The 115,343-nt window shown below is 72.9% G+C and carries 85 protein-coding genes, 3 CRISPR repeat arrays and 2 riboswitches (2 of these 90 cut by a window edge); of the genes, 43 read left to right on the forward strand and 42 right to left on the reverse strand.

Features of this window, described 5'->3' with window-relative positions; translation table 11 throughout:
• Nucleotides 1-190, forward strand: partial view of a TetR/AcrR family transcriptional regulator gene (locus B7R87_RS31925; RefSeq protein WP_130585139.1) — the end only. 422 nt of this gene lie to the left of the window's left edge; 190 of the gene's 612 nt are visible here — the last part of the coding sequence; its start codon lies beyond the left edge, outside the window; its stop codon occupies nucleotides 188-190.
• A gap of 110 nt (nucleotides 191-300) precedes the next feature.
• On the opposite strand, the gene B7R87_RS31930 is transcribed toward B7R87_RS31925, so the two are convergent.
• Nucleotides 301-1,188 (reverse strand): hypothetical protein, encoded by an 888-nt coding sequence (locus tag B7R87_RS31930; protein ID WP_006344837.1) that lies wholly within the window; start codon nucleotides 1,186-1,188, stop codon nucleotides 301-303.
• Between the two features lie 171 nt (nucleotides 1,189-1,359).
• The gene (locus tag B7R87_RS31935; RefSeq protein WP_006344836.1) at nucleotides 1,360-2,580 is read right to left on the reverse strand and encodes a phenylacetate--CoA ligase family protein; all 1,221 of its coding nucleotides are present in this window, start codon (nucleotides 2,578-2,580) and stop codon (nucleotides 1,360-1,362) included.
• Between the two features lie 471 nt (nucleotides 2,581-3,051).
• Here B7R87_RS31935 and B7R87_RS31940 point away from each other — a divergent pair, with 471 nt between their 5' ends.
• The 4 genes from B7R87_RS31940 to B7R87_RS31955 all read left to right on the forward strand — a co-directional run bounded on the left by B7R87_RS31940 (nucleotide 3,052) and on the right by B7R87_RS31955 (nucleotide 8,463).
• Nucleotides 3,052-3,825, forward strand: coding sequence for a DeoR/GlpR family DNA-binding transcription regulator (locus tag B7R87_RS31940; protein WP_040912831.1), 774 nt, complete (start codon nucleotides 3,052-3,054; stop codon nucleotides 3,823-3,825).
• 300 nt (nucleotides 3,826-4,125) lie between these two features.
• The gene (locus B7R87_RS31945) at nucleotides 4,126-5,559 is read left to right on the forward strand and encodes an FGGY family carbohydrate kinase (protein WP_006344834.1); all 1,434 of its coding nucleotides are present in this window, start codon (nucleotides 4,126-4,128) and stop codon (nucleotides 5,557-5,559) included.
• Nucleotides 5,556-7,073: an NAD(P)/FAD-dependent oxidoreductase gene (locus B7R87_RS31950; RefSeq protein ID WP_040912830.1), complete on the forward strand. Its 1,518-nt coding sequence runs from the start codon at nucleotides 5,556-5,558 to the stop codon at nucleotides 7,071-7,073. Before B7R87_RS31945 ends, B7R87_RS31950 begins: the two co-directional genes overlap by 4 nt.
• A gap of 10 nt (nucleotides 7,074-7,083) precedes the next feature.
• Entirely contained in the window at nucleotides 7,084-8,463 is a 1,380-nt protein-coding gene (locus B7R87_RS31955; protein WP_130585138.1) for an NAD(P)/FAD-dependent oxidoreductase, read from the forward strand.
• Nucleotides 8,464-8,473: 10 nt separating this feature from the next.
• Here the strand turns inward: B7R87_RS31955 and B7R87_RS31960 are convergent, their stop codons facing one another.
• On the reverse strand, nucleotides 8,474-9,142 hold the full coding sequence (locus tag B7R87_RS31960; RefSeq protein ID WP_006344830.1) for a pentapeptide repeat-containing protein: 669 nt from the start codon (nucleotides 9,140-9,142) through the stop codon (nucleotides 8,474-8,476).
• A 476-nt stretch (nucleotides 9,143-9,618) separates the two neighbouring features.
• On the opposite strand from B7R87_RS31960, the gene B7R87_RS31965 reads away from it, so the two are divergent.
• Both B7R87_RS31965 and B7R87_RS31970 read left to right on the forward strand, forming a co-directional pair.
• On the forward strand, nucleotides 9,619-10,524 hold the full coding sequence (locus B7R87_RS31965) for a universal stress protein (protein WP_233168982.1): 906 nt from the start codon (nucleotides 9,619-9,621) through the stop codon (nucleotides 10,522-10,524).
• Nucleotides 10,525-10,821: 297 nt separating this feature from the next.
• A complete protein-coding gene (locus tag B7R87_RS31970; protein ID WP_130585136.1) occupies nucleotides 10,822-11,466 on the forward strand; it encodes a class E sortase in 645 nt (214 codons plus the stop codon).
• An 84-nt stretch (nucleotides 11,467-11,550) separates the two neighbouring features.
• Here the strand turns inward: B7R87_RS31970 and B7R87_RS31975 are convergent, their stop codons facing one another.
• The 3 genes from B7R87_RS31975 to B7R87_RS31985 all read right to left on the reverse strand — a co-directional run bounded on the left by B7R87_RS31975 (nucleotide 11,551) and on the right by B7R87_RS31985 (nucleotide 13,661).
• On the reverse strand, nucleotides 11,551-11,982 hold the full coding sequence (locus B7R87_RS31975) for an SHOCT-like domain-containing protein (RefSeq protein WP_006344828.1): 432 nt from the start codon (nucleotides 11,980-11,982) through the stop codon (nucleotides 11,551-11,553).
• A 70-nt stretch (nucleotides 11,983-12,052) separates the two neighbouring features.
• Nucleotides 12,053-12,415: a DUF2089 domain-containing protein gene (locus tag B7R87_RS31980; RefSeq protein WP_006344827.1), complete on the reverse strand. Its 363-nt coding sequence runs from the start codon at nucleotides 12,413-12,415 to the stop codon at nucleotides 12,053-12,055.
• 199 nt (nucleotides 12,416-12,614) lie between these two features.
• Entirely contained in the window at nucleotides 12,615-13,661 is a 1,047-nt protein-coding gene (locus tag B7R87_RS31985; protein WP_006344826.1) for a PHP domain-containing protein, read from the reverse strand.
• Between the two features lie 306 nt (nucleotides 13,662-13,967).
• Between B7R87_RS31985 and B7R87_RS31990 the strand changes: the two genes are divergently transcribed.
• Complete coding sequence (locus B7R87_RS31990; protein ID WP_045852718.1) at nucleotides 13,968-15,170, forward strand: FUSC family protein; 1,203 nt, start codon at nucleotides 13,968-13,970, stop codon at nucleotides 15,168-15,170.
• A gap of 14 nt (nucleotides 15,171-15,184) precedes the next feature.
• On the opposite strand, the gene B7R87_RS31995 is transcribed toward B7R87_RS31990, so the two are convergent.
• Nucleotides 15,185-15,985 carry a VOC family protein gene (locus B7R87_RS31995; protein WP_006344824.1) on the reverse strand — a complete coding sequence of 267 codons (801 nt, stop codon included), beginning with the start codon at nucleotides 15,983-15,985 and terminating at the stop codon, nucleotides 15,185-15,187.
• A 361-nt stretch (nucleotides 15,986-16,346) separates the two neighbouring features.
• Between B7R87_RS31995 and B7R87_RS32000 the strand changes: the two genes are divergently transcribed.
• Nucleotides 16,347-16,598: a DUF6158 family protein gene (locus B7R87_RS32000; protein ID WP_006344823.1), complete on the forward strand. Its 252-nt coding sequence runs from the start codon at nucleotides 16,347-16,349 to the stop codon at nucleotides 16,596-16,598.
• 108 nt (nucleotides 16,599-16,706) lie between these two features.
• Here the strand turns inward: B7R87_RS32000 and B7R87_RS32005 are convergent, their stop codons facing one another.
• Nucleotides 16,707-17,060, reverse strand: a complete 354-nt coding sequence (locus tag B7R87_RS32005) for a hypothetical protein (protein ID WP_130585135.1) — start codon at nucleotides 17,058-17,060, stop codon at nucleotides 16,707-16,709.
• A 288-nt stretch (nucleotides 17,061-17,348) separates the two neighbouring features.
• Here B7R87_RS32005 and B7R87_RS32010 point away from each other — a divergent pair, with 288 nt between their 5' ends.
• The gene (locus B7R87_RS32010; protein ID WP_006344821.1) at nucleotides 17,349-17,897 is read left to right on the forward strand and encodes a hypothetical protein; all 549 of its coding nucleotides are present in this window, start codon (nucleotides 17,349-17,351) and stop codon (nucleotides 17,895-17,897) included.
• Nucleotides 17,898-17,929: 32 nt separating this feature from the next.
• Here B7R87_RS32010 and B7R87_RS32015 read toward each other — a convergent pair whose 3' ends face one another.
• Nucleotides 17,930-18,949, reverse strand: a complete 1,020-nt coding sequence (locus tag B7R87_RS32015) for an alpha/beta hydrolase (protein WP_006344820.1) — start codon at nucleotides 18,947-18,949, stop codon at nucleotides 17,930-17,932.
• A 325-nt stretch (nucleotides 18,950-19,274) separates the two neighbouring features.
• Nucleotides 19,275-19,684: direct repeats of the CRISPR family, unit length 28 nt; unit sequence GTGCTCCCCGCGGGCGCGGGGATGGTCC.
• Nucleotides 19,685-19,858: 174 nt separating this feature from the next.
• On the opposite strand from B7R87_RS32015, the gene B7R87_RS32020 reads away from it, so the two are divergent.
• From B7R87_RS32020 to B7R87_RS32070, 10 genes are all read left to right on the forward strand, one after another.
• Entirely contained in the window at nucleotides 19,859-23,368 is a 3,510-nt protein-coding gene (locus B7R87_RS32020; RefSeq protein ID WP_130585134.1) for a phosphodiester glycosidase family protein, read from the forward strand.
• A 256-nt stretch (nucleotides 23,369-23,624) separates the two neighbouring features.
• Nucleotides 23,625-25,688: a SpoIIE family protein phosphatase gene (locus B7R87_RS32025; protein WP_130585161.1), complete on the forward strand. Its 2,064-nt coding sequence runs from the start codon at nucleotides 23,625-23,627 to the stop codon at nucleotides 25,686-25,688.
• Between the two features lie 91 nt (nucleotides 25,689-25,779).
• The gene (gene htpX, locus B7R87_RS32030; RefSeq protein WP_040912823.1) at nucleotides 25,780-26,694 is read left to right on the forward strand and encodes a zinc metalloprotease HtpX; all 915 of its coding nucleotides are present in this window, start codon (nucleotides 25,780-25,782) and stop codon (nucleotides 26,692-26,694) included.
• Nucleotides 26,695-26,704: 10 nt separating this feature from the next.
• Complete coding sequence (gene pspAB, locus B7R87_RS32035; protein WP_006344814.1) at nucleotides 26,705-27,271, forward strand: PspA-associated protein PspAB; 567 nt, start codon at nucleotides 26,705-26,707, stop codon at nucleotides 27,269-27,271.
• A 1,078-nt stretch (nucleotides 27,272-28,349) separates the two neighbouring features.
• Nucleotides 28,350-29,591 (forward strand): helix-turn-helix domain-containing protein, encoded by a 1,242-nt coding sequence (locus B7R87_RS32040; protein ID WP_006344813.1) that lies wholly within the window; start codon nucleotides 28,350-28,352, stop codon nucleotides 29,589-29,591.
• A gap of 1,538 nt (nucleotides 29,592-31,129) precedes the next feature.
• Complete coding sequence (locus B7R87_RS32045) at nucleotides 31,130-31,276, forward strand: hypothetical protein (protein ID WP_157997827.1); 147 nt, start codon at nucleotides 31,130-31,132, stop codon at nucleotides 31,274-31,276.
• Nucleotides 31,276-32,076 (forward strand): SAM-dependent methyltransferase, encoded by an 801-nt coding sequence (locus tag B7R87_RS32050; RefSeq protein ID WP_040912822.1) that lies wholly within the window; start codon nucleotides 31,276-31,278, stop codon nucleotides 32,074-32,076. Before B7R87_RS32045 ends, B7R87_RS32050 begins: the two co-directional genes overlap by 1 nt.
• On the forward strand, nucleotides 32,073-32,471 hold the full coding sequence (locus tag B7R87_RS32055) for an NUDIX hydrolase (protein WP_006344811.1): 399 nt from the start codon (nucleotides 32,073-32,075) through the stop codon (nucleotides 32,469-32,471). The genes B7R87_RS32050 and B7R87_RS32055 overlap by 4 nt, the downstream gene beginning before the upstream one ends.
• 233 nt (nucleotides 32,472-32,704) lie before the next feature.
• Nucleotides 32,705-34,443: direct repeats of the CRISPR family, unit length 29 nt; unit sequence GTGCTCCCCGCCCGCGCGGGGATGGTCCC.
• A gap of 279 nt (nucleotides 34,444-34,722) precedes the next feature.
• Nucleotides 34,723-35,640, forward strand: a complete 918-nt coding sequence (locus B7R87_RS32065) for an aminoglycoside phosphotransferase family protein (protein WP_006344809.1) — start codon at nucleotides 34,723-34,725, stop codon at nucleotides 35,638-35,640.
• A 177-nt stretch (nucleotides 35,641-35,817) separates the two neighbouring features.
• Nucleotides 35,818-36,639: direct repeats of the CRISPR family, unit length 29 nt; unit sequence GTGCTCCCCGCACGCGCGGGGATGGTCCC.
• A gap of 311 nt (nucleotides 36,640-36,950) precedes the next feature.
• Nucleotides 36,951-41,147, forward strand: a complete 4,197-nt coding sequence (locus tag B7R87_RS32070; RefSeq protein ID WP_233168983.1) for a non-ribosomal peptide synthetase — start codon at nucleotides 36,951-36,953, stop codon at nucleotides 41,145-41,147.
• Here B7R87_RS32070 and B7R87_RS32075 read toward each other — a convergent pair.
• From B7R87_RS32075 to B7R87_RS32105, 7 genes are all read right to left on the reverse strand, one after another.
• Nucleotides 41,138-42,757, reverse strand: a complete 1,620-nt coding sequence (locus B7R87_RS32075; RefSeq protein WP_006344805.1) for a glycerophosphodiester phosphodiesterase family protein — start codon at nucleotides 42,755-42,757, stop codon at nucleotides 41,138-41,140. The two genes, B7R87_RS32070 and B7R87_RS32075, sit on opposite strands and share 10 nt — an antisense overlap.
• Entirely contained in the window at nucleotides 42,754-45,345 is a 2,592-nt protein-coding gene (locus tag B7R87_RS32080) for a S8 family serine peptidase (RefSeq protein WP_157997829.1), read from the reverse strand. Before B7R87_RS32080 ends, B7R87_RS32075 begins: the two co-directional genes overlap by 4 nt.
• 49 nt (nucleotides 45,346-45,394) lie before the next feature.
• Nucleotides 45,395-46,696 carry a hypothetical protein gene (locus B7R87_RS32085; RefSeq protein ID WP_006344802.1) on the reverse strand — a complete coding sequence of 434 codons (1,302 nt, stop codon included), beginning with the start codon at nucleotides 46,694-46,696 and terminating at the stop codon, nucleotides 45,395-45,397.
• Nucleotides 46,689-47,897: a nucleoside phosphorylase-I family protein gene (locus B7R87_RS32090; protein WP_006344801.1), complete on the reverse strand. Its 1,209-nt coding sequence runs from the start codon at nucleotides 47,895-47,897 to the stop codon at nucleotides 46,689-46,691. The genes B7R87_RS32085 and B7R87_RS32090 overlap by 8 nt, the downstream gene beginning before the upstream one ends.
• A 72-nt stretch (nucleotides 47,898-47,969) precedes the next feature.
• Nucleotides 47,970-49,640 carry a GMC oxidoreductase gene (locus B7R87_RS32095; RefSeq protein WP_006344800.1) on the reverse strand — a complete coding sequence of 557 codons (1,671 nt, stop codon included), beginning with the start codon at nucleotides 49,638-49,640 and terminating at the stop codon, nucleotides 47,970-47,972.
• Nucleotides 49,637-50,173: a gluconate 2-dehydrogenase subunit 3 family protein gene (locus B7R87_RS32100; protein WP_006344799.1), complete on the reverse strand. Its 537-nt coding sequence runs from the start codon at nucleotides 50,171-50,173 to the stop codon at nucleotides 49,637-49,639. Before B7R87_RS32100 ends, B7R87_RS32095 begins: the two co-directional genes overlap by 4 nt.
• A complete protein-coding gene (locus B7R87_RS32105; RefSeq protein ID WP_006344798.1) occupies nucleotides 50,170-51,276 on the reverse strand; it encodes an HAD-IA family hydrolase in 1,107 nt (368 codons plus the stop codon). The genes B7R87_RS32100 and B7R87_RS32105 overlap by 4 nt, the downstream gene beginning before the upstream one ends.
• A 470-nt stretch (nucleotides 51,277-51,746) precedes the next feature.
• Between B7R87_RS32105 and B7R87_RS32110 the strand changes: the two genes are divergently transcribed.
• Nucleotides 51,747-52,577 carry a hypothetical protein gene (locus tag B7R87_RS32110; RefSeq protein ID WP_006344797.1) on the forward strand — a complete coding sequence of 277 codons (831 nt, stop codon included), beginning with the start codon at nucleotides 51,747-51,749 and terminating at the stop codon, nucleotides 52,575-52,577.
• Between the two features lie 114 nt (nucleotides 52,578-52,691).
• Here B7R87_RS32110 and B7R87_RS32115 read toward each other — a convergent pair whose 3' ends face one another.
• Nucleotides 52,692-53,447, reverse strand: a complete 756-nt coding sequence (locus B7R87_RS32115; RefSeq protein WP_040912803.1) for a class I SAM-dependent methyltransferase — start codon at nucleotides 53,445-53,447, stop codon at nucleotides 52,692-52,694.
• A gap of 511 nt (nucleotides 53,448-53,958) precedes the next feature.
• On the opposite strand from B7R87_RS32115, the gene B7R87_RS32120 reads away from it, so the two are divergent.
• Entirely contained in the window at nucleotides 53,959-55,281 is a 1,323-nt protein-coding gene (locus B7R87_RS32120) for a glycoside hydrolase family 18 protein (protein WP_006344795.1), read from the forward strand.
• Between the two features lie 179 nt (nucleotides 55,282-55,460).
• On the opposite strand, the gene B7R87_RS32125 is transcribed toward B7R87_RS32120, so the two are convergent.
• The gene (locus B7R87_RS32125) at nucleotides 55,461-56,528 is read right to left on the reverse strand and encodes an enoyl-CoA hydratase/isomerase family protein (RefSeq protein ID WP_006344794.1); all 1,068 of its coding nucleotides are present in this window, start codon (nucleotides 56,526-56,528) and stop codon (nucleotides 55,461-55,463) included.
• A 177-nt stretch (nucleotides 56,529-56,705) separates the two neighbouring features.
• Here B7R87_RS32125 and B7R87_RS32130 point away from each other — a divergent pair, with 177 nt between their 5' ends.
• A complete protein-coding gene (locus B7R87_RS32130) occupies nucleotides 56,706-57,896 on the forward strand; it encodes an acyl-CoA dehydrogenase family protein (protein WP_006344793.1) in 1,191 nt (396 codons plus the stop codon).
• A 23-nt stretch (nucleotides 57,897-57,919) separates the two neighbouring features.
• Here B7R87_RS32130 and B7R87_RS32135 read toward each other — a convergent pair whose 3' ends face one another.
• The 3 genes from B7R87_RS32135 to B7R87_RS32145 all read right to left on the reverse strand — a co-directional run bounded on the left by B7R87_RS32135 (nucleotide 57,920) and on the right by B7R87_RS32145 (nucleotide 60,630).
• Nucleotides 57,920-58,678 carry a hypothetical protein gene (locus B7R87_RS32135; RefSeq protein ID WP_006344792.1) on the reverse strand — a complete coding sequence of 253 codons (759 nt, stop codon included), beginning with the start codon at nucleotides 58,676-58,678 and terminating at the stop codon, nucleotides 57,920-57,922.
• A gap of 66 nt (nucleotides 58,679-58,744) precedes the next feature.
• Entirely contained in the window at nucleotides 58,745-59,407 is a 663-nt protein-coding gene (locus B7R87_RS32140) for a response regulator (protein WP_006344791.1), read from the reverse strand.
• Complete coding sequence (locus tag B7R87_RS32145) at nucleotides 59,404-60,630, reverse strand: sensor histidine kinase (RefSeq protein WP_006344790.1); 1,227 nt, start codon at nucleotides 60,628-60,630, stop codon at nucleotides 59,404-59,406. Before B7R87_RS32145 ends, B7R87_RS32140 begins: the two co-directional genes overlap by 4 nt.
• 226 nt (nucleotides 60,631-60,856) lie before the next feature.
• On the opposite strand from B7R87_RS32145, the gene B7R87_RS32150 reads away from it, so the two are divergent.
• On the forward strand, nucleotides 60,857-62,224 hold the full coding sequence (locus B7R87_RS32150) for a tannase/feruloyl esterase family alpha/beta hydrolase (protein ID WP_006344789.1): 1,368 nt from the start codon (nucleotides 60,857-60,859) through the stop codon (nucleotides 62,222-62,224).
• Between the two features lie 46 nt (nucleotides 62,225-62,270).
• Here the strand turns inward: B7R87_RS32150 and B7R87_RS34220 are convergent, their stop codons facing one another.
• Nucleotides 62,271-63,221 carry an Lrp/AsnC family transcriptional regulator gene (locus B7R87_RS34220; protein WP_269847471.1) on the reverse strand — a complete coding sequence of 317 codons (951 nt, stop codon included), beginning with the start codon at nucleotides 63,219-63,221 and terminating at the stop codon, nucleotides 62,271-62,273.
• Nucleotides 63,222-63,340: 119 nt separating this feature from the next.
• On the opposite strand from B7R87_RS34220, the gene B7R87_RS32160 reads away from it, so the two are divergent.
• Together B7R87_RS32160 and B7R87_RS32165 are read left to right on the forward strand one after the other, a co-directional pair.
• The gene (locus B7R87_RS32160) at nucleotides 63,341-64,306 is read left to right on the forward strand and encodes an isopenicillin N synthase family dioxygenase (protein ID WP_006344787.1); all 966 of its coding nucleotides are present in this window, start codon (nucleotides 63,341-63,343) and stop codon (nucleotides 64,304-64,306) included.
• Between the two features lie 397 nt (nucleotides 64,307-64,703).
• Nucleotides 64,704-65,636: a TolB family protein gene (locus tag B7R87_RS32165; RefSeq protein WP_233168985.1), complete on the forward strand. Its 933-nt coding sequence runs from the start codon at nucleotides 64,704-64,706 to the stop codon at nucleotides 65,634-65,636.
• Nucleotides 65,637-65,715: 79 nt separating this feature from the next.
• Here B7R87_RS32165 and B7R87_RS32170 read toward each other — a convergent pair whose 3' ends face one another.
• Nucleotides 65,716-66,462 (reverse strand): rhomboid-like protein, encoded by a 747-nt coding sequence (locus B7R87_RS32170; protein WP_006344785.1) that lies wholly within the window; start codon nucleotides 66,460-66,462, stop codon nucleotides 65,716-65,718.
• A gap of 257 nt (nucleotides 66,463-66,719) precedes the next feature.
• Here B7R87_RS32170 and B7R87_RS32175 point away from each other — a divergent pair, with 257 nt between their 5' ends.
• Nucleotides 66,720-67,577 (forward strand): DMT family protein, encoded by an 858-nt coding sequence (locus B7R87_RS32175; protein WP_006344784.1) that lies wholly within the window; start codon nucleotides 66,720-66,722, stop codon nucleotides 67,575-67,577.
• Nucleotides 67,578-67,624: 47 nt separating this feature from the next.
• On the opposite strand, the gene B7R87_RS32180 is transcribed toward B7R87_RS32175, so the two are convergent.
• The 7 genes from B7R87_RS32180 to B7R87_RS32210 form a co-directional block, all read right to left on the reverse strand.
• Nucleotides 67,625-68,779 carry an RNA polymerase sigma factor gene (locus B7R87_RS32180; RefSeq protein WP_006344783.1) on the reverse strand — a complete coding sequence of 385 codons (1,155 nt, stop codon included), beginning with the start codon at nucleotides 68,777-68,779 and terminating at the stop codon, nucleotides 67,625-67,627.
• A gap of 19 nt (nucleotides 68,780-68,798) precedes the next feature.
• Entirely contained in the window at nucleotides 68,799-69,206 is a 408-nt protein-coding gene (locus B7R87_RS32185) for a YciI family protein (RefSeq protein WP_006344782.1), read from the reverse strand.
• Between the two features lie 135 nt (nucleotides 69,207-69,341).
• Nucleotides 69,342-70,232, reverse strand: coding sequence for an ECF transporter S component family protein (locus B7R87_RS32190; protein ID WP_006344781.1), 891 nt, complete (start codon nucleotides 70,230-70,232; stop codon nucleotides 69,342-69,344).
• Nucleotides 70,229-71,872 (reverse strand): ABC transporter ATP-binding protein, encoded by a 1,644-nt coding sequence (locus tag B7R87_RS32195; protein WP_130585130.1) that lies wholly within the window; start codon nucleotides 71,870-71,872, stop codon nucleotides 70,229-70,231. Before B7R87_RS32195 ends, B7R87_RS32190 begins: the two co-directional genes overlap by 4 nt.
• Entirely contained in the window at nucleotides 71,869-73,089 is a 1,221-nt protein-coding gene (locus tag B7R87_RS32200) for an energy-coupling factor transporter transmembrane component T (RefSeq protein WP_006344778.1), read from the reverse strand. The genes B7R87_RS32195 and B7R87_RS32200 overlap by 4 nt, the downstream gene beginning before the upstream one ends.
• 14 nt (nucleotides 73,090-73,103) lie before the next feature.
• On the reverse strand, nucleotides 73,104-74,033 hold the full coding sequence (locus B7R87_RS32205; RefSeq protein ID WP_130585129.1) for a hypothetical protein: 930 nt from the start codon (nucleotides 74,031-74,033) through the stop codon (nucleotides 73,104-73,106).
• A complete protein-coding gene (locus B7R87_RS32210; protein WP_006344777.1) occupies nucleotides 74,033-76,708 on the reverse strand; it encodes a prenyltransferase/squalene oxidase repeat-containing protein in 2,676 nt (891 codons plus the stop codon). Before B7R87_RS32210 ends, B7R87_RS32205 begins: the two co-directional genes overlap by 1 nt.
• A gap of 193 nt (nucleotides 76,709-76,901) precedes the next feature.
• Nucleotides 76,902-77,000, reverse strand: a riboswitch (cobalamin riboswitch).
• Between the two features lie 153 nt (nucleotides 77,001-77,153).
• Nucleotides 77,154-77,253, forward strand: a riboswitch (cobalamin riboswitch).
• A 108-nt stretch (nucleotides 77,254-77,361) separates the two neighbouring features.
• On the opposite strand from B7R87_RS32210, the gene B7R87_RS32215 reads away from it, so the two are divergent.
• The 5 genes from B7R87_RS32215 (at nucleotide 77,362) to B7R87_RS32235 (ending at nucleotide 84,129) form a co-directional block, all read left to right on the forward strand.
• Nucleotides 77,362-78,792: a prenyltransferase/squalene oxidase repeat-containing protein gene (locus tag B7R87_RS32215; RefSeq protein WP_233168989.1), complete on the forward strand. Its 1,431-nt coding sequence runs from the start codon at nucleotides 77,362-77,364 to the stop codon at nucleotides 78,790-78,792.
• A 182-nt stretch (nucleotides 78,793-78,974) separates the two neighbouring features.
• Entirely contained in the window at nucleotides 78,975-81,182 is a 2,208-nt protein-coding gene (locus tag B7R87_RS32220) for a serine/threonine-protein kinase (protein ID WP_130585128.1), read from the forward strand.
• A gap of 145 nt (nucleotides 81,183-81,327) precedes the next feature.
• A complete protein-coding gene (locus B7R87_RS32225; RefSeq protein WP_078901993.1) occupies nucleotides 81,328-82,572 on the forward strand; it encodes a TolB-like translocation protein in 1,245 nt (414 codons plus the stop codon).
• Between the two features lie 41 nt (nucleotides 82,573-82,613).
• Nucleotides 82,614-82,931: a hypothetical protein gene (locus tag B7R87_RS32230; protein WP_006344770.1), complete on the forward strand. Its 318-nt coding sequence runs from the start codon at nucleotides 82,614-82,616 to the stop codon at nucleotides 82,929-82,931.
• A gap of 121 nt (nucleotides 82,932-83,052) precedes the next feature.
• Nucleotides 83,053-84,129 carry a hypothetical protein gene (locus tag B7R87_RS32235; protein ID WP_006344769.1) on the forward strand — a complete coding sequence of 359 codons (1,077 nt, stop codon included), beginning with the start codon at nucleotides 83,053-83,055 and terminating at the stop codon, nucleotides 84,127-84,129.
• A gap of 31 nt (nucleotides 84,130-84,160) precedes the next feature.
• Here the strand turns inward: B7R87_RS32235 and cas2e are convergent, their stop codons facing one another.
• The 8 genes from cas2e to B7R87_RS33285 are packed head-to-tail and all read right to left on the reverse strand — an operon-like array spanning nucleotide 84,161 to nucleotide 93,500.
• A complete protein-coding gene (cas2e, locus tag B7R87_RS32240) occupies nucleotides 84,161-84,511 on the reverse strand; it encodes a type I-E CRISPR-associated endoribonuclease Cas2e (RefSeq protein ID WP_006344768.1) in 351 nt (116 codons plus the stop codon).
• On the reverse strand, nucleotides 84,508-85,473 hold the full coding sequence (cas1e, locus tag B7R87_RS32245; protein WP_006344767.1) for a type I-E CRISPR-associated endonuclease Cas1e: 966 nt from the start codon (nucleotides 85,471-85,473) through the stop codon (nucleotides 84,508-84,510). Before cas1e ends, cas2e begins: the two co-directional genes overlap by 4 nt.
• The gene (cas6e, locus tag B7R87_RS32250) at nucleotides 85,470-86,255 is read right to left on the reverse strand and encodes a type I-E CRISPR-associated protein Cas6/Cse3/CasE (RefSeq protein WP_006344766.1); all 786 of its coding nucleotides are present in this window, start codon (nucleotides 86,253-86,255) and stop codon (nucleotides 85,470-85,472) included. Before cas6e ends, cas1e begins: the two co-directional genes overlap by 4 nt.
• Nucleotides 86,256-86,269: 14 nt before the next feature.
• Nucleotides 86,270-86,998, reverse strand: a complete 729-nt coding sequence (cas5e, locus tag B7R87_RS32255; protein ID WP_006344765.1) for a type I-E CRISPR-associated protein Cas5/CasD — start codon at nucleotides 86,996-86,998, stop codon at nucleotides 86,270-86,272.
• A complete protein-coding gene (gene cas7e / locus B7R87_RS32260) occupies nucleotides 86,995-88,188 on the reverse strand; it encodes a type I-E CRISPR-associated protein Cas7/Cse4/CasC (RefSeq protein ID WP_006344764.1) in 1,194 nt (397 codons plus the stop codon). Before cas7e ends, cas5e begins: the two co-directional genes overlap by 4 nt.
• The gene (casB, locus tag B7R87_RS32265) at nucleotides 88,185-88,901 is read right to left on the reverse strand and encodes a type I-E CRISPR-associated protein Cse2/CasB (protein WP_006344763.1); all 717 of its coding nucleotides are present in this window, start codon (nucleotides 88,899-88,901) and stop codon (nucleotides 88,185-88,187) included. Before casB ends, cas7e begins: the two co-directional genes overlap by 4 nt.
• Entirely contained in the window at nucleotides 88,898-90,601 is a 1,704-nt protein-coding gene (gene casA, locus B7R87_RS33280) for a type I-E CRISPR-associated protein Cse1/CasA (protein ID WP_006344762.1), read from the reverse strand. The genes casB and casA overlap by 4 nt, the downstream gene beginning before the upstream one ends.
• The gene (locus tag B7R87_RS33285) at nucleotides 90,594-93,500 is read right to left on the reverse strand and encodes a CRISPR-associated helicase/endonuclease Cas3 (RefSeq protein ID WP_040912788.1); all 2,907 of its coding nucleotides are present in this window, start codon (nucleotides 93,498-93,500) and stop codon (nucleotides 90,594-90,596) included. The genes casA and B7R87_RS33285 overlap by 8 nt, the downstream gene beginning before the upstream one ends.
• Before the next feature lie 1,033 nt (nucleotides 93,501-94,533).
• Between B7R87_RS33285 and B7R87_RS32275 the strand changes: the two genes are divergently transcribed.
• The 3 genes from B7R87_RS32275 (at nucleotide 94,534) to fabG (ending at nucleotide 98,005) form a co-directional block, all read left to right on the forward strand.
• On the forward strand, nucleotides 94,534-95,493 hold the full coding sequence (locus tag B7R87_RS32275) for a LysR family transcriptional regulator (protein ID WP_006344760.1): 960 nt from the start codon (nucleotides 94,534-94,536) through the stop codon (nucleotides 95,491-95,493).
• A gap of 9 nt (nucleotides 95,494-95,502) precedes the next feature.
• A complete protein-coding gene (locus tag B7R87_RS32280; protein ID WP_006344759.1) occupies nucleotides 95,503-97,038 on the forward strand; it encodes a phytoene desaturase family protein in 1,536 nt (511 codons plus the stop codon).
• Between the two features lie 190 nt (nucleotides 97,039-97,228).
• A complete protein-coding gene (gene fabG / locus B7R87_RS32285) occupies nucleotides 97,229-98,005 on the forward strand; it encodes a 3-oxoacyl-ACP reductase FabG (RefSeq protein WP_006344758.1) in 777 nt (258 codons plus the stop codon).
• Between the two features lie 81 nt (nucleotides 98,006-98,086).
• Here fabG and B7R87_RS32290 read toward each other — a convergent pair whose 3' ends face one another.
• Nucleotides 98,087-99,901: a serine hydrolase domain-containing protein gene (locus tag B7R87_RS32290; protein WP_130585127.1), complete on the reverse strand. Its 1,815-nt coding sequence runs from the start codon at nucleotides 99,899-99,901 to the stop codon at nucleotides 98,087-98,089.
• A 191-nt stretch (nucleotides 99,902-100,092) separates the two neighbouring features.
• Between B7R87_RS32290 and B7R87_RS32295 the strand changes: the two genes are divergently transcribed.
• The 8 genes from B7R87_RS32295 (at nucleotide 100,093) to B7R87_RS32330 (ending at nucleotide 112,282) form a co-directional block, all read left to right on the forward strand.
• Nucleotides 100,093-100,869, forward strand: a complete 777-nt coding sequence (locus tag B7R87_RS32295; protein WP_006344756.1) for an SMI1/KNR4 family protein — start codon at nucleotides 100,093-100,095, stop codon at nucleotides 100,867-100,869.
• Between the two features lie 255 nt (nucleotides 100,870-101,124).
• A complete protein-coding gene (locus tag B7R87_RS32300; RefSeq protein ID WP_006344755.1) occupies nucleotides 101,125-102,246 on the forward strand; it encodes an NAD(P)H-dependent flavin oxidoreductase in 1,122 nt (373 codons plus the stop codon).
• Nucleotides 102,246-103,934 (forward strand): acyl-CoA synthetase, encoded by a 1,689-nt coding sequence (locus B7R87_RS32305; RefSeq protein ID WP_130585125.1) that lies wholly within the window; start codon nucleotides 102,246-102,248, stop codon nucleotides 103,932-103,934. The genes B7R87_RS32300 and B7R87_RS32305 overlap by 1 nt, the downstream gene beginning before the upstream one ends.
• Nucleotides 103,935-104,032: 98 nt before the next feature.
• On the forward strand, nucleotides 104,033-105,133 hold the full coding sequence (locus B7R87_RS32310; protein ID WP_040912784.1) for a calcium:proton antiporter: 1,101 nt from the start codon (nucleotides 104,033-104,035) through the stop codon (nucleotides 105,131-105,133).
• A 408-nt stretch (nucleotides 105,134-105,541) separates the two neighbouring features.
• Nucleotides 105,542-108,157, forward strand: a complete 2,616-nt coding sequence (lanKC, locus tag B7R87_RS32315; RefSeq protein WP_006344751.1) for a class III lanthionine synthetase LanKC — start codon at nucleotides 105,542-105,544, stop codon at nucleotides 108,155-108,157.
• Nucleotides 108,154-108,297 (forward strand): SapB/AmfS family lanthipeptide, encoded by a 144-nt coding sequence (locus tag B7R87_RS32320; protein WP_233168991.1) that lies wholly within the window; start codon nucleotides 108,154-108,156, stop codon nucleotides 108,295-108,297. The genes lanKC and B7R87_RS32320 overlap by 4 nt, the downstream gene beginning before the upstream one ends.
• Nucleotides 108,298-108,497: 200 nt before the next feature.
• Nucleotides 108,498-110,396, forward strand: a complete 1,899-nt coding sequence (locus tag B7R87_RS32325; RefSeq protein WP_130585124.1) for an ATP-binding cassette domain-containing protein — start codon at nucleotides 108,498-108,500, stop codon at nucleotides 110,394-110,396.
• Nucleotides 110,393-112,282, forward strand: coding sequence for an ATP-binding cassette domain-containing protein (locus B7R87_RS32330; protein WP_130585123.1), 1,890 nt, complete (start codon nucleotides 110,393-110,395; stop codon nucleotides 112,280-112,282). Before B7R87_RS32325 ends, B7R87_RS32330 begins: the two co-directional genes overlap by 4 nt.
• Nucleotides 112,283-112,303: 21 nt before the next feature.
• On the opposite strand, the gene B7R87_RS32335 is transcribed toward B7R87_RS32330, so the two are convergent.
• The 3 genes from B7R87_RS32335 to B7R87_RS32345 form a co-directional block, all read right to left on the reverse strand.
• Nucleotides 112,304-112,909 (reverse strand): response regulator transcription factor, encoded by a 606-nt coding sequence (locus B7R87_RS32335; protein ID WP_006344745.1) that lies wholly within the window; start codon nucleotides 112,907-112,909, stop codon nucleotides 112,304-112,306.
• 415 nt (nucleotides 112,910-113,324) lie between these two features.
• Nucleotides 113,325-114,686 carry an SLC13 family permease gene (locus B7R87_RS32340; RefSeq protein ID WP_006344744.1) on the reverse strand — a complete coding sequence of 454 codons (1,362 nt, stop codon included), beginning with the start codon at nucleotides 114,684-114,686 and terminating at the stop codon, nucleotides 113,325-113,327.
• Between the two features lie 268 nt (nucleotides 114,687-114,954).
• Nucleotides 114,955-115,343 carry the 3' portion of an IclR family transcriptional regulator gene (locus tag B7R87_RS32345; RefSeq protein WP_006344743.1) on the reverse strand. It continues 364 nt past the right edge of the window, so 389 of the gene's 753 nt are visible here — the last part of the coding sequence; the start codon falls outside the window, past its right edge; it ends in the stop codon at nucleotides 114,955-114,957.

The raw sequence follows: 115,343 nt of genomic DNA on the forward strand, positions 1-115,343 counted from the left end.
GGCGCGCCGCAGCGGCCGCAGCTACGCGCTGCCGCCGGAGGAGCTGGCCCGCTTTCTGATCAACGGGCTCGACGGGCTCTGCATGAGCCTCGTCATCGAGGGAGCGAAGCCGGACGCGGGCACGCGGCGTGCCCTGGACCAGCTGCTCGCGGCGGCGGTCGCGCTGGCCTCCGGGCCGGACGCGCCGTAGCGGGCACGGGTGAGGGCCGCCACCCGGGTGGGTGGCGGCCCTCGACGACAGGTGCCGGTGGTTCCGGCGTGGTTCGGGGGGCGGGCCCCCGCCCCCCGAACCGCCGGCGGTCAGTCGGCCCGGTGGGTCCAGCCGCGGGCCGTGCGGCCCAGCTCGTGGAAGCCGAGCCCGGTGAGGAGCGCGATCTCCTCGGCGTCGTCCGGGTCGGCGTAGGTCAGCAGTTTGTCGACCCCGCACAGCTCCAGCCACCGCCGGGCCTCGCCCAGCAGCCACTCCGGCAGGCCCGGAACGGGTTCGTCCGGCAGTTCGAGGTCCGCGATATCGGCCAGTCCGCCGGGGCGGGCGTGCCGCTCGGGCCGGTCGAGGTGGGTGTCCAGTTCGACGTACGCCACCTCGGTGCCGTCGGCGCGGGCGCTGAGCCGGGTGCCGAGCGGGCCCAGCACCCGGTGCAGGGTCAGCCCCGGCAGCGGCGCCGGACCGGGCTCGGGCAGTGCGGCCACCGGGGCGAGCAGCAGCACCTCGACGCCCCCGGTGTGGGCAAAACCGGCGCCTTCGAGGACGGACCGCACATGCGGCCAGGCGTCCGGGACGCCGTACACCCCCGGAACCGGCAGCTGTCCGTCGGCGAACCTGGCCCGGACGTGCCAGCGGCCGAGCTGGGCGAGGCAGGCGGAGACCAGCAGCTGCGCGGCCTCGTCCCCGTCCGACGGCATATGGGCGAACCATTCGATACGGCCGGTGTCCCGGTAGTCCTCACCGACGTCGGGGTCGTTGCGGTGGCGCAGCAGATGCGCGGCGGCCACGATCCGCCGCCGGTCCTCGACGACGAGGGTGGTCCGCTCGGCCACCCACGGGTCGGTGACGTACTCCTCGGGGGCGCGCTCCAGACTGCTGATGACCGTGTTCACCGAGACGCCGGCGCCGGGCACGACCGCGGCCGCATGGGCATTGACGAGCGCGGTCAGCTGATCGCGGTCTTCGCGGCGGAAGGGGCGCACCTGGAGTGCGGAAGGGAAAGACGCAGAGGGCACAGCAAAGCCTCCGTTGATCGGTACGAGGGGAGGCCGCCATGAGATGCGGTACGCGATCACCATAACACCCCGCCGGACCGCCGTGTCCGGCCATTGCGGGCCGCCGCGCCGAGCGCTCCCGGGGTGCCGGAAGAGGCGTCAGCGTTCCCGTACCAGCCAGGCGTATTTCCCCGAAGCGCCGATCGGAATGCGGGTACGGTGCGCGATCTCGCACCGGAATTCGGTCAGTTCGCCGACGCAATCCGCCAGCCGGGCGCTTTCCGCCCCGCACAGCGGTTCGCCGTCGAACGTCGTGTACAGCAGCCGGGTGTCCCGCGGCCCCGTGGTCCGCAGCTGGCTCAGGAAGATCCGCGGCGAAACGGCCGCGAGACAGTCGTCGAGATCGCCCTGCGAGACCGGTCCGCGCGGGGTCGGCAGCACCTCGGCCGCCCGGCCGCAGAAGCGCACCGCACGGGCCGCGTCCGGACCCGCCCCGACCGGCCGTACGCAGTCACCGGTCCGGTACCGGATCAGCGGCATATACGGATTGCGGACACTGGTGACGATCAGCCCGTGCAGCCCGCTGCCCGGCGCCAGCGGGGCGAACTCCACGCTCATCCGGTCCAGGAACGGGCGGTAGTGGCCGCCGCTGTCGCCCGAGTACAGATGGCCGACCTCGGCGTCGCCGAACAGGTCGACCACCGGGCAGGCCAGCTGCCGCTCCAGATAGCGGCGGACGTTGACCGGGGTGTACGCGTAGGCCGTGACCACGCTCGCCGGGCGCGGGAACCGCTCGTACAGACCCTGCCGGTGCGCGGTCCGCACCAGATGCGCCAACTGCGTTCCGGGGCCGTCGAGATGGTAGCGGCCGAGGGGGTGCCGCCGCTGCTCCGAACGGAGTTCGCCGAGTACGCCCTCGACCTCGCCGCGCTCCCACTGCTCCGGGTCGACCCGCAGCCCCACCCGGACGGTGCGCCGGTCCGGCTCCTCGGCCCGGTGCGTCCGCGGCGTCCGTTTCGGTACGGCGCAGGACGGGTCCCCGCCCGCCGGAACGGTCGTCAGCGACACCCGGCGACAGCCCTCCCGCCAGGTCGCCGCGAGATCGGGATGCGTACTCCACAGCCGGTACGCGGACTTCAGCGGGAACGAAGGCGGCCGGACGAACCGCAGTCGGCCCGGGTCCGCGCCCGCCGAGAGCGCGAACTCGGCCTCGCCCGATGCCAGAGCGGCCGTCACCCGGGGAGTGAGCCAGCGGTCCGGAAAACCCCGGGCGACTTCCGTTTTCCCGAGAACGGGAAACCAGCCGCGGGTGACCGAATCCCGATAGAAGGGAATGTCCCGGATCTGTTCGATGATGTCGGCGGTGGGCTGATTCTGCATTACCGCGCCTCCCCTGCACCGGATTCTGCCGCGATCTCCCGCCCGGACCGTACGGCCCGGCGTCCGCCCCGCGCCCGCCCGCTCAATCCGCCCACGGGCCGCCCCTCAGGGAAGCTAAGGAGACGCCCGGCGCACTGTCAACGAAATCCACCGGAATACTGCATGAGAGACCGCTCATTCATTCCTTGAGCGGAACACCGGCGGAGGACACCGCGGAAGACACCCCGGTAGACACCCCGGAAGACGGGGCGAAGCGGCCGCCGACTACGGTGGCGGCACCGGCGCGGAGCCGACGCGGCACCGGGGAAAGAGGCCCGCGCGCCGCCGCCGGATACCGGAGCCGGTCGCGATGGCCGGTTCCGACGGTCGCCCGTAGCCCAACTCCGTTCAACCTCTTGACGGGAAACGGGCAGCAAACCACACTTCCCGACGTGCCCGGTCAGATACGGGCGGTGACAGTCAGGAGCCGTGATGCTTCCCGCGGAGCGCCATCGCCGAATCTCCGCCGTCGTCGACCGGGCCGGCACCATCAGCACCGAGGCCCTCGCCGACCAGCTCCAGGTGTCCGCGGAGACCGTCCGCCGGGACCTCGGGCGGATGGAACGGAGAGGCATCCTGCGGCGGGTGCGCGGCGGCGCCGCGTCCCTCGCGGTGGTCCGCCAGTTCGGCGGCGAGGAGGCGTCGTTCGCCGACCGCACCGCCTCCCACCCCGAGGCCAAGGCGGCGATCGGCCGGGCGGCCGCCGCGCTGGTGGAGAACGGGGCGATCGTGGCGATCGACATCGGCACCACCGCCGTCCAGATCGCGCACGCCCTGCCGCGGGACTTCCGCGGCACCGTCGTCACACCCTCCCTCCAGGTGGCCCGGGTGGTGTCCGCACTGCCCCGGGCCGGGGTGCTGCTGCCCGGCGGCCGGCTCCGCGGCGGCGATCTGGCCTGCTCCGGTCCGGAGACCGTCCGCTTCTTCGCCGGGATCCATCCGGACATCGCCTTCCTCGGCTGCGGCGGGGTCGACCCCGCCGCCGGGGTCACGGACTACCACTACGAGGAGATCGCCACCAAGGAGCGGATCCTGGCCAACAGCGCGTGCGTCTACGCGATCGCCGACGGCAGCAAATGGGGGCGGGTCGCGGGCTACCGCGTCTGCGCGCCCGGCGACTGCACGGCGGTCATCACCGACGGTTCGGCGGCGGCCGCGCTCGTCGCGGCCGTCGGGGAGACCGGCTGCGAGGTGCTGGTGGTCTGATCCCGCCGCGTACGGCAGCCGGTGGCCGGGTGCGGCCACCGGTGCCGGACCGCCCGCGGGCCGCGCAGCGCCGTCCGTGGATCCCGTGGTCTGCGTGGCCCCCGTGGTTTCCGTGGTTGCCGTCCGTCCAGCACCGGCCCGCCGCAGCGCGGACCGGGTGCGGAACCGTGAAAGGAATCGCCCCGTGCCCAGCCGAACCCCCCTCGATGCGCCCGCCCCGGAAATCCGGCCACCCGTGCCCCCGGGCCGTGTCCGGCTCTGCGCCGGGCCGCCCGTCCGGCCCCGCGGGGAGGCGCACCGGTGACCGTCGTCCTCGCCGTCGACCAGGGCACCTCCGGTACCAAGGCCGTCGTCGTGGACCACGACGGCACCGGGCTCGCCCTCGCCGAGGCCGAGCTGCGGCCCCGCTACGGCGACGGGGGAGTGGTCGAGCAGGATCCCGCCGCCCTGCTGGCCTCCGTACTCGACACCGGCCGCCGTGCCGTCGCCGCCGCGGGCCGCCCCGTCGATGTCGTCGCCCTCGCCAACCAGGGCGAGACCGTCCTCGCCTGGGACCCCGGCACCGGAGCCGCGCTGACCCCGGCCGTCGTCTGGCAGGACCGGCGCGCCGAGTCCGAGTGCGCCCGGCTGGCCGACCACGCCGAACTGATCGCCGCCCGCACCGGGCTGGTCCTCGACCCCTACTTCTCCGCACCCAAAATGGCCTGGCTGCGCCGGAACCTGACCACCGAAGGCGTGGTCACCACCGTCGACAGCTGGCTGCTGCACCATCTCACCGGGGCCTTCGTCACCGACGCCGCCACCGCGAGCCGCTCCCTGCTGCTGGACCTCGACCGCGCCGACTGGGACCCCGAACTGGCCGCGCTGTTCGGCCTCGCGGACGAACCCCTGCCCCGGATAGCCGCCTGCGACGAGATCGTCGGCACCACCCGGGCCTTCGGCCGGGAGATCCCCGTCGCCGGAATCGTCGTGGACCAGCAGGCGGCGCTCCTCGCCGAAGGCTGTCTGGAGGCCGGGGAGGCCAAGTGCACCTACGGCACCGGAGCCTTCCTCCTCGCCAACACCGGTACCGAAGCGGTGCGTTCCACCTCCGGCCTCACCACCTCGGTCGCCTGGCGGGCCCGGGGCCGTACCCCGTACTGCGTCGACGGGCAGGTGTACACGGCGGCGTCCGCGATCCGCTGGCTCCACGACCTCGGCTTCATCCGCTCCGCAAGCGAACTCGACACCATGGCCGCACCGGAGTCCGACGGCACCCTGTGCGTCCCCGCACTCGCCGGGCTCGCGGCCCCCTGGTGGCGCTCCGACGCCACCGCCACCTTCACCGGAATGACCCTCTCCACCCGTCCGGAACATCTGGTGCTCGCCGTCGTCCAGGGCGTCGCCGCCCAGGTCGCCACCGTGTCCGACCTGGTCGCGGCCGATCTCGGCAGCCCGCTCACCCGTCTCCGCGCCGACGGCGGACTCACCCGCAGCAGAACCCTGATGCAGGCCCAGGCCGATCTCGCCCGGCTCCCGGTCGAGGTCTACCCCTCCCCGCACGCCACCCCGCTCGGTGCCGCGGCCCTCGCCCGGCTGGCGCTCGACCCCGGGCTGAGCCTGCGGGACGCCGTCGGGGACTGGAAGCCTTCGGCGGTGTACGAGCCCGAGTGGTCCGAGGACCGGGCCGCGGACTTCCGGGCCACCTGGACGGCGGTGGCCGAAACCTCCCTCCGCACGGGGGCACCCCGATGAGCGCCACACCCCCCGTCCCCGTGTTCGACGTCGCCGTGATCGGCGGCGGTGTCGTCGGCGCCGCCGTCGCCCGCGAACTCGCGGGCCACCAGCTCTCCGTGGTGCTGGTCGAAGCCCGCTCCGATGTCGGCGACGGCACCAGCAAGGCCAACACCGGCATCCTGCACACGGGCTTCGACGCGGGCCCCGGCACCTTGGAGTCCCGGCTCGTCGCCCGCGGCCACGCCCTGCTGTCGGCCTACGCCCGCGAAACCGGTATCCCCGTCGAGTACCCGGGAGCCCTTCTGGCCGCCCGGACCGCCGAGGAGTCCGCCGCCCTGCCCGCCCTGCAGGCCAAAGCCGTCGCCAACGGCTACCACCGGACCGAACTCATCGGCCCCGATGCGGTGTACGGTCTGGTGCCCGCGCTCGGCCCGGGCGTCCTCGGCGGGCTCACCGTCCCCGACGAGGGGATCATCTGCACCTGGACGACCACGCTCGCCCTCGCCCGTGACGCCCGGGCCCGCGGCACCGTGATCCTCCTCGACCACCCGGTCACCGCGGCCGTGGACACGGACGGCATCACCACCCTCCGCACCCCGGCGGGCCCGGTGCGAACCCGCTGGACCGTCAACGCGGCCGGACTCGGCGCCGACCGGATCGACGCCCTCTTCGGACACGACCGCTTCACCGTCACCCCCCGCCGCGGCGAACTCCTCGTCTTCGACAAGCTCGCCCGCCCGCTCGTCGACCGCATCGTGCTCCCCGTCCCCACCGCCGTCGGCAAGGGCGTCCTCGTTGCCCCGACCGTGTACGGGAACGTCCTGCTCGGCCCGACCGCCGAGGACATCACGGACCGCACCGCCACCGGCACGACCGAGGACGGCCTCGCCTTCCTGCTCGACAAGGGCGCCGAGCTGATGCCGCGCCTCCTCGACGAAGAGGTCACCGCCGCCTACGCCGGACTGCGCGCCTCGGTCACCGGCCGCGCCGACTATCTGATCGAAGCCGACCCGGACCGGCGCTACATCCTCGTCGGCGGGATCCGCTCGACCGGGCTCTCCGCGAGCATGGCCATCGCCGAACACGTCCGCGAAACGCTCGCCGCGAGCGGACTCGACCTCCGGGAACGCACCGATCTGCCGCCGCCCCCGGCCGTGCCGTACCTCGGCGAAACCGGCATCCGCCCCTACCAGGACGGTGAGCGGATCGCCGCCGACCCGGCGTACGGCGAGATCGTCTGCTTCTGCGAGCGGGTCACCGCGGGCGAGATCCGCGACGCCTGCCACGCCCCGCTGCCGGCCCGTACCCCCGACGGGCTGCGCCGCCGCACCCGCGCGATGAACGGCCGCTGCCAGGGATTCTTCTGCGGCCCGGCGGTGGAGCGGATGCTGGCCGGTCATACGGGCGGACACGGCTGTACGGCCCGTTGCGAGCCCCCGGCGGATCCCGCGCCGCCCCGGCCCTCCAGCCCCGCCCGAACAGCCCGCGAAGAGACGGCCCGAGGCCGTGGCTCTTCCCGCCCCACGAGGTGACGCCCCGACCGTGACCAGCCCTCTCACCCCTCTCACCCCGGACGTCCTCGTCGTCGGCGCCGGCCCCGCCGGACTGACGGCCGCGGCCGCGCTCGCCCGACTGATCCCCGGCGAGGTCCTCGTCCTCGAACGGGAGGCCGAACCGGGCGGCATCCCCCGCCACAGCCACCACACCGGATTCGGCCTCCGGGATCTGCGCCGACTGCTGACCGGACCCGCCTACGCCCGGCGGCTGACCGATGCCGCCCGGGACGCCGGAGCGGTCGTCAGAACCCGCGCCACGGTCACCGGCTGGGCCCCCGACCCCTCAGACCTCCCAGCCCCCTCAGACCTCTCGGTCCTCTCAGGCCTCTCGGTCCCCTCAGGCCCTTCAGATCTCGCCGCCCCCGCCGTCGACGGCACCTCCCACCGCCCCGCCGTCGACGTCACCAGCCCCGAGGGCCGCTTCCGGGTCCGGCCCCGTATCGTCGTCCTCGCCACCGGCGCCCGCGAACGCCCCCGCGCCGCCCGCCTCCTCCCCGGCGACCGGCCCGCCGGAGTCCTCACCACCGGACAGCTCCAGAACGCCCTCCACCTGAACACCCGCCGCACCGTGGGCCGCCGCGCGGTCGTCGTCGGAACCGACCCCGTGAGCCGGTCCGCCGCCCTCGCCCTGCACCGCGCGGGCTGCCGGGTCGCCCTGCTGCTCGGACCCCACCGGCACACCGGGACACCGGCGGCACTCGCCCTCACCGCGAGCACCCTCCTCCGCGCCCCCGTCGCCCACCGCACCCGGCTGGTCCGCATCATCGGCCGTACCCGCGTCGAAGCCGTCGAGATCGAACACCTCGACACCGGCGCCCGCCGCACCGTCGACTGCGACACGGTCGTCCTCACCGGAGACTGGATCCCCGACCACGAACTCGCCCGCAACGGCGGCCTCGACCTCGACCCCGGCACCCGCGGCCCCCTCGTCGACACCGCCCTGCGCACCAGCCGCCCCGGGGTCTACGCCGCCGGAAACCTCCTGCACCCGGTCGGCACCGCGGACGCCGCCGCCCTCGACGGCCGCCATCTCGCCGCCCTGATCGCGGCCCGGCTCGCGGCCGAAGACCCCACCGGACCGCCCCCCGGTGTCCGGCTGCTCGCCGAGGCGCCGTTCCGCTGGGTCGCCCCCGGACTGCTGCGCCCCGGCGACCCCGCCCCGCCGCGCGGCAGGCTGCTGCTGTGGACCGACGAGTACCACCGCGCACCCCGGCTGGTGCTCCGCCGTGACGGCCGGACGATCGCGGAACGCCGGTCGGCGCGGCCCGCCGCCCCGGGCCGGATCCTGCCCGTCCCGTGGTCCTTCGTTCCCCCGTCGGCCCTCCACGACCCCGGCAGCGGCCCCCTCGTGATCGGCCTGCGCTGACCCCGCGGACTCAGTCGTCCTGGACGACCACACCGAGCGCGTGGGCGAACCGCGGGGCGAGGTCGAAGAGCTGGAGGGTGCTGATGGTGGCGCCGCGGAGCGACTCCACGCCGTCGCCGATGTCCAGCCGGACCGCCGACCGCAGGTCCACGTCCTTCAGCCCGGCCCCGGCGAACCGGGCGCCCTCCAGCACGGTGCCGGGGAAGGAGACACCGGAGAGCCGTGCCCCGGCGAAGTCGGCGTCCCGGAGCAGGCAGTCGACGAAGACCACGTCCCGCAGCGTCGTCGCCCGCAGGTTCACCGAGTCGAACTTGCACTGGTGGAAGACGACCCGGTGCAGCGCGGCGCCGTGCAGCTCCAGACCGGCCAGGACACCGGCCGTGAACTCGGTGTCCAGCCACGACGTCTCCGCCAGATCGGTGCCGACGAACCGGACGGTGTGCATCCAGACGTCGTTGAAACGCGCCCGCCGCAGCCGTCCGCCGGAGAACGAGACCGAGGTGAGAGCGGATTCCGTCAGCCGCAGCCCGGGAGCGTCGAGTCCGGCGTAACTGCCCCCGTCGAGCCGGACGCAGTCCAGATCGTGCCGCTCACCGTCGGTCAGTTCCCCCGCGAGCGGCGTGAGATGGCGGGAGTACGGAAGGTCGGACAGGGCGCGCGGGGAGGGTGTTTCGGGCATGGCGGAGCCTCACGGAGGTCTGGCTGACGGGGGATACCGGGATACGGCGCGCAGGGGCGCGCCGCCGTGGCCGTGATGGGGCGACCGGCTCGGCCTGCCTCACGTTACCGCAGGTGGGAGGGGTGCCAAAGGGTGATCGGGGGTGTTTGGAGAGGGGTGTCGAGAAGCCCCTCCAAGGGGTCTTGTGCGGCCTTTCTTCGACTCGCCGGTCGGGCGGGCTCGGTTCGCGCGGAACAGGTCGCGAGCGGGGCGCCTGCGGCCTCGGGCCGGGGTGGCGCCCGTTCACCCGTTTGGCGGTCCGGGGCGCCGGGCGGTCGAGGGCCGCCGGGAGGCTTCGGGCCGGGCCGGTCGGCCGGTCGCGGGGGACCTCCGGGCCGGACCGCCGGGACCTGTGGCCCTCGCACGTACGGATGCCGCCGTCGATGCTGGGAAGGGGATCATCGTCGATCCCCGCCCGTACCAGGAGGTGTGCATCCATGCCCAGCCCCAGCACCAGCAGCACCGGCACCGTCTCCGCCGGTGTCGACGGCTCCCCGGAGAGCCTGGCGGCGGCCGAGTGGGCGGCCCGCGAAGCCGCGCTGCGCGGACTGCCGTTGAAACTGGTCAGCGTCTGGGAGCCCGTTCCGATGGCCGCCCGGGCCGCGTTCCTCGGGGAGGAGAGCCGGGGGCACTGGGCCGGCCGGATCCCCGTGGACGCGGCGGCCGGGATCCGTGAACGCCACCCCGGACTGGAAGTGACCGCCGACCAGTCGACCGGCCGCCCGGGTGAGGTGCTGGCCCGGCTCGCGGAGGAGTCCGCGCTGCTGGTCCTCGGCTCCCGGGGGCTGAGCGGTATCGGCGGCTTCTTCGTCGGCTCCGTCGGACAGGCCGTCCTGGCGGAGACCACCAGTCCCGTCGTCTTCGTCCGGGTGCCCGGCGAAGACGACGGGACTGCGGGCGACGGGGAGCAGACCGCCGGGGGGCCGGTCGTCCTCGGTGTCGACGCGCACGAGCCCGACGACGTCCTCCTCCGGTACGCCTTCGAGGACGCGGCCCGCCGGGGCGCGCCCCTGCGCGTGGTCCACGCCTGGTCCCTGCCGCCCTACTTCGCCTACGGGCTGCCCCAGGACCCGGTCCTCGACGCCGAACTGGCGAAGCAGGAGGCGGCAGCGCTCACCGAGGTGCTGGCGCCGTGGCGGGCCGAGCACCCCGGAGTCGAGGTCACCGAGGCCCCGACGGTCGGCAAGACCGCCGAAGTCCTGGTCGAGGCCGCCCGCGGCGCGGCCCTGCTGGTGGTCGGCCGCCGGATGCGCCGGGCGCCCTTCGGCGGCCGGATCGGTTCCGTCGCCCACGCCGTACTGCACCACTCCACGGCGCCGGTAGCGGTCGTTCCGCACAGGTGACGATCAGAGGGTACGGGCCCGGGGCAGCCGCCCCGGGCCCGTACCCGCGCCGTGGCCTCAGGACGCCCCGACGGCCGGGTCCCCGTACCACGCACCGGCCCCTCCCGCACCTTGCGCCACCCGGATCCCGCACCTTCCGCGGTCCGGATCCGGTGCTTTGCGCCGCCCGGATGTCCCCGCGGCACCGCCGCCGTACGCTGGGACGGACGGCCCCGCGCCGCCCCGGGCTTTGCCTGGCGGACGGCGCGACCCCCCGGGTGCGGCCCGGCCGCCCCGGCCGACGAACCGGAACCTCCCATGGCCGAGCCGCGTTCCCCCGTCCTGACGGCCTCCCGGGCGTTTGCCGCCCTCACGGCCGCCCTGCTCGCCGTACTCCTCGCGCTGGCGGGCCCCGCTCCGGCCGCCTCCGCCGCGCCGCCCGACCCCGGCACGGCCCGTACCGTCCCCGCCGATCTGACCGTCCCGGCCATCGGCGTCACGGACCTCCAGGTCGTTCCGTACGAAGGCACCACCGACGACCGCGCGGGCACCCGTATCCAGGACCGCGGGCTCGCGGCCAGCCCCTACGGCGAACACGGCGGCGTCGGCCCGGGACAGACCGGGAACTACCTCGTGACCGCGCACCGGCTCTCCGCGGGCGGCCCGCTGCGCGACCTCCCTGCCCTGGAGAAGGGGGACGACGTCCTGGTCGCCCACGAGGGCCGCACCTACCGCTACGAGATCACCGAAACCCGGACGACTTCCTTCCGTTCGGCCCGGTCCCTGGCCGAACAGCGCGCCCCCGTCCCCGGCCGGCCGGGGGAGCACCCCACTCGGGCCATGATCACCCTGTCGACGTGCGCGACCCCGGAGGACGACGCCGCCGGGAACCACTGGCGCGACGCCCTGGGCAATCCGGAACACCGGATCGACAAGATCGGCGTCCTGGTCCCGGAGGGGTGACGGGCGGTCACCTCCGGCCCGGGCGCGGCCGCCGCGCCGTGGAGAGACCGCGGTGCGCGGTCGGCCCCGGCGTCCGCCGTGGTGTCACTCGCAGAACACCTGCACCGTGCCGTCGAGATCGTCGACGTCGATGTCGACGCCGTCGAGCTGCTCGATGAGGTCCTCGATGTGCTGCTGCTTGAGCTGGGTGAGGTCGATCGGCACGCCCGACCGGTTCAGCTCTGTGTTGATCTTGGTGAGGGCCTGTGGGGGGACGAGGCTGGTGAGCCGTACCCCGGCGCGGAGCAGCTGCAGCGGGATCCGGACATTGACCCGGCTCGCACCGTCGCCGCCGGTGCCGTCCGTCGAGTTCACCACCACCCGCAGATACTTGGGCCGGGGGTGCGGTCCGGGCGCGGTGTCGGGTGCGGATTCGGGCCGCTGTCGTTCGAGGGCGTCGATCAGTCTCCCGGCCTCGTCCGCGGTGATCTTGCCCTCGGCCAGCATCTCCAGGATCTGGCGGCGCTGTTCGTTCATCGTGGTTCCGTACTCCTCGGAAGACTCAAGGGACTCAAGGGGTTCGAGCGGCTGATGGGTTTCAACGGGCTCAACGGGACTGCTCCAGTTCGGCCAGTGCCTCCTGGGCGCTGATCTCGCCCCGCCGCAGCCGGTCGACGGTGTCGGCGCTGCGGGGCGCCGGGTCGGTGTCGACGAAGTCGAGCTGTTCGGCGATCCGGTTCAGCCGGGCTTTGACCGTCGGGTAGCTCACCCCGAAGATCCGCTCCATCTCTTTGATCGAACCGTGTGCCCGGACGAACGCGGCTACGAACACCTGGTCGTCGACGCCGAGGCGGGCGAGCTGCGGCGGTTCGAAGTCTCCTTCGATCGCGACGCCGTTGCCGGAGAGGCGGACGCGCTCGACCGTGAACGGCTGTCCGCGCGTCAGATCCGTCAGTTCCTGCCAGTCCACCCCGTGGCCCCCCTTGTGCTCGACGACGCCCTATCATTCATTTGTACCTTGAGATTCTTGAGGCGACAACGAACAGGGCTTAATTTTCTCAAGGTTGACGGAAAGTCGGCAGAGTGCGGCTGACATGGCGAGTGGTACTGGCTGCGCCGATCCGCTCCGGTACTCGTACCGCCCGGTGCCGCCCGTGGGGCGCGGCGGTCTATGCCTCGGTCCAGGCCAGCAGCTCGTCCGCACCCCAGGTGTTGATCACCCGCTCCGGCGGCACCCCCGCCCGCTCGGCCCGGTCGCAGCCGATGATCTGCCAGTCCAGCTGTCCCGGCGCATGCGCGTCCGTGTCGATCGCGAAATGGACCCCGGCCTCCACCGCCAGGGCCAGCAGCCGCATCGGCGGGTCGAGCCGCTCCGGCCGGCTGTTGATCTCGACGGCGGTGCCCGACGCGGCACACACCGCGAACACCTCGGCCGCGTCGAACGACGACTCGGGACGCGTGCCGCTGGTGGACCGGCGGCCCCCGCGCATGTGCTCACGCCCGATCAGCAGCCGTCCCGTGCAGTGCCCGAGCACATCGACCAGCGGATTCTCCACCGCCTTCACCATGCGGCGGGTCATCCGTGCCCCGTCCATCCGCAGCTCCGAGTGGACCGATGCGACCACCACGTCCAGCTCGGCCAGCAGACCGGGGTCCTGGTCCAGACGGCCGTCCGGCAGGATGTCGCACTCGATGCCGGTCAGCAGCCTGAACGGCGCCCACCGGTCGTTGAGCTCCGCCACCACCGCCAACTGCTCCCGCAGCCGCCCGGCGGTCAGCCCGCGGGCCACCGTCAGCGTGGGGGAGTGGTCGGTGAGAACCGCCCACTCGTGGCCGAGCGCGATCGCCGTACGGCCCATGTCCCCGATCGGGCTGCCGCCGTCCGACCAGTCCGAATGAAGGTGGCAGTCACCGCGCAACAGCGCCCGCAGGGCCTCCCCGCCCTCCGCGAGCGGCGCCTCCGCCCCCTCCTCCAGCTTCCGCAGATACTCGGGTACGTCTCCGGCGAGTGCCTCCATGGCCACGCCCGCGGTCTTCGGGCCGATGCCCTTCACCGACTCCAGGGAGCGCCGGGTGCGGGTCCGGGCGGCCAGCTCCTCGGGGGACATTCCGGCGAGCACGGCGGCGGCCGTACGGAACGCCTTGACGCGGTACGTCTCCGCCCGGGAACGCTCCAGCAGGAACGCGATCCGGTCCAGGGCCTCCACGGGTTCCATCCGGTCCTCCGCCTCCTCCGCCCCCTCCCCGCCCCTTCCGAATCGCCGCCGAAAAGGCCCGTACCCGGGTGTCGCCCGCAGGGCACCACGGCCCGTCCCACTCTCCTCCCGTGGACCGCCCCCGGCACCCGGGACCCAGGCCGAAACCCCGACTTTGTAGTTTCCTATGAAATATGGGCAAATCGACCGGAATTCTCCGTGGTGCCGTGCGGGGAGCGCCCCCAGCGGGCAAATCCAGAGGCATGCGCCGACGCTTCCGCCCCCGCCCCGGCAGTGACTGAGGCTCGCCCGCGGGCCCGCGGTCCGATCGCGGCCCTGACGGGCGCCTTCCGCGCCCTCTACCGCGACCCCGTCGTCGTCCAGGCGCTGCGCTCCACCGCGGCCGCCACCATCGCCTACGTCGCCGCCCTCTGGCTCAGCAGCGAGCCCGCACCGCTCACCGCGCCCCTGACCGCGCTCCTCGTCGTCCAGGTCACCCTCTACTCCACGCTCACCACCGGCATCCGGCGGGTGAACGCCGTCATCGCCGGAGTGCTGATCGCCAGCGGGTTCAGCCTGCTCGTCGGCCTGAGCTGGTGGAGCCTCGGGCTGATCATCCTGGCCTCCCTGATCGTCGGCCATATGGTCCGGGTCAGCGAGTTCGTACCCGAGGTCGCCATCAGCGCGATGCTCGTCCTCGGCGTCACCCGAGTGGCCGACACCGCATGGGACCGGGTGCTGGAGACCCTCATCGGCGCGGTCGTCGGACTGCTGTTCAACGTGGTCTTCGTCCCGCCGGTGTGGGTGACCACGGCGGGCGAATCCATCGACGACCTCTCCCGGCGGATGCGGACGCTCCTCCTCGACATCGGGGCGGAGCTGACCGCCCCCGCGTCCGTGGAGACCGCGGCGGCCCGGCTCCGCGAGGCCCGGCGCCTCGACAACGACGTCGCCGACGTCGACGCCGCACTCCGGCAGGCGGAGGACAGCCTCAAGCTCAACCCCAGGGTGAAAGAGGGGCCGCTCAGCCGCGTCGTGCTCCGGACCGGCCTCGACACCCTGGAGATCTGCGCCGTCGTCCTGCGGGTCCTGGCCCGCACCATGACCGATCTGGCGCGGGAGCGCCGCGACGAGGAACTCTTCCCGCCGGAGACCGGACGCGCCCTGGAACAGCTCCTCCGCCATGTCGCCGGAGCCCTCGTCGCCTTCGCCGAACTGGTCACCGCACAGGTCAGCGAGAACGCGGCCACGGCCGAACGGAAACTGGCGACCGGTCTCGAAGCGGCCGCCGCCGCCCGGGAACGGGCCGCGGCACTGCTCCTCACGGGCGTACGGAACAGAGCCCCGCACTGGCAACTGCACGGCGCCCTGCTCGCCGAGATCGACCGCATCCTCGCGGAGCTGGACCCCGAGCACCGGTCACGGCGGCTGATGGAGGAACTGGACCGCACCACCCGCGAGGAGCGCGTCCGCTTCCCCGCCCCGAAGGCGGCCCGCCGCTGGCTGACCGGCCGCGGGCACAGAAGCTGACCGGGCGGAGGCGGTCAGATCCGCCCGGTGACGGTGAACAGCGCCCCGTCCGGATCCCGCAGCGCCGCCTCCTCCGCCCCCTCGAACGTCGTCCGCCGCTCCAGCACGATCCCCCCGTTCGTCTCGACCGCCCGCACCGTGGCCGCCACGTCGTCCACCGGGAAGTGCACGTCCCACCGCGGACGCAGCAGCGGATCGGGCGCCGTGCCCGTCGCCCCCGAACTGAGCCGCGCCAGCACATGCCCGTGGCTCATCAGCACCACTTCGTCGTTCTCGTACCCGACCTCGCAGCACCCGGGCAGCCCGGACGCCCAGTCGAGCACCTCGCCGTAGAAGATCGCGGAGTCGAAGGCGTTACGGGCCCGCAGATGCAGCCACGCGGGCGCGTCCTTGTGACCGGACTGCCAGTCGGGGATCAGCGCACCCTCCCAGATCCCGAACACCGCCCCGTCCCGGTCGGCGGCGAGGGCACCCCGCCCCAGCGAGAACGCCAGCGGACCGACCGCCACCGTGCCGCTGCGCTCCCGGATCCGGGCCGACGCCACATCCGCGTCCGGGGTCGCGAAGTACGGCGTCCACGCCACGGCCACCCGCAGCCGGGGCGCCAGCGCCCCGATCCCGGCGACCGGACTGCCGTCCAGGACCGCGACGCTGAACTCCTCACCCAGCCCGCCCCGGTGGAACTCCCAGCCGAGCACCGCCCCGTAGAACGCCTGTGACGCTCCGAGGTCGCGAGCCATCAGACTGACCCAGCAGGGCGCCCCCGGCGTCTTGGTGGTGGAGGTCGTGGCGGTCGCGTGCTGCTGGTGGTTCATGGCGTTCGTGCCCCTGACGTAGGTTGCACAGCTCTGACCTGGTACGCCGCTGCCCCGCGTGCCGCGCGATGCGGCGTTTCCCGGGATCCCCCGCGGCGGCCGGGTGCCGGGCCGCGGGCAGGCGTCGTTACGAGCCGGGTCACCGGCCCCTCCCCATCGTGCTCTCCCGCCGTCCGGAACGCGACTTCCGTGCCCCGTGCGTGGCCGGCCGTTCACCCGCCGGTACGGCACCCGGCCCGGCGGCCGGGTTGCGGGAGCGCCCCGCGACGGGCGGGATGGTGGCTGTACGAGGTCACCCGGAGGGGGCCGCGTACGGGCCCGTACGCATCCCCGACCGCGTACCGGAAAGGAGCACGGCCGCATGACGCACGCCGACGACCAGCACCGGGGCATCGCAGCAACCCGCCTCGGGGAGTCCGAGCTGATCCGGGAACTGGAGAACATCCACCGCAGCCGGCACGACACCCTCCTCCACGGCTCGGCCGCCGCGCTCTCCGCGCACACCACCCGGATGGCGGAGCTGGAGGAGGAGTATCTGCGCCGCCACCCGGACCGCCCCGTATCCGCGGGCCGCACCCGGGCGGGCGCCCGCGCCCGGGAACACCGCGACTGAGAACGGCGCCCGGGGTCTGCGCTCCTGCCTGTACGGGAGGAGGGCCGCTGAGCAGTACCGGGCCCGGCGGAACCGGGCCCGGCAGCACCTGTCACTGGTACACGAAGGTCAGTAGTACATGAAGGTCGGCAGCAGGCCCGAGGCCATGGGAGTGACGAGAAGCTCCCCGTTCACGAGCCCCAGCCGGTTCGCGACGGTGGTCACGTCATAGACCGAGCCGTAGTTGCCCATCCAGCGCCACTGTTTGACCGCCGTGCGCTGCGCGCTGCACTCGTTGACGAGCTTGAGGCTCTCGGCCGCGGTGACCACCTGGTCAGGGCCGGGTTGACAGGATGAAACGGACAGACTCGACGTTCTCGGCTTCTTCGGCCGGGGAGCGTCGTCGGCCGACACCGGAACCGCCAGACCGACGAGGAGCGCGGTCGGGGCGGCGACGAGGGCGAGTGTGCGTAAGTGACTCAATGGACTTCCTCCAGGAGAGGGCCAATAGGTCGCACTGAGGAGGGAGTCTGCTGCGCCCCCGCCGATCCGCAAGCCGGATTTCCGGCCATGCGCGCCGGGGCCCGCGAGCCGCCGGGAACCGGCCAATCCTCTCGGCCGAGTCGCCCACGCGGGCTTGAGAACACGGGCATTCCGGGGCCGGGACCCAACGGAATCCCTTCCGTGCCTGCCCGCCCTCTTTTTCTCCCTCCCTAGAGTGTTCACCGGAAGCGGACACCGCCACGGCCCGGCCCAACCCGAGGGGGACCCATGACCGTTCACGAGCACGGCGACCGGCTCGCCGCCGCCATCGCGGCGCACCCCGTTCTGGACACCGTCGGAGACCTCGTACGGCTGCTCTCCCAGCTCCCGCCGGACATGGCCCTGACACTTGATCAACACGTCCGCGCAGACCCCGCCGAGCCCACCGAGGTGTACACCATCACCCCTCGTCTCGTCGGTTTGGTCGACGAGGAGACCGCGCAGACGGTGCCGGGGCTCCAACTCGGCACGGTCTATGTGCCTGCCGACGGAGACGAGGGCGCCCAGGCCGCTGCCGCCGCCCGCCGCGACCTCCTCCCGGAGAACGCCCTGGCCCGCGCCGGAGCCCGGATCCTTGACGGCCGGGAGCTCCCGGCAGGCCTCAAGGACCTCACCGGTGTGCTCCAGGACGTCGGGCTCCTTCTCGGGGAAGGTGCGAAATGGCTGTCCCAGGACGACCCGGCCATGACATCGCTCCAGGTGGAAGCCGGCCGTCTCGGGCACGCCGCAGCCCGCATCACCCAACTCGCCGACACGGTGGAGGCGCCCGAATGGTAAGCCACAGCACCGACCAGTAGGGCTCCGGCGCCCTACTGGTCGAGGGCCCGCAGCAGCATCCGCAGCGAGGCCCGGAACTCACGCGACCAGTAGGCCGGATCGTGGGTGCCCGAGTGGAACCGGGTCGTCACCCGGGCACCGGCCGCCCGCAGCACCGGGGCCAGGGCCTCGTTCTCCTCGCGCATGATCGCCTCGGTCGGTGACAGAACGTCGGCGGGGAACGGGTCGTCCGGGTCTTCGAGACCGGGAATGTGCTCGTCCGGAAGGGTGTCGGGCGGGTCCAGCGGCCCGAGCCGTCCGTCGCCGCAGGACAGCCGGACGGGGATCCCGGCGAGCCGGTGGGCGAGGGACGCGGGGTCGTGCGCCTCCCAGATCGCGCGCTGCTGCACCGGATCGCCCCAGAGCGCCGTCCACTCCAGGCCCAGATGGTCCATCGCCGCCCGCACCGCGTGCGGATGCCGGAGCGGCTGCACGTAGCCGCTGTAGCTCGCGGCGGCCCGGAACATCCCGCGGTGGCGCGCGGCGTACGCCAGGGCACCGAACCCGCCCTGGGACTGTCCGGCGACCACCCGCCGCGTCCCGGCCCCGTAGTGGCGCTCCACGAGCGGCAGGACCTCGCGCAGATGGAACGTCTCCACGGCGGGAGGGCCACCGGCGCCGTGGTTCCACCAGTCGGTGCAGAAGCCGAAGAGCGGCATCTCGGGCATCACCACGAGTGTGTGCCGCAGCCCGGGAAGGTGCTGGATCCCGTAGTCGCGCGTCCAGGCGAGATGATCGCCGTCCCCACCGGGCAGCAGAAGCAGCACCGGCCAGCGGTGCACGGGCCGCCGGGCGTGCCACCCCTCGGGCGTGAGCATCCGCACCCCGGCGGGGCGCCCCAGCGCGCCCGATTCCACGACGAGATCGACGATCCGCCGCCCGGAGAACGTCTCGCGAACCCCCTCCGCCCCCGCCAGCGCGACGGCCTGCCCGCCCCCACCGGCAACGGCGGCGAGAACGAGGGAACCCCGCAGCAGGAGCCGCCGCCCGGGATCCGACGGAAGGAGAGTCATGAGGCCACCTCGTCTCGGCCGCCCGGGGAATCCCGGGCACCTTCGGTTCACTGCCGAGTGTGGTGCTGCGGGGGGAGCACGGGGATCCGTCACACCCCTGACCGCCCCCGGAGTTCACCCCCTGAGGGGCATCGGGGGAGATGAAGCCGCGGAGGTACGGAACGCTCCGCCCGGCAGGGGAGGCCCTCGTATGATCGCCGGGGTGGGGCGCGGCCGGGAGGAGGGGGACTTGGGCAAGCTGATGTACCTTCAGCCAGTTTTGCCGGAGTCGGTGAAGTTGTATGGGAGGGGCGCTGAGCGCTGCCAAAGGGGCAGGTCAGGGAGTGTGCTCCCCGCGGGCGCGGGGATGGTCCCAACGCCACCGCGGCCATTACTGCGTACCTGGCGTGCTCCCCGCGGGCGCGGGGATGGTCCCTGCGGACCTGCGGACCTGCGGACCTGCGGATCCAGCGGCTCGTCTCCTGTGCTCCCCGCGGGCGCGGGGATGGTCCACGGTGTGATGGACCATCACTCCGTGCACCGGGGTGCTCCCCGCGGGCGCGGGGATGGTCCCCGCGGGCGACCCGCCGCCCGAGGCCGGGACGCGTGCTCCCCGCAGGCGCGGGGATGGTCCTCGCACTCAGCCTGAGGCGGGGAGGCCGGAAGCGTGCTCCCCGCACGCGCGGGGATGGTCCCGATTCAAGGGCGGGCAGGTCGATGTCGCCCCAGTGCTCCCCGCAGGCGCGGGAATGGTCCCCAGTTCGACCTGGTGCGCGGCCTGACCGACTAGTACTCCCTGCTACCCGCAGGGATCCCCGCGCCGCCCCCACAACCCCCACCCCCAAGCGGTAGCGTCTCCGTGCCGCCCACGGCCACCTGGGCGGCGCGCGTGTGTTCAATCCGCCGTGATCCCCCCGTGCAGGAGACCCCGTGGACCGAGTCAGAACCCGACGCACGCCCCTCCTGATCGCCACCCTCGCCACCCTCTCCGCCCTCACCGCCGGGACCTTGTCCCCGGCCACCGCCGCCCCGGCCCCGCCCGCGCCCACCACCGAGGCCCTGCGGCCCGTCTCGCCCCCGCCCGCGAGCAACTCCGTCTCGACCGCGCCCGTCACCGCCGACGGCGACGGCATCGAGACCGCGCGCACCTCCCGGCCCGTCGCACCCGGCATGACCCTCACCTCCTACGACCGCCTCGAAGCCGACAAATGGCTCCGCGTCGACACCCTCTCCGTCGAACTCGACGGCCACGGCGCAGGCGTCGACCACCTCTCCTCCGCCACCGTCACCGGCCGGGACACCGTCACCGCCCTTGCCGCCGCCCACGACCCCGGGCCCCGGCGCCGTACCGTCGCCGCCGTCAACGGGGACTTCTTCGACCTCAACCGGACCGGCGCCCCCCTCGGCCCCGGCATCCGCCACGGCGCGCCCACGCACTCGCCCGCACCCGGCTCCCACCGGGCCGTCGGGATCGGACCCGGTGGCGCCGGACGCGTCCTCGGCCTCTACTTCGACGGCACCCTCACCCTCCCGTCCGGCCAGGGCCCCCTGACCGCCTACAACGCGGCCCGCGTCCCCGCGGACGGCGTCGGCGCCTACACCCCCGCCTGGGGCGGCGCCGACCGCGCCCTCACCGTGGCCCCCGCGACCCGGGTCGCCGAAGCGGTCGTCCGCGACGGTACGGTCCTCTCCGTCACCGACCGGACCGGCACCGCGCCCGTCCCCGCGGGCGCCACCGCGCTCGTCGGCCGCGAAGCCGGAGCCGGGAAGCTGCTCGCGCTGCGACCGGGCGACCGGGTCTCCTTCTCCTTCCGCCCGCGCACCGACGGCGGGCCCGTACCCCGGACGGCCGTCGGTGGCCGGGAGCTCCTCGTCGTCGACGGCGCGGCCCGGAGCCACGAGGGGCAGCCCAACAACGCCGCCGCACCCCGGACCGCCGTCGGTTTCTCCGCCGACGGCCGGACCATGCGGGTCGTCACCGTCGACGGACGCCAAGCCGACAGCGGCGGGGTCACTCTCACCGAACTCGGCCGCATGATGGCCCGCGCGGGCGCGCACAACGCCCTCAACCTCGACGGCGGCGGATCGACCACCCTCGCCGCCCGTACGCCTGGCAGCGACACCCTCCGCATCGAGAACAGCCCCTCCGACGGCGCCCAGCGGCCCGTGCCCAACGGGCTCGCGTTCACCGCCCCCGACGGCAGCGGGCGGCTCCACGGCTACCGGGTGGAGACCCGTACCCAGCCCGCCGACGCCCCCACCGCGTCCCCGGTGCGCGGCGGCCGGCCCGACCGGGTCTTCCCCGGGCTGACCCGCGCGCTCACCGCCACCGGCTACGACGAGACGTACGGCCCCGCCGCAGGCACCCCCCGCTGGCGCTCCACCGCACCCGCCGTCGGCCGCGTCGACACCCGCGGAGTGTTCCGGGCCCTGCGCGGCGGCACCGCCTCCGTACGAGCCGAACGCGGCACCGCGCACGGCGACATCCGGCTCACCGTCCTCGGCCCCCTCAACACCCTCCAACCCACCACCCACCGCGTGTCCCTCGCCGACCCCGCCACCCGCGGCGCCTTCGGCCTGCTGGGCCGCGACGCCCGCGGCAACAGCGCACCCGTCGAACCCGCCGACGTACGACTCGACTACGACCGCGAGCGGTTCACCGTACGGGACGACGGCAGCGGCTCCTTCACCGTCACCGCCCGCCCCGGCACCGCCCCGGGCGCCGCCGGACGGATCACGGCCACCGCCGCCGGGATCAGCACCGTCCTCGCGGTCGGCATAGGACTGACCGAGGAGACCACCACGGGCTTCGACGACGCCACGGCCTGGACCTTCAGCCACGCCCGCGCGGGCGGCTCCGTCGCCGCGACCCCCGCCGGGCACACCGGCACCGGCCTGGAGCTGACGTACGACTTCACCCGCTCGACCGCGACCCGCGCCGCGTACGCCAACCCGCCGCGCGCCCTCCCCGTACCCGGGCAGCCGCAGTCCTTCGGCCTCCGGGTCGACGGCGACGGCCGCGGCGCCTGGCCCACCCTCCATCTGAAGGACGCGGCGGGCTCGGACCATCTGCTGCGCGGCCCCCACATCACCTGGACGGGTTGGCGGCACATCACCTTCGCCGTACCGCCCGGCGCGGCCACCCCCCTCACCGTCCACCGCTTCTACCTGGCCGAGACCGCCGCGGACCGCCAGTACACCGGCCGTATCACCGTCGACACGCTCACCGCACGGGTGCCGCCTGCGGTCGACCTGCCCGCACCGCCGCGCACCGCCGATCCGCTGATCGGGACCGCGGCCCGTGCCGGGGCGCGGGACTGGCGGTTCGCGGTGATGTCCGACGCCCAGTTCGTGGCTCGCGACCCCGACAGCGCGATCGTCCGCCAGGCCCGGCGCACCCTGCGCGAGATCCGGGCCGCCCGGCCCGACTTCCTGGTCATCAACGGGGACCTCGTGGACGAGGGGACGCCGGCGGACCTGGCCTTCGCCCGGCGGGTGCTGACCGAGGAGCTGGGCAGTGAGGTGCCCTGGTACTACGTGCCGGGGAACCACGAGGTGATGGGCGGCCGGATCGACCACTTCACCGCCGAGTTCGGGCCTGCGAGCCGGGTCTTCGACTACCGGGGCACCCGGATCGTCACCCTCGACACGTCGTCCCTCTCCCTCCGCGGCGGTGGACTCGCCCAGATCGCCGCGGCCCGGGCCGCCCTGGACGGCGCCGCCGGGGACCCGGACGTCGACTCGGTCCTCGTCGTCGAACACGTACCGCCGCGCGATCCCACCCCGCAGCAGGGCAGCCGGCTCGGTGACCGGAAGGAGGCGGCGTTGCTGGAGACCTGGCTCGCGGAGTTCCGCCGCACCACGGGCAAGGGTGCGGCCTTCGTCGGCGCCCATGTCGGCGTCTTCCACGCCGACCGGGTCGACGGGGTGCCCTATCTGGTCAACGGGAACTCGGGGAAGGCGCCCGCGGGCCCGGCCGGGGACGGCGGTTTCACCGGCTGGTCACTCGTCGGTGTCGACCGGATTCCGCCCGCCGAACGCCTCGCCGCCCGCGACCGGCCCTGGCTGCCGGGCCCCGACTGGCTGACCGTGCAGACGAGGCCCCATACGGACGACCTCACCCTCAGCGCGCCCGGGACGCTCCCCGCCGGGAGCACGGCGACGGTCCGGGCCGATGTGCTCCAGGGCGCCCGTACGGTCCCGGCGGCGCACCCCGTCAGCACCGACTGGACGGCGTCCGCCGACGTCCGTATCGACGGCACGACCAACGCCACGACCGACGACCAGGAGGGCGGCAGCCGTACCGTCGCCGTCTTCGACCCGGCGACGGGCCTGCTGACCGCCCTGCGCCCGGGCACCGTTACCCTCGCGGCCACGGTCTCGGGGGTGACCCGGCGGGCAACAGTCACCATCACGGCGGCGGAGCAGTCGGGACAGTAGTGGCCCCGCGGGGCTCGGAGCACCTCGCCATGCGGGGCGCGCCGATCGCGGGCAGGGTGGTTCTGAGCGCCCGGGCTCACCGAGCAGGCCGAAAGGGGCGACACGACGACACGTCACGGAGGAGGTGGTGCGCGTGGGCGGTCCGCGCGCACCGGGGACCGTGACGGCGGACAGTGGTGACGAAGGAGAAGGCGGGGTCGGAGGGGAAGGCAGGGCGGGCCCCTCCGCTCTGCTGTCACGCGTCCTCGCCGACCTCATGGAGGCCGTCCACGCCCACTCCGGAGCCGCCTATCTCCTCTCCGCCGACCGGCTGGTGCTGGAGATGGCGGTCAAGGCCGGACTGCCCCGCTCCTTCTCCGCGCCCTGGGAGCGGGTGCCCCTGACAGCACAGATGCCCCTCGCGGACGCCGTCCGCGAGGGGACCGTGGTGTGGGTGTCGGGCGAGGAGGAGATGGCCCGGCGCTATCCGAGGATCGCGGTCGTCCTCCCGTACCCGTACTCCCTCACCGCCTTCCCCGTCGCGGACGGCGATACGACCTACGGGGCCGTCTATCTGACCTGGCCCGGCTCCCACCCGGCCACCCTCTCCGCCCGCGAACGCACCGCGCTGGTCACCGCGGGTGACGAGATGGCGCGGCTGCTGCGGCGGGCCGCGGCGACCGGGGTGGTCCTCGCCGCCGACGAGGAACCCGTCCAGGCCGAGCCCACCGGCCGCAGCGACCCCGGCGCCGCGGCCCGCGCCCTCCGCATGGTCGCCCGGATGCCCGACGGCCTCTGCTCCCTCGACGTCGAGGGCCGCGTGGTCTACGCGAACCCGGCCGCCGGACGGCTCCTCGGCGTCTCTGCCGCCCGGCTTTCCGGCCGGCGGCTGTGGACCGTACAGCCCTGGCTGGACGATCCCGTGTACGAGGACCGGTACCGTGCGGCCCTGCTCAGCCAGCAGACCACCACGTTCACGGCTCTCCGGCCCCCGAAGCAGTGGCTGATGTTCCGCCTCCACCCCGGCCGCACCGGCATCAGCGTGCACATCAGCCCCGTCGCCTCCGCCCCGGGAGCCGAACGCCCGCCGGAGGCCGCCGCCCGCCCCGGCAGCCTCGTCTCCATCTCCCATATCCTCAGCCTCGCCGGTGCCCTCACCAAGGCCGCAGGCGTCGACGACGTCGTCGAGACGGTCGCGGACGAGATCATGCCGACGCTCGGCAGCGACGCCCTGGTGCTGCTGGCCGCCGAGAACGACCGGCTCCGGGTCCTCGGGCAGCGCGGCTACCCCGATCCGGGCGTCGTGGACCGCTGGGACGGCACCCCGCTGAGCGCCCAGATCCCCAGCGCGCAGATCCTCGGCACCGGCGTACCGTCGTTCTTCGAATCCCGGGAGCAACTGGAACGGGTCTACCCGGCGCGTTTCGCCACCCCGGACGGGATGTCCGCATGGGCCTATCTGCCGCTGATCGCCTCCGGGCGGCCCGTCGGCGCCTGCGTCCTCGGGTACGCCCGCGAGCACCGTTTCTCCACCGACGAGCGCGCGGTCCTCACCAGCCTCGGCGGACTCGTCGCCCAGGCCCTGGAGCGGGCCCGTCTGTACGACGCCAAGCACCGCCTCGCCCAGGGACTCCAGTCCGCCCTGCTGCCCCACTCACTGCCCGCCCTGACCGGCCTGGAAGCCGCCGCCCGCTATCTGCCCGGCACGCACGGAATGGACATCGGCGGCGACTTCTACGATCTGATCCCCCTCGGCTGCGACGGCCGGGGACCCGTACGGGGCGCGGCGGCCGTCATCGGCGACATTCAGGGGCACAACGCGACCGCCGCGGGCCTGATGGGGCAGGTCAGGACCGCCGTCCGGGCCTTCACGGCGGTCGGCCAGGGGCCCGGCGGGGTCATCGAGAGCACCAACCGGCTGCTGATCGACCTCGACGCGGAAATGCTCGCGAGCTGCGCCTACCTCCATCTGGACCTCGACACCCGCCGCGCCCTGCTCGCCCGGGCGGGCCACCCGCTGCCGCTGCTGCGGGAGCCCGACGGCCGGGTGCGGGCCCTGGAACTGCCCGGGGGTCCGCTGCTCGGCGTGGATTCCAAGGCGGTCTACCCGGTCACCGAGGTGCCGCTCGTCTCCGGCGCCGTACTCGCCCTCTACACCGACGGGCTGATCGAACGCCCCGGCGCCGATCTGGACGAGGGCCTCGCCGAACTGGCGCGCCGCCTCGCCCGCGCCGGGGACGGCCCGCTGGAGGAGATTGCCGACGCGCTCATGGGCATGGTGGGGGGAGAGGCCCGCGGTGACGACACGGCGCTGCTGCTGCTCCGCCCGCGCGGCACCTGATACGTACCCCTTTCGGCCGCTGCCGAGCCGCCCGCGCGGCGGCCGAAAGGCGCACAATCGAGGGAGGAACAGCTCCTCGCCGGAGGTGATCATGGCCAGAAGGCGCCGGTCCCGCTATGTACCGGACCAGGGACTCACCACCCGCATGGTGACCACGATGTTCCTGATCGGGCTGCTGTACGTCGTCTTCGTCGGCGTACTCCTCGCGCTGCTGCGCGGCGCCTGGCCGATCATCCTCATCGTCGCGGGCGGCCTGTTCATCGCCCAGTTCTGGTTCAGCGACAAGATCGCGGCCCGGAGCATGGGCGCGGTGGAGGTCACCCCGGAGGAGGCCCCGGCGCTGCACGGCGCCGTCGACCGGGTCTGCGCCCTGGCCGATATGCCGAAACCACGGGTCGCGATCGCGCAGAGCGACGTACCGAACGCGTTCGCGACCGGCCGCAACGAGAAGACGGCCCTGGTGTGCGCGACGACGGGCCTGCTGCGAAGACTGGAGCCGGAGGAGCTGGAGGGCGTGCTGGCCCATGAGCTGTCGCACGTCGCCCACCGGGATGTGGCGGTGATGACGATTGCCTCGTTCCTCGGTGTCCTGGCCGGAATCATGACGAGGGTCGGCCTGTACGGAGGCCTGAGCCGGGCCGGCCGCAGCAACAGCAACACGGCGCTGGCGATGGCCCTGATCCCGCTGGTCAGCGCGGCGGTCTATGCGATTAGCTTCCTCCTCACCAGGCTCCTCTCCCGCTACCGGGAACTCTCTGCGGACCGGGCGGCCGCCCTGCTGACGGGCCGCCCCTCGGCACTCGCCTCGGCCCTGACGAAGGTCACGGGACAGATGGCGCACATTCCGACGGAGGACCTCCGGAAGGCGGAGCCGTACAACGCGTTCTGGTTCGCCCCGGCGTTCTCGTCCCGCGAGAGCCTCGGCCGGCTGCTCTCCTCCCACCCGACGCTGGAACAGCGCCTGGACCAGCTCGCGTCGATCAGCGCGCAGCTCTCGCGGCCGTAGGCACGCTGCCGTGGGCTTCCTGGACAAGCTCCTGGGCCGCACCAGGCCGGTCCCGCCGGACCTGGACCGCCTGTTCGCCCTCCCGTCGGCGGCGATCACCCTGGAGGCGGCGACGGGCTTCGTCCCGACGGGCGCGGCGTCGGTGTGCTTCGCGGGAGTGGAGGGAGGCGCCTTCCACCGGGTCCGCCAGGACGTCAGTGACCTCCTGGAGGCCCCCGAGTACAGCGAAGACGCCTACGGCTACACGTGGCTGCTGCTGCGCCGCGCCCCGGATGACGTGGCGTCCCTGGTGAACGACCTCCATGCGGTGAACACCCTGCTGGAGGAGTCGGGCTTCGGCCCCCACCTGCTGTGCTCCCTGATCACGTTCCACACCCCGGAAGCCCGCGCGCTGGCGCTGGTGTACCTGTACAAGAGGGGCACGTTCTACCCGTTCGCCCCGATCCCGGGCGGCGGTGAACGAAGGGACAACGCGCTGGAGTTGGAGGTGAGGTCGCTGCTGTCGGAGGATTTGAGGATGGAGGGGGAGCTGAACAGATGGTTTCCGGTGTGGGGGGCGCCGGGGTTGGAGGGGTGAGGGGTGTGGGGGTTTGTATGATCGGCGCGTTCTGGAGGAGGGGGAGCAGGACTTGGAGGCGTGCCCTATGTCGCTGATGTCGGAGTCGCTGAAGTTGCTTCGAAACGGCCTTGAGCGCTGACAAAGTGCCAGGTCGGGAAGGTGCTCCCCGCACGCGCGGGGATGGTCCCTCCCCCTCCCCGCTCGGGACACCAACGGCAAGGTGCTCCCCGCACGCGCGGGGATGGTCCCTTCGGCCGTAAAGGGCATTTGTTCCTGACGTCGTGCTCCCCGCACGCGCGGGGATGGTCCCACGGTGGTGGCCTCCCGGCCGGGCGGCGCGACGTGCTCCCCGCACGCGCGGGGATGGTCCCAGCGGGACCAGCCTCCGAGATGCCGTGGACCGGTGCTCCCCGCACGCGCGGGGATGGTCCCCGGCCCCGGGCGAACCCCGGCGTCGCGGTGGGGTGCTCCCCGCACGCGCCGGGATGGTCCCCCGGTCGCGCCGGGGAGACTCGTCGGGGTGCTGTGCTCCCCGCACGCGCGGGGATGGTCCCCGGCCGCGCCGGAGGGCGCGGCATTTGGCGCTGTGCTCCCCGCACGCGCGGGGATGGTCCCCTGGGCGGCGACCGGCTGACCGCCGGGACGCAGTGCTCCCCGCACGCGCGGGGATGGTCCCAAGTTGACCGAGTGCGTCATGATGGAGGCATGGTGCTCCCCGCAGGCGCGGGGATGGTCCCCAGATGCCCCGCCCGGCCCCGGAGGCCGAGGTGTGCTCCCCACACACGCGGGGTCGCTCCCACTCCCGTCCCAGCCGGGAGACGAACTTGCGCTCCCCACGCACGCGGGGATGTTCCCGAGGGTCGCCTCCCCACGCCCACCATGGCGGTGTGTTCCCCGCACGCGTGGGGATGCCAGGCCGGACGAGCCCAGCGCCACCACGGCCACCAAGTGTTTCCCGCACACGCGGGGTTACAGTCCCCGGCAGGAGTTCCGTCCTGCTCCTGCATCACTACCCGGGACCGAAGTCATCCCTGTACTCACGCGGGGATCTCCCGGGTACCGTTCGTAAGGGACGATTGAGAATCAGGAGACTGGTATGGCGCGTTGGAGTGATTACACCACCGGTCAGCGCATCAAGATCCTCCGAGGAAAGACCCTCCGGCAAACCGACCTTGCCGAGTTGACGGGGCTGTCGCTCCCCACGGTGCAGCAGGCAGAACAAGACAAGCGACTAACTCTGCAGACTCTCCTCCTGATCGCCAACGCCCTGGGTACGGATACCTCGGTACTGCTCGGCCAGCAGGGCCCTCGCAGGGGAATGGAGCAGGATGATCGTGCAACGGTCAAAGCCCTCGCACGTGCGGTGCACGACACTTCCGCTGGCCTTTTCCCCGACAACGTCACGGCACCACCGCTCCCCGGACTCGCAGAGACCGCGAAGCAGTGCTGGGATCTCTATTGGGACGGAAAGTACGTGGCTGCCGGAGCCGTGGCCGGTCAGCTCATTCAGGAGGCCGGAGCGCGGCTGCACGAGCAGCCCGACGGTGAGCGGGCAGAGGCGTGGCGGCTTCTTTCGGACGCCTACCGACTGGCCGCCTACGTGGCGAATCTGATGGGCTCCCGAGACCTCGCCTACGCTGCAATCGGGCATGCGCAGTTCGCGGCCGCTCACGCCGATGACGGCTTGAGTAGCGCGCTGGTGATGTCGGGACGAGCGTGGATCTACCTCCGGGATGCCCGGTTGACAGACTCATTGGCCCTTGCCGAGAAGGCCGCGAACGATATCGAGCCCAGGTTCTCCCGGGCGACAACAGGTGAGTTGGTGGCGTACGGATCCCACATCAACTTCGCTGCCGTTGTCGCGTCGCGCGTCGGTGACGAAGGGCTGGTCGGAGACTATCTGAGCCAGTCGCATGCTGCCGGCGCTCGGATGGGGCGCGAGGAGCGGGCCCATGGAACGGTCTTCGGCCCGGTCACGGCCAGTACTCAAGCAGTCGGAATCAAGGTGGCTCTCGGCCGGACCGGCGAGGCTCTGGGGCTCATCGCCGACATCAACCCCCAGCACGAGGCCGCACTGTCCGGGGCGGCGCGCAGCCGGTACGCCATGGACAAGGCGATGGCGCAAGCCGAGGCGAAGATGTGGGACGCGTCTCTGGACACACTGGAGCGGGCGCTTCTCGACCACCCCGTCTGGGCCCGGCACCAGGCCCTGCCTGCCGTCATCGTGGAGAAGGTGGGTCGAGCCTCGACCGCTCGACTCCAGCGGGTGTCCAAGTTGGTTGCGACCGGCCCGGAGGGAAGCGGATTCGCTCCGCCGAAGGCCAAGAAGACCTTGTGACTCGTACGTGGCATACGAGCGCGCCTGAATCTTTCCCGATGCACTCGTATTGCCCGTGTGGATGGTGAGCTGACGGATCATTCGGCTGATACGAGGCCTTTCTTCACAGGCGCGTATCGGTGCGGGATCGTCGCTTCATGCCTCGAACCGGACAGCAGCGGGCCCGTAGAGCTCGCTTAGCCGATGCAGCAGCAGGTCTTGTTCCGCACGCCGGACGCGACCGGGTCGGTGTCGTTCTGTACTGCCCCGGCAGCGCGGACGATGCACTGTTCCGGCTTCGCCGGTACGCCGACGTACGAGACTGGTCCATTACCGCCGAAGCGGCCTCATGGAGTGAAGCCGAACGGCTCATGAAAGGCACCGGGGCCCAAGGGGTCGTCACCGACCAGCCGGGCAACTCCTTCAGCATGCCCGAGATGATCCACATCTACTTCGTTGTCGTCGTAGGAAATGGGCCCTGCGGGCAGAACAACGGGCCGACTCGCGCACTCTGAGAGCGAATGTAGAGCCCGTTCCCACCCGGAAGGTGTTTGACCGTTGATTCCTGCACGGCAGCGAACAGTCGGCTCAACCCTCCCGTTCGGTCAGCCGACCTCGGAGTCATGCCCACACAAGTGCGCCCCAGCGGCCGTCGCGACACGGTTCGCCGGGGCTCGACCGTCCAGCTTTCCAAGGAGCTGAGCAACCGTATGAATGACCTTACCGTTCGCTTGTTCGCCCGCGTAGTGGGCTTACCGGTCACGTGCCCTCCTCTCCCGGGGCGGCCTGTGGCTGTGCCCTCTGTGAACTGGAGCGATTCCTCCGCTGGGTGGTTGCGGTGACGATGGAGAGCTTTCTCGCCCCGCCTCCTCCGCCGCTTACTGCGGTCTGTCGTGTGTGTGGTCGTGTGACGACGGCACCGGTGGAGGTCGGGTATGTGGAGCGGGCCAGTGGTCCGGGTCTGGTGCAGTACGTCTGCCCTGAGCACGCGGTCACGCTCACTCCTGGTCCTGTGCCGGGCGAGTTGAACCGGGCCGGAGGTTCCGATGGCTGACGTGCCTTCGCTGTCGTGGTTCCGGGGACGGGTTGTGCCGTGGGTGACGCCGTGGTCCGGCGCGCGGGTCCTGGCCGAGCCGGTTGTGATCGCTGCTGGTGGGGTTGGTATCGGGTACGCGGACGAGAGTGTTCACGACCGGGCCGATGACGGCGTACTGCTTGCCCGTGGCCGTGGGCGATGCCCTGTCGAAGATGGTGGTCGCCCTCTGTACGAACAACTGGACCCTCGCCGTCAGCGCCGGGCCTCGAACCGACTGCTGTGCCAGGTCTGCGGTGGGCGGCCTCCGCGCTCCAGGCACGGGGTTCTGTGGCTCCTGCCGGCGGCGGGCCAGGTCGAAGGAGTTCTCACAACCGCCCCACCGGTATGCCTGAAGCCCTGTGCGGCTCTGGCGGTCCAGCAGTGCCCGGCTCTTGCGCGTGGGTATGTTGCGGTGGAAGTACGGTATCCCCGGCCGTGGGGCTATCGGGGCGTTCTCTACGTACCCGACACCAGTCACGAACGCATGGTTCGGTTAACTGGGGAGTCGGTTCAGTTGCCGTACGGGGATCCGCGTCTGCCGTGGCTGCTGGCGGACCTCTCCGTCACCCGCCTCACGGGCTGCACTCTCACCGACCTGGCCGCTGAACCGTCCCGGATCGGGGGCGCGTGATGGCTTCGTACTCCGAGAGTGTGCTCCGTCCGGTGAGTAGTAGTGCGAGGGTTCATCATGCGGCTCTCGGCGGTGCTGACGGGCGGGAGGCCTATGAGGATGACGAAGTGGTGGTGCAGCAACTCCTTGCGGCTGGGGTTCCGGTGCGGGAGTTGGTGCGGGCGCGGCGGGCGTTCTATCTGCGTGCGGTGACGTGTGCGGTGCGGGATCTGGGGATTGCGCAGGTGCTGGATATTGGGCCGGGTTTGCCGCCGTACTCCACCAGGGACACCCATTCCATCGCGGATGAGCATCATGGTTTCCGGTCGCGGGTGTTGTATGCGGATGTGGATCCGGTGGTGGTGGCGCACTGGCGGATGTGGACGGACGGAGCCCGGCACCGGGCGGAGGTTTTGGATCTGCGCGAGCCCGACACGGTCCTCACGGAGGCGGAGGCGCATTTCGACCTCCGGCATCCGGTCGCGGTCGTTCTGACGGGGGTGCTTGAGGAGGTTGCGGGCGGCGATAGTCCGCATGGATGCGTGCGGCGGATTGTGGACGCGCTGCCGTCCGGGAGTGCGCTGATTGTTTCCCATCTCACCGGTGAGCAGGATCCGGAGCTCGTCGGGCGGGCGGTGGAGGTCTTGAGTGAGGTCGGCCTGCCTCTGTATCCGCGGAAGTTCGAGGAGATCGCCGGGTTCTTCGAGGGGCTGAGGCCGGTGGGCCCGGGGCTGCTGCCGGTGAGCCTGTGGCACCCCACCCATGCCGACGATCACGCCCCGCCTGTCGTTCATGCTTACGGAGGGGTGGGGCTCGTATGAATGACGGGCTCCGGCTGGTGGCGGTTGCGGTCATCACGCGTGTGGTGGACGGGCGGGTGCTGCTGGTGCGTCGGCGGGTCCCGGTCGGTGGGCTGGTGTGGCAGTTCCCGGGCGGGAAGGTGGAGCCGGGGGAGTCCCCGGAGGAGGCGGCGGTCCGGGAGACCCGGGAGGAAGCCGGCCTGACGGTCACCGGCCGGGCACGGATCGGATCCCGTACCCACCCCCTGACCGGCCGCCACATTCTCTACATCGCCTGCACCACCGCATCCGGCACCGCCCATGTCACCGCGCCACGGGAGATCACCCACACCCGGTGGATCCCACCCCAACTGCTCGATACCTATGCCCCCGGTACGTACGAACCAGTCCGCCACCACCTCGGACTCCACACCTGACGAACGGACACCCCACACCCCGCTATGGGCCTCTGTCTGGCCGTGCATCTCGGGTGGTTCAGTGAGGAAGGGTGTGCGAGGGAGGAGTGGTGCGCGGCGGGCCTTTGTATGATCGGCGCGTTCCGCTGAAGGGGGAGCAGGACTTGGAGCCGTGCCCTATGTCGCTTATGTCGGAGTCGCTGAAGTTGCTTCGAAACGGCTTTGAGCGCTGACAAAGTGCCAGGTCAGGAAGTGTGCTCCCCGCCCGCGCGGGGATGGTCCCTCCGGTGATCCGCATGACTGGCGGTCTGGCCGGTGCTCCCCGCCCGCGCGGGGATGGTCCCCGGCCTGCGTCACACAAAACCGCAGGTCAAAGGTGCTCCCCGCCCGCGCGGGGATGGTCCCCAGCGGGAGAAGGGAGGGGACTCGATGTGCTTGGTGCTCCCCGCCCGCGCGGGGATGGTCCCCTGGCCGAGCAGCCCGCCCCGGCGCCGGTCTGGTGCTCCCCGCCCGCGCGGGGATGGTCCCCCGGCCCTGACCGCTGAGCAGGCCCCCGGGATGTGCTCCCCGCCCGCGCGGGGATGGTCCCCCCGCCGACCTCCCCGCCTCCTGGTCCGGCGAGTGCTCCCCGCCCGCGCGGGGATGGTCCCGAGTGGCTCCAGCTCCACACCGCCGAAGTCCTGTGCTCCCCGCCCGCGCGGGGATGGTCCCCCGAGGTCCGCCAGGCGGCTCTTGCTGCCGCCGTGCTCCCCGCCCGCGCGGGGATGGTCCCGCCCAGCGCGGGGCCGTCTTCGGGACGACCGGGTGCTCCCCGCCCGCGCGGGGATGGTCCTCCGAGTAGTGGTCGGGGTCGATCGTCACAATCGTGCTCCCCGCCCGCGCGGGGATGGTCCCCGGCCGGAGCCCAGCCGGTCGTCGGACGGTCGGTGCTCCCCGCCCGCGCGGGGATGGTCCCAAGGCGACGGGTGAGCGTGCGATGGACCGGGAGTGCTCCCCGCCCGCGCGGGGATGGTCCCAAGGCGACGGGTGAGCGTGCGATGGACCGGGAGTGCTCCCCGCCCGCGCGGGGATGGTCCCGCTGGATGGCGCCGCATCGGCGGTGCCCTGCGGTGCTCCCCGCCCGCGCGGGGATGGTCCCGGCCGCCCCCTCGACTCCCGCGGTCTGTCCAAGTGCTCCCCGCCCGCGCGGGGATGGTCCCGACGATGTTCGAAGCCGGGGACGAAGTAGAGATGTGCTCCCCGCCCGCGCGGGGATGGTCCCGGTGTTGACGTTGGTCGACTGGCGAAGGCTCCGTGCTCCCCGCCCGCGCGGGGATGGTCCCTGCCCACACTTGAGGTAAGCAAGCTCGTGGGGGTGCTCCCCGCCCGCGCGGGGATGGTCCCTACGTACGCGACGGCGGCCGGGGCGGCTGGCGGTGCTCCCCGCCCGCGCGGGGATGGTCCCCGTGCGGGGGATGTCCGACCCCGGGCGTACGGGTGCTCCCCGCCCGCGCGGGGATGGTCCCCATCCCCGCTTCCGCCACCGAGACGACGCAGGGTGCTCCCCGCCCGCGCGGGGATGGTCCCGTAGCCGTCCATGTAGCCGGGCATGCCCGTGCGTGCTCCCCGCCCGCGCGGGGATGGTCCCGGCGGTCAGGTGCGGTCGGGGAATCCGATGCTGTGCTCCCCGCCCGCGCGGGGATGGTCCCCGGCCCCCGGCCTTCCGGCCTCGGAGCCGTCCGTGCTCCCCGCCCGCGCGGGGATGGTCCCGTGAACGCCGCCGTCTGGCCGTCGTTCTCCAGGTGCTCCCCGCCCGCGCGGGGATGGTCCCGCGGTGTTCACGTCGATCCCGACCACGAACCGGTGCTCCCCGCCCGCGCGGGGATGGTCCCCCGAGCTTCAGCCTCTTCATACGGCCCGAGCTGTGCTCCCCGCCCGCGCGGGGATGGTCCCAAGTCCTCGCCGCCCGCGAAGAAGCCGTCCGCGTGCTCCCCGCCCGCGCGGGGGAGGGCCTGCTGTTCATCCTCGGCGCCAACGCGCTGTGGTCACGCGCAGGCAAAGACACCGCGCCCGACGCCTGGCGGCGTGGGGTCGCCTTCATACTCGATGGCCTGCGGGCTGGCTCGGCCCACCCGCTTCCCGTTGCTCCGCTGACGCCGCAACAGCTCTACGAGATCATGGGCGGCATCATCGGCACACGGCCAGGCACCGGCCAGTAGGGGCGTGCCCGTCAGGCCGCGAACTCTCGGTCTCGTTGGTTGGCGGCCCGATGCCCCTACTAGGCTCGGCCTGCATGACTCACACCGAGATGACGATCACCGCCGAGCTGATTCGGGACCTCCTGCGCGACCAGCACCCCGACCTGGCCGAACGGCCTATCGAGCTCGGCGCGCGCGGCTGGGACAACCAACTCTGGCGGCTCGGCGACGACCTCGCCGTACGGCTGCCCTGGGCGACCGAGTCCGCGGACGGACTTTTGCGCAAGGAACACACCTGGTTGCCCGCACTCGCCGGGCAGCTCACGTTGCCCGTGCCCGTACCGCAGCGGCTCGGTGAACCGTCCGATCGGTTTCCGCGGCCCTGGACCGTCGCCACCTGGGTGCCGGGTGAACCCGCCGACCGCGCACCGGTCACGCGCGGCGCCGACGCGGCAGACCGCTTGGCCGCATTCCTGACGGAACTTCACCAGCCCGCTCCTGATGGGGCGCCCAGGGGCCGCGGGCGTGGCGGCCCCCTTTCCGAAGCTGCCGACCAGTTCGCGCACCAGTTGGCTTCGGCTACCGAACTGGGGCTGATCCCCGACCCGGATGCCGTCCGTGCGGTCTGGGAGGACGCGGCCGCGGCACCTGACTGGGCGGGCCCGCCCCTCTGGATCCACGCGGACTTGCACCCCGCGAACGTCCTGACTGCGGACGGAACCTTCTGCGGCGTGATCGACTTCGGTGACCTCTGTGCGGGCGACCCGGCCGGGGATCTTGCCGCAGCGTGGATCCTGCTCCCGGATGATGCCTTCGACCGCTTCCATGCTGCCTACCGGCCCACCCTGGACGCGGCGACCCTGCGACGTGCCCGTGGTTGCGCGGTGATGCGTGCCCTCTCCGGCATCCTCATCGGAGACGCCGGCGTCCACGGCCGTCCCGGCGGCAAGGCCACGTGGGGCCCGCCTGCCCGCACCTCTCTGGAGCGCCTCCTCGCGACGGCCCACCGCTGAGAAGTGTGGGTGCGCAGGTACCGCAGCGGAGATAGGAGAATGCGGGGCTTTGTATGATCGGCGCGGTCCGCTGAAGGGGAAGGGAAGTTGCTGATGCGCTCTATGTCGCCTATGCCGGAGTCGGTGAAGTTGCATCAGGAGCGCGTTGAGCGCTGACAAAGGACCAGTTCAGCGAGTGTGCTCCCCGCACGCGCGGGGATGGTCCCCATTCGAGAAACGGCGGCGCCCCCTTCCCCTTGTGCTCCCCGCACGCGCGGGGATGGTCCCGGAGTCGAGAGCGCGCCCATGCCCATCGGTGTGTGCTCCCCGCACGCGCGGGGATGGTCCCAGTCCCGCCCGGCGTCGGCCGGGCGGGACCTGGTGCTCCCCGCACGCGCGGGGATGGTCCCTCCCCCTCCCCGCTCGGGACACCAACGGCAAGGTGCTCCCCGCACGCGCGGGGATGGTCCCCAGTTGATGGAGCAGTACGACGGGGTGGCGAAGTGCTCCCCGCACGCGCGGGGATGGTCCCCCGCCGTAGTCCTTCGCGTTCAGCGACCGGGGGTGCTCCCCGCACGCGCGGGGATGGTCCCGGGGCGACCCGCGACCAAGGCACCCTGGCCAAGTGCTCCCCGCACGCGCGGGGATGGTCCCCGCTCCATCGACGCCAGCGGCGACGAAGTCGGGTGCTCCCCGCACGCGCGGGGATGGTCCCCCTCGTTGAGCCCTCAGCCGTCGAGCCGGAGAGTGCTCCCCGCACGCGCGGGGATGGTCCCGGCGGCGCCGGAGCGGAGGCGGCGCCAGGCGGGTGCTCCCCGCACGCGCGGGGATGGTCCCACTGCCGAGGAGGCACCGGATGAGCGCCACGCGTGCTCCCCGCACGCGCGGGGATGGTCCCCGGCCAAGTTCAGGCCCGCAACGAACCTCCCTGTGCTCCCCGCACGCGCGGGGATGGTCCCCACGGCTCGCCGTCGACGGACGCGACCCGGACGTGCTCCCCGCCCGCGCGGGGATGGTCCCTGGCCCACCCCGGCCTCTTCAGCGGCCACGGCGTGCTCCCCGCGCGCGGGGACGTTCCCACCCCATGCCATGGAACCCCGGGCGATTCCAAAGACGTCGACGCCGTGGCCCCTCAGACGGCCACGAGCCCGCAGACCGCATAATCGAACTCCCATTCCTCACCCCCTCCACAGTTCACCTCGGGTGCGCGCCCACCGCCATCCGTTCCGTTATTCTGGGCCCGCCGCGGTGGCCATCATCCGCACCCGCTCAAGTAAATCGCTCAAGTAAACGAAAATATGATTTTGGGCCGTCAATTCCTGAGGGGCGACTTGCTACCCGACCACCACCTGCCCCGCCCCGACGGTCACGGCGTCCGCCTGCCCCTGTCGTCAAGCCAGCGCGAGATCTGGTTCGCCCAGCTCAGGAACGGGAACAGCGCCGCCTACCGGATCGGCGAGTATCTCGAAATCCACGGGCCCGTACAGGCGCGGTTACTGGACGCCGCGCTCCGCAGAGCCGTAGCGGAATCCGAACCGCTCAATGTTCGATTCGGGACCGAAGCCGGGGTGCCGTGGCAGCAGCTCGACACCGTACCCGACTGGGAATTCCCCGTAATCGACGTCAGCCATGAACCCGATCCGCGCGAAGCCGCAGAGTGCTGGATGAGCGAAAACCTGCGACAGCCGGTCGATATCGAACAGGGGCCGCTGTTCTCCTACGCACTTTTCAGGCTCACGCCCCATCGGTCCGCGCTCTACCACAGCTTCCACCACATCGTCATCGACGCAACGGGCGGCGGTCTCGTCATGCGACGGGTGGCCGAGCTGTATACGGCGATGGTCGCCGGGACCCCGGCGCCCGAGTCCTCCTTCGGGTCGCTGCGCCTGTTGCTCGAACGCGACGCGGCCTACCAGTCGTCACCGGAACGCGCCGCCGACCGCGCCTACTGGGCCGAGCGGCTGGTGGACCGGCCCGATCCGGCCCGGCTCGGGCGTCCTGCCCCGGCCGAATTCCCGCCCGTCGTCCTGAAGGCATCCGGACAACTCGCCGAGGCGGAGACCCTCCGGCTGCGCGCCGCGGCCAGGGCCGCCGGGGTGCACTGGTCCATCACGCTGATCGCGGCCACCGCGGCGTACACGTACCGGCTCACCGGCGCGCGCGATGTCGTCCTCGGCCTGCCGGTCACCGCCCGCACCGACACCGCATTGCGCGCACTGCCCGGCATGCTCGCGAACGTCGTACCTCTTCGCCTGCAAGTGTCGGCGGACACCCGCGTAACCGATCTCCTGCGCCAGGCCTCCCGAGAAGCCCGCCAGGCCTTGCGGCACCAGCGCTACCGCTGTGTCGACCTCGTCCGTGACCTGCGACTGCCGGACGCGGGACGGGATTTCATCGGCGCGCAGGTCAACGTCATGTCCTTCGGCTACGACTTCACCTTCGCCGGGCACCCGGTCACCGCGCACAATCTGTCCAACGGGATCGTCGACGACCTGGCCGTGATGGCATACGACCGATCGGACGGGACCGGCCTCCGGATCGACCTCAACGCCCCCGCCGGACCGTACACCGACGCCGATCTCGCCGGGCACCACGCGGGCTTCATGCGGCTGCTGGACGCCTTCTGCGACGACTCCGACCCCGAACGCACCGTCGGAGGAGCCGACCTGCTGTCCGCGCGGGAACGCTCCCGCGTACTGATCGAATGGAACGACACCGCCCGCGAGGTCCCCGACCGCACCCTGGTGGAACTCCTCGCGGCACAGGCCGCAAGCAGCCCCGACCGCGTCGCCCTGATCGCGGACCAGGGCGACCAGCGCCTGACCTACGCCGAACTGCATACCGCCGCCCACCGCCTCGCCCGCCTGCTCGCCGCCCGCGGTGCCGCGCCCGGGCAGTGCGTCGCCGTCGCACTGCCCCGCTGCCCCGACCTGGTGGTCACGCTGCTGGCCGTGCTCTTCACCGGCGCCGCCTATCTGCCGCTGGACCCGGAGCAGCCGGCCGAGCGGCTGGGGCAGATGCTGACCGACGCGGCACCTGCGCTCGTCGTCTCACGGTCCGACGTCACCGCGGCCGATGCCCTTGCCCCGTCGGGCCACGCGCCCTGGCTGCTGCTCGACAGCCACCCCGCCGCCGACCACTCCGGGCCGCCCGGGCCGCGGTCCGGCACCCCGACCGCCGCGCCCGCGGCCCGGCCGGAGGACCCCGCCTACCTCATCTACACCTCGGGCTCCACCGGCACCCCCAAAGGCGTCCTCGTCCCGCACCGCGCCATCGTCAACCGCCTGCTGTGGATGCAGGACACCTACCACCTCACCGGCCGCGACCGGGTCCTGCAGAAGACCTCCATCGGCTTCGACGTATCCGTATGGGAGCTCTTCTGGCCCCTGATCAGCGGCGCCGCCCTCGTCCTCGCCCGGCCCGGAGGCCACCGCGACCCGGACTACCTCGCCCGGGTCATCCCGGAACAGGGCATCACCACCCTGCACTTCGTCCCGTCCGTACTCGACGCCTTCCTCGCCGCCCCCGGCGCCGCCCGCTGCCCCGGCCTGCGGCAGGTCTTCAGCAGCGGAGAGGCACTTCCCCGCGCGACGGCCGAACGGTTCCACGCGCTGCTGCCGCAGGCGGCGCTGCACAATCTGTACGGGCCCACGGAAGCCGCCGTCGACGTCACCCACCACCAGTGCGTGCCGGGCGACCCGGGACCGGTTCCCATCGGCAGGCCCGTATGGAACACCAGGCTGTACGTGCTGGATGCCGCGCTCCGGCCCTGCGCCCCGGGGATGCCCGGTGAGCTGTACCTCGCGGGCGTACAACTGGCCTGCGGATACCACGGCCGGCCTGCTCTCACGGCCGACCGGTTCCCCACCGATCCGTTCGGACACCTCTTCGGCGCCCCCGGCTCCCGGATGTACCGCACCGGCGATCTCGCCCGGTGGCTGCCGGACGGCAGCGTCGAATACCTCGGACGCACCGACGACCAGGTCAAACTGCGCGGGGTGCGGATCGAACTGGGCGAGGTCGAAACCGCCCTGCGGGCCCTGCCCGGCATCGCGCAGGCCGCGGCCACGGTGGTCGACGAACAGCTCATCGGCTACGTCACCCGGTCCGCGACCGACGGCGCCCCGCCCGGCGGCCTCGACCTCACCGAGGTACGCGGAAGGCTGGCGCTCGTCCTGCCCGAACCCATGGTGCCCAGCGATATCGTCGTCCTCGACACGCTGCCGACGCAGGCAGGCGGCAAGCTGAACCGCAAGGCGCTGCCCGCCCTGCGGCCGCTGCCCACCGCGGCGGGCGCACATCCACCGAGCGACACCCACGAGGCACGGCTGGCCGGGCTGTTCGGTGAGATCCTCGGAATCGACGACGTCTCCGGCGACGCCGACTTCTTCCGGCTCGGCGGGCATTCGCTGCTCGCCACCCGACTCATGGCCCGCATCCGCGAGGTGTTCGGGACCGAACTGCCGATCCGTACCCTGTTCGAAGCGCCGACCGTGGCACAGCTCGCCAAACATCTGCGGAGTCCGGAGCAGGCCCCCGCCCGCACCGGGCGGGCGGCGGCCGGTGCCTTCGCCCCCTGGGACCGGCTCGACCCGCTGCTGTCCCTCCGTGCCGAAGGCAGCGGGCCACCGCTGTTCTGCGTACACCCGGGCAGCGGTCTCGGCGGCGCCTACGCCGGTCTGCTGCGCCACCTCGGCCCGTCCCGGCCCGTCCACGCACTGCAGGCACGCGGGCTCAGCGCCCCCAGCGAGGCCGCGCCCGCCAGTGTGGAGGAGATGGCGGCCGACTACGTCCGGCGCATCCGGACGGTCCGGCCCTCGGGCCCGTACCACCTCCTGGGGTGGTCCTTCGGCGGACTGGTCGCCCACGCCATGGCCACCCGGCTCCAGACCGAGGGCGAGGACGTCGGCGTACTCGCCGTTCTCGACGCCTACCCGGACAACCGGCGCATCCTCTCCCACCGGACCGAACTGACCGAGCAGCAGTGGTTGCTGCTCCTCGACGGCATCGACGGCCTCAACGGCATCGACAGCCTTAACGGCATCGACAGCCTTAACGGCATCGACGGCATCGACGGCCTAAGGGGGAGAGACGGCCGCCTTCCGGAGGACACCGGCGACGGCCTTCGGGCCGCATCCGCACCCCCTGCTGACGCCGCCGCAGGCACCGGCGCGCTGATGGCCGCCCTGCGCCGGATGGGCCTGCCCGCGCAACTGTTTCAGGACGCCTCCGCCTCCCCGCTGCTGGACGTCACACGTCACAACGTCACCCTGCTGAGCCGGTTCACACCCCAGGTCTTCCGCGGCGACCTGCTGCTGTTCACCGCCGACGAACCCGTCCCCGGCCACTCCGCCGACCCCGCGCACACCCCTCGGTCATGGCAGCCCCACGTGGACGGGACCGTCCACGTCAACGGTGTACCGGCACAGCATTTCCATCTGTTGCATCCCCGCCCCCTGGCCCGGATCGGCCCGGTCCTCGCCGACGCCCTCACCACTGCCGAACACGTCCTGGAAGCTCAGAAGTAGCAGGTGATCCGCAGGTCCCGGAACACGAACTCGTTCGACTGCAGCGGCACGAACCGCGTCGGGTCCGCCGGATCCTCCTGCCGCCACCGCTTCCCGGCGCACCGCAGGTACACCGTGTCGTTCATCGAGTCGTTGCGCACCGTCCCCACGCACACCCAGTCGTGGGCATCGGCGTCATTGCGCGTGTACGCCGCGAAGTACGGGCCGCGCCGCTCCAGCCGCAGCCGGGCCGCCAGCACCCGGCCGTCACCGGCGGGCGGCCCGTACTGGTTGGTGTCGTACAGCGTGCCCAGGTTCCAGTTGATCCGGTAGCCGTCGTCCTCGTCGTGTTCCGCGCCGACGAACGGCGGCGCGCCGTGCGGGTCGTAGAAGGCGTCCTTGTCGCGGTACGACGCCGGGAACCGCGGTGTGCCGTCCTCGTTGAACGGCGGCTGGTGGGTGCCGGGGTCGGCGTTGACCGCCGCCATCTCGCACATCGTGGCCTGCGCCGCCACCGCCGATGTGACCTGCACTTCGGCCGCGAAGTCGCCGCGCAGCCCGTGGGTCACGCCGAAGCCGCCGCCGCTGTAGAAGGGCCAGTCCCCGAGGGCGTACCAGGTGCGTTCCTCCAGTCCGGCGAGACGGCGTTCGACCGGGTCGGCGGGCGGGGGCGGCTGGGGGTCCCCGCGGTACGGGGTGATGCGGACATGGACGCCGTCGTCCTGGAACACATGGCAGTACGCGTTGGCCTTGGCGTAGCCGAAGGCGAAGCGGCGGGTGTCGATACGGGTCCCGGCGAACGGCTCGTCGACCCGGAGGGTGCCGGGGCGCAGGGACCGGGCGGTGTCGAAGGTGGACTCGGTGCCGACGGCCCAGGTGTACGGCTGCGCGGCGGCGAGCGCGTAGTCGTCGGTGCCGGCTCCGGTGCGGGGCAGGACGAGCACACCGAGCCGTACGCCGCCCGAGTGTTTCGCCTCGTCGAGGCGGTGGCCGAGCAGGGTCGGCCGGCCGTCGGGGCCGATCAGATCGTCGAGTCCGGCGAGGACCAGGTCGAGGGCGCCGTCCCGGAGGGCCGTGTCGAGCAGCTCCGGGGCGGGTCCGCCGCCCGGCCCTTCGACCGCGGGCCCGGTCAGCGCGGTGCCCGCTTCGTGGTCGAGCCTGCGGGCGTGGCGGAGCAGTTCGGGTTCGGAGGCGGCGATCACGAGGCGGGGCGTGGCGGCGCGGCGGGTAAAGATCCCCATGACGGCGGTGACCGTGTCCGTACCTCCCGTGCTCACCCGCAGCACATAGGTGACGTCGTCGGGCAGGGCGTCCAGGAGGTCTTCGAGGGCTTCGACGCGGACGGGTGCGTGGCCCGGGGGCCGGTAGCGGAAGCCGGGGGAGCCGCGGAGTGCGAAGCCGGCGCTCAGGTCGAGGGCGCGCAGCCCGGTGAGGGTGAGTTCGCCGACGGACGCCGTCGAACCGGCCTGGCGGGGCAGTCCGCGGTCGGAGCCGGGCACGACGTGCCCGTCCGAGGTGACCGAGGTGTCGAAGACGAGGACGTCGGCGCCCTGGACGTAGGCGGACGTCAGCGCGGTACGGGTGTGGGGCGGGGCGTGCAGGGCGTTGCCGCCGATCGCGGCGATCCTCATGGCGTCGTCAACTCCTCTTCGCTGATCGGGCCGGTGGCGCACACCGCGTACCCCTGCCCGGGGAAGGGCGTGTTCTGGGCGAACACCCTGATCGTGTAGGCGCCGGGGGCCGGGCTGCCGAGCCGGACGGCTTCGACCGTGTTGGCGCGGTCGAGCGGCAGCCCGGTGAGTGCTGCCACGGCGCTGCGGTCGAAGCCGGGGACCTTGTTGTAGGTGTGTTCCTCGTTGCCGACGTGGATGGTGCCGTCGGGTGTGGTCACCGCGAGGTCGAGGTTGTTCTGTACGGCGCTGCCGGGGCGGTCGGTCCAGGCGAGGACGATGCGCAGTTCGTCGTTGTGGGTGCCGTGGGTGCCGTGGGTGCCGTGGGTGCCGTGGGTGCCGTGGGGGACGGTGAGGCGGTAGATGCGGCTTGCGCGCCGGGTGCCGTCGGGGTCGGCGAAGGCTTCGAGGGCCTCGGGGTCGGTGTCGGAGAGGTCGGACCAGATGAGCCGGCGGTCGGCGGGCGCGTCGGGGGTGGGGAGGACGATCGCCAGGTCGAGCCGTCCGAAGCCCTGGTCGAAGTCGGGGTAGCCGAGGTCCTGGGCGGTGCCCGGGGGGCGCAGCGACGGCAGCCGGCGGGTCGCGGCGACCAGGACGGCCTTCAGCAGCGCGGCGGAGGGGGAGTCGAGCCCGCGGACTTCGCGCAGGTACTGGCGGAGGACCGCGGCGGCGCCCGCGACGGCGGGGGCGGACATGCTGGTGCCGCCGATGTACAGGTAGTGCCCGTCGTGGTCGGGGCAGTCGCGCCAGGGCAGCCGCGGGTCGATCTGGGTGCTGCTGCTGCGGGCCGAGAGCACGAAGGTCCCCGGGGCGAGGAGGTGGGGTACGACGCTGCCGTAGTCGCTGGGTCCCCGGCTGCTGATCGCGGCGGGCAGGTCGGGGTCTCCGCAGACGTGTTCGGCGCCGGCCGGGGGCAGCGGGAACTCGGGCTGGCGGAAGCGGTCCCAGGTCAGTTCGGCGAGGCCGTCGTTGTCGCGGTCGGTGTCGGAGGCGCCGACGGTGAGCGCGTTTTTCGCGGTGGCGGGCGTGCCGCAGGTGTTGAACTCGTGGGTTCCCTTGGGGGCGGCGCCGCTGTTGCCTGCCGCGATGACCACGAGGACGTCGGGGTGGTCGGCGACGAACTGGTCCACGGCGAGGGAGTACTGGTCGTAGGTCCCGGACAGGGGATTGCCCCAGCTGAGGTTGATGATGTGCGCTCCGGCGGCGACGGCCCGGCCGAGGACCGGGCCCAGGCTGGGGCCGGTGCGGAGCCGGTTGTCCTCGTCGAAGACGCGGAAGACGGCCAGTTCCGCGCCGGGGGCGACACCGGTGATCGCGCCGCCGCTGGCCTTGCCGGTGCCCGCGATGATGCCGGCGACATGGGTGCCGTGGCCGCAGACGTCGAACGCGTCGCCGCCGACGAGGGATTCGCTGACGGCGATCCGGCCGGCGAGGTCGGGGTGGGTGCCGTCGACACCGCTGTCGAACACGCCGACGATCTCACCCGCACCGGTCCAGGGCGCCGCGGCCGCCCCGGCCGCCGGAGCGGCCCCGGCGGCCCGGGGTCCGACCCGGTCCACGCCGACGAGGCGGCGGGCGTGGTCGGCGTAGAGCAGGGGCGGCCGGTACGGGGTGACCTGGCGGGTCTCGTCCCGGGCGGCGACGACGGCCAGCAGATCGCGGAGCCGGTCCCCGGCCAGACCGGTGCGGAAGCGCAGCATGACGTCGACGGCGGCGAGGACCTCGACGCCGGGTGTGGCCTCCAGTACGGGCCGGAGCGTGGCGAGGTCCAGGGGATCGTGCACGAGGACGTCGAAGGTGCCGGTGTACGGATCCGGGGGCGCGGCACCCCCGTCGGCCAGCAGCTCCGGGCCGGGGGCGCGGTCCTCGTCCCGGCCGAGCGCGTCGTCGAGCGCGGGCGTGACGGTGTCCGCGAGTCCCCAGGGCCGTACCGCGATCACCCAGGGCAGTGCGGCGACCCGATCGCGCTGTGCAGGGGTGAGGCGGAGCCGGTACGTTCCGGGCGGCTGGAACTGGACGACGCGGGCGCCGATCCCGTCGAGGTCGGCCCGGCGGGCCCGGTCCAGCGGCCCCCGGAGCCGTACCAGATAGGTGTTGTGGTCCGGTTCGCCCGACGGGACGGTGAGGGATGCGGTGGTCTCCGGGTCCGCCGTCCGGTGGTCCCATGCGTCGGCGGCGCGTTCGGTGAGGTCCGCGACGAACCCGGGGTCGGGTGTGGCGCGGTCGGTGGTGGCGGCCGCCCCGGAGCCGCGCGGGGGCAGCATGCTCTGCGGGCCGTCGCTGCCGGGCGGCGTCTCGTGGGCGGTGGGGTCGCCGCGTACCGTCTGTTCGGCCGCGGTCAGATCGGCGCGGATGTCGACGATGGAGCCGTCCGCGCGCAGCCGGGTGATTTGCTCCCCGGAGGCCTCCGCGAGGATCACCCCCTGGTAGCGGTGCGTCCGGTCGCCGAGGGTCTCCTCGATGCGTTCGGCTTCCCCGACGGTGTCGAAGTAGACGGCGATGCGGTAGCGCCGGTGGAGTGCTTCCCCGGGGTCGGTCGTGCCGGACATCGTGGTCTCGCTTTCGGCGGGCGGAGGCGCTGGTGGGGGTGGGTTCGCGTCAGGCCTCCCGGTCGTCGGTGTGCGCCCATACGTCGGTGACGGGCGCGGCCCGTTCGGTGATGCCGTCGAGCAGCCGCAGCTGGGTGCGTTTCTCCGCCGCTGCGGGCGCGGGGGCGTCCGCGAGGAGGGCCGGACTGCCGCCCGGGAGCGGGGTGAGCACGTCGGCGTACGCGCACGGGCCGATGTCGAGCAGCGGGCAGAAGGAGCACGAGCCGCGGGGGCGCGTCAGATGTCCGATGCGTTCGTCGTGCCCCAGCCGGCCGCCGCGGGCCTCGTGCAGGAGCTGTTCGACGAGCAGCGGACGGGCCTGTGCGTAGTCGTCGGGATTCCCCGTGGGATGGGGCGCGAACAGCACCCGGGCGTCGAGTTCCTCGCCGTCGTCGAGGGTGCCGTAGACCAGCCGGACCTCGGTTGCCATCAGCTCCGCCATCGGCGTCTCGGGAGCAGGCACGGGGGTGAGCCGGGACGCGAGTTCGCCGGTGAACGCGTTGGCGGTGCTCTGTCCGAGGACGAGGATTACGGCAGGCAGCGACTGGAACATCTGCCGCAGCAGATGGCGGCGGGTGCGGAAGCACTCCCCGACGATCCCGGCGCGCCGGCCGCCCGTCATCGGAGGGAGGTCCGGGTCGTGCGGATCGGGCCGGGTGGTCCACTTCGCGGAGGCGCAGGCGACCATGTTGCCGTACGACAGATCCTCGCCGACGGTGAGCGTGCCCGGGCCGAGCCCCAGCTCCGCGCCGAGGGCGTCCAGCAGTTGCTGGTAGACGAGGTACATGCGCTGCGGCTGCTCCTGGACGGGTATCTCGCGCCGCCCCTGCGCGTCCTCGGGGACGGTGAGCGGCTTCCCTTCCAGCGGACCGTCGCCGGGCCCGCCGCCGAAGGCCCGGTACGCCTCGTCGGGCAGCTCGGGCTTGAACACCCCGCGGTACCGGAAGTAGTGCGCGTACTGGCGTACGGAGTCGAAGTCGGGGGTGAGGGAGTTACGGCTGCCCGGCCACCAGCCCGGGAGGTTGGGGTTGATGCCGACGGCGAGGATCGGGGCCTTCCGGCAGCCGGACAGCGGCTCCGGCAGCGGCGTCATCCGGCCCGTGTAGTGCGAGGGCCGCACGATCGACGGGTCCGGCGGCGGCTCGTCGGCGTCGTAGTCGTAGGAGTGGTAGGTGCCCCACGAGCGGAAGTAGGCGCACGGATGGGCTCCGGGCCCGGCGTACTGCGAGGTGCGCAGCGCATTGCACGGCATCAGCTCGAACAGCAGCTCGACCTCGATGGGGAGCCGGGTGACGGCCGGCGGGTCAGGCATGGCCGGGGCCCGCCTCGGCGAGTCCCGCGACCAGACCCCAGGTGGTGAGGGCACCGCAGACGCTGGTCCAGTAGCCGTACGCCTCGTAGTAGCCCACGGCCCACATGGTCTGCTGGTTGAGGCGGAACTCGCGGGTGGGGAGTTCGCCGTTGATCTGCGGGTCGGACATATTGCGGACGACCACCCAGTCCGGCACATGGTCCGGGCCCGCTGCGGTGAGGTCCGCGATCGCCAGACCGAGCGCGGCGTCACCCATCTCGACGGCCGCCCCTTCGTGCTCCAGACCGTTCGTGGACGTGCCGTACTCGAAGTAGTCCGTGGTCAGGATCGGATGGAACTCGGGCATGTCCTGCCCGCCCTGCTCGACCCGGACGGTCGGCGTGTTGTCGGGCGGTTCGATCAGCGGCCCGGTGAAGGGGAAGCGGGTGGACGGCGGGCCGAGCGGCGGTTCCGTCAGCCGGTGGGAGAAGCCGCGCATCAGGTTCTGCGCGTCCTCCATCCGGTCGAGCGGGAGCGTCCAGTCGGACCGGAAGGCCTGCTCGTTGAACTGTTCGTTGCGGAACTCCTTCTGGCAGCGGAACTTCGCCGCGCGTGTGACCACGACGTCGCCCAGCGGGAAGTCGGCGAAGACACTGCCCGAGGTGCCGATGGTGGCGATCACCCGCGGCCGTACCTCCTCGATGATCTGCTGGAAGAAGTCCCGGACGGGCAGGGTGGCGGTCCCTTCGCCGGTTTTGACGCCGTCCTGGTTGAGGTGGAGTTCGGACTTCATGCACAGCACGTCGAGATCGCCGAGCTTGACGGGGAAGTACGAGCCCAGGCGCGGCGGGCGGGCGGAGAGCGACGGCGCGCCCTTTCTGATCAGCGGCCGGTAGTGCTCCTCGAAGTTGCGGGTGTACCGGTACCACTTCAGCCGCCCGAAGCCCTTGGTGAAGACGTCGCAGAGGGCGTTCTGCTCGGCGACCGTCCAGGTGATCACGACGACGTCGGCGCGGGGCAGCGGAGCGTCGGGGGACGGCACGGTGTCGAAGGGCTGCGGGACGGGCGCGAGCCCGTCGGGGAACACGAGCGCGAGATCGGCGGCGAGTACGGCGCCGTCCGGCGCGGCGGCCAGATCGGGCGAGAGTTCGAGGTCGGCCTGGGTGATCCCCTCGGACAGCAGGGCGCGGGCGATGTCGACCCGGTCGTCAAGGGTGTCCATGATGGTGCCTTCCGTATCGTTCCCGGCCGGCCCGGTGACGGTGTGCCGGAGGCCTCGCCGGGGGAGTGCTCCTCAGTCGGGGTACGGGAGCCGCTCGCACACCCGGTAGGCGTTGGCGAGCAGCGTCAGGGTGGGGTTCGAGGCGCCCGCGGTCGGCATGAAAGCGCAGTCGAGGGCGTACAGGCCGGAGACGGTGTGCGACTGGCAGTTCTCGTCGAGCACCGAGGCACCGGGGTCGGTGCCGGCGCGCAGTGTGCCCTGGACATGCCCGTAGCCGGGGTTCTCTGCGCCGGGTACGTCGTAGCCGCGCAGCTCGCCGCCCGCGTCCTGCATCACCTGCACCACGCGGTCGATGGCGTAGCGGGCGGCGGCGAGATCGTAGTCGTGGTGCCGGTACCAGATCCGGGCGGCGGGCATGCCCCATGGGTCGGTGACATCGGGGTCGAGCTCGACCCGGTTGTCGTACAGGGACATCGCCTCACCCGTGAAGGAGAAGTACACACCGCCCTGGTGCCGCAGCTCGTCCAGATACGTGTACAGCTCCTCGCCCCACAGACTGCCGTGCCCCGGCCCGAGCGCAGCGCCTTTGACCAGCCGGACCGGCGGTACGCAGGTGTAGGGGTCGTAGACGGAGAACTTCCCGGCCTTGGTGACCGGGGTGGCCGGATCGTCGACCACGTACAGATCACGCAGCTGGAGGGAGCCGATCGCGGTCGACGGCTGCTGGGCGCCGTTGCCCGTCCACACGGGCTGCAGCGGCAGCGTCAGCTCCGCGTTCCCATGGGTGTGGTACGTCAGATAGTGGCCGATCATCCGGTTCGGGTCGGGCACCTCCGACACCAGGAACAGCCGCGCCGACTCGATGGTCTGCACGGACACCAGCACCTGGGACGCGCCCAGGAACCGCTCCGGACCGCCCGGCTCGTCCCGGTACATCACCCCGCGCACCCGGCCGTCCTCGTGCACGATCCGGGTCACGCAGTGGCCGGTCATCAGATCGCACCGGCCGGTGGCCAGGGCGCGCTGGAGCACGGTGTTCAGCGCCGAGGCCCGGGAATTGAGCCCGCAGCCGAAGAACTGGTTGAAACCGCAGAACGAGCAGGCCGGGCGGCCGTCGTACACCCGGGAGTTGATCGCCCGGGGGCCGAGATAGGGCTGCATCCCGGCGCGGCCGAACGCCTCGGTCAGGAACGGCACGGCCGCGTGGGGGCGCAGCGGCGGCATCGGGTAGTCGTAGCCGGACCGGATCGGCTCCTGCGCCGGGGACTGCCGGGCCCGCCCGGAGACGCCCCACTCGTACTCGGCCCGCTCGAACCACGGCTCGAACTCCCGATAGGTCCACGGCCAGTTCACCATGGACGCGTCGGGTGGTACGTCGTGCAGATGGTCGAGGACGCTGAAGTCCTCCTCGGTGTAGCGGGGCACATTGGCGTCCCATACGGTCGTCGCGCCGCCGACCATGTTCACGTTCCACCAGCGCTCCACCGGGGTGGGCCGGTCCTGCGCGGGCCCGGCCATATAGATGTTGGGGTCGGTGTCGCGGTGCGGGATCAGCGTCTTGTGGGTGTGGAAGTGGAGTTCGTCGTACGGGAGGAACTCGTCGGCCACGGGAAGCGGGCCCTTCTCCAGCACGGCGACCCGGCGCCCTCGCGCGGTGAGCACCCGGGCCGCGGTGCCGCCGCCCGCACCCGCGCCGACGACGATCGCGTCGTATCCGCCGGGTGCGGTCGGGGTGGCGGTCATGACTCCTCCCCGGGCCGGGCGCCGTCCGCGGCGGTGGGGGAGGGGCGGGCGAACGGAGCGGCCGGGGTGAGGTATCCGTACCAGCGCCAGATCACCGATGCACGATTGCCGCCCCAGCGCGGATCGCCGAAGCAGCCCTCGATGCAGTGGGCCCGCAGCAGGGTGAATGCGGCCGGCTGGGCGAGGGCGTCCGCGGGCCACTCCGGCAGGGTCCCGGCCGCGAGTCCGCGCAGCAGCGCGGTGGCCTCGGGGCGGTCGAGATCGGGGACGCCGCGTCCGCCGTTCGCCTGCCGGGCGGCCGTGTCGAGAGCGGCGAGCAGTACGGGGTAGGCGGCGCGCCAGGACGGGATCTCGGGGTGCGTGCCCGGCCCCATGGCCAGGAGCCGGTCGACGTACTCGGCGGCGTCGGCGTCGTCCGCGCCGGGACGCTTCGGCCCGCCGGGCAGGACCGCGTCGAAGAGCACCTCCACGGCACGCCGCTGCTCCTTGTCGAAGAATCCGGTGTCGGGCGGTCGCAGGAGCCACATGGTCATGCCTTTCCGCCGGCCGCGGCGTCCTCGATGCCCGCGGTGTCGAGGGCCTCCTCCATGGCGCCGACGATCGCCGCATACGGTCCGATGTCCGGCGGGCCGGTGTGGTGGACGATGGAGAGCACGGTCGCGTCGTCCGCGTCCGTGAGACGGCGGCCCAGTTCCGGATACAGCTCGTCGTTCTCCCGTACCGCGTGCGCCCGGAAGAGCCGGACGAAGCTCTCCGTGCAGCGGCGGAAGTCGGAGATCGCGAAGGCCACGTCACGGGGGTCGCCGTTCTGGATACGCCGCCACGCGACCCGGATCGCCTCCCAGTAGGCGCGGGCCTGGTCGTGCTGGTCGAACATCCAGCGGGCGGCGTCGGGCGGCATCCCGCGGGCGACGGCCAGCGGCACGATCGCCTCCTCGGCCTGCAGATGCGCCTGGTCGGCGAAGTTGGTGAGGACGTACACGAACATCCCCATCGCGGTGTACACCCCCGGCGGAATGTCCTCCGCCCGCTCCACCGCCTCCAGCCCGCGCACGATCCGGCTGCCGCATCCGAAGATCCGCTCCCCGAGGAGGTGCTCCTGTTCGAGGGCCTCCTCGAAGGCACGCCCGCTGTCCTCGACGGACTCGCCCTGCCGGGTGATCACCGCGGGCTGGAACTCCTTGCCGGGCGGCGACGGCTTCAGCAGACCGTGCATCCCCGCGGCCTGGGCGGCGAGGACCTCGATGAGGTTCTCCCCGACGAACAGACAGCGTTCGATGGGCACATGCATCTGATCGGCGGCGTAGTGGTAGATGGCGGGGTCGGGCTTGTCGAGCCGGGCCTCGTGGTTGATCACGATGCCCTGCGGGTCGAGGATGTCGGCAAGATGGACGGTGCTGCCGTTGCTCTCGCTGACGACGGCCTCGGCGATCATCCGGTGCCCCTGCTCGGAGCTGACGTCCGCGGGCAAATTGGTGATCACCCCGACCCGCAGCCCCACGAGTTCCCGCATGGCGTCGAGCAGCTTCTCGGTGCTGGGCCGGTAGAGGGCGAGATGGCCGGGCCGGTCGACGTCGCCGAGGGTGTCGCGCAGGTCGAAGAAGACCGCGTCGCAGTCGACGGTGGTGGCGGGCATGGGACGGCCCTTCTTCGTGGTGGTGGTGGTCGGTCGGCGGGCGGGGAAGTCGTGACCGTGTGTACGTGATGTCTGCCGAGGGAAGTCCGACGTGCGTTCCGGGCGAGCGCGGGGCCGCGCTGAGACGCGTGCGGGCAGCGGACCCCGAGGGCGCCGGGTGCGGTCATGCTGAGCAGGTCGGTGCGGGAGTCCCCGCCGGATTTGCGCGGTCGGAGCTCCGAACCGAAAGAGGAACGCCGCTGGGGAGTCAGTCCTCTGTGTCCATGGTCGCGCGGGGAGGGAGGGCGCGCCACTTGGCTGTGGGGGATGGGGGGCAATCGGGGGGTCGGGAGGGCGCGCCTTTGTATGATCGGCGCGTTCTGCCCGGAGAGGGGGAAGGACTTGAGGGTCTGTGCTGTGTCGCTTATGCCGGAGTCGGTGAAGTTGCTTCGGAAGGGGTGTTGAGCGCTGACGAAGTGGCAGGTCAGGGAGTGTGCTCCCCGCACGCGCGGGGATGGTCCCAGGCTCAGATCCCGGACACCGGCCGTGTCCGGGTGCTCCCCGCACGCGCGGGGATCGCCTCCCTGCTGGACCTGGAATCGGGGGAGCTCGTCTTCGTCAAGGGGCAGCGGGAGCGTGCCCCCGCGGCCGGTGCTGTTCTTGAGGAGGACGACTCGTGGTGGGGTGCCAACTGGTCGCCCGTGGACGAGCTGGATCTTGAAGAGGCGGTGAACCCGCACCTGCCCCGGAGCGCACCACGGGTCCTGTGGCGCCTGGACGGCCACGGCTGGCATCTCCTCGCCTTCGAGGGAGTTGTGGGCCGGGACGCCGACTTCGTGCCCGGCCCGCCGGACCTCGCGCCGGTCGCCGCGGCACTGGCCGAGCTGGCGCCCCTGCCCGCACCGCCCTCGGTGCGGCTGCCCACCGCCTGGGACCGATGGGGCTACTACTGCGCCGACGGCGATCGGGAACTGCTCGACGGTTCAACGCTGCTGCACATGGATCCGGCCTCGACCAACGTCCTCGTGGAGGACGGCGGCCGTGCCCGCCTGGTCGACTGGTCCTGGGCCACGGCCGGGCCGGCCTGGATCGACACGGCGCTGTGGGGGATGCGGCTGGTCTCCACCGGCGGGCACACCCCGGAGCAGGCGGCCCGGGTACCGGGCTGGACGGCGGTCGACCCGAAGGCCGTGGCCGTGCTGGTGCAGGCCGAGGCGCGGCGCTGGCACGACCTTGCCGCCGAGCAGAGGGCCACGGCCGAGTCGGTCGCCCGGTCCGCTGACGAGTGGGCCGCCTTCGTCGCCACCCGCGGCAGAACCTGACCGCGCCCGGACGCTCGTTAGCGGTTCCCCGGTCCGGACCATCCGGGCGGAGAAGCTTCCACGCGCGCCCTGCGAGCGACCGTGCGGTCCGGCCAGGGACTGAGAGTCCGGTGTTTACACCTTGCTTGCGACCACCATGTAGTTCTCGGCCTCAAGATCGAATGTGCTCAGTTCCGTTCGGAGTCCGACCCGGTGCAGCTCGACTTCGAGTTCCTCGTACCGGTAGGGCCAGCAGGACAGCAGTTCGGAGCGGACAAGAACCAACCCGGTCGCATCAACTTGCGCGATCGCAATCTCGATGTGATGCTCCTCCTCCCAATGCGGCGCAATCTCCCAGCGGTAGACCACGACGGCATCGCGACCGTTCCGGCGGACGAGTCGGTCACTGATCTCCAGCCGGGAACCCCTGGCCCTCACTAGTTCCCAAGTGCGGGATGTGAGTACCAAGCGCCCGCCGGGGCGCAGAAGCCGTGACATCGACTCCAGAGCAGCGCCCCTGCCTGTCGCGCCCGCTGCATGGTGAAGCGAGTTGCCGACGCAGAACACCATGTCGAACGTGTTGTCCTGGAAATGGTCGGGCAATTCTTCCCAGTCCGCCTGTACGGCCCGGACGGACGCCCTGAACTCCTCGGACAGCTCCGCAGTCCGACGAACCATCGCCGCGCTGGCGTCAGTTGCGACAACCTGCATGCCACGACCGGCGAGGCCAACCGCCAACTGTCCGGTTCCGCACGAACAGTCGAGGACGTAAGCGTTCGACGGCAGGAGACCGAGGACGTGGTCGTACGACGCAGCAAATTCGGCTGGAGGCAACTTTGCATCCGAGATAAGCCATTCGTACACCTCGGCAAGCACGTCGTAGCCTGTCACAACCACTACCTCCGTCACGCGGCAGACTCACGGCAGGACGTCAGTCCATCAGCGGAGCAAGCCGGGCACCAATGGTTTTCGCAGGGATGACCCGAGGCCGCGAACCACCGTCAACTTTCACGGCCAAACGACGTCGGCATTCACGGTCAAAGCCAACCACCCACGTCACCACGGGGTTTCATGCCATCTCCTGCCCCGAGGCTCAGACACAGGCACTGAGTGCTCCCCGCCCGCGCGGGGATGGCCCCGCCCCCCCCCGCCAAGGGCGCCGCAGGCTCCGTCGAGGTCGACGCGGTGGTTCGCATCGACACCCGGTGAGGCGGACCACTACCCCATCGGCGGCATTCCGCAGCGCTTGCTACGCGGTCCGAGTCGCTGACGCTCCATCAATTACCTGGAGCACCCGGCTATTTGGTGCAGTCCGGCCTCTTGTGCGCACCCCCGGCATGGACTAGATCTCTTCTCGCGATTGGTACAGACCATCTGACCCCACTCAGACAAGGCCACCAGTATGTTCAGACGCACCTCCGCGTTCCTGGCGACGGCTCTGCTCGCCTCGCTCATCGCGGGCCCTACCACCGCTCACGCCGATGACGACGACAACCGCCGACTGCCCGGCCACCGTGTGGCCTACTTCACCGGATGGAGCGTCTACAGCGGCTTCTCCGCCAAGAAGGTCCAGGACTCGGGCCAGGCGGCGAAGCTGACCGTGATCAACTATGCCTTCGGCAATATCTCCCCCGAGGGCACCTGCTTCGAGGACAACCTGGCCGACCAGGCCGACGCCTGGGCCGACTACCAGCGGCCGATCAGTGCTGCCGACTCGGTGGACGGCGTCGCCGACGCCTGGGACCAGCCGCTGAAAGGCAGCTTCAACCAGCTCCGGAAGCTGAAGGCGAAGAACCCCCACCTCAAGGCCGTCATTTCGATCGGCGGCTGGGGCTGGTCCAAGTACTTCTCGGACGTGGCCGCCACTGACGCCGCGCGCAAGAAGTTCGTGGCCTCCTGTGTCGACCTCTACATCAAGGGCAACCTGCCGCAGCTGGGCTCGCCGGAGGGCGGCCCGGGCAGCGGCGCGGGCGTCTTCGACGGTATCGACCTCGACTGGGAGCACCCGGGCGGCGACGGTCTGCCGGACAACTCGGTGCGCCCCGAGGACGGCCGCAACTTCACCCTGCTGCTGGCCGAGTTCCGGCGGCAGCTGGACGCGCTGGGCGACGGGCCGCGGGGGCGCCACCTGCTGACGGCGGCCGTCGCCGCCAACACCGATATCGCGGACCGGCTGGAGCTGCGGAAGGTCGCCCGCCAGGTGGACTACCTCAACCTGATGACCTACACCATGCACGGCTCCTGGGAGCCGCTGGGCCCGACCAACCACCAGGCGAACCTCTACACCGACCCGGCCGACCCCTCCGGCGTCGACTACAGCTACAGCGCGGACCGGGTGGTGCGGCACTACCTGGCCGGCGGCCTCCCGGCCCACAAGGCGGTGCTCGGGGTGCCGTCCTGGGGCTACGGCTGGACGGGAGTGCCCGCCGGGGCGAAGAACGGCCTCTACCAGCCCGCCACCGGCATGTCCCCGCGCGGCGGCGGCCAGCTGCCCTACAAGGCCATCAAGGACCTGCCCGGCGCCGTGCACACCGACCGCAAGCACGGCGCGGCCTGGAAGTACGACGGCACCGAGTTCTGGACGTACGACACCCCGGCCACCGCCGCCCAGAAGGCCCGCTACACCCAGCGGAAGGGTCTCGGCGGCGTGATGGTCTGGTCCCTGGACGGGGATGACGCCCAGGGTTCGCTGATCGCCGCGCTGGACCGCGGTCTGCGGCGCTGACCTGCGGTTACGACCCGGTGGCGGGCGGGGCGACCCGGCCGCCACCGGGTGCCGCGGCCCAATACTCAAGACCCAAGCCCCAGGCCCCAAGACGCAGACTGCCTGCGCGTTGCCTGTGCTGCACCGCCGACAACGCTCCAAGGTACGGGCCAGGCGCTCCCCGCACCCCCGAGCGCTTCCTACACGCCCCGCTCCACCAACCCCAAACCACCGCCCTCGGCCCCCGCCCTGAAGAAACGCGCCACCGTCCCCGCCTCCACATCCTCCAGCCTCGCCGGAGACCACCTCGGGTTGCGGTCCTTGTCGACGACCTGGGCGCGGATGCCCTCCGCCAAGTCCGGGGAGCCGAACGTCGCGCACGACACCCGGTACTCCTGTTCCAGCACCTTCTCCAGCGAATCCAGCGCCCGCGCCCGGCGCAGCGCCGTGAGCGTGACCTTCAGCGACGTCGGCGACCGCGTGAGGATCGTCTCCGCCGCTTCCTTCGCCGCAGGCGCGCCGTGCGTCAGCAGGCGGTGCACGATCTCCTCCACCGAACCTGCGGAATAGCAGGTGTCGATCCACTCCCGCTGCGCCGCGAGTTCGCCCTCCGGGGCCGGGCGGGCGTACCGGCGTACCGCATCGTGGACGTCCGCCCCGGCCAGCTCCGCCGTGAACGCCGCCAGGTCGTCCGACGGGACGTAGTGGTCCGCCAGGCCGCACAGGATCGCGTCCGCCGCGCCGACCGGGAGGCCCGTCAGGCCGAGATGCGTGCCCGTCTCGCCCGGGGCCCGCGCCAGCAGATACGTACCGCCGACATCCGGGACGAAGCCGATGCCCGTCTCCGGCATTCCGACCGCCGACCGCTCGGTGACGATCCGTACCGAACCGTGGGCCGACACCCCGACCCCGCCGCCCATCACGATGCCGTCCATCACCGCCACGTACGGCGTCCGCAGGCGCGCGATCCTCGCGTTCAGCCGGTACTCGTCGCGCCAGAACGCGAAGGCTTCCCGGCCGCCCGCGACCGCGTCCGCGTGGATCGCGCGGATGTCGCCGCCCGCGCACAGGCCCCGCTCCCCGGCGCCCGTCAGGACGATCACCGCCACCGCAGGGTCGTCGTCGAAGCGGTCGAGCGCGGCGGCCAGGTCACGGACCATGCCACGGGTGAGGGCGTTGATGGCCCGCGGCCGGTTCAGGGTGAGGTACGCGGCGCGGCCCTCCGTGCGGAGCAGTACGGGCGCGGGGTCCACCTCGTCGTGGGCCATGCGGCGGTGTCCTTTCGTCCCGGGGAGCGTGGAGTGCGGATCTTGCCGCCATCCTTCCGCGCACGCGCCGGACGTCAATCCCCGGTCCCGCGCCCCTTCCTCCTTTCTGCAACACGTTCTACCGTGTGCGCCGCGCCCGGCACCGGCCGCGGGGCCGTATCAGCCACTGGAGGGGCCGTGCACCTCGACCACACGCCCGAGCAGCAGCAGTTGCGCGACGAGCTGCGCACGTACTTCCGCACCGTCGTCCCGGACGACGCCCGCGCCCGGTTCGCGGATCCCGCCGAGCAGAAGCGGTACTACCGCAGGACCGTCCGCCGGCTCGGTGCCGACGGGTGGCTCGGTGTCGGCTGGCCGCAGGAGTACGGCGGCCGGGGGCTCAGCGCCTTCGCCCAGTTCATCTTCTTCGACGAGGCCGCACGAGCGGGCGTACCGCTGCCGCTGATGGCACTGAACACCGTCGGGCCGACCCTGATGCGGTACGGGACCGACGAGCAGAAGACGTACTTCCTCCCCCGGATCCTCTCCGGCGAGATCGACTTCGCCATCGGCTACAGCGAACCGGACGCCGGGACCGATCTGGCCGCGCTCAGGACCCGGGCGGTACGGGAGGGCGACGAGGAGACCGGAACGTACACCGTCAACGGGCAGAAGATCTGGACGACGAACGGCGACACCGCCGACTGGGTGTGGCTCGCGGTCCGGACCGATCCGGAGGCCCCGCCGCACCGGGGCATCACGATGCTGCTGGTCCCGACCACGGACCCCGGCTACTCGTGCACCCCCATCACCACCCTCGCCTCGCACGACACCACCGCCAGTTTCTACGAGGACGTAAGGGTCCCCGCGAGCCGCCGCGTCGGCCCCGAGAACGGCGGCTGGCGGCTCATCACCAATCAGCTCAACCATGAACGCGTCACCCTCGCCGCCCACGGCGTCATGGCGATCCGCGCCCTGCACGACGTCCAGCGCTGGGCGGCGGACACCGAACTCGCCGACGGACGGCGGGTGATCGACCTCGGCTGGGTCCGCGGCCGGCTCGCCCGCACTCACACCAGGCTGGACGCGCTGAAACTCCTCAACTGGCGGATGGTGGGGGCCGTCGAGGACGGCAGCCTCACCCCGCAGGACGCCTCCGCCGTCAAGGTGTACGGCTCCGAGGCCCGCCGCGACGCCTACGCCTGGCTGATGGAGATCGTCGCCGCGGCGGGACCGCTCAAGGAGGGCTCGGCCGGAGCCGTACTCCGCGGCGACCTGGAACGCGGCTACCGCTCGGCCGTCATCTTCACCTTCGGCGGCGGAAACAACGAGATCCAGCGCGAGATCATCTCCTGGCTGGGACTCGGCATGCCCCGGGTCCGCCGCTGAGCGACTGTGGCTGGGAGAGCCGGTCACGGCCGGGAGGATCCGGTGCTTCCTTCCGATGCGTCCCCCGGCCCCTGGTTCGCGGCCCAGGCGCGCAGTGCCGCCTCGGCCTCCTCACGGGAGAGGGGGCCGCGGTCGAGGTGGAGTTCCTGGAGAGCGCGGACGGCCGCCCCCACCGTACGGCCCCGCGGGATGCCGAGCAGCGCGATGATCTCCCTGCCGTCGAGCGCCACGGGAACCACCGGCAGCCGCTGGTACCTCGCCCGCTCGGCCGCGGCACGTTCCTCGCGTTCCCGCTCGGCCCCCATCTGCGCGTACCACTCGTCGTAGTCGGCCGCGTCCTGCGCCTGCAGAGCGGCCCGGCGCCAGTCCTCCTCGTTCCGTCCCCGGCCGAGACCCACCTCCACGAACAGGTCGCGGTACTCCGGCGCGCCGGGGGCGGCCCGCGCCACGCCGAGCCGGGCCAGCGCCGCGTTGATCGGCCAGTCGTCCCGTGGGCCGTCGAACTCCGCCGTGTGCACCGGCCCCCACTCCCGTACACCGGCTCGCCACAAGGCGGCGGTCTGATGCCCGTCGCCGCCCCAGAAATCCGCCTCCACGTGGGCGACGGGTCCGCCCTGCGAGAGGTCGCTCAAGGTTCGCGGCAGATCGGCGCGGAGCCCGTCCGGCAGCACCAGCAGCCCCATGCGCTGCGCGAGCGGGGCGACCACCGCCCACGGCATCCCCGAGGTCCGGAGGCGCAAACGGTCGAAGTCGCTGACGGCGGCATGGAGTCGGTACGACATCCGCGCACGGTAGCCGCGTCGGTACGGCGCTGACCACCCGGTTACGTCGCCGTCGGCACGCGGATGTCACAGCAGGCCGTGATCGCGGGCGTACAACGCCGCCTGGGTACGGTCGCGCAGGTGCAGGCGGCCGAGGATGCGGGAGATGTGGTTCTTGACCGTGCCCTCGCTGAGGAAGAGCCGGGCCGCGATCTCGCGGTTGGTCGAGCCGCCCGCCAGCAGGCGCAGGACATGCACCTCGCGTTCGGTCAGGGTCCCCGCGGGCAACACCGGAGCGGGGGGCGCCGGGGCGGTGGCGAGGCCTGCCAGTACCGAGGTGTCCAGCTGGGCGATCCCGGCGCGGGCGAGGTGTACGGCGCGGGCGAGTTCGGCGGACGGCAGGTTCTTCAGCAGATAGCCGACGGCTCCCGCCCGGAGCGCGCGGGCGACGTACTCCCGGTCGTCGAAGGTGGTCAGCATGACGACCCGGCAGGACGGCACCCGCGCGGCGAGCGCGGCGGCGGTGTCGATACCGTCCACGCCCGGCATCCGGACATCGACCAGCGCCACGTCCGGCCGATGGGTGACGGCCGCCTCCACGGCCCCGGGACCGTCGCCCGCGGTCGCCACCACGGTGACGCCCGGCTGGACGCCCAGCAGCGATGCGATCCCCTCCCGTACCAGCTCCTGATCGTCGACGACCAGGACCCGTACCGCACCTCGGTCCTCGGCGGGCGGCCCGCCGTTCATCCGGTGCTCACCGGGGCGGGCGGTACGCGCGGGACGGTGACCGTGACCACCGTCCCGGCGGCCGGACGGGCGCCGATGTCCACGCTTCCGCCGAGGAGTTCGACCCGCTCCCGCAGACCGCGGATGCCGAATCCGGAGCCGTCGGCACGCCCGGCCGGGGTCCCGGCGAAGCCCCGGCCGTTGTCCGTGACGGTGAGACGGGCCGTGGACTCGCCGTAGTCGGCGGTGACGTCGATACGGGTCGCCCGGCCGTGCCGCCAGGCGTTGGTGAGCGCCTCCTGCGCCGACCGGTACAGCGCGGTGAGGGAACCGGCGTCGTAACCGGCTTCGTCACCGGTGGTGTGGAGCGTCACGGTCAGCCGGTCGTCGCCCAGATGGCGGGCCAGGTCCGAGAGCGCCCGGTCGAGGGAGAAGGGCCGGGCCTCGCGCAGCGCGCCGACCGACTCACGGACCTCCGTGAGCGCCCGCCCCGCCGACCAGCGGGCGTCCGAAACGGCTTGCGCCGAGGCCTGCGGGTCCCGGTCCCGGAACACCTCCGCCTTCTCCAACTGGACCGCTATCGCGGTGAGATGGTGTCCGAGGCTGTCGTGGATATCCCGGGCCACCCGGTTGCGCTCGGCGGCCGTGGACAGCTCCGCCACCCGCAGGGCGTAGTGCGACAGCCGCTCGTGCGAGGCCGCCAGCTCCGCCAGCACACCTTCCAGCCGTGCCCGCCCCTGCTGCTCCCGTACGGCGACGGACGCCATGGACAAGGCCAGTGCCAGCCCCAGACCGAGCATCAGCAGGTCGGAGACGTAATCGGGCCGGACCCACCATCCGGGCACCCAGACCGTGCAGCCGCCGACCAGCAGGGCGGCACACCCCGCGGCGGACACCAGCCCGGCCCGCCGGCCGAGGGCGAGCCGGGCGGTGAACGGCACCAGGACGAACAGGGCCCGGGATACGCCCGAAGCATCCAGTACGGCGACGGCCGCGAACAGGGCGAGACGGACGGCCAGCAGGGCCGCCGCGAGGCGGGCGGGGGCGGTGGGAACGGTGGGTGGCCGGTGGCGCCGTTCGACGGCTTCGATGCCGAGCAGCAGGACCAGCCCCGTGGCGAAGCCCGCGGTCCGGCCGAGGTGCACGGGCCCGTCCGAAACGGCCGCGTGGTAGAGCCCGCCGGACAGAACCGTCCCGTACAGCACGGGCGGGATCCACGGTACGACGGTCGGCGGTGAAGTCATGCGTTCCCCCCTCCGGACCCTGCTGGACCGGAGGTTACGGGAAGGCGGGCGCCGGGTGAGGGGTCTCGGGCGGAGTGGGGTCGCAGGTCATGTGCCGAACGGCACGGGCGGTTGCGGCGGGGTGGCGGGGGCGGGTGAGGAGTAGCCGTCCGGCACTCCTCGGAGCCCCTCCGCGCGGCCTACGTTCTGCCCGAGTCCGTACCTTCCAGCAAGAGGAGACCCGAGCATGGTCCGTACGCAACACCGCACCCGTCTTGTCACCCTGATGTCCACCCTGCTCCTGGCCGGGCTCCTCCCCGCAGCCGGTGCCGGTGCCGCGGGCCCCGCCTGTGCGGGGGACCGGCTGCACGTACCCGGTGCCGAGCACGTGGTCGGCCACTGCCCCGACGATCTGACCACGGCCGGTCTGCTCCCGCTCGGCCTCACCAACCCGGCCGACTACGACAGGCTGCACGCGTCGAACACCGCCGCCCCTTCGCCGGTGCCCGGTATCCAGCTCGACGGCTACTTCCCCGACACCTCCACCACCAACACCAACAACGGCTGGAACCACGACAGCCAGTTCGTCATCCGGCTGCCGAAACGCTGGAACGGCGGCCTGGTCGTCGCGGGCCCGCCCGGAATCCGCCGCCAGTACGCCAACGACCGGATCATCAGCGACCAGGTGCTGGCGAGAGGATTCGCGTACGCCGCCACGGACAAGGGCAACACCGGCCCCCAGCTGTACCGGGACGGAGCGCAGCCGGGCGACGCGATCGTGGAGTGGCACTTCCGGTTCACCCAGCTGACCCTCGCCGCCCGGCGGGTCGCCGCCCGCCACTACGGCCGCCCGGCCACCCGGACGTACGCCGCCGGTCTCTCCGCCGCCGGATATCTGGTCCGCCGCCAGCTGGAACACTTCCCGCACCTCTACACCGGCGGAATCGACTGGAACGGCCTGCTCCTCACCCGGGACGAGCCCGGCCTGCTGGCCCATCTGCCCGCCGCTCTCCGGGCCTATCCCCGCTGGGAACGGCAGGAGCCCGGCGCCGCCGATGCCATGTACGCCGCGGGCTACCCCAAAGGATCCGAAGCCCTGTGGAAGGCGCACTACCTGACCCAGTGGGACCTTCTGCAGCGCGTCTTCCGCGAGGAACTCGACCCCGAGTACGACGGCCCCGCCCAAGCGGGCACACCGTTCTGCCCGGAAGGCACCGGCGCGGGCTGCGACACCGACTACGACTACGCCTCCCGGCCCGCCCGGGTCCACGACACGGTGGAGCGGGCCTCGCTGACCGGCCGCATCGGACGGCCGCTGATCACCCTCCAGGGCACCCTCGACGTCATGCTGCCGATCAGCCACACCGGCGATGTGTACAGCGGGATGGTTGACGATGCGGGGCGCGGCGCCCTGCACCGCTACTACCGGATCCAGGACGGCACCCACACCGACGGCTTCCACGACCTCGCGCCCGGGACCGTCCGGCCGATGCTGCCCTGCTTCACCGCGGCCTTCGACGCCCTGGTCGCCTGGACCACCCGGGGGGTCGCCCCGCCGCCCGGCCGTACCGTGCCCCGGCCCGCCGACGGCACGGCCACCGGCTGCGGCCTCTGACCCTGCGTCCCTGCGTCTCTGGGCCGCTGCGGCACCGGACGCCCCCTCAGCGCACGCCCAGAGCCAGCCGTTTGACCTCGCGGAGGGTCGGGGCCGTCCGGAGCGTATGGACGCCCGGGAGCGGGCCGACGTCCCGGTCGATGTACGTGTACAGCTCGGCCGGATCGCGGAAGACGCCGCTGGCCACCAGGTTCGCATCGCCGGTGACGGCGGCGGCGAAGGCGATCCGGGGGTCGGCGGCGAGGGCCCGGCCGACGGTGTGGAGACGGGCGGGGGAGACGTCCAGCCAGAGCCGGGTGATCAGGTGGTAGCCGGCCAGCCGGGGGTCGAAGTCGACGCCGAAGCTCAGAGCACCCCCGTCGCGGAGACGGTCCAGACGGCGCCGCACGCTGGAGGGGGAGAGCCCGGCGGCCGCGGCGAGTTCGGGCACGGTGGCCCGGCCGTCGCGGGACAGCTCGGTGAACAGGGCCCGGTCGGCGGCGTCCAGGGGAAGCGGCGCGCCGGAATCCGCCGCGGGCGGGGTGCGCTCGGGGCGGAAGCGCGTCGCGTGCCAGGTGCTGGTGGCTCCCGCGAAGACATGGAGCATGCAGTGGGCGCTCAGGGACAGCACCTGCGGGGTGCGCGACAGCTTCCGCAACAGCGGCGCGTCGGACCCGTCGGCGGCGCGGACGTCCACGGCGCAGTACAGCTCGGAACCCCCGGCCGCCAGGGTGACCCAGGAGGTTTCGGGGCGGCGGGCGAGGGCCTCGGCGACCGTTCCGGCGGCGTCCGGGGCGCAGTGCAGCCGCAGCAGCCAGCGGGTCAGACCGAGACGGGACGCCACGGGCCGGCCGACGACGCGCAGCCCCAGGGCGCACAGCCGCCGGTAGCGGCGGCCGAGGGTGCGCTCGGAAACGCCGAGATCGCGTGCGATCCCGCTGAAGTGGGCCCGGCCGTCGAGCTGGAGGGCCCGGAGCAGCAGTTCGTCGAGCCGGTCCACGCCGCCGGAATCCACCACTGACCGCCTCTCCTCCGCCTGATTCCCGCATATCCAACCGTACGGCTCGGGCCGGGGCCGACGGCAGGCCGATGGTGGAGCGGTACCCCTCCCGATCCCGGCAGACGAAAGGCCCTCCCATGGCCCTTGACCGCATTCCCGTCGTCGACCTCCGCCCCTGGCACTCGGGTGATCGCACGGCCCGGGACCAACTCGCGGACCGTGTCGACCGGGCCCTCGGGGCCACCGGATTCCTCCTGGTGGCCGACGAGAGTACGGAACCCGGCCTGCCCGGCCGGCTGCGCGCCGCCGCCCACGACTTCTTCCATCTCCCCCCGGCCGTCAAGGCACGCTACGCGCAGAACGCGGGCCGGCGCGGGTGGATCGGCCCGGACCGGGTGGCCGCCGCCCGGTCCGAGGGCGGGGACACCCCGCCCGATCTGCTGGAGGTCTGGTCCTGTACGGCGAGCACCGCCGCGGGCTCGGACCGTACGGCACGCCTGCCCCGGCAGTGGCCCGACGAGGCCCCGGCCCTGCTTCCGCTGGTCACCGAGTACACCGAGCGGATGCGCGCACTTGCTGACACCCTCCTGGAGGTCATGGCCACGGCCCTGGACCGGCCGGCCGACTTCTTCACCCGCCACACGGCCCGCCCGCACTGGGACTTCACCGTCAACCGGTACCCGCCGGCCGACGAGACCGGTCCCGCCGCCCCCGGACAGTTCCGGGTCGGACCGCACACCGACTTCGGGCTCATCACCCTCCTGGACCGGCAGCCGGGAAAGGGCGGCCTGCAGATCCACGACGACGGGGAAGGCTGGCGGGACGCTCCGTACGAACCGGGCACGGTCACCCTCAACATCGGTGATCTGATGGCCCGCTGGAGCGGGGACCGCTGGCGCTCGGGCCGCCACCGTGTCCTGCCCCCGCCGCCCGCCGCCCCGCAGGAGGAGCTGACCTCACTGGTGTACTTCCACTCCTGCGCACCGGAGACCGGAATCACCTCCCTGCCGGCTCCCCTCGGCCGCCGTACCTACGCTCCCGTGCTCGCGGGCGAGTACTTCCGCAGCAAGCTGGAGTCCATCCAGAAGGGGCAGGACCGTTGAGGGCGCCTTCGAACCGCCGGCCGGCGCGGAGCCCCCAGAGGGTGGCGGCGGGGGCGGGAATCCGGCCGGGCTCCGGGAGAAGTGACGGGATGTCAGACATGTGCCGGGTGATGCATTGACTCCGCGGCGGCGCCACGGTTGCATGCTGGATGGTCCTCCGGTGGAGATCCGGAGGGGAAGACGTGTCTTTCCTGGGGGGAAGATGAGGGGAACCACGAACGGGAGCACCTTAAGACGTGTACGGGCCGCCGTGAGCGCGGCGGTCGTGGTCTGCGCGATCACGGCTGTGACGCCCACAGTCGCCACGGCCGCCGCACCGGGGCCGCCGGTCGCGACAAGCGGTCCCGGCGTTGCCGCCGGTGCCGGTGCCGGTGCCGGTGCTGGTGTCGGTGTCGGTGTGGAGAGGGTCAGCGTTGCGACCGACGAAGGCTACGGTGCCGCGTCGATCACCCCCGACGGCCGCAGCATCGTCTTCATGTCACTGGCGAACGGCCCGCAACAAGGCGGCAACGCGGTGTACGTCCGCGACCGGCGGGCGGGGCAGACCAGGACCGAGCCCATGGTCGAGGGCTGGACCCCGGCGATCAGCGGCGACGGGAAACAGGTCGCCGCCAATGCTCCGCGGCAGGGGATGACCGCCGAGCGGATCCAGCAGCATTCGCTGGACCTGGGACTGCTTCCCGTCACCTGCGGCCGCTGCAACCAGCCGTCGCTGAGTGCGGACGGCCGCTACCTCGCCCACGGCAGCCTGCGCTATCCGGGATGGCTCCGGAACGTCGTGGTCGCGGACCGCAACGGCGGTCACCAGATCATCGCCTCTTTCGGCCACTCCGCTCCGGCCCGGCCGTCCATCAGCGGCGACGGCCGCTATGTCGCCTACCAGGACCTCGCCTACCAGAACGAAGGCGTCTATCTGTGGGACCGGACCACCGGCACCACTTCGGCGCCGCTGGAGGGCCCGTCCAAGAGCGCGTCGCTCGTCCAGCTCAGCGACAACGGCAGCAAGGTCGTCTACCTCTCCGGCCCCGACACCTACGTCCACGACACCGGCTCGGGCACCGCCCAAGTGGTGCCGGGTGTTACGGGCGTGGCCATCGACCCCACCGGCCGCTATCTGCTGTACGCCCCGAACGGCACGAGCGGACCGTCGCTCGTGCTGCGCGACCTCCTGACGGGCACCGACGAGACGGTCTCCGACCAGCCCGCCACCGCCGAGGTCGACTCGGTGAGCGCCGACGGGCGCGACGTGGTCTTCCAGTCCGCGGCCGACGGCATCGTCCCCGGCGACACCAACGGCAAGCCCGACGTCTTCGTCCGCAGCTTCTTCTGACCGCCCCGGCTGCCGGCCCGCTCCGCTGTTGCACCCGCCGGTGCCGCGCCGTCCCCGTACGGGATCGGCGCGGCACCGGTCACCCGTGTGCCCCGCCGCCGGGCTCCTTCCGGCGGCGCAGACCGTCCCGCACCCGGCCGACCGTGTCCATCGGGTCCCACGCAGGCCCCCGGCCCCGGGTCAGCGGCAGGCAGGCCAGACCGATCAGCACGGAGACGAAGTGGCCGAGGTCGGTGAAGGTGTGCCCGGTGACCAGCGGAAGCCCGTAGACGATCAGCACCCCCGCCAGATACACGTACCGCCAGGGCGCCGCGATGTGGTAGACGAGTACGCCGACGACACCCGCGAGCGCATAGCTCACCCCGAAGTCCAGCGTGTCGGCCGCGGACTCCGGCGCCAGACCGTGGCGGATCGCCCACAGCAGAGCGCCCTGACTGGCGAACGTGGCCAGCACATGGGCGGTGACGGCGACCACCGCCCAGCGGAGTGTGCCCAGCCAGCGCTCCGCCGGTGCGTGGAAGACGGAGTACAGCACGGCATAGGAGAGCCACCCTCCGCCGTCGATCCACAGGGCGCTGGAGATCAGCACCCGTACCGGATCCGTCGACAGCTGCTCGATATTGGTGGAGCGCCGCCGCAGGAACTCGGTCTCGAACTCCGGCGACATGAAATGCACGAGGACGGTGGTGACGAAGAGAACCGCCAGCCAGAGATAGGTGCCCGGGGCGCTGCGCACATAGGCCCGGACCCGGGCGGCACCCGTACGGACGGCGGCGGCCAGGGACCTGGCCCTGTGGTTCGAGCGGAGACGGGAGAACGCGCGCATAGGCACATCCCCCCACGCCCGGGCCCCGAACCCGCTGATTGAAACGGCATGTCGCGGAGGACGGCGACGGCCGCGGGCCGCCGGAACGGGCGGACCGTCTCCCTCGAAGGGCGGACCGCCTCCTTGACGGGCGGGCCGCCGGAGCCGTCCCGGATCCCCTCCGCAGGCCCCGTACGAGTGGCCCCCGCCCCGCCGTCGGCCCCGCCCCCGGGACGTCACGGCGCCCGGCCCCTACAGTCCGTTCCGTGTCCTTGGGGATGGTGTGCGCACTCGCTGCGACCTGCTGCTACGGTACGGCCTCCGTCCTCCAGGCCATCGGGGCCCGCTCCGTGGCGTCCGGCCCCGGCTCCGGCGTGGACCCCGTACTGCCGCTGCGCGCTCTGCGCCGGGGACCCTATGCCGCCGGACTCGTCCTCGACTGCGCCGGGTTCGCCCTCCAGATCGTGGCCCTGCGGACGATTCCCCTCTACGCGGTCGGCGCCGCGCTCGCCGCGGGCCTCGCGGTCACCGCCGTCGTCGCCGCCTGGCTGCTCAAGGCACGGCTGACCCTCGCCGAATGGAGCGCGGTGGGCGCGGTCTGCGCGGGCCTCGCGATGATCGCCCTGGCGTCCGGGGCGGAGGGGAACCGGGCCGGACCGGCCGCCCTGCGCTGGTATCTGCTCGGCGCGGCGGTGGCGGTGCTCCTCGTCGGGGCGCTCGCCGGCCGGATCCCCGACGGACCACGCGCACTGCTGCTGGGCCTCGGCGCGGGCGCGGGTTTCGGTGTGGTGGCGGTCGCGGTCCGGCTGATCGACTCCCCTGCCCTGCCCCGGCTCTTCGGCAATCCGGCTCTCTACGCCCTGCTGCTCGGGGGAGCAGCCGGGTTCACCCTGCTCACCTCCGCGTTCCAGCGCGGCTCGGTGATCGTGGCGACGGCGGGCATGATCCTCGCGGAATCGGCCGGACCTGCCGTCGTCGGCGTCCTCTGGCTGGGCGACCGGCCGCACGCGGGCCTCGAATGGGTGGCCGTCGCCGGATTCGCGGCCGCGGTGACGGGGGCGCTGGCCCTGTCACGCTTCGGCGACACGGGGACCGAGCCGGGCCGGCAGCCGGATCAGGGCGGTGGCCCACCCTGATCCGGCGCCGCCCGGAGGCAACACCGCGGCCGCCCTGCCCGCACCGGCTACCCCAGGGCGTTGAGCCGGGCCGCCCGGCGGGTCAGATAGTCGCGTTCGGCCAGGTCGGTGGCGCTGCGGGCGGCCTCCGCGTAGAGCCGGGCCGCCGTCACCCGGTCACCGTCGCGTTCCTGGAGGTACGCCGCCACCGCCGTGTAGCGGGGCAGCGAACCGTCCAGCTCCGCCAGCGCCTTCAGCCCGGCGCGCGGACCATCGGCCTCACCGACCGCGACCGCCCGGTTCAGGCGGGCGACCGGGCTGTCCGTCAGCCGTACCAACTCGTCGTACCACTCGACGATCTGCACCCAGTCCGTCTCCCCGGCGCTGGGCGCATCGGCGTGGAGCGCCGCGATCGCGGCCTGGGCCTGGTACTCGCCCAGCCGGTCGCGGGCGAGGGCGGCCTGCAGGACCATGACGCCCTCGGAGATCAGCGCGGTGTCCCACCGGGCACGGTCCTGTTCCGCCAGCGGCACCAGAGCGCCGTCCGGCGCGGTCCTGGCGGCGCGCCGGGCGTGGTGGAGCAGCATCAGGGCGAGCAGCCCGGCGACCTCCGGGTGGTCGATCGCGGCCGCGAGCTGCCGGGTCAGCCGGATCGCTTCGGCGGACAGGTCCACATCGCCCGAGTAGCCCTCGTTGAACACCAGATAGAGCACCCGCAGCACGGTGGAGACGTCCCCCGGCCGGTCGAACCCGACCCCGGACACCGTCCGCTTGGCCCGGCTGATCCTCTGCGCCATCGTCGCCTCGGGCACCAGATAGGCCCGCGCGATCTGGCGGGTGGTCAGCCCGCCCACCGCGCGGAGCGTCAGCGCGACCGCGGACGACGGTGTCAGTGACGGATGGGCACAGAGGAAGTAGAGCTGAAGGGTGTCGTCGACCGACGGCACCGGCCCCGGCGCCGGTTCCTCGTGCACCAGGTCCTGACGCCGGCGCCGGGCGGTGTCCGCCCGGGCCGCGTCGAGGAACTTGCGCCAGGCCACGGTCGTCAGCCAGCCCCGGGGATCCCGTACGGGCTCCTCCCCGTCCTCCCCGTCGTCTTTGCGGAGGACTGCCTCGACCAGCGCCTCCTGCACGGCGTCCTCGGCCGCCGGGAAATCGGCTCCACGGCGGACGAGGACGCCGATCACACTCGGCGTGAGGCTCCGGAGCAGTGATTCGTCCATGTCGGTGTGTGCGGGGGAGTCAGTCGGTGATGGTGGGCGGGGCGGACAGGAAGGGGCGGACCTCCAGCCACTCGTGGATCGGCCTCCCGCCCGCACCGGGCGCGGCCGACAGCTCCCCGGCCAGTTCCACGGCGCGCTCGTAGCTGTCGACGTCGATCACCATCCAGCCCGCGATCAGGTCCTTGGTCTCCGCGAACGGGCCGTCGGTGACCGGCGGCCGCCCCTCGCCGTCGTACCGGACCCAGGCCCCTTCCGGGGCGAGCGCCAGGCCGTCGACGAACTCGCCGGTCCCCTCCAGCCGCGCGGCGAAGTCGTTCATGTACTGCACGTGCGCGGAGATCTCCTCCGGCGTCCACCGGTCCATGGGCACGTCGTTCACCGGGGCCGGTGCGCCGCGGTAGTGCTTGAGAAGCAGGTACTTCGCCATGACGGTCTCCTTGGTGCTGGTGCGGCCATTGTGGCCGCGCTCACCCCGGGGACGGAGCGGGCCACGGATTCTCGACATGGTCCGCCGAAGTTTTTTGCCTCGTACGGGCGAGCCCGGGTGCGGGTGCCCGGCCGCTCACGCCCCGGGGCCGTCCTTCGGCGGCGTGCCCGGGGGTGCGAACCGTACCGGTGCCCGGAACCGGGCCCGGCGGGCCGCGCGGCGGAAGACCGTCAGCACCGCCGGGCCCGCCAGCAGGATGCAGACGAAGTTGGTGACCGCCCGGCCCGTGTCCCAGCCCAGCGACGTCGCGACGTCGAAGGCGATGTAGCGCTGCCACTGCTCGGTGAACGGGAGCCCCGGCAGATAGGCGATCGAACTCCCCGGGTCGACGGAGAACGGCCAGAACGACAGATTGAGCAGAAAGCCGAAGAGATAGCCGGAGAACGAACCGTAGACGGCGAGCATCAGCACCTCCCGGCGGCCCGAGGCCCTCGGCAGGAAGCCCGCCAGCATGCCGACGAAGGCACAGCCGAACATCTGGTACGGCATCCAGGGGCCGACCCCGCCCGTGATCAGGGCCGACGCGAACAGCGACGTACAGCCCAGGGTGAAGCCGAAGCCCGGTCCGTACACCCGGCCCGCGAGGACCAGGACGAAGAACACCGTCTCCACGCCCGCCGTGCCCGCCCCCAGCGGACGCAGCGCCGCATTGACGGCCGACAGGACGCCCAGCATGGCCAGCGCCTTGGAGTCGATGCCGCCCTCGGCGATCTCGGAGATCACCACGGACAGCACCAGGACCAGCAGCACGCCGAAGATCAGCGGGGGAGCGTAGTGGGAGGCGAAGGTGCCGGGGGCGACGACGAACGGCCAGAAGAAGGCCACCAGGCCGAGGAGCGCGGCGAGGACGATCACGATTCCGGCGCGCGGGCCGATCCTGATCGCGGGTGCGGCGGGTGCGGCGGGTGCGGCGGGTGCGGCGGGTGCGGCGGGTTCCGGTCCCGGGTCCCTCGGGGCGTCGTTCATCCCGTCCTCCCCTCTCCCGCCACCGCCGCCACCTGTCCCACCGTCAGATAGGGCAGAGGCGCGAGGACCTTCGCGACCTGCGGGGCGAACACCGGAGACGCCGTGATGACCTCCGGAGTCGGCCCGTCCGCGACGACGTCCCCCTCGGCCATCACCACCACCCGGTCCGCCGCCCGGGCCACGAACTCCACATCGTGCGTGGCCACCACCACCGCGCGGCCCTCCCGCGCCAGCCCGTCCACGATCCCCGTCAACTGCTCCTTGGCCCGGTAGTCCAGCCCCCGCGTCGGCTCGTCGAGCAGCACCACCGGCGGGGCCGCGGCGAGCTGGATCGCCAGGACCAGGGCGAGTTTCTGGCCCTCGGACAGATCCCGCGGATGCGCGCTCCCCGGAAGGCCGGGGACCAGCCGGTCGAGGATCTCCCGCGCCGGTACGGCCGTCCCCGCGTCCGGCGCCGATTCGCGGTCCGCCTGCGCCAGCTCCTGCGCGACGCTCTCCAGATAGAGCAGGTCCGTCGCCGTCTGCGGCACCAGGCCGACCAGCCGCCGCGCCCCGGCCGCCGGAAGCTTCTTCGGATCGGCGGCGGCACCCCCCTTGAGGACCTCCACCGTCCCGGCCTGCCGCGGCCCCGACCCTTGGAGGGCCCACAGCAGCGACGACTTCCCCGAGCCGTTGCGGCCCATCAGCGCCGTCACCTCGCCCGCCCGCAGCTCCAGAGCGACCTCCCGTACGGCGGGTACGTTCCGGTGCTTCACCGTCACGCCCCGGGCGGCGAGCACCACCGGGCGGTGGGCCGGGGGAGCGGGCCGGACCGGCGGGGGCACGGCGTCGGCGAGCGCGGTCCGCAGCGGGGCCGCCGCCCGGCGTGCGTCACGGATCGACAGCGGCAGCGGCGACCAGCCCGCCACCCGGCCCAGGTCCACCACCGGCGGTGCCACACCCGAATCCCGGAACACCTCGGCGGGCGGCCCCGACACCACCCGACCGTCCCCCGGCAGATGCAGCACCCGGTCCGCGTACTGCACCACCCGCTCCAGCCGGTGCTCGGCGACCAGCACCGTCACCCCCAGATCGTGCACCAGCCGGGTGACGGCCGCGAGCACCTCCTCCGCCGCCGTCGGGTCCAGCGCGGACGTCGGCTCGTCGAGGACGAGGACCCGGGGATGGGCCGTCAGCACCGAACCGATCGCCACCCGCTGCTGCTGCCCGCCCGACAGCTCGTACAGCGGCCGGTGGCGCAGCTCCGCCAGACCCAGCAGGTCGAGGGTCTCCTCCACCCGTTTGCGCATGGTCGCGGGCGGCACCGCCAACTGCTCCATCGCATAGGCCAGCTCCTCCTCGACCGTGTCGGTGACGAAGCCGTCCAGCGGATCCTGGCCCACCACCCCCACCACATCGGCCAGCTCCCGCGGCGGATGGTGCGCGGTGTCCCGGCCGTCGACGACGACCCGGCCGTGCAGCGTGCCGCCGGTGAAATGCGGCACCAGCCCGTTCACGGCCCCCAGCAGAGTCGACTTCCCGACCCCCGTATGCCCGGTGACCAGGCACAGCTCGCCCTCCTCCACCGTCGTACAGACATCGCGCAGTACGGGTCCCGGCGCGCCGTCGTAGACGACGGACACCTCGTCGAAAGTGATCACAGGGCGGAGTCCTCGGTACGGCGCGCGACGGCGCGCGGGACGGAAACCTCGGCGTCAACCTCGGCGGAAGCACCGGCGGCGGCGCGGGGCGGAGGACCGGAGGGTACGGCGGTCGGCGGCGGCGACAGGAACCCGGCGGCCCCGGCGAGCAGGATCGCCACGGCCGGGACCGGCGGCAGGGACGGCCAGCCCAGCGGATACAGCGACGCGTTCAGCTCCGCCGCATCGAACCCGGCCCCGCTGAACAGCAGGACGGCCGAGAGCACCCCGCACCCGGCGACCGCCCACTCCGGAAGCCGCCACGGATCGGGCCGGTAGAGCGTCCGCGTCACCCGCCGGCCGCCCAGCCGCAGCCCGGCCAGACAGAGCAGGGCGCCGAAGGCCAGCGCGGGCAGTCCCAGCGGTCTCGGGGCCGTCGCGTCGAGCAGACCGTACGCCCCCGCACAGAGACCGCACATGCCCAGCAGCATCAGCGCTCCCGTCAGCCGCCGTGAACGGCGTGTCGCCGAACCCGCCCGGCCGTAGCCCCGCGAGTCCATCGCCGCCGCCAGCCGCAGCGACCGCTCCAGGGCGTCCTCCAGCACCGGCACCACGATGCCGCGCAGCGCCCGGAGCCCCTTCGTCCGGCCCGCCCGCAGTCTGCGGGCCCGGTGCACCCGCCGGACGCTCTGCACCAGCTGGGGCGCGACGCTGATGGATACGGTGACCGCGACCCCCAGCTCGTACAGCGCACCCGGCAGCACCCGCAGGGCCCGCTTCGGATTGGCCAGCGTGTTCGCCGCCCCGATGCAGCACAGCATGCACGCGAGCCGCAGGCCTTCCGTGGCCGCCGACAGCAGTGCCTCCAGCGATACCGGACCGCCGATCTGGATGCCCGCGTACCAGTCGGGCGTCGGGATCGTCGGCAGCGAGAACAGGAAGTGGTCGTCCGGGGTGATCCCGGTGCCGAAGACGGCCCGGAACACCACCCTGATCGCGATCACGATCAGCGCCAGATACAGGTAGTAGTGGAAGCCCCGGGCCCACGGCGCTTCGGTACGGCGCACGGTGACGACGTAGCCGAGGACGGCCAGGACCAGGAGCAGCAGGAGCGGATTGTTCGTCCGGCTGACCGCGGTGGCCAGCGCCAGCGCCCAGATCCACCAGGCGACGGGGTGCAGGGTCCTGGGCAGCCTCCGGCCGCCCGGGTCCGGCGCGGGGCCAGCGGTACGCAACACGCGGGCGGCTCCGTCTAATCCGTACGACGGCGGCGGCGCACCGTGACCACGGCCGCCCCGCCGAGGACCACGACCAGCCCCACCGTCGCGATGACCGGCAGCGCCGACCCCGAATCGTGGTGGACGTCGGTGGCCGGGGCCGCGTCCACGACCTTCGGCGCCCCGCTCGCCGCGGCCACCGCCCCCGGCACCGAGGCGGCGGGCGACGGAGCAGCGGTGGACGGCGACGGCGACGGGGCGGCGCTCGTCGGCGCGCTACCGGACGGTGCGGACGGCGCGGTGGACGGTGTGGTGGCAGGGGAGGGGGCCGCGGGCGCAGTGGTACGCACCGGTGCCGGGCCGGTGTCCGTGCCCGGCGGTACCGAGGGGGCCTTCCCGCTGGGCGCGGGCGCGCCGCCCACCGGCCGGGTGTTGTGCGCCCGCAGCTGATCGGGGGTGACCTTCGGCCGTCCCTTGGTGCCGCCGATGTCCGTCCCGCCGAAGATCCACAGGTCGACGCTGCCGGGCTTCGGCTTGTAGAGCATGGCGCCGAGGGTGCTGTACTCCCAGGTGTTCTCGCCCGGATCGGCGTGCCAGTACGACCAGTAGGCGGAGGCCGGGGGAGTGAGGACGCAGTCCTCCTGGTCCGGCGGCGGGAACATCTTCCCGCCCCGGTGCCCGCTGTAGCCGATGCGGCAGATGAACGCCGGGCCGTCGTGGCCCGTACCGGCGGTCCGCCAGCCGCCCTGGTTCAACAGCTCGTAGCCGGTGGTCGGAGTCGTACCGCACGAGCGGTAGACCGGCCCGCCCCAGCGGCTGAAGTCGACCGCGAGCACCGCACCGGACGAGGTGGTGCAGCGGCCCATCGGCTGCGGATCGGCCGCGGCCGGGGACACCGAGGCCCCCAGCGCGGCGGCCGTCAGCCCGAGCGCGGCGGCCGCGCGGGCGAACCGTGCCAGGGTCATCAGCGGCTCCCCGCGGACGTCCGGCGGCGGGCGGCGACGACCGCGGCCGCACCGACTGCCAGCAGGGCGGCCGCGAGACCGGCCAACGGCATGGCGTCCGTACCGGTCGACGCCAGCCGGCCCCCGCCGGAACCTCCGGAGCCCGTGGTGCCTCCGGAGCTGTCTCCCCCTCCGGAGCTCTCACCCGGGGTGACGATCTGCGGCGGGGCGCCGCCGTCCGGATCGTGGCCCGGTCCGGGATCCGGCTGCGGGGAGGTGCCCGCCAGGCTCCGCTTCAGCACCGCGAACGACACGGTGGTCGAACCGCCGACCGCCTGCGCCGACGCCCTGACGTCCGAACCGGGCTCCTCCACGGCGACGTCGAACCCGCCGTCGGTGTTCTGCCGGCCCGCCAGGAACACCTGCGCACGGGCGATCCGGTCGCGGTACTCCGGCTCGTCGAGCGCGAGCCCCTGAATCGCCAGCGCCGCCGAGTTGACCGAGTTCCCGGACGCGCCCGGGAAGCCGCCGTCGGCGAGCTGCCTGCCCGCAAGCCACTTCAGGGCGCGCGCCACGGCGGCGTCGGCCTTCTCGCCGCCCACCAGGTGAAGCGCCATGGCGGCCATCGCCGTGGAGTCCACTTCCTGGTCCGAGGAGTTCCTCACCGGGATCACGCTCGGGAAGGCGCCGGACGGCCACTGGAGGGAGAGGAGATAGTCCACCGGGGCGGCGGCCGCTTCCCGCTCACCCGCCCGCACCTGCGCGATGATCCCCAGCGACTGGCCGAACACCGACCTGGCGTTGCGGTAGTTGCCCTTCGCATCGCAGCCCTGACCGGCTGCGGCGCAGGTCTCCTTCGCCAGCGCGGCGATCAGATCAAGGCCGCCGAAGTCCCGGGGGTCGCGGCCGACCGTCTGCGCGAGGAGCGCCGCCTTCCCGATGGAACCGCCCGAGGCGTGTTTGGTGCCCGTCAGGGTCCAGCTGTGGAGGGTGCGGCCCTCGCCGTCCTTGCCGCCCTGGTCGAGGAAGTCCACGATCCCGCGGAGCTTGGCGTTGTCGTGCCCGGTGGCGGCGAGCGCGAAGGCACCGTCGATGGTCAGTCCGAAGTCGGCCCGCTGTGTGCCCGGTACGGGGTAGTAGCGGCCGCGGACCAGCTGCTTCGGGGCGGTGAGATAGGCCACGCCCTTCTTCAGGTCGGGGCCCTTGCCGGGACCGGGACCGGGACCGCCGGGGTCCGGGCCGCCCGGCTCGGCCGGGTTCTCCGGATCCGCCGGGATCACCTTGGCGACCAGGTTCAGCAGATCGGTGCCGGCGCCCGCCAGCGCGGCCGGTTCGGTGGGGTAGAGATGCGGTTCCAGGGCGAGTTCGTCGGAGCTGAAACCACCCAGCGGGAACTGCCGCCCGGCCAGCCAGGCCACGCCCTTGTCCGCGCGTGCCTTGTCGCCCGTCGCCCGCAGCACCTGCGCGGCGAGGGCCGTGGTGGTGACATCGGCGGCATTGGTGCTGTCGGTGTAGCCGGGGAGGGAACCGTCCGCCCGCTGCTGCCCCTTGAGCTCCTCCAGGGTCTCGGCCAGGGCCCCGTCGAAGCCGCCCGCCGCATGCAGCGCCAGGGCGATCCACGCGGTCGCGGCCGGTTCGCCGTCGCAGTACTGGCCGGGCGGGTTCAGCATGCTGCCGTGACCGCCGCCGGGGCAGTCCAGCCGGGTCAGCCGGGCGACCGCCGACTCCGGCGGCTCCACACCCGCACGGACCAGGGCCAGCACCGCCATCGCCTGTGCCTCGGTGGTCCCGGCCCCGCGGAAGTCGCCCGCGGCCGAACAGCCCTCCTGCGGCGCTCCGGGCGCGGGCTCGGGGCAGACCGCCGCCAGCAGACCGCCGATCAGATCGTGGCCGCCGAAGTCCCGCGGATCCTTCCCGACGATCTTCGCCAGGAGTGCGAGCCGGGCCGCGGCCTCCGTGTTCGGCGGCTGGTCGGCGCCTTGCGGATAGGCATAGGCGGTGGTACGGCCCCGGAGGTACGCCGAGACCCGGTCCAGGACCGCGCTCCTGCCCACCGAAGCCGCCAGGGCATAGGCCGCCTTGACGGTCAGCAGGTCACTGGGCTCGCCCGGGGAGGTCTCCACCCGCTCGCCCCCGGTCAGCCGCTGCTGCACCCAGCCGCCCGCCGCCCGGGTGCGGATCTCCGCCGGGCCGGCACCCGCCCGGATCTGGTCCGGGCTGAACGACGGCTTCGCGCCACCGCCGCCCCCGACCTCCGTGGCACCGAACACCCAGGCGTCCACATCGCCCGGCCTCAGCTTCCGGGACATCGCCCCCAGACTGCTGTAGCGCCAGTCCTTGGTGCCCTTCGCCGCCACCCAGTACGACCAGTAGGCGTCCGCGCCCGGGGTGTCCTTGCACTTCTCCCGGTCCGGCGTCGGATACTGCTTGCCGTCCGGGGCCGCGGGGTGACCGATCCGGCAGATGAACGCGGGACCGTCGTGCTCGGTGCCCGTCGTGCTGAACCCGCCGGTCTTCAGCAGTTCGTACCCCGTCGTCGGAGTCGGGTCGCAGCCGCGGACCACGGACCCGTCGAACGCGCCGAAGTCGACCGCGACGATCGCGCCCTTCGACGGAGTGCACTTCTCCGGCGCGTCGGCGGCCGCGGGCGGAGCGGCGGCGTACAGCCCGCCCGAGCAGAGCACCAGCAGCGCCACCGCCCCGGCCGCCCAGGAGCCCGGGCTCCACCACCGGCCGCCGCGCCCGTCTGTCCCTCGGGTCCCTCGGTTCGTCCCCACCCCGGCCCCTCGTGTCGTCCGCGCGGGCACGGCACGTGGCGGGACGGCCCCGCACGGCCGGAATGAGTCACTCCGCCGGAGGCCGGTCGACCACGCCGTAGTCCGCGACGGCGTTTCTCGCTGAATCGAGCACCCATCCCAGGCAGTCCGGCTCGTCCGCCGCCCGGCGGACTCACGGTTGCGGGTCAGCGCCGGATTTCCACCGGCTTCCCCTGGTCATGAGCATGTATCAGCCGGATTGGAACATGTGGCCGAAGGGGGCGTCAAGGTGACCTGAATCCCACCGCCCGGCCGTGCCGCCCGGTGAATCCGGCACGGTGGCGCGGCAGTTGCACCTCCGGTACCGTCCAGGGCTGTCACATGGGGGAATCCGGTGCGAATCCGGAACTGACGCGCAACGGTGTGGGACGGCGGAAGCCGTGCCGAGTCCGAATGCCCATGCGGCGAGCACCACCCAGGAAGCCGTTACCTCGCGTTCGGACGGCGGCCCAGCGGCCCCCACGGCCCCGGTGAGCCCCGGGCCCGGCGGACGGTGCGCCCGGCCGGTGTCCCCCATCACAGGAGCAGGCCACATGCCCCGTAGCGCAACCACCGCACCGATGCCCCGCGCCGCACTGCGCGCACTGGTCGCCACCACTGCCGCGGCCGCCGCACTCGCCGCCGCGACACTCCCCGCCACGGCGACCTCCACCCCCGCCCAGATAGCCACCTCCAAGACCAACGGCGTCGCCTATCTGAAGACCCTCCAGGCCGCCGACGGCTCCTACGCGGGCTCCGGGCTCTCCAGCGAGTGGGCGTTCAGCGCCTTCGCCGCCGCCGGTACGGCCGTCGTGGACGTCGCACCGGGCGGCGACGCCACCAAGAACGCCCGGACCGTCTACCGCAACCTCCTCTCCACCGCCGCCTGGCCGTCCGCGACCCCCGTCGTCACCGACTATGAACGCGGCACCCTCAACGCCTACGCCGCCGGAATCGACCCGGCCCGGGTCTCCGCCTCCCGCAACCTCATCGCCGACGTCTACGGCTACTGGCAGACCGCCGAGGCCGGATACTTCGGCAACAGCGCCAACTACAACGGCACCGTCTTCGCGGGCCTGGCGCTCGCCGGTGCCAGAACCCAGACCGGCGGACAGCGCGTACCGCAGGCCCTGCTCGACGCGATCGTCACCCGGATCCGCGCCAACCAGCACACCGACGGCGGCTGGGACTACCAGAAGGCCGAAGGCGACCCCGTCCGGCTGGCCGCCCCCGGCGACGTCGACATGACCGGCGCCTCGATGGCCGCGCTCTGCGCCGCCGGGGTGCCCGCCACCGACCCCGATATCGTCCAGGCCCGTACCTTCCTGAAGACCAAGCTGGTCAACGCCTCCGGCGCCTTCACCGCCATGTACGGCATCAACTCCAGCTCCAACGGCTGGGCCGTCTCCGGCCTCAACGCCTGCGGCATCAACCCCCAGACCGGCGACTTCCTCACCCCCGCCGGAAAGACCCCCGTCGACTTCCTCATCGCCCAGCAGTTCAACCCCGGCGGCGGCTTCCGCTACAAGCCCTCCGACGGCAGCCCCTCCGCCTACTCCTCCACCGACGCCCTGAGGGCCGTCGCGGGCGGCGGCTTCACCGCCGCCCCGCCGCTCCCCACCGGCGGCGCCTCCCGCTGGGTCGCCCAGAGCACCTTCACCTCCGGGACCGCCACCGAACTCGCCCTCACCGTCGACGACGGTACGGGAGCGCTCAAGGTCTGCTCGGTCGCCTTCACACCCACCGGCACCACGACCACCCTCGGGGCCGTCCTGGACGCGGCAGCCGGCGCCGCGACCCCGGCGGGCTGCGTCACCTCGGTGACCCCGTCCTCCGGCACCGGCACCATCACCGCCGTCAACGGCACGGCCAACAGCGGAAGCAGCACCTGGAAGGCGAGCGTCGACGGATCCGCCTTCACCGCGGCCGCCCGCGACCGGGTCATCGGCATCGGCGACACGATCGCCCTGCGCTACGGCTCCTGATCCGGAGCGGGTACGGGACGGGGCCGGCCGGCCCCGTCCCGTACCCCCCGATCTCCGTACCCCTGCCGCTCCACCGCCCCTTCCCGGACACGGCACGCCCACCGGCCCGTACACACCGTCGGGCCACCCCGCCATACTGGACCTCCGGGGAGCGGAAAGACCGACGGGGGCGACGGAAGGCAATGGCGGAGTCCAGGCTGATTCACGACCGGTACCGGCTGGAGGAGGTGATCGGGCGCGGCGGCATGGGCGAGGTGTGGCGCGCCGTCGACGAGTCCCTGGGACGCAGCGTCGCGGTCAAATGCCTCAAGCCCGTCGGCCCCCACCACGACGCCTCCTTCTCCACCGTCCTGCGCGAACGCTTCCGCCGCGAGGCCCGGGTCGCCGCCGCGCTCCAGCACCGCGGAGTGACCGTCGTCCATGACTTCGGCGAGTACGAAGGCGTGCTGTTCCTGGTCATGGAGCTCCTCGACGGACGCAACCTCAGCCAGCTGCTGGAGGAGAACGCCCACGAGCCGCTGCCCGTCGACGACGTCGTCGAGATCGCCGTCCAGGTCGCGGACGCCCTCGCGTACACCCATGAACGCGGCATCGTCCACCGCGACCTGAAACCCGCCAACATCGTCCGCCTCACCGACGGCACGGTGAAGATCTGCGACTTCGGCATAGCGCGCCTCGGCGAGAACATCGGCACCTCGTCCCGGCTGACCGGCACCGGCATCGCCATGGGCACCCCCCACTACATGTCGCCCGAACAGATCGGCGGCGGACACATAGACCACCGCAGCGACCTCTACTCCCTGGGCTGCGTCCTCTACGAGATCGCCACCGGCGTCCCGCCGTTCGACGATGAGGACGCCTGGGCCGTCCTCATCGGCCACCGCGACACCGTCCCGCAGCCACTCCGCGTCCACCGGCCCGAAATCCCCGAACACGTCCAGCAGACCGTGCTCGACCTGCTCGCCAAGACCCCGGACGGCCGGCCCGCCGACGCCCGCGATCTGCGTCTGCGGATGACGGGCCCCCGGGGCCTGCCCGCGGCACCCGCCCCGAGCGCCGCCCGCCCCGCGGCCCCGGCGCCCCTGCCCGCCTGGGGCCGGCGGCTGACCGGCGGCCACCACGCGACGGCCACCGCACTCCGGCCCGTCCTCCCCGACCACACCGCCGGGCTGACCGGTGAATGGACCACCGGAACCGCCGTCCGCCCCGCGCTCGCCGGGCAGACGGTACGGCGCGAGCGCCCCACCCCGTCACCGGAAGCCCTGGCCGTCCTCGCCGGCCGCCACAGCGCCGGGCTCAGCCTCGGCCGGCTCGGGCGCTGGGAGGAGGCCGGCGAGGTCCACCGCGCGGTCGCCGCCGAACGCGAACACGCCCTCGGCGCCGACCACCCCGACACCCTCGCCAGCCGCTACGAGGTCGCCTTCACCCTCAGCCGCACCGGCCGTGCGGAGGACGCGCTCGACGGCTTCCGCCGCGTGGCCGACGGCCGCGAACGCGCCCTCGGCGCCGACCACCCCGACACCCTGGCCGCCCGCCAGGAGACCGCGTACGTCCTCGGTCTCCTCGGCCGCCATCTGGAGGCACACGACCGCTACACGGAGGTGCTCACCGCCAGGGAACGCATCGTGGGCCCCGACCACCCCGACACCCTGCGCTGCCGCCACAACCTCGCGTTCAACCTGAGCAGGCTCGGCCGTCTCGAAGACTCCTTCCGCATGGTCTGCGACGTCGCCGAGGCCCGCGCCCGGATCCTGGGCGCCGACCACCCCGACACCCTGGTCACCCGGTACGAGGTGGCCTACGCCCTCGGTCAGCTCGGCCGCTGGACCGAGGCCCTGACCGCGTACCGCGAGGTCGCCGCCGCCCGGACCCGCGCCCTCGGCGCCGACCACCCCGACACCCTGGCCGCGCGCTACGAGGTCGGCATCAGCCTCGGCCGCCTCGGCCGCGCCGCCGAAGCCGTCGACCTCTACACCGCCCTGATCGCGGACCGCACCCGGCTTTCGGGCCCCGACGACCCCGAAACCCTCCGCGCGCGCCACGGCCTCGGCGTCAACCTCGGCCGTACGGGCCGCTGGCCGGAAGCCCTGGAGCAGGCCCGCGACATCAGCACCCGCCGCGCCCGGACCCTGGGCCCCGACCACCCCGACACCCTGGTCAGCCACCGCGAGGTCGCCGTCGCCCTGGGCTGGCTGGCCCGCTGGCCCGAGGCCCTGACCGTCTACACCTCGGTCGCCGGCACCCGCGACCGCGTCCTGGGCCCGGACCACCCGGACGCCCTGGCGAGCCGCAACGACGAAGCACACTGCCTGGAACAGCTCGGGCGCCACGAGGAGGCGGTGGAGCTGTACCGGAGGGTGGCGGCCCTGCGGGACCGGCGGGCGCATTAGCACCCCCTGCCCCCGGGTGCCCGGACGCACGAAACCCGTCCAGGGTTGTACACAACCGGGGTGATTGCCCGTCCCGGACGCGGTGCGGTTGCATCGCGGAAACGCCTCGGCAGGGGGCCGGGGCCGTGACTGTCCTGGAGGACATATGAGACGGATCTTACGCGCGGTGACGGCTGCGGCGGGGGCCTGTCTGCTGGCAGCGCTGTTGCCGATGGGGACGGCGACGGCCACCCCCGGGGGCGGTGGGGTGACGGAGCGGATCAGTGTGGCCGCGGACGGGACGCAGGGCGACGGGCCGTCGTTCGTCTCGGTGATCAGCAGGAACGGCCGCTATGTCGCCTTCATGTCGCAGGCGCGGAACCTGCTGCCCGGTCCGGTCGCGCCTGTGGGCTGGCACGGGACGTACCTGCGCGACCGGCATACGGGAACAGTGGAGCTGGTGACCTCCCAGGGCCACCCGGCCGATGTGCACGACTTCAGCGCCTCGGGAAACCTGATGGTGATCACGGCACACGGCGGACTGCATGTGCGCAACCTGTCCACGGGCCACACCCAGCGGGTGGACGTCGACCTCGGTGAGTTCACCGGCGGCAGCCCGCTGTTCCCCCGGATCAGCGGCTCCGGACGCTACGTCGTGTTCGTAACGTACCGCCCGCAGGGGTCGACGGCGGCGGAGGCCGCAAGGGTGTACGTGCGGGATCTGCAGACCGGTACGACGCAGTGGGTGAGCCATCCCAACACCTCGACCGCCACCTACTACGCGGGCGCCCCCGCCATCAGCGACGACGGGCAGCGCATCGCGTACACCTCCTTCAGATACCTGCCCGAGGGCACATCCCGGGGCAATGTCCACCTCCTCGACCGGAACACCGGAGAGCGGCAGACGGTGGACGTCTCGGAGAACGGGCCGACGCCCGAACGACGGCTGGGCGGGCTGTCGTTGAGTGCGGACGGCAACCTGGTGCTCTTCAACCTCTTCGACGGCAGTCCGGTGACGGCGGACGACCAGTACTCCAGGAGTTTCATCCGCGATCTGACGACGGGTACCACCCGGCCGATCCCGGCCAGCGGACCCCAGACCGGGGCCAGCGACGGCTCGCTGAGCGCCGACGGCCGTTTCGCCCTCTACATGGTGGGCTTCCCCGGCTCGCCGGGGCCATGGCAGCTCCACATCCGGAATCTGGAGACCGGTGAGGTGCAGAACGTGAGCACCGCGATGGACGGCGGTCCGGCCTCTGCGCATGCCTCTCCCGGGCGGGTGTCCATGACCGGCGACGGCCGCACGGTCGCCTTCGTCACGGGCGCCGCCAATCTCGTCCCCGGCGACACCAACGCCACCACGGACGTCTTCGTACGGACCCTTCCGCCCGCACCCCTCAACCCCCGGTGACCATCCGAAAGTTCTGCCCCATGCCTTAGGCTGCCGTGCCCATGAACGCTGTACTGAGGTTCCGGCGACGCATACGCCGGGCGGACCGGCGGACCGCCGTCGCTGTCGCGATCGGGAACGTCGTACTGCTCACGATGCTGCTGCTGATGACGATCGGCGCACTGCCGGGCTTCGAGGCGCACACCCCGGAGCGGGAATCCGCCGTCCAGGGAACGGCAGCCCGGATCTTCGGCTGTTGGCTCGCGGGCGGTCTGCTCCTCTTCGCCACGCTGGGCACGACCCGGGCCCTCTTCGCCCACCTGGCCACGATGCTGGCACCGCCCGCACTGCTGATCCTGATCCTGGCGGCCGGGATGTGACAGGCGGGGACCGGTAGGTGACATGCGATCATATGTTCGGTGATCTTGGTGGGGGCTGTGAAGCCGCGGACGGTGTGAGAGGCAGCAGGTGAACAACAACGGGGGACGGGGCGGGTCATCCGTGCCCGACGAGGAGTGGGAGCGCTTCCTCAGGGAATCGGTGGACGGGACACCGGACGCGCCGCGGGAGCCCTCGGCGCGGGCCCGGGTCGTGGCACGGCGGCTGCGCGAGAGCCCCGGGCAGCCCGAGGCCTGGCGCTCGTACACACCGGCCCGGCCGCGGCGGAAGAAGGTCTGGTACGCCGTCTTCGCCGGGGTGCTGGTCGTGCTCGCACTGCTGGCCGTGGCGGTGGCCCCCGACCGGGTGACCGGCTGGTTCGGCGGCGGAGACGGCGGGGCCGACGCTCCGCTCGCCGCCGAGTCGGAACGTCCCACGGCGGCACCGCCCCGGGACACGGCCCTGCGGCCCACGCCGGAGGACCCGTTCAGGGGCTCACCCGCGGCGCGCTGGGCGAAGGGCACGGCCGGAATCACCCTGCCCCCGGCCAGGGCGACCGGATGGATGAACACCGCCCAGGTCGAGCAGGCACTCGACCGGACCCGGGACTTCCTCGCCGCGTCCAGCCTCGACCCGGCGGTGCTGCGCGGGGAACACCCCGGCCGGGCGATCGCCCTGATCAACCCGCGTCAGCGGGACGTCCAGGACTTCCTGTCGACGGCGTTCCGGTCGCCGGACGAGAAGAACGACCCGCTGATGCTCTTCAGCCGGTACGACGACAAGCGCGTACGCCCGGTCGGCAACGACATCAGGACCCGGGGCCGGATCTCCTTCGCGGAGGCGAAGGACGGTGCCCTGCGGGTGACCACCGACGTCACCTACGTGTATCCGTTCGTCCCGTCCGAGGGCGGCGAGGAGATCGCGCGCACGATCGTCCGCCGCGAGGTGGTGCTCGACTGGAACGACCCGGCGAAGGTGATGACCGAGCCCGGAACCTTCTCCCTCGTCTCGTACTCGGTCGACATCACCAACGGCGGCTGCGGCACCGCCACCGGCAGGCTGTCCCCGGAGTTCGGCGCCGACCGCCCGCCCGGCGCCGGCAACGGACCTGACGTCGACCCGTACGACCGCAGCACCTTGATGGCGGACCGGATGCGCAACGCCGACGACAAGAAGTGCGGGACGGCCACGCGCTCCTGATGTGCGGGAGAGGGTCTCCCGCCGCGGAGCCCTATCTCCTCCCGAACCGGCGGCGCTTCGACGCATTGCTCCAGCCCGGCTTCTCCGGGGCGGCCCCCGGCGGGGGGCCCGCGCTCGGGCGGTGGATCAGGGTCAGGCCCTCGTGGTCGATCGGCTGCCACGCATGGTCGTGCGTACGGAACGTGAAGCCCTGCTCGTTGTCCGTCGAGTGGGTCAGCAGGGCGCGGCCCTGGCCCGCGTACTGCCGGACCTCATCCCACAGCACGTCCCGCACGCGCGCCGACGGATCGCCCACGAACACGCCCGGTGAGATCTCCAGCAGCCAGCGCGTCAGGAAGCCCCGCAGGCCCGGTGGGCAGTTCGTCAGCACGATGACCGTCACCAGAGCACCGCTTCGTCCGCATCGGCAGCCGCCGACGAACCGTAGTTGACCCCGGACGCCACCTGTCCGTCCCCGTCGGTCCGGAGGGTCATCCGGTCCTCGTCGGGGATGTCCCCGGCGCCCGGCAGCAGCAGCCGCTGGATATCGCGGACACAACGGTCCAGGAGCCGGGTCTCGTTGATCCGGTCCCGCAGCGCACGGCGCGTCCGTGCGCCCGTGTCCTCTTCGCTCTCGGCCGCCACGTCGAACGCCAGCGGAATGCCGATATCGGTCTTGTACAGGTCCGCGATATCGAGGACGAAGGACAGCTCGTGGCCGGAGTGGACGAAGCCCAGCCCGGGGGCGCAGCCCAGGGAGGCGACGACCGCGTGGGCGATTCCGTACATGCACTGCGCCGCCGCCGTGATCGCCTGGTTCACCGGATCGCCCGAGCCGAAGTCGCCCGGCGTGTACCTCCTGCCCTTCCAGGGGACTCCGGTACGCGCCGCCTGGGCGCGGTAGCACTCCTTGACGCGGTCGCCCTCCCGGCCCAGCAGCTGCTGACGGGTCAGAGCCGCCGGGTCCTCGTCGGGGAACCGCAGCCGGTACATGGCCCGGGCGACACCGAGGCGGCTGCGCTGGTTGGCCCACTGCACCGCCTGGGCCTCCACCAGCGCCGCGGACCGGCTCAGCGCGCGGCCGCCCGCGTAGTAGCGGACACCGTGCTCGCCGACCCAGGCGACCGCCGCGCCCGTCTCGCCGAGGACGCTCATCGCCTGGTGGGTGATGCGGGTGCCCGGCCCCAGCAGCAGGGTGCCGATGGTCGCGGACGGGATGTGCGTCGTACCGTCGGCGTCCTCCGCGGTGATCGCGTTGGAGTCCCGGTGGACCGTACAGCGCTCCAGATAGACGAAGGACACCCGCTCGGCGGTGCGGGTGAGCTGACGGGGGGACAGCGCGGCGCGCCTGCCGACGGTCGTCACGGCCCCGCCTCCGCGGCGACGGGCACGAGGGTCATCAGCCCGCACCCGTACGCCCGCGCCTTGCCGATGCCCCGGGTGAGGGTACGGCGCAGGGCGACCGGATCCGTGACCGTCAGCCGGCCGTCGTACGTCACCGTGACGATCTTCACCCGGTGCACCGGCGATCCCCGGCCGGCCGCGGACTTGGCGAAGGACAGCTCCCGCTGGTCCCGGACGACCGCCTCGTAGGCGTCCCCGTGGTGCGGGCGCCCCTGGAGAGTCCTGCCGCCCGGCAGCAGCCGCTTCTCCGCGGGCTTCTCCAGCACCCGGTAGCCGGAGCGCTTCTGACGCTCGTCGTCCAGCAGCCAGCCCAACTGGTGGTGGGGGGTGATGTGCGCCGTGCGCTTCGTCGGTTCACCCTCCTTGCGGCGGATGTAGTGGACCGGATTGGCCGTCAGCCGGAAGCTCCACACACCACCCGTCTCCAGCCGGTCGAGAAAGGGGCCGTAGGGCCGCGTCTCCCATCCCGGGGTGGCGGGGTCGGCGGCGGCCACCGGCCATCCCGCCTGTTCGACGAGGTGGGTGAGGTCCGGCCGGTCGGGGCCGACGACATGGAGGAAGACCTCGGCGCGGGCGTTGTGGTCCAGGCGCCACAGCACCCGGGGCCCCTCCGCGTCGTCGCCGTCGCCGGGCAGCAGCCCGGGGAAGGACGCCAGCACCGCGGCGTGCAGTGCCTGGGGGGCCGAGAGGAGTCGCCGCGCACCGGGCCGGGCGGTGTTGACGCGGAAGCGGGTCAGGTACATCGGGGGTGCCGTCCTTACAGGGCGCCGAGCGGATCGTGCGGGGGTACGGGAGCCGGGGCCGCGGGCTGCCGGGCGTACGGATTGGGGGCGTCCACGGTCGTGCTGACCACGGCCCGCAGTGCGTGCCGCCGGTGCTCGGCGGAGAAGCTCAGGGGCTGATCGCGCAGGACGTCCCCCCGCTCCCCCCGCTCTTCGTCCCCGCCGGGCTCCCGCAGCACGGTCAGGGACACCGTCCGGTCCCGGGATCTCCGCCGCCCGTACCAGGGCGCGGCCCGCCAGGGTTCGCCGCTCAGTGCCGCGTCGAGCGGGACGTCGTGGACACCGAGGACGATCCCCGGATCGGGAGGACAGGAGCGGCGGCCGAGGAACAGGGCGTAGACGGGCGTCCGCAGGGCGCCCGCCAGCTCGTCGAGGAACGCGCGGTCCCCCTCAAGACCGGCGGTGAAGACCGCGTCCGCGAGGTAGAACCGCTCCGACAGCGGCATCGACTTGCCGGTGGCCGCGTGATGGGCGGTCTGGAAGTCCCGTACGTGAACCCCCGGCTGGTCGATGCGGACCCCGAACCGGAGCGCCGCCAGCCGTGCCAGGCCCTCGTCGTCGCCGCGGTCGATGCCCCGCGCCGCCGCCAGCAAGCCGATGACACCGCTCTTGGTGGGGGCGGACTGCGTCGTACGGCGTACGAAGCGGGCCGAGGCGCCCCAGGCCTGGAGGGGCCCCGCGAGCCGCAGCAGCAGCACGCTCATGCGGGCTTGTCCAGGCGTTCCGCGACGGCCTGCCCGACGGACCTGACCAGGTCCTCGATGCGGTCCTGCTCGGTGCCGAGGCCGCTCAGCTTCTCCGTGGCGGGGCCCACCCGCAGCACCCAGGAGACGGTGGTCCCCTCGTCGCCGTACTTCTGCTCCACGTCCGGTACGTACTCGGCGAGCCGGCCGACGGCCTCGCGCAAGTATCCGCCCGTGCCGGTGACGGCCTCCTCGAACGCCGCGACGTAGCTCATCGGCCGGGTGGTCCGCAGCTTGACGATCACGGCGTCCGGCACGGTGTGGTGACCGAAGGTGTTGATCTTTCCGGTGGGGAGGGATTCCAGGAAGCTCTGCACGAACGCCTCGACCGCGCGCCGCACCGGCGTGCTCCGGGCCTCGTCGTCGCGCAGGCCTCCGCCGAGGTTTCCGGCGAGCTGGTGGACGTTGAGAGCCGCGTAGCGGTAGAGGGTGGCGGAGTTGAAGTCGACCGTGCCGATCATCCCGGCCCCGGTCTCTTCGACGCTGTTCTTGTCGTCGACCGCCGTGTAGTAGTCCGATTCGGTGTCGACCCGGTGCACGCTGATGGCGTGGGCGACCTGGACCGCGGCGTCCACGTTGAAGTCCGCCGAGTCCGCCACCATCCGGCCGAACAGCGCGATGTCGACGGAGTGCCGGGTGTTGGCGATCTCCTTCGCCCTGGCCTTGTTGGCCTTGTCCTGGAGGTACGCCTTGATGTCGGCCGCGCCGTCGACGGCGAGCGCGGCGAGGCCGTCGAGCTGCCGGGAGCTGAGGAACATCAGGTACTTCGACTCCGGCGCCGGCCCGTCGTCGCCGTCCTTCGCCGCATCGGCCTTCCGCTTCGGCGGTTCGATCTTGGAACCGGTGGCGGTCTGGATCACGGTGGCCGCGAGCAGGAGGGCCGCCGCCTCGTCGAGCGCCGGATCGACGGCGGTGATCCGGGCGGCGAGCACCTCGGCGACCTTCTTCGTCCGTACCCCCAGCTCACCGGGGTCGAGCAGGTCCTGCTTCTCGAAGTACGACCGGGTGGCCCGCTTCCAGGCCTGGCTGGACACCCGGGAACGCGGCACCCCGCCGTAGACGGCGGACTTCGGGGCGCCGGTGTCGTCGCGGTTGAGATTGCTGGGCGGCACCGTCTGCAGCGCGTGCACATCGAGGAAGAGGCGGTTCACGAGGCGTCCTTGTCAGGCGTGTCGGTGGAGTCGTCCGGGGCGGCAGAGCCGCTGCCGGTGGTGTCGTCGCCGGTGGCACCGGCGGGCCGGTAGGAGTGGAAGGATCTGCCCCAGGCGCGCCGTACGGTCTCCTGCCCCCCGGGCGACTGCCAGAGATAGAGCTGCTCGGCCAGCAGCCCGTAGTCCAGGGGGATGTCGGCGCCGCGCAGCAGCAGCACGATCTCCCGCAGCCGCTGGGCCAGTACGGACAGGGTGGGGGCCGTTCCGGCGCGGACGAAGCGTTTGCGTACGGGCTCGTCGATATCGCCGGGCCGCATCAGCGCACGCGCGGCCGTACCGAGGCCGCGGGGCTCGGTACGGGACCCGAGCCGGTGCATGGCCGTGCCCCGCGACTGCTGGTGCAGCGCCCACAGGGTCACCGCCACGTGCACGGCGTCCTCGGCGCGGGTGAGTTCGGCCTCGGTGGGCCGTCGGCGGCCCTCGGGCACCTCGGCCAGCGGCCCGGTGTCGACCAACCCCCACAGGTCCGGCACCTGCGCGATCTGCTTGCCCGCGCCGCGCCGCAGCCTGGCCAGCGCGGCCACGGCGGAGGGCCGGTCGGCCAGGAAGCCCCGCTGCTTCTCGGAGATGAGGGCGCGGGTGAGGTTCCGGACGCGCTCCTCGGTCCGTTCTCCGGTCCCGGTCTCTGCCGCTGACGAGGTGGGAGTGGTCATCGTGGTGCCTTCGGAGTGGGTTCGGAATCGGTGTTCGGTGAGCCGTCGTCACCGGTGCTGAACGGGTGGCTGAGCGCCTTGGCGAGCCGGATGCGGAACCATCTCTCCGCACTGCCCGAGTGCAGCCACTCCTTGCCCTTCCTGCCGTCGACGACCCGGCCCGCCCAGGCCTTGTCGCCGGACTCGTGGACGAGCTGCCGGCCGAGGCGCTCCAGACGGCGGTGCGCCTCCTGCTGCCAGCGGACACGGTGCTCGAAGGGGTCTTCGTCGGGGGTCAGCTGCCGCAGCCAGGCGCGGTACGGATCGTCGAGCTCCGCGAATCCACGGGCGCGGGCGGCGGCGCGTGGCCCCTCGGGTTGGCCGCCGGACGCCCTGGCGAGGTCGGTCGCGAGATCGCCCAGGGCTGTGACGGCCTGCTCGGCGTCGGCCACCGCGTCCTTGGCCTGCTGGGCGTGCGGCCGGCTCCGCTCGTGCAGCAGAACGACGGACATCGCCAGCCGGTCGTCGACGACCTCGTCGACGACGGACTGCTGGGTGCCGTAGACCACGCCGACCGTCCGGGTCCGGACGAGGAGCCCGCGGGGCAGTTCGCCTTCCGTCACCAGCCGGGCCACCCATTCGAGGACACCCGGCCGCAAGGAGCTCGGCGGCTCCGCCCCGCCGCCGGAGGGCCCGGACCGGGGCGTGATCAGGGCCTCCAGGCCCCGCCACACCGACCGCGCCGGATCGTGCTCCCGCGGCAGATAGACGGGCGACTCGCCCCGTTTCTTCTCCTGGGCGGGACTTCTGCGCCAGGCGGTCATGGGCTCGGCGCCCTGCTTGTTGTGCGGCGCGAGCGGGTCACCGTACCCGAGGACCACCCCGTGCACGCCCTGCGCGTCGAAGTGGAGCCGCAGCCGCCGGGTCTGCCAGGTGTACAGCTCCCGCGGCCCCTTCGGCCCCGGGCGGTCGGCCGGGCCGGGTCCGTACGGCTTCTGCCGCCAGGCGGGCAGATCACCGGGAGCCCACCGCATTCCGCCACCGTCGGTCGCGATCAGGTTCAGCAGGAGCGTCTCGCGCAGCGAGGCCCCTTCGACGAGGACCCCGCCGAGCGTTCCCGCCCAGCCGACGCCCAGCGGATACACCTTGCCGCTGCGGACCCGCGGGTCGCCGTCGATTCCGGTCTTGATGCCCGAGGTGTCATAGGCATGGGCATGGACGACCCAGCGCGCGGCCTCGGCGAACTCCAGTCGGCCGACGTCGGGCATCCGGGAGCTGAAGAACGGCTCGCCGTTGGGCACATCGGCGACGATCCGGTTCAGCGAGAACACCTCGCCGTGGGCCGTACGTAACCCGGCAGCCTGCAGGAACGGCAGCCGGGGATGGAGCAGGTCGAACCGTTCGGCATGCTCGTCGAGATACTCGGCCAGCGGTGCGAAACAGCCCCGGTCGGCCCAGAGCTCCCCCCAGTGTTCGGTATCGCGGGGGCCGTCGAGTGCGTCGTGGGCCAGGGCGAGCAGCAGACGCGTCAGCGCGAAGTCGAGCGTGGGCAGTTCGCCCGCGACACAGTGCACGTCGTCGGCCCGGGCGAAGACCTCGCGCAGCGACAGTTCGCTCTGTGTCCCGTCCCGCCACAGCACCGGTATCCAGGGCCGGGCGGTCAGGTCGAACGACAGGGTCCCGGGCGGGGTGGTCGTCGCGTCGAAGTCGGTGTCAGTCACGGGTCACCTCCAGGCCGTCGGTGCGGCTGTAGCGGAGTGAGAAGCCTGCCAGACGGGTCTGACAATCCTCGTCGAGCGCCAGGATCAGCTGCCCCGCCAGCCAGGGGCTCTCCTTCGACTGCCAGGCGGGTACGTAGAGTTCCTCCAGTTCGGTGATGGCCCGGTCCATCACCTCGGCGGGCGAGAACGCCATCGGCAACCGCAGCCCGCACCCGGCGGCCGCCCGCGCGGCGCGGGGCACCGGCACCCGGTCGCGGGGGAGTTCCAGACCGCCCCGGCCGCCGGCGAGCCACGGCAGTGTCACCAGCTTCCCGTCCGCCCGCCGTTGGACCACGACGACCTCCAGGCTCTCCCTGCTGTCGCGCACCTGGGCCCGGCCCGCGCGGGTGTCGTCGGCGTCGCCCGCTCCGGCCGCGACCCAGCCGACGAGGGAACGGCCCGGACGTTCCGCCGCGCCGAGGCGGAACACGGACGCCCGCTCGGACTGATCGGCGCGGTGCTTCTCGTACCGCTCCCGCGCGGACTCCAGCGCCTCCGCCCACCCCTCGGGGAGCGCGCCGGTCTCGTCCCCGTAGGCGCCCTGGACCAGCGGGCTGATGTCCTGGGGGAGGCGCACCGGCCGCCGGGGTTCCCGGAGGTGCGGCAGCAGGACGGCGGCGGAGCGCAGCAGCGCGTACTCCCCGTACACGGCCACCGAACCCCGTACCGGCGCCGGTACCTGTGCGGTCCAGTCGGCGCCGGTCACGAGGCACCGGGCCGTCCGGAGCCGCCGCGGGCGCTCCGACTGGCCCTCGCCACGGTGGTGCCGGTGGAGGCGCCCCATCCGCTGGAGCATCAGGTCGACCGGGCACAAGTCCGTCACCAGCAGATCGAAGTCGACGTCGAGCGACTGCTCCGCGACCTGGCTGGCGACCACGATGTGCGCGCCACGGGGCCGCCTCCCGGCCGCCGTCTCCGGCGGGCCGAACCGGTCCAGCAGATCGGCGTCCTTGGCGGCGCGGTCGAGGTCGACGAAACAGGAATGGGCCACCGTCACGGCGTCCGCACCGAAGCGTTCCCGCAGGGCGTGCGCGGTCTCCACGACCCGCCGCACTGTGTTGCGCACGACGAGCACACAGCCGCCGTCGTTGTCGTTCTTGTCGTTGTTGTCCAGGCCGAGTTCGGCGGTGAGACGGTCCGCGAGGGCGGGGAGTTCGTCGTCGATCGGCTCCAGGACGACATGGCCGCCCCGCGAGGACGCCGGAGGGCGTCCGACGATCGGGGCCCCGCCCGGGGCGACGGCCGTGAGCAGGGGGTACGCCGTGGCCGCCGCCACCTCCTCGTAGGAGTCCTCCGCGGTGCCCCCGTAGGCGGCCGCCAACTGCCGTCGCCGCCCGGCGGGCAGCGTCGCGGAGAGCACGACGACCGGCACCCGGTAGGCACCGAGCCACGACAGCACCCGGTCGAGATACACGCTCATGTACGTGTCATAGGCATGCGCCTCGTCGATGACGACGACCTTGCCCGCGACCGCGAGATGGCGCAGCACGAGATGGCGGCTCTTGAGCCCGGCGAACAGCAACTGGTCGACCGTCCCCGCGACGAAGGACGACAGCATCGCCTTCTTCCGGCCGCGCAGCCAGGCATGGGCGACCAGCTCGGCGGGGGCGTGGCGGCGCTTGTCCGAGGGGCGCCAGTCCGTCTCGTCGGCATCCATGTCGACGGCGGCGATCCGCTGCTGCCGGCCGTCGCGGAGCAGTTCGGCGTAGGTGTCGTTGAGCGCGGATTTAGCATGCGCGAGCAGGACGGAGCGCGGGACTCCGGTCGGGTGGGGGAGCCGGTCCAGCCAGCGCAGCAGACGGGGGAACATGGCGTTGCCGGTCGCCATTGTGGGCAGCGCGAAGAACAGCCCGCCCGCACCCGAACGGGCCCCGAAAATCTCGGCCACGGCCAGCGCCGCCTCGGTCTTGCCCTCGCCCATCGGCGCCTCGACGATCATCAGCCCGGGCACGGGCATCTCCCGCGCCAGCCGTACCGCGGCCTCCTGCACCGGCCGCACGGCGGCCCCCGGCGGCAGATCGAAACGGGCGGCGAACAGCTCCTGGGCCTCGTGCTCCGGCTCCTTGGCCCGCCAGGGCGGCGGCAGCCGGAGCCCCCGCCAGGCGGCGGCGATCCGCTCCTCGCCGCTCCGGGTCTCCTCCGGGAAGTACGGGAAGAGGTCGGGGTTGCTGGCGATCCAGTCCGCGACGATCACCACGGAGCCGAGCAGCACCTGCACGGGCTGGGGAAGGGCGACGGACCGCCAGGCGTCGAGCCGCTCCCGTACGCCGTACTCGTCGGCACAGGCGTCGAGCAGCTCGTCCTGTACGCGCCCCCAGAGCCCGGCGCTCGGCCCCGGGGTACGGAGCAGATGCGGGCGGTCGTAGAGGTCGGTGAGCTGACCGTGCTGGGGCGGAGTCCCGTGATGCCCCCCGACGACTACCCCGAACTGTCCGCACCGTTTGGCGGGCCAGCCCTGCCGTTCTTCGAGCCACTCCTCCAGCAGGACCTGTCCCGCGAGCCCGTGCGGGGCGAGCAGACGGTCGTTGCGCAGCTGGGCACGGGTCTTCATGGTGAGCCCGTGCTGCCCCATGGTGGCGGCGAGTCCTTCCACCTGGCAGGCGAAGGCGGGTGTGGCCTTGCCGATGTCGTGTACGGCGGCCAGCCAGACGGTCAGCAGCCGGGCGTCGTCCGCGCCGCCGGGCAGGGCGTCACCGACCAGTTTCCGGACGTTGGCGGGCAGCCAGTGGTCCCAGAGCAGCCCGGCGACGGCGGCGCTGTCGGCCATGTGCCGCCAGAGCGGCAGCCAGCCTTCGGTGTCCCGATCGTGCTTCGCCCATACGGACCGCACCGGTCCGGTAAGGCGCTCCCCAAGACCCATGCGTGTCTTTCCCGTTGAGTGCTGTGCGAGTGCTCAGGGAGATACCTACCGTCAAAGCGGTGGCCATGGCAGCAGATCGGAAAAGATGAGCGCGTTTGTGGCTGATCCGCTGGAATCGGGGAATGGAGACGCGCGCCACGTCTAGGATGCGAGCCCGCGCTGCCGGGTGGGTGGGGGTGTCTGGGTGGAGATGTCGGGTGCGGTGAAGTTGATGGGAAGTGGGTGGGGCGGGGGGTAAGGGCGCAGGTCAGGGAGTGTGCTCCCCGCGGGCGCGGGGATGGTCCCGCCGGACGTGCGTCTCGTACTTGGCGTACGTCGTGCTCCCCGCGGGCGCGGGGATGGTCCCATGACCATCGACCCCGACACCATCCCCGCCACGTGCTCCCCGCGCGCGGGGATGGTCCCGTCCGGACCTCGTCGAGGTCCCAAGGGTTCCGGTGCTCCCCGCGCGCGGGGATGGTCCCTTCGACGGCAAGGCCGCCCGGGACGGGATGCTGTGCTCCCCGCGGACGCGGGGATGGTCCCGACGTCCGGAAGGAGCTCGTGGACGTCGCCGTGTGCTGCCCGCGGGCGCGGGGATGGTCCCGGGCGGTGTCTCACCGGGCGCCGATGCCGCGGGTGCTCGCCGCCCCCGCGGGGCTGGCCCCTGGATGCCGCTCCTGGTCGGGACGCCCGCCCATTGCTCCCCGCCCCCGCGGGGATGGTCCCGACATTGCGGCACTCCGGGGCGCACGGCTCGTGTGTTCCCCGCGCCGCGGGGATGGTCCCCGCGCACCTCTGCCGTTCGGTCACGGGGCTTGGTGCTCCCCGCCCCGCGGGGCTGGCCCGCTCGGGACGATCGGCGCCGGCACCCGGCGTCACCGCTCCCCGCCCCCCGCGGGGCTCCCGCCCCGGAGGCGGTCGATCAGGGGTGAACTCCCCCTCCCCGTACGGCCGTACGGGCTCCGCCCGGCTCCTCCTGCGCCACGGACCCCGATTCGTGCGCCGACGGCTTCGGGGGCCTAAGCTCTGCCGTGTGCTCGACGTGAGGCGTATGTGGGTGCTCTGCGCTGTGGTCGCAGGAGGATCGGTCACCGCGGCGGCCGCCCGGCTGGGGTACACGCCGTCCGCCGTCAGCCAGCAGGTGGCGGCGCTGGAGCGGCAGACCGGGACGGCCCTGCTGGAGCGGGTCGGACGTGGGGTGCGGCCCACCGCCGCCGGGCGGTTGCTCGCCGAGCACGCCGTGCTCATCGGGCGGCAGATCGCCGAGGCGGAGACCGCGCTCGCAGATCTGTGCGCCGGACGGACCGGACGGCTCGTCGTGCGGTACGCGCCCGGTTCCGGCGCCGGACTCGTCGCGCCCGCCGTGGCGCTGCTGCGGGCCGGGCATCCCGACGTACGCATCGACCTCGGGCCCGCCGACGACGACTCCGCGCTCGCCGACGTCGCCCGCGGGCTGGTCGACCTCGCCGTCGTCACCCGTCTGCCGGGCCCGCCCGACGGTGTACCGGACGGGGTGCGGCTGGAGCATCTGATGGACGACGCCTACCGGGCCGTCCTGCCCGCCGGACACCCCCTCGCCGCCCGCCGCGTGGTCGACCTCGACGAACTCGCCCGCGAACCGTGGATCAGCTCCGGCGACCCCGGCCCGGACGGGCTGCGCCACGCCAGGGCCGCCGTCGCCGCCGGACCCGAGATCGTGGTGACCGGCGAGGACCAGGCCGCCGTGCAGAGCCTGGTCGCCGCGGGCCTCGGTATCGCACTCGTCCCGCAGCTGGGCCTCGGCACCCGGCATCCCGGGGTCGTCGTCCGCCGGGTGCGCAACCCCGGCCCCGTCCGGCCGGTCCACGCCGCGCTGCGGGCCGCGCCCGGCGGGCATCCGGCCGTACCGTTCCTGCTCGACGCCCTGCGCGACGCCGCACCCCGCAGCACCGACCGGCGTACTCCGCGGCGCCCCGTCGAAGCGCCCCGTACGGACGGGCCGAGGGTCCCGCGTCCGGCCCCGGCGGGTTAGGGTCCGGGCATGCCCGCACAGACCTCGTACGACGCCGTGATCGTCGGTGGCGGCCACAACGGCCTGGTCGCCGCCGCCTACCTGGCCCGCGCGGGCCGCTCCGTACTCCTCCTCGAACGGGCCCCCGTCACCGGCGGCGCGGCCGTCTCCACCCGGCCCTTCGCCGGGGTCGACGCCCGGCTCTCGCGCTACTCGTACCTGGTGTCCCTGCTGCCCGACACGATCGTGCGCGACCTCGGCCTCGCCTTCGCCGTACGGAAGCGGACGGTCTCCTCCTACACCCCGTACGGCACCGGCGGACTGCTCGTCGCGGCGGGCCGGACCCGGGACTCCTTCGCCGCGCTGACCGGCGGAGACCGCGAGTACGAGGCATGGAACGCCTTCTACGGAATGACGGGACGGGTCGCCGCGCGGGTGTTCCCCACCCTGACCGAACCGCTCCCGACCCGTGAGGAACTCCGGGCGCGCATCGACGACGACACGGCCTGGCGCACGCTCTTCGAAGAGCCCGTCGGAGTCGCGGTGGAGGAGCGGTTCCGGCACGACCTCGTCCGGGGCGTGGTGCTGACCGACGCCCTGATCGGCACCTTCGCGGACGCCCACGACCCCGGTCTCGTACAGAACCGCTGCTTCCTCTACCACGTCATCGGCGGCGGGACCGGCGACTGGGACGTCCCGGTCGGCGGTATGGGCGCCCTCACCGACGCCCTCGCCGCGGCCGCCCGTTCCGCGGGCGCCGAGCTGCTCACCGGCCACGAGGTCACCCGGATCGACACCGACGGCACCACCGCCGGGATCGGCTGGACCGCGGACGGCCGGGACGGTACGGTCGCCGCCCGCCACGTCCTGGTGAACGCCGCCCCGCGCGAACTCGCCCGGCTGCTCGGTGAAGAGCCGCCCGGCCCGGCTCCCGAGGGCGCACAGTTCAAGGTGAACATGCTGCTGCGCAGGCTGCCCGCGCTGAAGGACGCGTCGGTCGACCCGCGCCGGGCCTTCGCGGGCACGTTCCATATCTCCGAGGGATACGAGCAGCTCGCGACCGCCTACCGGGAGGCGTCGGCCGGGCGGCTGCCGAGCGCGCCCCCGTCGGAGATCTACTGCCACTCGCTGACCGACCCCTCCATCCTCGGGCCCGGTCTCGCCGCCGACGGGCACCACACACTCACCCTGTTCGGCCTGCACACGCCCGCCCGCCTGTTCGCCGGGGACAACGACCGCACCCGTACGGAACTCCTCGCCCGGACCCTCACCGAGCTGGACTCCCATCTCGCCGAACCCCTCGCGGACTGTCTCGCCGTCGACGCCGACGGAGCGCCGTGCATCGAGGCGAAGACCCCGCTGGACGTGGAACGGGAGGTCGGCATGCCGGGCGGGCACATCTTCCACCGCGACCTCGCCTTCCCGTACGCCACGGAGGAGACCGGCCGCTGGGGAGTGGAGACCGGGCACGCCAACGTCCTGCTGTGCGGGGCGGGCGCGGTACGCGGCGGCGGCGTCAGCGGGATCCCCGGACACAACGCGGCCATGGCGGCCCTCGGCCGCTGATCCGAGGGGGGACGGAAAGAAGCACGCCGGGTACAGGGAAGAAGTACGCCGGGTGCAGCCAAATTCAGCCGTCCTGCCCCGTTCCCGGTCGGTACCGAGGCGACGCCCCCTACCGTGATGATCATGGTCGTGTCCGTGGCGAAGGGCGCGCGGACGATCGGACCGGTCGGACGAGGTACGGGAGCGGGACATGGGCACTGAGTGGCGTGAGCGGTCCGTGGTCGTCACGGGCGCGACCCGTGGGATCGGACGGGGTATCGCGGAGTTGTTCGCCTCCCGGGGGGCGGCCGTGGCCGTCACCGGCCGGGACGCGGCGACCGCCGGGAAGGCCGCCGACGAGCTGGCCGCCGCCACGGGCGGCCGGGTCATCGGGCTGGGGCTCGACCTGCGGGATCCGGACGCCGCCGAGGCGTTGGCCGAGGAGGTCGAGCGGCGCCACGGGCATGTGGACGTCGTCTGCGCGAACGCCGGGGTCTTCCCGGAGAAGCCGCTGCGGGAGATGACGGCCGCCGATATCGACGAGGTCCTCGCCGTGAATCTGCGCGGGTCGATCCTGGTGACGAAGGCGTTCCTGCCCGCCATGGAGCGCGCCGGGCACGGCAGGGTCGTCCTGACGTCCTCCATCACCGGCCCCGTCACCGGCTACAAAGGCTGGTCCCACTACGGGGCGAGCAAAGCCGGTCAGCTCGGCTTCCTGCGGAGCGCGGCACTGGAGCTCGCCCCGGCCGGGATCACCGTCAACGCCGTCCTGCCCGGCAATGTACGCACCGAGGGCCTGGCCGAGCTGGGCGATGACTATCTGCGGCGGATGACCGCGTCGATTCCCGCCGGCCGGCTCGGCGAGACCGCCGACATCGCGCATGCGGTGCTGTTCCTCGCCTCCGACGAGGCGTCGTTCATCACCGGCCAGACCCTCACCGTCGACGGGGGCCAGACGCTTCCCGAATCCCTCGACGCCCTCGCCTGAACGACCGAGGGACACCGGCGGGCCCGGGCCGGATACGCTCACCGCGGCCCGGCCCGGCCGCCTGCTGGACGCCCGGTCGGCTCAGTCCTCCGAAGGCGTCCAGCCGTTCGCTTCGATCCGGGCGGCATCCGCCGACCGCGCCTCGTCGAAGACCGTCCGGTGTCCGTCCTCGACCCGTATCCCGTCCACGTACACGCCCCGCCCCACGTACCGCAGGTCGGTGGTGTACCGCCAGCGCAGCCGCAGGCCGCCGGTGCCGCTCCAGGGGGACAGGTCGGCCGTCATCCGGTGCCAGCACCGGCCGGAGAAACCGGTCGCCGTGCCCGCCGGGTGTTCCCGGTCCGGGGCCCCGGCACGGGCCGTGCGGAACGGAACGGGCGCCCAGGTGGTGCCGCCGTCCGGGGAGGCCTCCAGGAAGAGTGTGTCCGCCGACGGCTCGGTGTCCCACCACAGGGAGCAGCGCAGCCGCGAGGCGCTCGTGGTGAGGGCGGGCAGCGCGAGGGTGGCGGTGGTGCCGGAGGCCATACCGGAGAACCAGGCGGTACGGCCGTGGGCCGGACGGACCGGAACCGCCCGCGCCAGCCGGTCGGCCGCAGCGACCCGGGGCGCGCTGCCGGAGCGCCAGGTGCGCACCGGGTGCACGGAGTTGCCGAGGACGATCAGGAAGGAGTCCGTCGTCGGGTCCAGGACGAGGCTCGTACCGGTGAAACCGGTGTGTCCGGCGGTCCGGGGCGTGGCCATCGCGCCCATGTACCAGTGCTGGTTCAGCTCGAAGCCGAGGCCGTGCTCGTCCCCGGGGAAGGCGGTGTTGAAGTCGGTGAACATCAGCTCGACGGAGTCGGGGCGCAGGATCCGGGCCCGGCCGTAGGAGCCGCCGTTGAGGAGCGTACGGGCCAGAACGGCGAGGTCCCAGGCGCAGGAGAAGACACCCGCGTGGCCCGCGACCCCGCCGAAGGAGTACGCGTTCTCGTCGTGGACCTCGCCCCACACCATGCCCCGGTCCAGCCCCGACCACGGCGGCCGGGAGTCCTCGGTGGCCGCGATCCCCGGGCGCCAGGAGAGCGGCGGGTTGAAGCGGGTACGGCGCATCCCGAGCGGAGCGGTGATCTCGTCGTGCAGCAGGACGTCCAGCGGGCGGCCCGTGAGCTTCTCCAGGATCAGCTGGAGGGAGATCAGATTGAGGTCGGAGTAGAGGTACGCCGAACCGGGCACGGACGCCGGACGCTCGGCCCACAGCATCCGCAGCTTCCCCTCCCGGGTCGGCTCCCGGTACAGCGGGATCCACGACCGGAATCCCGAGGTGTGGGTCAGCAACTGCCGTACGGTAACGGCCTCCTTGCCCGCCGCCCCGAACTCCGGCAGATACGCGGCCACCTTCTCGTCCAGCTCCAGTGCCTCCCGCTCGACGAGCTGCACCGCGAGAATCGACGTGAACAGCTTGGAGACCGAGGCGAGGTCGAAGACGGTGTCCTCGGTCATCGGGATCTGCTCGTGCGGCGGCAGCTCCACCGCGGTGTCGGTCTTCTCGTCGTACGCGGCGTAGCGCCGGGCCAGTCCGATCGGCCGGTGCAGCGCGACCGTGCCGCCGCGCCCGGCGAGCAGCACGGCGCCCGCGTACCAGGGGCGGGGGCGGGTGGGGGAGGGGCGGAGGTAGGACTCGGCGTCGGTGACGAGGTCGTCGAGCCGGGCGGCGATCAGCCCGGCCCGGGCGGGGCTGCCGCGCCGCAGGGTGGGCCGGGCGCGGCGGCCGTCTGCCGTGCTCGTACCGGAGGGTGCCGGGGCCGCCCGGGCGAACGGTACGGGTGCGAGCGCCAGGGCGCCGCCCAGTGCCAGTACCCCGCCGCCCAGCCTCCGCCGGCTGATCCCGCTGCCGTCCGCCGCCGCGTCCTTCGTCACCCGTGCGCCCCGTCTCTGCGTCTCCGCGTCGCTGAAAACCTCTGTCGCCGAAAGTATCTTTCGACGTGCCGAGCGGCAGTGAAACGTTCTTTCAGTGAGTTACCGCTGTCAACAGGGCGGACCGTGAGACCGGGCGGTGTGGTGGTCGATCCTCCCCATGGCCGTTCCGGCCTCCGGTATATCTTGCCGCCATGACAAGGGAGTTCGACCTGGCTCCGTCCCTTGCCCGGGGTGTTGCGGACCGGGCGGGCGCATGGGAGTTCATCCGGGGGTTCGCCGCGCACTGGGCCCGCCCCCTGTCGCGTGGGGACGGTCGGCCGGAGGCCGAGCTGGCCCGGGCCGAGGAGCGGCTCGGGCTCCGGCTGCCGGCCGCCCTCCGGGAGGCGTATCTGCTCCTGGGGCGGCGCCCCGATCTCACCGGAAGCGTTGACGCCCTGCTCGCTCCGGCCGAGCTCTACGTGGACGGTGCCGGTGAGGCGCTGGTTTTCCGGCGCTCGGACGAGGGGGACGCGTCCTGGGGCATACCGCTGGACCGGCTGGCCGAGAGCGATCCTCCCGTCGGCATCCGGGCCCATCTGCCGGATGACACCGCCGAGCGGTGGGAGGGCTGGCTGGAGCGGCTGTCGCTCTGTTTCGTGGAGCTGGTGCTCTCCGAGTCACTGCGCACCCCGGGCCGTCCACGTGCCTTCCTGGACCCGGACGACACGCATATCGAGCTGTTGGAGGAACATGCCGTCCGGCTGCCCTTCCCGCCCTATCCGGTCGGTCGGGAGGAGGGCGGGGGACGCTGGTTCCTGGCCGGAGATGTCCTCCTGTATGACGGCGGCGGTATGTCGCTCTACGCCCGGGGACGTTCGGCGGCGGGGCTCGAACGCGTCAGGGAACTGATCCCCGGGGAGTGGCTCGACGAGGGAGTCGGCCCCGTGGAATCCTTGGAGACCGGGCCACGGCAGGGCGGCCACGCCTGAAGCAACTGAATGAAAGCGGCCGTGATCACGAACAAAACCGCTGGTGAAGAAGCCTCGTCCCCGCGCACGCGGGGATGCTCCCCCAGAGGACAAGGGGGTCGACGCCGAGGATGCCTCGTCCCCGCACACGCGGGGATGCTCCCGGCCAGGTCGGTCCTGCGATGAATTCGGCATCTGCCTGTCCCGCGCACACAGTCTGACGCATCATCAGGGAAACATCTTCCCGTCTCCGCGCCGCTACGGCATCCTGCGCCCATGGAGACGGAGCTGAGCACAGCCCTCGGCGTCGAACACGCCATCTTCGGCTTCACGCCGTTCCCCGCGGTGGCCGCCGCACTGACCCGCGCCGGCGGTTTCGGCGTCCTCGGTGCCGTCCGCTACACCGCGCCCGACGACCTCCGGCGCGATCTGGACTGGATGGAGAAGCACACCGGCGGGAAGCCGTACGGGCTGGACGTCGTGATGCCCGCGAAACCCGCCGAGGTACCCGGCGACCGGAGCCTCACCGAAGCCGATGCCGAGGCGATGATCCCCGACGGACACCGGCGCTTCGTCGACGGGATACTCGCCCGCCACGACGTTCCGGGACTGCCCGACGGCGAGGCCTCCGGCTGGCGGATCACCGGCTGGATGGAGCAGGTCGCCCGCAGACAGCTCGACGTCGCCTTCGACTATCCGATCCGGCTGCTCGCCAACGCGCTGGGCTCGCCGCCCGCCGATGTCGTGGACCGGGCGCACGAGCGGGGCGTACGGGTCGCCGCGCTCGCCGGCAGTGCCCGCCACGCCCGCCACCACGCCGACGCCGGGATCGACGTCGTCGTCGCCCAGGGGTACGAGGCGGGCGGCCACACCGGGGAGATCGCGACCATGGTGCTCACCCCCGAGGTCGTCGACGCCGTCGCCCCGCTGCCCGTCCTGGCCGCCGGGGGCATCGGCAGCGGACGGCAGATCGCCGCCGCCCTCGCGCTCGGTGCCCAGGGGGTGTGGCTCGGGTCGCTCTGGCTCACCGCAACCGAGGCCGACCTCCACTCCCGGGCCCTCACCGCGAAGCTCCTCGCCGCCGGTTCCGGCGACACCGTCCGCTCCCGGGCGCTGACCGGCAAACCGGCCCGGCAACTGCGGACCGCGTGGACCGATGCCTGGGACGATCCGGCCGGGCCCGGGCCGCTGCCCATGCCGCTCCAGGGACTGCTGGTCGCCGAGGCCGTGTCCCGGATCCAGCGGCACGAGGTCGCCCCGCTGCTCGGCACCCCGGTCGGGCAGATCGTCGGCCGGATGACCTCCGAACGGTCCGTACGGCAACTGGTCGACGAGCTGACCCGGGAGTTCGAGACCGCCGTGGACCGCGTCAACCGCATCGCGGGGAGGGACCGCTGATGCCCCGTACCCCGGTCGGACCGCCCGAACCGCCGGAACCGCCCGCCGCACCGGGCCCGTTCGGCCGGAGCCCGGCCGGTGAGAGTCCGGCCGGTCGGAGCCCGGCCGGTCAGGACCCACCGGTCCGGCACCCGGAGGCCCCCGCGCCGCCCAACGGCTTCTGGGCCCAGGCCGCCGCCGACCCCGGCCGGACCGTCCTCGTCGCCCCCGACGGCGAGACCTGGACGGCCGGACGGCTCCACTCCGCCGCCAACCGGCTCGTCCACGGACTGCGCGCCGCCGGGCTGACCCACGGCGACGCCTTCGCCACCGTCCTCCCCAACGGGGCCGAACTGCTGACCGCCCATCTCGCCGCCACCCAGGCCGGGATGTACCTCGTCCCCGTCAACCACCACCTCGTCGCCCCCGAGATCGCACACATCCTCACCGACTCCGGCGCCCGGGTCCTCATCGCCCACGAACGGTTCGCCGGACCGGTCGCCGAGGCCGCCGATCTGACGGGCCTGCCGCCTGCCGCCCGCCACGCCGTCGGCGCGATCGACGGCTTCGGCCCGTACCCTCGGCTCCTCGAAGGGCAACCGGACACCCCACCCGCCGACCGCCGTCTCGGCTGGGTGATGAACTACACCTCCGGAACCACCGGACGGCCCCGAGGCATCCGTCGCCCCCTGAGCGGCAGGCCCCCCGAGGAGGCCCATCTCGGCGGATTCCTCCGCTTCTTCGGCATCCGGCCCTTCGACGGACACGTCCATCTGGTCTGCTCACCGCTCTATCACACCGCCGTGCTCCAGTTCGCGGCCGCGTCCCTGCACATCGGGCACCCCCTGGTCCTGATGGACGGATGGACCCCCGAGGAGATGCTGCGGCTGATCGCGGAGCACCGCTGCACGCACACCCATATGGTGCCCACGCAGTTCCACCGGCTCCTCGCCCTGCCCGACGAGGTCAGAAGCCGGTACGACGTCTCCTCGCTGCGCCACGCCGTCCACGGCGCCGCCCCCTGCCCCGAGCAGGTCAAACGCGCGATGATCGACTGGTGGGGCCACTGCGTCGAGGAGTACTACGCCGCGAGCGAGGGCGGCGGTACGTTCGCCGGCGCCGAGGACTGGCTGAAGAAACCCGGCACCGTCGGCAGGGCCTGGCCCATCAGCGAGATCGCGATCTTCGACGACGACGGGAACCCGCTGCCGCCCGGCACCGTCGGAACCGTCTACATGACCATGCGGACGGGTGGCTTCCGCTACCACCGGGACGACGAGAAGACCGAGAAGAACCGCATCGGGGACTGGTTCACCGTCGGCGACCTCGGACTGCTCGACGACGACGGGTTCCTCTTCCTCCGCGACCGCAAGATCGACATGATCATCTCCGGTGGGGTCAATATCTACCCCGCGGAGATCGAAGCCGCGCTGCTCGCGCATCCGGCGGTGGCGGACGCCGCCGTCTTCGGGGTGCCGCACCCCGACCGGGGCGAGGAGGTCAAGGCCGTCGTCGAGCCCGCCGCGGACGCGGAGCCCGGCGAGGCGCTGGCAGGGGAGCTGCTCGCGCACTGCGCCGGGCTGCTGGCCTCGTACAAACGCCCCCGCAGCATCGACTTCACGGCGGCCCTGCCCCGCGACCCCAACGGCAAGCTGTACAAGCGCAGGCTGCGGGACCCGTACTGGGAGGGGCACGAGCGGCCCCTCTGACCGGGCAGCCGCCCGGACCGGCCCGACCCCGCAAAGCCCGCGCCACTGTTGGCGCAACCCCGCGCGCGCCCCCGTCCCCGCGGTGGCAGCGTGGTCTCATGAAATCGGGCACACCAGCGCTTCTGTCGCAGTGGACCACCCTGGCGCCGGTGCTCGCGGTGATCGCCCTCGCCGCTGCCTGGGGACGGGAGCTGCCCGGATTCGTGGTGGCGCTCCTGACGATCTGCCTGTTCGCTGCCGTGCTCGCCGCGGTCCATCACGCGGAGGTCGTCGCCCACCGCCTCGGTGAACCCTTCGGGTCGATCGTGCTGGCCGTCGCGGTGACCGTCATCGAGGTCGGACTGATCGTCATGCTGATGATCGGCGGCGGCGACAAGGCCTCCACCTACGCCCGGGACACCGTCTTCGCCGCCGTCATGATCACCTGCAACGGGATCGTCGGCATCTCCCTGCTCGTCGCCACCCTGCGCAACCGGGTCGCCTTCTTCAACGCCGAGGGCTCCGGCGGCGCCGTGGCCACCGGCTGTGCGCTGGCCACACTGACGCTCGTGGTGCCGACCTTCACCACCGGCAAACCGGGACCCGAGTTCACCGGCGGTCAGCTCGCCTTCGCCGCGGTGGCCTCACTGCTGCTGTACGGGCTCTTCATCGGTGTCCAGACGGTACGCCACCGCGACTACTTCCTGCCGGTACGGTCCGACGGCTCCCCGTGCGGACCCGACGAACACGCCGAGCCGCCGACCGTCCGGGAGACCCTGACCAGTCTGATCCTGCTGGTCGTGGCGCTGGTGGGGGTCGTCGGCAACGCCAAACTGATCTCGCCCTCCATCGAACGGGGCGTCGACTCGGCCGGACTGCCCACCGCCTCCGTCGGGGTCGTCATCGCCCTGATGGTGCTGCTGCCGGAGACCCTCGCGGCGGTCCGGGCCGCCCGCAGCGGCCGGATGCAGACCAGCCTCAACCTCGCCTACGGCTCCTCCATGGCCAGCATCGGACTCACCATCCCGGTCATCGCCATGGCGAGCATCTGGCTGCCCGGCCCCCTGGTCCTCGGTGAGGGGCCGACCAATATGGTGCTGCTGGCCCTGACCGCGGTGGTGAGCGCACTGACCGTGGTGCCCGGCCGGGCCACCCTCCTCCAGGGCGGCGTACATCTGGTGATCTTCGCGGCCTTCGTCTTCCTCTCCTTCAGCCCCTGACAGAGCCCCTGAGGAGCCGCCGAGGAGCCGCTGAGGAGCCCTTGAGGCCCGAGGCCCCCGACCGCGAGGCCCGAGCCCCCTCCAGAAGGCCGGAAGCCCATCGGCCCCGCGCCCGCCGGGTTCCTTCTCCCCACCCCCGGCCCATGACCTCGTCGAATCCCGCTGCCCGGCCCCTCCCGTACCTCCGCCCCGACCGAAAGCGGAGGCCCCGTGGAGCGCGCGTGTGCAACGCACACACCGCAGTTGTGAACGGCGCATGAACGAGACATGACATCAGGGACTGTCCCGTTCCGCCGCCCGGATGGAAATCTCTGTCACGCCACGGAGCCCCCGGCGAACGGCCGGCCCCCGCGGCGGACCCCCGGGCGGGCAGCCCGTACCGCACCGACGATCCGCGAAGGAGGCCAGGTGAATCCGGAGTACGGCGTGTACTGCCAGACGGACGGTGACTTCTACGACGCACCGCACCGCGCCGACGGCACCGCGACCCCGGACGCCTCCCTCTTCGAGCCCGCCCGCGACCCCGCCCCCGAGGGCTGGGAGACCCACCGCAGCGGCGACTGGCTGAGCTTCCACCCCGCCGGCGTGGAACTGCCCGCCCAGGGCTGGAAGATCCACGTCTCGGCCGCGGCCGACAACGCCGCCTCCGTCCTCCGCCGGGTCCACGGCCACTGTCTGGCCCACCGGATCCCGCACAAGTTCGTCCCCGCCCCCCGCCTGCTCCACTTACGAAACGCCAAGTACGCGGACCGCGCGGGCAGCGGCAAGTTCATCACCGTCTATCCCCCCGCCGAGGACTCCTTCCAGGAGATCTGCGAGGCGCTGACCGGACTCCTCGACGGCGAGCACGGGCCGTACGTCCTGAGCGACCTGCGGCTCGGCGAAGGCCCGGTCTACGTGCGGTACGGAGCCTTCGCCGCCCGCTACTGCCTCGGCCCCGACGGCCGCCCCGTGCCCGCCGTCGCAAACCCCGAGGGGACCCTCGTCCCCGATCCGCGCGGCCCCTTCCTGCGGATACCCGGCTGGGTCGACCCGCCCGCCTTCCTCCGCCCGCACCTCGACGCCCGCGAGGCCCTCGGCACCACCGGGACACCGTACGAAATCGAAGCCGCCCTGCACTTCTCCAACGGCGGCGGCGTCTACCGGGCCCGCGACAGCCGCACCGGGGAGACCGTCGTCCTCAAGGAGGCCCGGCCCCATGCCGGACTCGCCGCCGACGGCGCCGACGCCGTCGCCCGGCTGGAGTCCGAACGCACGGCGCTGGAGCAGCTCGCCGGATTCGACTGCGTACCCGCCGTCCGTGAGGCCTTCGACCTCGGCGGCCACCGCTTCCTGGCTCTGGAGCACATCGAGGGCAACACCCTCAACACCCTCCTCGCCCGGCGCTATCCGCTCTCCGCGCCCGACCCCGCGCCCGAAGCCCTCGCCGAACACGCCGCCTGGGTCGAGCGCATCCACGGACTCGTCGAGGACGCCGTACGCCGGATCCACGCCCGCGGCCTCGTCTTCAGCGATCTGCACATGAACAACATCATGGTCAGCGAGGACGAGTCCCGTGTCGTCCTCCTCGACTTCGAGGCCGCGTTCCCGGCCACGGACGAGGACCGCCGGCAGATCGTCGCCAACCCGGCCTTCGTCGCCCCCGCCGACCGCACCGGCACCGGCATCGACCGGTACGCCCTCGCCTGTCTGCGCATCGCCCTGCTCGCGCCCCTGACCACCCTCTTCTTCATCGACCGCGGCCTAGCCCCCCGGATGGCCCGTGACACGGCGCGCCTCTTCGGCACCGGCGAAGCCGCCCTCGTCCCCGCCGTCCGCGAGATCGTCCGCGGCAGGCCCGGCGAACACGCGCCCGAACCCGCCGTCCCCGAACCGGACGACTGGCCCTGGAGCCGGGACTCCATGGCCCGCGCGATCGCCGCCTCCTTCACCCCCGAACGCGAGGACCGCTGCTTCCCCGGCGACATCACCCAGTTCGCCACCCCGGTGGGCGGCCAGTGCTTCGGCACCGGCGCCGCCGGAGTCCTCCACGCCCTGCACGAGACCGGCGCGCCGCCCTGCCCGGAAGCCGTCGAATGGCTGCTGACCCGGACCAAGACCGTCGCCCCCGGCACCCCGCCCGGCTTCCACGACGGACTCGCGGGCATCGCCTGGACCCTCAACCGCCTCGGCCACCGCGACCGGGCCGCCGAACTCGCCCACCTCGTGGCCGAACAGCCCCTCGACCGGCTCACCCCCGATCTCCACAGCGGGCAGGCCGGAATCGCCCTCGCCTTCGACGAACTGGCCCGGGACGCCTCCGGCTCCGACGCCACCGCCTTCGCCGCGGCGGCCGACCGCTGCGCCGCCTACGCCGCCGGATCCCTGACCGAAGGGCGCCCCTCGCCCCGCACCGGGCTGCTGCACGGCGCCACCGGCCTCGCCCTCCTCTTCGTACGGAGGTACGAGTCCACCGGCGATCCGGCCCTGCTCGACCTGGCCCGGACCGCACTCGCCCGCGACCTGGACCGCTGCAAACCCGGCAAGTCCGGAGAGCTGATGGTCGTCGAGGGCAAACGGCTGATGCCCTACCTCGGGGCCGGCAGCGCCGGAATCGCCGTCGTCCTCGACGAGTATCTGGCCCACCGCCCCGACGAGCGGTTCGAAGCCGCCCGGGAGACGATCGCGCCCGCCCTGCGCGCCGCCTTCTACGTCCAGCCCGGGCTCTACCGGGGCGTCGCCGGACTCGTCCTCCACCTCGCCCGCACCCCCGCGGGTGACCCCGCCGAACGGCGCAGCGCCGTCGAGCGCCACACCCGGCTCCTCGGCCTCCAGGCCACCCCCTACCGGGGCGACCTCGCCTTCCCCGGAGAGCAGATGATGCGCCGGTCCATGGACCTGGCCACCGGCACCGCCGGGGTACTGCTCGCCCTCGGCAGCGCGTACGGGGACACCCCGGCCGCCCTGCCGTTCCTCCCGCCGCCACCGCGGCCCACAGACCGGCCCCATCCAGGGGTCGCGCACCACCAACCGTCCCCACGATGAAGGAGTTTGTCATGGCGCTTCTCGACCTCCAGGCCCTTGAGATCACCGAGGACGAGGCTTTCGGCGACGTCGAGACGGGCAGCAACCTCAGCCTGACGTCCTGTGGTCACAACAGCCACCTGAGCCTGCTGGCCTGCTGACGCCCCCTCGGCGTACGGACCGGTTCCGGGGCTGTCGCCCCGGGGCCGGTCCCGTCCGTCCGGCCGCCCTCCCCGGCCGGACCGGCACACCGGAAGGACCCGCACACCGGAAGGACCGTCCGCATGACGACCGGCCGCACCCGGCTCCCGGCCCCCGGGAACCCGGCCCGCACGGGCCCGTACCGGATCCGGCCCCTCTCATGAGCGACGCCCGCACCACCGCTCCGCCGCACCCGTCCCCGTCCCCGTCCCCGTCTTCACGGAGGTCCGGCCGCTCCGGCCGGGCCGATCGGGCCCTGATCGCCGTCCTCGTCCTCTGCACCACCGCGGGCGCCCTCGCCGCCGTCGCGCTCCCCGCCGTACTCGGCCGGACCCTGGACCGGGTGGTCACCGGGGGCGAAGTCCCCTGGGCCGGACTGGCGCTCTGCGCCGCACTGACCGCCGCCGACGCGGGGCTCGACGCACTCGTCGCCCTCCTCGGCGGCACCAGCACCGCCGCCCGCACCGCCCGGCTCCGCACCGAAGTCCTCGACCGGCTGCTGCGCGCGGCCCCGAGGGACGCCGGTGCCCTGCCGCCCGGGGACCTCACCACCAGGGTCACCGCCAACGCGGCCGACGCCGCGTCCGTCCCCGTCACGGCCGCGGCCGCCGTCCCCGGCGCGCTGCTGCCCCTCGGCGCCGCCGTCGCCCTGCTCCTCATCGACCCGTGGACCGGCCTCGCCCTCATCGCCGGACTCCCCGCCGCCGTCCTCCTGCTCCGTGTCCTGCTGCGGCGCAGCGCCGACGCCGCCGCCGACTACCAGCGCGAACAGGCCCTCGTCGCCACCCGGCTGACGGAGGCGCTCGACGGCATCGCCACCGTCCGCGCCGCCGGTACGGCGGCCCGCGAGCACAGCAGGATCACCGAACCACTCGGCCGCCTCGCCGCCCACGGCCGCCGCACCTGGCGCATCCAGGGCACCGCCACCGGCCAGGCCGCCGTCCTGATGCCCCTGCTGACCGTGGTCGTCCTCGCCGTCGCGGGCACCCGGCTCGCCGCGGGCGCGATCACGGTCGGCGATCTCCTCGCCGTCTCGCGGTACGCGGTACTCGCCCTCGGCCTCGGCGCCCTCACCGGCACCCTCGGCGCCCTCGCCCGGGGCCGCGCCGCCGCCGCCCGGCTGGACCCGCTGCTCGCCCTCGCACCCGTACCGCACCGCTCCCTCGTCCTGCCGCCCGGCGGCCCCGGCACCCTCGAACTCCGGGACGTCGGCGTCGTCCGCGACGGCCGGACCCTGCTGGAGGGCATCACGCTCACCGTGCCCGGCGGCACGTCCGCGGCCGTCGTCGGCCGCTCCGGCGCCGGGAAATCGCTGCTCGCCGCCGTCGCCGGACGGCTCACCGACCCCGACACCGGGACCGTCGCCGTCGACGGCGTCCCCCTGGACGGCGCCGACCCGATCCGGCTCCGGCACGACATCGGCTACGCCTTCGCCCGCCCCGCCCTCCTCGGCACCACGGTCGAGGACGCCGTCGCACTCGGCCCCGACCGGCCCGGACCCGGAGCCGTCGACACCGCGCTCCGCGACGCCAGCGCCGACGGATTCGTCGCCCTGCTGCCCGCCGGAGCCCGGACCCCGCTCGCCGGAGCGCCCCTCTCCGGCGGCGAGTACCAGCGCCTCGGACTCGCCCGGGCCTTCGTCCGCGACGCCCGCCTCCTCGTCCTCGACGATGCCACCTCCAGCCTCGACACCGTCACCGAGGCCCGTATCCAGCACGCCCTCGCCCGCCGGGCCGGGACCTGCACCCGGCTGCTGGTCGCCCACCGCGCGGCCACCGCGGCCGCCGCCGACCAGGTGGTCTGGCTGGACGGCGGGAGGCTGCGCGCGACCGGGCGCCACACCGACCTGTGGCGCGATCCGGAGTACCGGGCGGTCTTCAGCACACCCGACCCCGCAGAGGCCCCCGACCCCGCAGAGGCGCCCGACTCCGCAGAGGCGCCCGAAGCCCCCGAGCTGCTCGAACCACCGGAACCGCCCGGTCCCTCCGGCGCCCGAGACGACTCCCACTCCCTCCCCGCGCCCTCCCACGCCCTCACCGCGGCCGAGGAGCCGTCATGACCGGTGCACCCGACGACGTATCCGGCGCCCACGGAAGCAACGACTCCCGCGGAAGCAGCCACTCCGGCTCCGGACGCCGGGCCGAACAGCGCGCCCTGCGCCGCGTCGCCGCCGAAGGCCTGCCCTTCCTCCGGGCCCGCACCCGGGTGCTCCGCGGACTGCTCGGCTGGTCCCTGCTGGAGTTCGCGCAGACCTTCGCGGGCGGATACGCCGTCGCCCGCGCCCTCGACGACGGCTTCCTCGCCGGAGAACCCCGTACCGGAACGCTCTGGCTGGCGCTCGCCGCCGTCGCCGTCGTCCCCGCCTTCCTCGCCCAGCGCGGCGTCTTCGCCGGCCTCGCCGACCTCGTCGAACCCCTGCGGGACGGTCTGGTACGGAGGGCCACCGCCAGGGCCCTGACCACGGAAGGGGGCAACCCCACCACGGGCACCGGAGCAGTCTCCCGGGTCACCCACCAGAGCGAAATCGCCCGCGACGGCTGGGCCGGACTGGTCCTCGCGCTCCGGGGATTCGTCTTCACCTCCGCCGGGGCGCTCGCCGGACTCGCGACCCTCTCCCCGCTGCTGCTCGTCGTCGTCCTGCCGCCGCTGCTGCTCGGCACCGGACTCTTCCTCGCCACCCTGATCCCGATGGGCGCCCGGCAGCGGGACTACTTGGACGCCGACGAGGCCTTCGCCGCGCACACCGGCCGGACCACCGCCGCCCTCCGCGATATCGCAGCCACCGGGGCGGCCGACCCGATCGCCGGGCGCAGCCGGGAGCTCGCCGAAGCCCAGACCGCCGCCGCCCGCTCCCTCGCCCGCTGGTCCGCCCTGCGGATCATCGCGCTCGCCGTCGGCGAACGGCTGCCCCCAGTCCTGCTCCTGGCCGCCGCCCCCTGGCTGATGGACCACGGACTGACCACCGGCGGACTCATCGGCGCCTTCACCTATCTGACGACGTCCCTCGCGCCCGCGCTCAACGCCCTGCTGGCCGCCCTCGGCACGGCAGGCGGACGGCTCCTCGTCGTCCTGGACCGGTTCACCGGACGGGCCGAACTGCCCCCCGACCCGGCCGCGGCACCCGACGGCCGGGGCGCCGTGCACCGTACCGTCCCGCGCACCGCTGCCGTCGTCCCGGTGCCCCGCGCCGAACTGCGGCAGGTGTCCTTCGCGTACGGCCCCCGGGCCCGGCCGGTTCTCGACCGGCTCGACCTGCGCCTGCTCCCGGGCGACCACCTCGCCGTCGTCGGCCCCAGCGGCAGCGGCAAGTCCACGCTCGCCGCCGTACTCGCCGGAGTGGCGCGGCCGACCGCCGGTGAAGTGCGCTGGCTGGGCCGCCCGGCCGCCGGTCAGGAGCCGACCGCGGTCCGTACCCTGCTGCCCCAGCAGCCGTACGTCTTCACCGGCACGCTCCGCGACAACCTCCGCTATCTGCGGCCCGGCGCGCCCGACGGCGACCTCGCGGCCGCCGTCACCGCCATCGGCCTCGACGCCCTCGCGGCACGCCTCGGCGGACTGGACGCGCCCCTCGACCCCCGCCGGCTCTCCCAGGGGGAGCGGCAGCTCGTCGCCCTGGGCCGGGCCCATGTGGCGACCGCGCCGCTGCTCGTCCTCGACGAGGCGACCAGCCATCTCGACCCGGCGGCCGAGGCCCGCGCGGAGACCGCGCTCGCGGCCCGCGCCGACACGCTCGTCGTGGTGGCGCACCGGCTGTCGTCCGCCCGGCGCGCCGCACGCGTTCTCGTGATGGACGGCACCCGCACCGAGGAAGGCACCCCGGACGAACTGCTCACGCGCTCCGCACTCTTCCGCGAACTGACCGGCCGCTGGGCTCCGCCGCAGGCCCCGGAGGCCCCTCCCGGCCAGGCGGACCAGGCGGACCAGGCGGTCCGTTCGTCCCGGTAGCCGTGGTGCCCGCGGCGGCCGTCACAGCCAGCCGAAGTCCCGGGACAGCCGTATCGCGTCCAGCCGGTTCCGGCCGCCCGTCTTCCGTATCGCCGCGGCCAGATAGTTGCGCACCGTCCCGCTCGCCAGATGCAGCGCACTGGCGATCGACGTCACCGACTCTCCCTCGGCGGCCAGCTCCAGCACCCGTAACTCTCTGGGGGACAATGGCACCTCGGAGGCGTTGAGCAGACCGAAGGCGAGCGACTCGTCGATATGCCGCCCGCCCGCCGCCACCTTCCCGACCGCATCGCCGAGGCTGTCCACGGGGCCGAGCTTGTCGACGTACCCCATGGCCCCGGCGTCTCCGGCGCGGCGCAGATCACCCGCCCGGTCGGCCCGCGCCAGGACCACCAGCCCAGGACCCGACTCCTCGGCACCGCGTAAGGACTCCATGAAGGTGAGCACCTCCATGGAGTGCGGACACTCAAGATCCGTGACGATCACGTCCGGTGGACACTCCTGTACGGCGGTCCTCACGCCGCCCTTGTCGGTGGCGTGTACGTCGAGGTTCTCGTCCTTGCTCAGCAGACAGGCCAGCGAGGCCCTCCACAGAGATACCGCATGGACCAGCAGAACCGTCGTCATGTGATGCTCCTTTGCTCGTGGCCGCGTATCCACAGCGCAGTTGCACGACGCGCTGTGCGCCACTGTTCACCAGTTCAGCACGGTTGAAACGCGCACCACTGACGAAATGACTAATACGGCCCGGTGGCGGGGGAGCGGTGGCCGGAATACAGGGCCGGAATATGACCCGCCGGTAGGAAACGGGAAACGGGAGGCGGGAGAGGCCTCCGGGAGGCCGGTGAAAGGCGGTACAACTCAGCCTGCTGATACGGGAGTTGGGAGTTCTCCCGAGGAGTGTGATGCGGGAGCGGCGGCGCGTTTCTCGTGGTGCCGAAACGCCCGCGGCCGGGCCGCGCCACGGTGCGGCGGCGGGTCCGGTGGACGGGGAAGTGCCCGGAGGCGGGGTGTGCGGACCCCGCCCGGGCGGCGTGAATTCTCAGAGCCACCCGGGGGCGACGAACAGCAGCCAGGTCACCGGCGGTGCCACGACCGCCATGCTGAATCCCCAGACCATCAGCCGGCGGAACACGGTCTCCCGCTCCGTCTCCGGCACGCTCGCCGTCACCAGGGCTCCGCTGGTGGAGACGGGTGAGGAGTCCACCACCGACGAGGAGATCGCCAGCGCGATCACCAGGCCGACCGCGCCCACCTCGCCGGCCAGCAGGAACGGCACCGCGAGCGGGATCAGCGCCCCGAGGATGCCGGTCGTGGAGGCGAACGCGGAGACCACGGCCCCGATGGCGCAGATCAGCAGGGCGCCCAGCAGCGGTGCCCCGATCCCGGCGACCTCGGTGCCCAGATACGAGATGGTGCCGATCCGCTCCATCATCGCCACGAAGGTCACGATGCCGCAGACCAGCAGCACCGTCGACCAGGCGCAGCGGTCCACGGCCCCCTTCGAGGACTCCGGGGCGACCAGGGACAGCACCACGGTGACGGTCAGCGCGAGCAGTCCGACGTGCAGATCGAAGACGAGCGCCCCGAGGACCAGGCTGAGCAGACCCAGCAGGGTCAGGGCGCGTACCCGGTCGAGCCGCAGCTCCGGTTCCACCGCGGTTACGGCGGGGGCGGGAGCCAGGGCGACCCCACCGCCCGTGCCGGGTGCCCCGCCCGGGGCACCCGGGGGCCTCGGGGCGGGGGCGGAGCCCGTACCCGGGGGTGCCGCGGCCGTGCCCTCTTCGCCCACCCGGCGCCCCAGCAGCCCGCGCCCGCCGAAGAGCGCGAAGACCACGAGACAGAGCAGGACGTTGAAGACGAAGGAGGCGGCGAAGAGCAGCGCGGGGTTGCCCGGGATCCCGTTGCGGGAGACGACGCCGTTGGTGATGCTGCCGAAGACGCTGATGGGCGAGAATCCGCCCGCGCTGGCCCCGTTGATGATGAACAGACCCATCAGTACGGGGTTGATCCGGTAGCGGGTGGCGAATCCGGCCCCGATGGGGGCGACGATCGCCACAGCGGCGGGCACCACGGCGCCCACGGCTGTGAGGGTGGCCGTGACCAGGAACAGGACCCAGGGGATCAGGGCGATCCGGCCGCGTACGGCCCGGGTCGAGGCCTGTACCAGCCAGTCCACGGTGCCGTTGTTGCGGGCGATCGCGAACAGGAACGTGACGCCGACCAGGACGACGAAGAGATCGCCGGGGAAACCCCCGAAGAGATCGTCCGCCGACTGGCCGAAGAAGAGGGATCCGGTGACGAAGGCGGCCACGATGGCGAGGGCGCCCATATGTACAGAGGTGATGGTGGCGACGGTGAAAACGACGGCTAGTGCGGCAATGGCCAGGACGTGATCGGACACGAGGCTTCCTCGCCTTCGGTCGATGGTCACTACGGGGCGGCGGCACCACCGGGCGTGCGGGTACGCCGAGGGGGAGGGCGGTGCCGGAAGGGGGCGGGCCTTGATGCGTTGTCCCCACGCATCAACGAATTCCGCCATTTGGAACGCAAGTTCCGCGATGGGGAGTATGGAAGGCCCCCGCTCCTGGCCGAGTCAAGAGGTCGGACAGAGATTCCCCGAGCCGTCCGATCTGCCGCGCCACGTCACCGGGCCGTCTCGGCGGGCCCTCTCAGCGGGCCGGGGGCCGCCCCAGTGCCTCGCCCACCGACCGGGCCGCATCTCGCACCGCCGCGCCCAGGGCGGCCCGGGAGCCGTCCGTCATCCGGCTGCTCGGAACATTGACGCTGATGCTTGCGACCGGAGTGCCCGAGGCGTCGACCACGGCCGCCGCCACCGCCGACACATCGGTCCGCCACTCGCCGCCGTTGGTCGCGTAACCCCGCGCGCGGATCGCCGCCAGCTCGGCGCGGAGCGCGGCCGGATCGGTGATCGACGCGTCGGTGAACCGCTCCAGACCGTCCGCGATCAGCCGCTCCACGGCCTCCGCAGGGCCCGCCGCCAGGAGGGCCTTGCCGTTCGCCGAGGCGTGCGGCGACAGCACATGGCCGAGCGGGAGCA

The organism is Streptomyces tsukubensis (genome assembly GCF_003932715.1).
Taxonomy (GTDB): domain Bacteria; phylum Actinomycetota; class Actinomycetes; order Streptomycetales; family Streptomycetaceae; genus Streptomyces; species Streptomyces tsukubensis.

Bases quoted from the DNA above. Each gene is read 5' to 3' on its own strand.
- B7R87_RS31935 (WP_006344836.1), bottom strand. From the start codon at position 2,580: ATGCAGAATCAGCCCACCGCCGACATCATCGAACAGATCCGGGACATT.
- B7R87_RS31940 (WP_040912831.1), top strand. From the start codon at position 3,052: ATGCTTCCCGCGGAGCGCCATCGCCGAATCTCCGCCGTCGTCGACCGG.
- B7R87_RS31950 (WP_040912830.1), top strand. From the start codon at position 5,556: ATGAGCGCCACACCCCCCGTCCCCGTGTTCGACGTCGCCGTGATCGGC.
- B7R87_RS31960 (WP_006344830.1), bottom strand. From the start codon at position 9,142: ATGCCCGAAACACCCTCCCCGCGCGCCCTGTCCGACCTTCCGTACTCC.
- B7R87_RS31965 (WP_233168982.1), top strand. From the start codon at position 9,619: ATGCCCAGCCCCAGCACCAGCAGCACCGGCACCGTCTCCGCCGGTGTC.
- B7R87_RS31970 (WP_130585136.1), top strand. From the start codon at position 10,822: ATGGCCGAGCCGCGTTCCCCCGTCCTGACGGCCTCCCGGGCGTTTGCC.
- B7R87_RS31975 (WP_006344828.1), bottom strand. From the start codon at position 11,982: ATGAACGAACAGCGCCGCCAGATCCTGGAGATGCTGGCCGAGGGCAAG.
- B7R87_RS31985 (WP_006344826.1), bottom strand. From the start codon at position 13,661: ATGGAACCCGTGGAGGCCCTGGACCGGATCGCGTTCCTGCTGGAGCGT.
- B7R87_RS31995 (WP_006344824.1), bottom strand. From the start codon at position 15,985: ATGAACCACCAGCAGCACGCGACCGCCACGACCTCCACCACCAAGACG.
- B7R87_RS32000 (WP_006344823.1), top strand. From the start codon at position 16,347: ATGACGCACGCCGACGACCAGCACCGGGGCATCGCAGCAACCCGCCTC.
- B7R87_RS32010 (WP_006344821.1), top strand. From the start codon at position 17,349: ATGACCGTTCACGAGCACGGCGACCGGCTCGCCGCCGCCATCGCGGCG.
- B7R87_RS32015 (WP_006344820.1), bottom strand. From the start codon at position 18,949: ATGACTCTCCTTCCGTCGGATCCCGGGCGGCGGCTCCTGCTGCGGGGT.
- B7R87_RS32025 (WP_130585161.1), top strand. From the start codon at position 23,625: ATGGAGGCCGTCCACGCCCACTCCGGAGCCGCCTATCTCCTCTCCGCC.
- htpX (WP_040912823.1), top strand. From the start codon at position 25,780: ATGGCCAGAAGGCGCCGGTCCCGCTATGTACCGGACCAGGGACTCACC.
- B7R87_RS32040 (WP_006344813.1), top strand. From the start codon at position 28,350: ATGGCGCGTTGGAGTGATTACACCACCGGTCAGCGCATCAAGATCCTC.
- B7R87_RS32045 (WP_157997827.1), top strand. From the start codon at position 31,130: ATGGTTCGGTTAACTGGGGAGTCGGTTCAGTTGCCGTACGGGGATCCG.
- B7R87_RS32050 (WP_040912822.1), top strand. From the start codon at position 31,276: ATGGCTTCGTACTCCGAGAGTGTGCTCCGTCCGGTGAGTAGTAGTGCG.
- B7R87_RS32055 (WP_006344811.1), top strand. From the start codon at position 32,073: ATGAATGACGGGCTCCGGCTGGTGGCGGTTGCGGTCATCACGCGTGTG.
- B7R87_RS32065 (WP_006344809.1), top strand. From the start codon at position 34,723: ATGACTCACACCGAGATGACGATCACCGCCGAGCTGATTCGGGACCTC.
- B7R87_RS32075 (WP_006344805.1), bottom strand. From the start codon at position 42,757: ATGAGGATCGCCGCGATCGGCGGCAACGCCCTGCACGCCCCGCCCCAC.
- B7R87_RS32080 (WP_157997829.1), bottom strand. From the start codon at position 45,345: ATGTCCGGCACGACCGACCCCGGGGAAGCACTCCACCGGCGCTACCGC.
- B7R87_RS32085 (WP_006344802.1), bottom strand. From the start codon at position 46,696: ATGCCTGACCCGCCGGCCGTCACCCGGCTCCCCATCGAGGTCGAGCTG.
- B7R87_RS32090 (WP_006344801.1), bottom strand. From the start codon at position 47,897: ATGGACACCCTTGACGACCGGGTCGACATCGCCCGCGCCCTGCTGTCC.
- B7R87_RS32095 (WP_006344800.1), bottom strand. From the start codon at position 49,640: ATGACCGCCACCCCGACCGCACCCGGCGGATACGACGCGATCGTCGTC.
- B7R87_RS32100 (WP_006344799.1), bottom strand. From the start codon at position 50,173: ATGACCATGTGGCTCCTGCGACCGCCCGACACCGGATTCTTCGACAAG.
- B7R87_RS32105 (WP_006344798.1), bottom strand. From the start codon at position 51,276: ATGCCCGCCACCACCGTCGACTGCGACGCGGTCTTCTTCGACCTGCGC.
- B7R87_RS32120 (WP_006344795.1), top strand. From the start codon at position 53,959: ATGTTCAGACGCACCTCCGCGTTCCTGGCGACGGCTCTGCTCGCCTCG.
- B7R87_RS32125 (WP_006344794.1), bottom strand. From the start codon at position 56,528: ATGGCCCACGACGAGGTGGACCCCGCGCCCGTACTGCTCCGCACGGAG.
- B7R87_RS32135 (WP_006344792.1), bottom strand. From the start codon at position 58,678: ATGTCGTACCGACTCCATGCCGCCGTCAGCGACTTCGACCGTTTGCGC.
- B7R87_RS32140 (WP_006344791.1), bottom strand. From the start codon at position 59,407: ATGAACGGCGGGCCGCCCGCCGAGGACCGAGGTGCGGTACGGGTCCTG.
- B7R87_RS32145 (WP_006344790.1), bottom strand. From the start codon at position 60,630: ATGACTTCACCGCCGACCGTCGTACCGTGGATCCCGCCCGTGCTGTAC.
- B7R87_RS32150 (WP_006344789.1), top strand. From the start codon at position 60,857: ATGGTCCGTACGCAACACCGCACCCGTCTTGTCACCCTGATGTCCACC.
- B7R87_RS32160 (WP_006344787.1), top strand. From the start codon at position 63,341: ATGGCCCTTGACCGCATTCCCGTCGTCGACCTCCGCCCCTGGCACTCG.
- B7R87_RS32170 (WP_006344785.1), bottom strand. From the start codon at position 66,462: ATGCGCGCGTTCTCCCGTCTCCGCTCGAACCACAGGGCCAGGTCCCTG.
- B7R87_RS32175 (WP_006344784.1), top strand. From the start codon at position 66,720: ATGGTGTGCGCACTCGCTGCGACCTGCTGCTACGGTACGGCCTCCGTC.
- B7R87_RS32180 (WP_006344783.1), bottom strand. From the start codon at position 68,779: ATGGACGAATCACTGCTCCGGAGCCTCACGCCGAGTGTGATCGGCGTC.
- B7R87_RS32185 (WP_006344782.1), bottom strand. From the start codon at position 69,206: ATGGCGAAGTACCTGCTTCTCAAGCACTACCGCGGCGCACCGGCCCCG.
- B7R87_RS32190 (WP_006344781.1), bottom strand. From the start codon at position 70,232: ATGAACGACGCCCCGAGGGACCCGGGACCGGAACCCGCCGCACCCGCC.
- B7R87_RS32205 (WP_130585129.1), bottom strand. From the start codon at position 74,033: ATGACCCTGGCACGGTTCGCCCGCGCGGCCGCCGCGCTCGGGCTGACG.
- B7R87_RS32215 (WP_233168989.1), top strand. From the start codon at position 77,362: ATGCCCCGTAGCGCAACCACCGCACCGATGCCCCGCGCCGCACTGCGC.
- B7R87_RS32220 (WP_130585128.1), top strand. From the start codon at position 78,975: ATGGCGGAGTCCAGGCTGATTCACGACCGGTACCGGCTGGAGGAGGTG.
- B7R87_RS32225 (WP_078901993.1), top strand. From the start codon at position 81,328: ATGAGACGGATCTTACGCGCGGTGACGGCTGCGGCGGGGGCCTGTCTG.
- B7R87_RS32230 (WP_006344770.1), top strand. From the start codon at position 82,614: ATGAACGCTGTACTGAGGTTCCGGCGACGCATACGCCGGGCGGACCGG.
- cas6e (WP_006344766.1), bottom strand. From the start codon at position 86,255: ATGTACCTGACCCGCTTCCGCGTCAACACCGCCCGGCCCGGTGCGCGG.
- cas5e (WP_006344765.1), bottom strand. From the start codon at position 86,998: ATGAGCGTGCTGCTGCTGCGGCTCGCGGGGCCCCTCCAGGCCTGGGGC.
- casB (WP_006344763.1), bottom strand. From the start codon at position 88,901: ATGACCACTCCCACCTCGTCAGCGGCAGAGACCGGGACCGGAGAACGG.
- B7R87_RS33285 (WP_040912788.1), bottom strand. From the start codon at position 93,500: ATGGGTCTTGGGGAGCGCCTTACCGGACCGGTGCGGTCCGTATGGGCG.
- B7R87_RS32275 (WP_006344760.1), top strand. From the start codon at position 94,534: ATGTGGGTGCTCTGCGCTGTGGTCGCAGGAGGATCGGTCACCGCGGCG.
- B7R87_RS32280 (WP_006344759.1), top strand. From the start codon at position 95,503: ATGCCCGCACAGACCTCGTACGACGCCGTGATCGTCGGTGGCGGCCAC.
- fabG (WP_006344758.1), top strand. From the start codon at position 97,229: ATGGGCACTGAGTGGCGTGAGCGGTCCGTGGTCGTCACGGGCGCGACC.
- B7R87_RS32295 (WP_006344756.1), top strand. From the start codon at position 100,093: ATGACAAGGGAGTTCGACCTGGCTCCGTCCCTTGCCCGGGGTGTTGCG.
- B7R87_RS32300 (WP_006344755.1), top strand. From the start codon at position 101,125: ATGGAGACGGAGCTGAGCACAGCCCTCGGCGTCGAACACGCCATCTTC.
- B7R87_RS32305 (WP_130585125.1), top strand. From the start codon at position 102,246: ATGCCCCGTACCCCGGTCGGACCGCCCGAACCGCCGGAACCGCCCGCC.
- B7R87_RS32310 (WP_040912784.1), top strand. From the start codon at position 104,033: ATGAAATCGGGCACACCAGCGCTTCTGTCGCAGTGGACCACCCTGGCG.
- B7R87_RS32320 (WP_233168991.1), top strand. From the start codon at position 108,154: ATGAAGGAGTTTGTCATGGCGCTTCTCGACCTCCAGGCCCTTGAGATC.
- B7R87_RS32325 (WP_130585124.1), top strand. From the start codon at position 108,498: ATGAGCGACGCCCGCACCACCGCTCCGCCGCACCCGTCCCCGTCCCCG.
- B7R87_RS32330 (WP_130585123.1), top strand. From the start codon at position 110,393: ATGACCGGTGCACCCGACGACGTATCCGGCGCCCACGGAAGCAACGAC.
- B7R87_RS32335 (WP_006344745.1), bottom strand. From the start codon at position 112,909: ATGACGACGGTTCTGCTGGTCCATGCGGTATCTCTGTGGAGGGCCTCG.